The organism is Enterobacter sp. Taxon_8 (assembly GCF_058354585.1).
The window spans coordinates 567,741-680,090 of sequence record NZ_CM177989.1; the positions used below are offsets into that span (position 1 = coordinate 567,741).

General features: G+C 57.3%; 108 protein-coding genes, 1 tRNA gene, 1 other RNA gene and 1 riboswitch (2 of these 111 running past the window's edge). Of the genes, 47 read left to right on the forward strand and 63 right to left on the reverse strand.

The window, feature by feature from the left end; translation table 11 throughout:
* A protein-coding gene (locus AC4IBF_RS02740; RefSeq protein WP_115876340.1) for a type 1 glutamine amidotransferase domain-containing protein crosses the window boundary here: on the reverse strand, positions 1–393 show its 5' portion. It extends 126 nt beyond the left edge of the window; only the first 393 of its 519 coding nucleotides appear in the window; the start codon lies at positions 391–393; its stop codon lies off the left edge, out of view.
* Positions 394–521: 128 nt separating this feature from the next.
* Between AC4IBF_RS02740 and AC4IBF_RS02745 the strand changes: the two genes are divergently transcribed.
* Together AC4IBF_RS02745 and AC4IBF_RS02750 are read left to right on the forward strand one after the other, a co-directional pair.
* On the forward strand, positions 522–1,166 hold the full coding sequence (locus AC4IBF_RS02745) for an NAD(P)H-binding protein (protein ID WP_143345581.1): 645 nt from the start codon (positions 522–524) through the stop codon (positions 1,164–1,166).
* 39 nt (positions 1,167–1,205) lie between these two features.
* On the forward strand, positions 1,206–2,243 hold the full coding sequence (locus AC4IBF_RS02750) for a permease (RefSeq protein ID WP_133295193.1): 1,038 nt from the start codon (positions 1,206–1,208) through the stop codon (positions 2,241–2,243).
* A 50-nt stretch (positions 2,244–2,293) separates the two neighbouring features.
* Here the strand turns inward: AC4IBF_RS02750 and dolP are convergent, their stop codons facing one another.
* Genes dolP through AC4IBF_RS02770 form a run of 4 tightly spaced genes read right to left on the reverse strand, consistent with a single transcriptional unit; the run spans position 2,294 to position 6,021 of the window.
* Positions 2,294–2,869, reverse strand: coding sequence for a division/outer membrane stress-associated lipid-binding lipoprotein (dolP, locus tag AC4IBF_RS02755; protein WP_111964950.1), 576 nt, complete (start codon positions 2,867–2,869; stop codon positions 2,294–2,296).
* Between the two features lie 9 nt (positions 2,870–2,878).
* Positions 2,879–3,469, reverse strand: coding sequence for a DnaA initiator-associating protein DiaA (gene diaA, locus AC4IBF_RS02760; protein WP_003861754.1), 591 nt, complete (start codon positions 3,467–3,469; stop codon positions 2,879–2,881).
* A 21-nt stretch (positions 3,470–3,490) separates the two neighbouring features.
* Positions 3,491–3,886 (reverse strand): YraN family protein, encoded by a 396-nt coding sequence (locus AC4IBF_RS02765; protein WP_111964949.1) that lies wholly within the window; start codon positions 3,884–3,886, stop codon positions 3,491–3,493.
* On the reverse strand, positions 3,844–6,021 hold the full coding sequence (locus AC4IBF_RS02770; RefSeq protein ID WP_491463140.1) for a penicillin-binding protein activator: 2,178 nt from the start codon (positions 6,019–6,021) through the stop codon (positions 3,844–3,846). The genes AC4IBF_RS02765 and AC4IBF_RS02770 overlap by 43 nt, the downstream gene beginning before the upstream one ends.
* Positions 6,022–6,083: 62 nt before the next feature.
* On the opposite strand from AC4IBF_RS02770, the gene rsmI reads away from it, so the two are divergent.
* On the forward strand, positions 6,084–6,947 hold the full coding sequence (rsmI, locus tag AC4IBF_RS02775; RefSeq protein WP_133295191.1) for a 16S rRNA (cytidine(1402)-2'-O)-methyltransferase: 864 nt from the start codon (positions 6,084–6,086) through the stop codon (positions 6,945–6,947).
* A gap of 67 nt (positions 6,948–7,014) precedes the next feature.
* On the opposite strand, the gene AC4IBF_RS02780 is transcribed toward rsmI, so the two are convergent.
* From AC4IBF_RS02780 to kbaZ, 9 genes are all read right to left on the reverse strand, one after another.
* Entirely contained in the window at positions 7,015–8,904 is a 1,890-nt protein-coding gene (locus tag AC4IBF_RS02780; protein ID WP_143345578.1) for an alpha-galactosidase, read from the reverse strand.
* 20 nt (positions 8,905–8,924) lie between these two features.
* Positions 8,925–9,797 carry a tagatose-bisphosphate aldolase subunit KbaY gene (gene kbaY / locus AC4IBF_RS02785; RefSeq protein ID WP_023309313.1) on the reverse strand — a complete coding sequence of 291 codons (873 nt, stop codon included), beginning with the start codon at positions 9,795–9,797 and terminating at the stop codon, positions 8,925–8,927.
* Positions 9,798–9,809: 12 nt separating this feature from the next.
* On the reverse strand, positions 9,810–10,958 hold the full coding sequence (locus AC4IBF_RS02790) for an SIS domain-containing protein (protein WP_133295189.1): 1,149 nt from the start codon (positions 10,956–10,958) through the stop codon (positions 9,810–9,812).
* Positions 10,959–11,204: 246 nt separating this feature from the next.
* Entirely contained in the window at positions 11,205–12,338 is a 1,134-nt protein-coding gene (gene nagA, locus AC4IBF_RS02795) for an N-acetylglucosamine-6-phosphate deacetylase (RefSeq protein ID WP_133295188.1), read from the reverse strand.
* Complete coding sequence (gene agaF / locus AC4IBF_RS02800; RefSeq protein ID WP_045355421.1) at positions 12,335–12,769, reverse strand: PTS galactosamine/N-acetylgalactosamine transporter subunit IIA; 435 nt, start codon at positions 12,767–12,769, stop codon at positions 12,335–12,337. The genes nagA and agaF overlap by 4 nt, the downstream gene beginning before the upstream one ends.
* Positions 12,770–12,785: 16 nt before the next feature.
* Positions 12,786–13,664, reverse strand: coding sequence for a PTS N-acetylgalactosamine transporter subunit IID (agaE, locus tag AC4IBF_RS02805; RefSeq protein ID WP_045355422.1), 879 nt, complete (start codon positions 13,662–13,664; stop codon positions 12,786–12,788).
* On the reverse strand, positions 13,654–14,433 hold the full coding sequence (agaW, locus tag AC4IBF_RS02810; RefSeq protein ID WP_136195041.1) for a PTS N-acetylgalactosamine transporter subunit IIC: 780 nt from the start codon (positions 14,431–14,433) through the stop codon (positions 13,654–13,656). Before agaW ends, agaE begins: the two co-directional genes overlap by 11 nt.
* 10 nt (positions 14,434–14,443) lie before the next feature.
* Positions 14,444–14,917, reverse strand: a complete 474-nt coding sequence (agaV, locus tag AC4IBF_RS02815; protein WP_023309307.1) for a PTS N-acetylgalactosamine transporter subunit IIB — start codon at positions 14,915–14,917, stop codon at positions 14,444–14,446.
* A gap of 20 nt (positions 14,918–14,937) precedes the next feature.
* The gene (kbaZ, locus tag AC4IBF_RS02820; RefSeq protein WP_172621925.1) at positions 14,938–16,233 is read right to left on the reverse strand and encodes a tagatose-bisphosphate aldolase subunit KbaZ; all 1,296 of its coding nucleotides are present in this window, start codon (positions 16,231–16,233) and stop codon (positions 14,938–14,940) included.
* A gap of 251 nt (positions 16,234–16,484) precedes the next feature.
* On the opposite strand from kbaZ, the gene AC4IBF_RS02825 reads away from it, so the two are divergent.
* Positions 16,485–17,288 (forward strand): DeoR family transcriptional regulator, encoded by an 804-nt coding sequence (locus tag AC4IBF_RS02825; RefSeq protein ID WP_133295187.1) that lies wholly within the window; start codon positions 16,485–16,487, stop codon positions 17,286–17,288.
* Positions 17,289–17,360: 72 nt separating this feature from the next.
* Here AC4IBF_RS02825 and garD read toward each other — a convergent pair whose 3' ends face one another.
* Positions 17,361–18,932 carry a galactarate dehydratase gene (garD, locus tag AC4IBF_RS02830; RefSeq protein ID WP_143345577.1) on the reverse strand — a complete coding sequence of 524 codons (1,572 nt, stop codon included), beginning with the start codon at positions 18,930–18,932 and terminating at the stop codon, positions 17,361–17,363.
* Positions 18,933–19,306: 374 nt separating this feature from the next.
* On the opposite strand from garD, the gene garL reads away from it, so the two are divergent.
* The 9 genes from garL (at position 19,307) to AC4IBF_RS02875 (ending at position 29,571) form a co-directional block, all read left to right on the forward strand.
* Positions 19,307–20,077, forward strand: coding sequence for a 2-dehydro-3-deoxyglucarate aldolase (gene garL, locus AC4IBF_RS02835; protein ID WP_325848653.1), 771 nt, complete (start codon positions 19,307–19,309; stop codon positions 20,075–20,077).
* 21 nt (positions 20,078–20,098) lie between these two features.
* Entirely contained in the window at positions 20,099–20,989 is an 891-nt protein-coding gene (garR, locus tag AC4IBF_RS02840; protein WP_133295184.1) for a 2-hydroxy-3-oxopropionate reductase, read from the forward strand.
* Positions 20,990–21,048: 59 nt separating this feature from the next.
* Positions 21,049–21,425, forward strand: an RNA gene (gene rnpB / locus AC4IBF_RS02845) — RNase P RNA component class A.
* A 687-nt stretch (positions 21,426–22,112) separates the two neighbouring features.
* On the forward strand, positions 22,113–23,033 hold the full coding sequence (tdcA, locus tag AC4IBF_RS02850; RefSeq protein WP_325848652.1) for a transcriptional regulator TdcA: 921 nt from the start codon (positions 22,113–22,115) through the stop codon (positions 23,031–23,033).
* Between the two features lie 101 nt (positions 23,034–23,134).
* A complete protein-coding gene (gene tdcB / locus AC4IBF_RS02855) occupies positions 23,135–24,124 on the forward strand; it encodes a bifunctional threonine ammonia-lyase/L-serine ammonia-lyase TdcB (RefSeq protein ID WP_133295183.1) in 990 nt (329 codons plus the stop codon).
* Between the two features lie 9 nt (positions 24,125–24,133).
* Entirely contained in the window at positions 24,134–25,465 is a 1,332-nt protein-coding gene (gene tdcC / locus AC4IBF_RS02860; RefSeq protein WP_252093493.1) for a threonine/serine transporter TdcC, read from the forward strand.
* 30 nt (positions 25,466–25,495) lie between these two features.
* A complete protein-coding gene (gene tdcD / locus AC4IBF_RS02865; RefSeq protein WP_252093510.1) occupies positions 25,496–26,704 on the forward strand; it encodes a propionate kinase in 1,209 nt (402 codons plus the stop codon).
* Positions 26,705–26,719: 15 nt separating this feature from the next.
* Positions 26,720–29,014 (forward strand): formate C-acetyltransferase, encoded by a 2,295-nt coding sequence (gene pflB / locus AC4IBF_RS02870; protein WP_491463141.1) that lies wholly within the window; start codon positions 26,720–26,722, stop codon positions 29,012–29,014.
* Between the two features lie 146 nt (positions 29,015–29,160).
* Entirely contained in the window at positions 29,161–29,571 is a 411-nt protein-coding gene (locus tag AC4IBF_RS02875) for a Spy/CpxP family protein refolding chaperone (RefSeq protein WP_133295180.1), read from the forward strand.
* 89 nt (positions 29,572–29,660) lie between these two features.
* Here the strand turns inward: AC4IBF_RS02875 and AC4IBF_RS02880 are convergent, their stop codons facing one another.
* Positions 29,661–30,362, reverse strand: a complete 702-nt coding sequence (locus AC4IBF_RS02880; protein ID WP_252093491.1) for a pirin family protein — start codon at positions 30,360–30,362, stop codon at positions 29,661–29,663.
* Positions 30,363–30,466: 104 nt separating this feature from the next.
* On the opposite strand from AC4IBF_RS02880, the gene yhaJ reads away from it, so the two are divergent.
* Entirely contained in the window at positions 30,467–31,369 is a 903-nt protein-coding gene (gene yhaJ, locus AC4IBF_RS02885; protein WP_008503135.1) for a DNA-binding transcriptional regulator YhaJ, read from the forward strand.
* A gap of 41 nt (positions 31,370–31,410) precedes the next feature.
* Here the strand turns inward: yhaJ and AC4IBF_RS02890 are convergent, their stop codons facing one another.
* The 11 genes from AC4IBF_RS02890 to AC4IBF_RS02940 all read right to left on the reverse strand — a co-directional run bounded on the left by AC4IBF_RS02890 (position 31,411) and on the right by AC4IBF_RS02940 (position 38,666).
* Positions 31,411–31,776 carry a DUF805 domain-containing protein gene (locus AC4IBF_RS02890; RefSeq protein WP_023294635.1) on the reverse strand — a complete coding sequence of 122 codons (366 nt, stop codon included), beginning with the start codon at positions 31,774–31,776 and terminating at the stop codon, positions 31,411–31,413.
* A gap of 106 nt (positions 31,777–31,882) precedes the next feature.
* A complete protein-coding gene (locus AC4IBF_RS02895) occupies positions 31,883–32,869 on the reverse strand; it encodes a glutathione S-transferase family protein (protein ID WP_136195046.1) in 987 nt (328 codons plus the stop codon).
* Positions 32,870–32,940: 71 nt separating this feature from the next.
* On the reverse strand, positions 32,941–33,333 hold the full coding sequence (locus AC4IBF_RS02900; protein ID WP_023309292.1) for a DoxX family protein: 393 nt from the start codon (positions 33,331–33,333) through the stop codon (positions 32,941–32,943).
* Positions 33,334–33,540: 207 nt separating this feature from the next.
* Complete coding sequence (locus tag AC4IBF_RS02905) at positions 33,541–33,837, reverse strand: YqjK-like family protein (RefSeq protein WP_111964937.1); 297 nt, start codon at positions 33,835–33,837, stop codon at positions 33,541–33,543.
* Complete coding sequence (locus AC4IBF_RS02910) at positions 33,834–34,232, reverse strand: phage holin family protein (protein WP_014885329.1); 399 nt, start codon at positions 34,230–34,232, stop codon at positions 33,834–33,836. Before AC4IBF_RS02910 ends, AC4IBF_RS02905 begins: the two co-directional genes overlap by 4 nt.
* A gap of 1 nt (position 34,233) precedes the next feature.
* Complete coding sequence (locus AC4IBF_RS02915; protein ID WP_008503141.1) at positions 34,234–34,539, reverse strand: ElaB/YgaM/YqjD family protein; 306 nt, start codon at positions 34,537–34,539, stop codon at positions 34,234–34,236.
* Between the two features lie 31 nt (positions 34,540–34,570).
* Complete coding sequence (locus AC4IBF_RS02920) at positions 34,571–34,939, reverse strand: DUF1090 domain-containing protein (RefSeq protein ID WP_023309291.1); 369 nt, start codon at positions 34,937–34,939, stop codon at positions 34,571–34,573.
* Positions 34,940–35,082: 143 nt separating this feature from the next.
* Positions 35,083–35,466 carry an EnvZ/OmpR regulon moderator MzrA gene (mzrA, locus tag AC4IBF_RS02925; RefSeq protein ID WP_023344960.1) on the reverse strand — a complete coding sequence of 128 codons (384 nt, stop codon included), beginning with the start codon at positions 35,464–35,466 and terminating at the stop codon, positions 35,083–35,085.
* A 2-nt stretch (positions 35,467–35,468) separates the two neighbouring features.
* A complete protein-coding gene (gene yqjA / locus AC4IBF_RS02930) occupies positions 35,469–36,131 on the reverse strand; it encodes a DedA family general envelope maintenance protein YqjA (protein WP_008503144.1) in 663 nt (220 codons plus the stop codon).
* 344 nt (positions 36,132–36,475) lie between these two features.
* Positions 36,476–37,252, reverse strand: a complete 777-nt coding sequence (gene exuR / locus AC4IBF_RS02935) for a transcriptional regulator ExuR (RefSeq protein ID WP_023615584.1) — start codon at positions 37,250–37,252, stop codon at positions 36,476–36,478.
* 115 nt (positions 37,253–37,367) lie between these two features.
* Complete coding sequence (locus AC4IBF_RS02940) at positions 37,368–38,666, reverse strand: MFS transporter (RefSeq protein ID WP_024906406.1); 1,299 nt, start codon at positions 38,664–38,666, stop codon at positions 37,368–37,370.
* Positions 38,667–39,141: 475 nt separating this feature from the next.
* Between AC4IBF_RS02940 and uxaC the strand changes: the two genes are divergently transcribed.
* Positions 39,142–40,554: a glucuronate isomerase gene (gene uxaC, locus AC4IBF_RS02945; RefSeq protein WP_491463142.1), complete on the forward strand. Its 1,413-nt coding sequence runs from the start codon at positions 39,142–39,144 to the stop codon at positions 40,552–40,554.
* Positions 40,555–40,571: 17 nt separating this feature from the next.
* Positions 40,572–42,059, forward strand: a complete 1,488-nt coding sequence (locus AC4IBF_RS02950; protein WP_252093489.1) for a UxaA family hydrolase — start codon at positions 40,572–40,574, stop codon at positions 42,057–42,059.
* 93 nt (positions 42,060–42,152) lie between these two features.
* Here AC4IBF_RS02950 and sstT read toward each other — a convergent pair whose 3' ends face one another.
* The 4 genes from sstT to AC4IBF_RS02970 form a co-directional block, all read right to left on the reverse strand.
* Positions 42,153–43,394 (reverse strand): serine/threonine transporter SstT, encoded by a 1,242-nt coding sequence (gene sstT / locus AC4IBF_RS02955; protein WP_115876320.1) that lies wholly within the window; start codon positions 43,392–43,394, stop codon positions 42,153–42,155.
* A gap of 218 nt (positions 43,395–43,612) precedes the next feature.
* A complete protein-coding gene (locus tag AC4IBF_RS02960) occupies positions 43,613–44,581 on the reverse strand; it encodes a TerC family protein (RefSeq protein WP_023309283.1) in 969 nt (322 codons plus the stop codon).
* A gap of 251 nt (positions 44,582–44,832) precedes the next feature.
* Positions 44,833–45,831 (reverse strand): Gfo/Idh/MocA family protein, encoded by a 999-nt coding sequence (locus AC4IBF_RS02965; RefSeq protein WP_047072913.1) that lies wholly within the window; start codon positions 45,829–45,831, stop codon positions 44,833–44,835.
* A gap of 70 nt (positions 45,832–45,901) precedes the next feature.
* Positions 45,902–46,405: a YgjP-like metallopeptidase domain-containing protein gene (locus AC4IBF_RS02970; RefSeq protein ID WP_133295175.1), complete on the reverse strand. Its 504-nt coding sequence runs from the start codon at positions 46,403–46,405 to the stop codon at positions 45,902–45,904.
* An 83-nt stretch (positions 46,406–46,488) separates the two neighbouring features.
* Between AC4IBF_RS02970 and rlmG the strand changes: the two genes are divergently transcribed.
* Positions 46,489–47,625, forward strand: a complete 1,137-nt coding sequence (rlmG, locus tag AC4IBF_RS02975) for a 23S rRNA (guanine(1835)-N(2))-methyltransferase RlmG (RefSeq protein WP_491463143.1) — start codon at positions 46,489–46,491, stop codon at positions 47,623–47,625.
* A gap of 82 nt (positions 47,626–47,707) precedes the next feature.
* Here the strand turns inward: rlmG and AC4IBF_RS02980 are convergent, their stop codons facing one another.
* From AC4IBF_RS02980 to lsrR, 3 genes are all read right to left on the reverse strand, one after another.
* Entirely contained in the window at positions 47,708–49,729 is a 2,022-nt protein-coding gene (locus AC4IBF_RS02980) for an oxidoreductase (protein WP_491463144.1), read from the reverse strand.
* A gap of 185 nt (positions 49,730–49,914) precedes the next feature.
* Positions 49,915–51,495: an autoinducer-2 kinase gene (gene lsrK, locus AC4IBF_RS02985; RefSeq protein WP_252093487.1), complete on the reverse strand. Its 1,581-nt coding sequence runs from the start codon at positions 51,493–51,495 to the stop codon at positions 49,915–49,917.
* Positions 51,496–51,528: 33 nt separating this feature from the next.
* Positions 51,529–52,500, reverse strand: coding sequence for a transcriptional regulator LsrR (lsrR, locus tag AC4IBF_RS02990; RefSeq protein WP_003862617.1), 972 nt, complete (start codon positions 52,498–52,500; stop codon positions 51,529–51,531).
* A 215-nt stretch (positions 52,501–52,715) separates the two neighbouring features.
* Between lsrR and lsrA the strand changes: the two genes are divergently transcribed.
* Genes lsrA through lsrG form a run of 6 tightly spaced genes read left to right on the forward strand, consistent with a single transcriptional unit; the run spans position 52,716 to position 58,401 of the window.
* Positions 52,716–54,203 (forward strand): autoinducer 2 ABC transporter ATP-binding protein LsrA, encoded by a 1,488-nt coding sequence (gene lsrA, locus AC4IBF_RS02995; RefSeq protein ID WP_143345745.1) that lies wholly within the window; start codon positions 52,716–52,718, stop codon positions 54,201–54,203.
* A complete protein-coding gene (gene lsrC / locus AC4IBF_RS03000; protein WP_111964928.1) occupies positions 54,200–55,231 on the forward strand; it encodes an autoinducer 2 ABC transporter permease LsrC in 1,032 nt (343 codons plus the stop codon). The genes lsrA and lsrC overlap by 4 nt, the downstream gene beginning before the upstream one ends.
* Entirely contained in the window at positions 55,232–56,209 is a 978-nt protein-coding gene (lsrD, locus tag AC4IBF_RS03005) for an autoinducer 2 ABC transporter permease LsrD (RefSeq protein WP_143345570.1), read from the forward strand.
* Position 56,210: 1 nt separating this feature from the next.
* Positions 56,211–57,212 (forward strand): autoinducer 2 ABC transporter substrate-binding protein LsrB, encoded by a 1,002-nt coding sequence (gene lsrB / locus AC4IBF_RS03010; protein ID WP_115876313.1) that lies wholly within the window; start codon positions 56,211–56,213, stop codon positions 57,210–57,212.
* 11 nt (positions 57,213–57,223) lie between these two features.
* Positions 57,224–58,111, forward strand: a complete 888-nt coding sequence (lsrF, locus tag AC4IBF_RS03015; protein ID WP_491463145.1) for a 3-hydroxy-5-phosphonooxypentane-2,4-dione thiolase — start codon at positions 57,224–57,226, stop codon at positions 58,109–58,111.
* Positions 58,108–58,401, forward strand: coding sequence for a (4S)-4-hydroxy-5-phosphonooxypentane-2,3-dione isomerase (lsrG, locus tag AC4IBF_RS03020; RefSeq protein ID WP_252093486.1), 294 nt, complete (start codon positions 58,108–58,110; stop codon positions 58,399–58,401). The genes lsrF and lsrG overlap by 4 nt, the downstream gene beginning before the upstream one ends.
* A gap of 54 nt (positions 58,402–58,455) precedes the next feature.
* Here the strand turns inward: lsrG and AC4IBF_RS03025 are convergent, their stop codons facing one another.
* Positions 58,456–59,304 carry a dihydrodipicolinate synthase family protein gene (locus AC4IBF_RS03025; protein ID WP_252093485.1) on the reverse strand — a complete coding sequence of 283 codons (849 nt, stop codon included), beginning with the start codon at positions 59,302–59,304 and terminating at the stop codon, positions 58,456–58,458.
* 12 nt (positions 59,305–59,316) lie between these two features.
* On the reverse strand, positions 59,317–60,003 hold the full coding sequence (locus tag AC4IBF_RS03030) for a B3/B4 domain-containing protein (RefSeq protein ID WP_111964922.1): 687 nt from the start codon (positions 60,001–60,003) through the stop codon (positions 59,317–59,319).
* 42 nt (positions 60,004–60,045) lie between these two features.
* On the opposite strand from AC4IBF_RS03030, the gene AC4IBF_RS03035 reads away from it, so the two are divergent.
* Positions 60,046–60,648 carry a helix-turn-helix domain-containing protein gene (locus AC4IBF_RS03035; protein WP_252093484.1) on the forward strand — a complete coding sequence of 201 codons (603 nt, stop codon included), beginning with the start codon at positions 60,046–60,048 and terminating at the stop codon, positions 60,646–60,648.
* Positions 60,649–60,687: 39 nt separating this feature from the next.
* On the opposite strand, the gene ygjG is transcribed toward AC4IBF_RS03035, so the two are convergent.
* Complete coding sequence (ygjG, locus tag AC4IBF_RS03040) at positions 60,688–62,067, reverse strand: putrescine aminotransferase (RefSeq protein WP_168708009.1); 1,380 nt, start codon at positions 62,065–62,067, stop codon at positions 60,688–60,690.
* 436 nt (positions 62,068–62,503) lie between these two features.
* Between ygjG and AC4IBF_RS03045 the strand changes: the two genes are divergently transcribed.
* Both AC4IBF_RS03045 and AC4IBF_RS03050 read left to right on the forward strand, forming a co-directional pair.
* A complete protein-coding gene (locus tag AC4IBF_RS03045) occupies positions 62,504–64,024 on the forward strand; it encodes a methyl-accepting chemotaxis protein (protein ID WP_143345566.1) in 1,521 nt (506 codons plus the stop codon).
* 337 nt (positions 64,025–64,361) lie between these two features.
* Positions 64,362–65,921: a methyl-accepting chemotaxis protein gene (locus AC4IBF_RS03050; RefSeq protein WP_136195059.1), complete on the forward strand. Its 1,560-nt coding sequence runs from the start codon at positions 64,362–64,364 to the stop codon at positions 65,919–65,921.
* On the opposite strand, the gene AC4IBF_RS03055 is transcribed toward AC4IBF_RS03050, so the two are convergent.
* Complete coding sequence (locus tag AC4IBF_RS03055) at positions 65,918–66,412, reverse strand: PadR family transcriptional regulator (RefSeq protein ID WP_252093483.1); 495 nt, start codon at positions 66,410–66,412, stop codon at positions 65,918–65,920. The two genes, AC4IBF_RS03050 and AC4IBF_RS03055, sit on opposite strands and share 4 nt — an antisense overlap.
* Before the next feature lie 147 nt (positions 66,413–66,559).
* Between AC4IBF_RS03055 and AC4IBF_RS03060 the strand changes: the two genes are divergently transcribed.
* On the forward strand, positions 66,560–67,324 hold the full coding sequence (locus tag AC4IBF_RS03060; protein ID WP_133295164.1) for a siderophore-interacting protein: 765 nt from the start codon (positions 66,560–66,562) through the stop codon (positions 67,322–67,324).
* On the opposite strand, the gene AC4IBF_RS03065 is transcribed toward AC4IBF_RS03060, so the two are convergent.
* Both AC4IBF_RS03065 and AC4IBF_RS03070 read right to left on the reverse strand, forming a co-directional pair.
* Positions 67,325–68,494 (reverse strand): DNA repair protein, encoded by a 1,170-nt coding sequence (locus AC4IBF_RS03065; protein ID WP_143345563.1) that lies wholly within the window; start codon positions 68,492–68,494, stop codon positions 67,325–67,327.
* A gap of 803 nt (positions 68,495–69,297) precedes the next feature.
* Positions 69,298–70,008, reverse strand: coding sequence for a hypothetical protein (locus AC4IBF_RS03070; RefSeq protein ID WP_252093481.1), 711 nt, complete (start codon positions 70,006–70,008; stop codon positions 69,298–69,300).
* Positions 70,009–70,079: 71 nt separating this feature from the next.
* On the opposite strand from AC4IBF_RS03070, the gene AC4IBF_RS03075 reads away from it, so the two are divergent.
* Complete coding sequence (locus AC4IBF_RS03075) at positions 70,080–70,334, forward strand: hypothetical protein (RefSeq protein WP_223580538.1); 255 nt, start codon at positions 70,080–70,082, stop codon at positions 70,332–70,334.
* A 190-nt stretch (positions 70,335–70,524) separates the two neighbouring features.
* On the opposite strand, the gene AC4IBF_RS03080 is transcribed toward AC4IBF_RS03075, so the two are convergent.
* A tRNA-Ile gene (locus tag AC4IBF_RS03080) sits at positions 70,525–70,600 on the reverse strand.
* 124 nt (positions 70,601–70,724) lie between these two features.
* On the opposite strand from AC4IBF_RS03080, the gene mug reads away from it, so the two are divergent.
* On the forward strand, positions 70,725–71,231 hold the full coding sequence (gene mug / locus AC4IBF_RS03085) for a G/U mismatch-specific DNA glycosylase (protein WP_006812011.1): 507 nt from the start codon (positions 70,725–70,727) through the stop codon (positions 71,229–71,231).
* A 102-nt stretch (positions 71,232–71,333) separates the two neighbouring features.
* Here mug and rpoD read toward each other — a convergent pair whose 3' ends face one another.
* The 3 genes from rpoD to rpsU all read right to left on the reverse strand — a co-directional run bounded on the left by rpoD (position 71,334) and on the right by rpsU (position 75,423).
* Positions 71,334–73,181: an RNA polymerase sigma factor RpoD gene (rpoD, locus tag AC4IBF_RS03090; RefSeq protein WP_023309228.1), complete on the reverse strand. Its 1,848-nt coding sequence runs from the start codon at positions 73,179–73,181 to the stop codon at positions 71,334–71,336.
* 165 nt (positions 73,182–73,346) lie between these two features.
* Positions 73,347–75,092: a DNA primase gene (gene dnaG, locus AC4IBF_RS03095; protein WP_003862574.1), complete on the reverse strand. Its 1,746-nt coding sequence runs from the start codon at positions 75,090–75,092 to the stop codon at positions 73,347–73,349.
* A 115-nt stretch (positions 75,093–75,207) separates the two neighbouring features.
* Positions 75,208–75,423 carry a 30S ribosomal protein S21 gene (rpsU, locus tag AC4IBF_RS03100; RefSeq protein WP_001144069.1) on the reverse strand — a complete coding sequence of 72 codons (216 nt, stop codon included), beginning with the start codon at positions 75,421–75,423 and terminating at the stop codon, positions 75,208–75,210.
* A 236-nt stretch (positions 75,424–75,659) separates the two neighbouring features.
* Between rpsU and tsaD the strand changes: the two genes are divergently transcribed.
* On the forward strand, positions 75,660–76,673 hold the full coding sequence (gene tsaD, locus AC4IBF_RS03105) for a tRNA (adenosine(37)-N6)-threonylcarbamoyltransferase complex transferase subunit TsaD (protein WP_024906472.1): 1,014 nt from the start codon (positions 75,660–75,662) through the stop codon (positions 76,671–76,673).
* Positions 76,674–76,717: 44 nt separating this feature from the next.
* Here the strand turns inward: tsaD and ureG are convergent, their stop codons facing one another.
* From ureG to AC4IBF_RS03150, 9 genes are all read right to left on the reverse strand, one after another.
* A complete protein-coding gene (gene ureG / locus AC4IBF_RS03110; RefSeq protein ID WP_014071813.1) occupies positions 76,718–77,335 on the reverse strand; it encodes an urease accessory protein UreG in 618 nt (205 codons plus the stop codon).
* Between the two features lie 9 nt (positions 77,336–77,344).
* On the reverse strand, positions 77,345–78,019 hold the full coding sequence (locus AC4IBF_RS03115; protein WP_288462732.1) for an urease accessory protein UreF: 675 nt from the start codon (positions 78,017–78,019) through the stop codon (positions 77,345–77,347).
* Positions 78,019–78,558 (reverse strand): HupE/UreJ family protein, encoded by a 540-nt coding sequence (locus AC4IBF_RS03120; protein WP_133295160.1) that lies wholly within the window; start codon positions 78,556–78,558, stop codon positions 78,019–78,021. Before AC4IBF_RS03120 ends, AC4IBF_RS03115 begins: the two co-directional genes overlap by 1 nt.
* Before the next feature lie 9 nt (positions 78,559–78,567).
* Positions 78,568–79,026 carry an urease accessory protein UreE gene (gene ureE / locus AC4IBF_RS03125; protein ID WP_133295467.1) on the reverse strand — a complete coding sequence of 153 codons (459 nt, stop codon included), beginning with the start codon at positions 79,024–79,026 and terminating at the stop codon, positions 78,568–78,570.
* 9 nt (positions 79,027–79,035) lie between these two features.
* On the reverse strand, positions 79,036–80,739 hold the full coding sequence (ureC, locus tag AC4IBF_RS03130) for an urease subunit alpha (RefSeq protein ID WP_288462731.1): 1,704 nt from the start codon (positions 80,737–80,739) through the stop codon (positions 79,036–79,038).
* A complete protein-coding gene (locus tag AC4IBF_RS03135; RefSeq protein WP_136195067.1) occupies positions 80,732–81,046 on the reverse strand; it encodes an urease subunit beta in 315 nt (104 codons plus the stop codon). Before AC4IBF_RS03135 ends, ureC begins: the two co-directional genes overlap by 8 nt.
* A gap of 10 nt (positions 81,047–81,056) precedes the next feature.
* The gene (locus tag AC4IBF_RS03140; protein ID WP_003862556.1) at positions 81,057–81,359 is read right to left on the reverse strand and encodes an urease subunit gamma; all 303 of its coding nucleotides are present in this window, start codon (positions 81,357–81,359) and stop codon (positions 81,057–81,059) included.
* Between the two features lie 10 nt (positions 81,360–81,369).
* Positions 81,370–82,197 carry an urease accessory protein UreD gene (locus AC4IBF_RS03145; RefSeq protein WP_133295157.1) on the reverse strand — a complete coding sequence of 276 codons (828 nt, stop codon included), beginning with the start codon at positions 82,195–82,197 and terminating at the stop codon, positions 81,370–81,372.
* Positions 82,198–82,346: 149 nt separating this feature from the next.
* Positions 82,347–83,360 carry an alpha/beta hydrolase gene (locus tag AC4IBF_RS03150; protein WP_133295156.1) on the reverse strand — a complete coding sequence of 338 codons (1,014 nt, stop codon included), beginning with the start codon at positions 83,358–83,360 and terminating at the stop codon, positions 82,347–82,349.
* A gap of 147 nt (positions 83,361–83,507) precedes the next feature.
* On the opposite strand from AC4IBF_RS03150, the gene AC4IBF_RS03155 reads away from it, so the two are divergent.
* A complete protein-coding gene (locus AC4IBF_RS03155; protein WP_111963297.1) occupies positions 83,508–83,930 on the forward strand; it encodes a MarR family winged helix-turn-helix transcriptional regulator in 423 nt (140 codons plus the stop codon).
* Between the two features lie 41 nt (positions 83,931–83,971).
* On the opposite strand, the gene AC4IBF_RS03160 is transcribed toward AC4IBF_RS03155, so the two are convergent.
* Complete coding sequence (locus AC4IBF_RS03160; protein ID WP_133295155.1) at positions 83,972–85,438, reverse strand: MFS transporter; 1,467 nt, start codon at positions 85,436–85,438, stop codon at positions 83,972–83,974.
* Between the two features lie 91 nt (positions 85,439–85,529).
* A complete protein-coding gene (gene plsY, locus AC4IBF_RS03165) occupies positions 85,530–86,144 on the reverse strand; it encodes a glycerol-3-phosphate 1-O-acyltransferase PlsY (RefSeq protein WP_111963295.1) in 615 nt (204 codons plus the stop codon).
* Positions 86,145–86,251: 107 nt separating this feature from the next.
* Here plsY and folB point away from each other — a divergent pair, with 107 nt between their 5' ends.
* Entirely contained in the window at positions 86,252–86,620 is a 369-nt protein-coding gene (gene folB / locus AC4IBF_RS03170; protein WP_023333447.1) for a bifunctional dihydroneopterin aldolase/7,8-dihydroneopterin epimerase, read from the forward strand.
* A 105-nt stretch (positions 86,621–86,725) separates the two neighbouring features.
* Positions 86,726–87,547: an undecaprenyl-diphosphate phosphatase gene (gene bacA, locus AC4IBF_RS03175; RefSeq protein ID WP_115876294.1), complete on the forward strand. Its 822-nt coding sequence runs from the start codon at positions 86,726–86,728 to the stop codon at positions 87,545–87,547.
* 10 nt (positions 87,548–87,557) lie between these two features.
* On the opposite strand, the gene AC4IBF_RS03180 is transcribed toward bacA, so the two are convergent.
* A complete protein-coding gene (locus AC4IBF_RS03180; RefSeq protein ID WP_127732337.1) occupies positions 87,558–88,799 on the reverse strand; it encodes a multifunctional CCA addition/repair protein in 1,242 nt (413 codons plus the stop codon).
* 60 nt (positions 88,800–88,859) lie between these two features.
* Positions 88,860–89,480, reverse strand: coding sequence for a TIGR04211 family SH3 domain-containing protein (locus AC4IBF_RS03185; protein ID WP_024906484.1), 621 nt, complete (start codon positions 89,478–89,480; stop codon positions 88,860–88,862).
* 229 nt (positions 89,481–89,709) lie between these two features.
* On the opposite strand from AC4IBF_RS03185, the gene AC4IBF_RS03190 reads away from it, so the two are divergent.
* The 3 genes from AC4IBF_RS03190 to hldE are packed head-to-tail and all read left to right on the forward strand — an operon-like array spanning position 89,710 to position 95,359.
* Entirely contained in the window at positions 89,710–91,011 is a 1,302-nt protein-coding gene (locus tag AC4IBF_RS03190; protein WP_491463146.1) for a CYTH domain-containing protein, read from the forward strand.
* Positions 91,012–91,032: 21 nt separating this feature from the next.
* Complete coding sequence (gene glnE / locus AC4IBF_RS03195; protein ID WP_491463147.1) at positions 91,033–93,888, forward strand: bifunctional [glutamate--ammonia ligase]-adenylyl-L-tyrosine phosphorylase/[glutamate--ammonia-ligase] adenylyltransferase; 2,856 nt, start codon at positions 91,033–91,035, stop codon at positions 93,886–93,888.
* A gap of 40 nt (positions 93,889–93,928) precedes the next feature.
* A complete protein-coding gene (gene hldE / locus AC4IBF_RS03200; protein ID WP_288462717.1) occupies positions 93,929–95,359 on the forward strand; it encodes a bifunctional D-glycero-beta-D-manno-heptose-7-phosphate kinase/D-glycero-beta-D-manno-heptose 1-phosphate adenylyltransferase HldE in 1,431 nt (476 codons plus the stop codon).
* Between the two features lie 78 nt (positions 95,360–95,437).
* Here hldE and ubiK read toward each other — a convergent pair whose 3' ends face one another.
* Positions 95,438–95,734, reverse strand: coding sequence for a ubiquinone biosynthesis accessory factor UbiK (gene ubiK / locus AC4IBF_RS03205; RefSeq protein WP_014071796.1), 297 nt, complete (start codon positions 95,732–95,734; stop codon positions 95,438–95,440).
* 119 nt (positions 95,735–95,853) lie between these two features.
* A riboswitch (FMN riboswitch) is annotated at positions 95,854–96,004 on the forward strand.
* A 106-nt stretch (positions 96,005–96,110) separates the two neighbouring features.
* On the opposite strand from ubiK, the gene ribB reads away from it, so the two are divergent.
* Positions 96,111–96,764, forward strand: coding sequence for a 3,4-dihydroxy-2-butanone-4-phosphate synthase (gene ribB / locus AC4IBF_RS03210; RefSeq protein ID WP_028017147.1), 654 nt, complete (start codon positions 96,111–96,113; stop codon positions 96,762–96,764).
* A 32-nt stretch (positions 96,765–96,796) separates the two neighbouring features.
* Here the strand turns inward: ribB and zupT are convergent, their stop codons facing one another.
* Positions 96,797–97,570 (reverse strand): zinc transporter ZupT, encoded by a 774-nt coding sequence (gene zupT / locus AC4IBF_RS03215; protein WP_024906487.1) that lies wholly within the window; start codon positions 97,568–97,570, stop codon positions 96,797–96,799.
* Positions 97,571–97,766: 196 nt separating this feature from the next.
* Between zupT and ygiD the strand changes: the two genes are divergently transcribed.
* Complete coding sequence (gene ygiD / locus AC4IBF_RS03220; RefSeq protein ID WP_252093448.1) at positions 97,767–98,555, forward strand: 4,5-DOPA-extradiol-dioxygenase; 789 nt, start codon at positions 97,767–97,769, stop codon at positions 98,553–98,555.
* Between the two features lie 93 nt (positions 98,556–98,648).
* Here the strand turns inward: ygiD and AC4IBF_RS03225 are convergent, their stop codons facing one another.
* The 3 genes from AC4IBF_RS03225 to tolC all read right to left on the reverse strand — a co-directional run bounded on the left by AC4IBF_RS03225 (position 98,649) and on the right by tolC (position 102,149).
* On the reverse strand, positions 98,649–99,809 hold the full coding sequence (locus tag AC4IBF_RS03225) for a glutathionylspermidine synthase family protein (protein ID WP_248175022.1): 1,161 nt from the start codon (positions 99,807–99,809) through the stop codon (positions 98,649–98,651).
* A 2-nt stretch (positions 99,810–99,811) separates the two neighbouring features.
* Positions 99,812–100,480, reverse strand: coding sequence for a DUF1190 family protein (locus AC4IBF_RS03230; protein WP_048028997.1), 669 nt, complete (start codon positions 100,478–100,480; stop codon positions 99,812–99,814).
* Between the two features lie 190 nt (positions 100,481–100,670).
* Positions 100,671–102,149, reverse strand: coding sequence for an outer membrane channel protein TolC (gene tolC / locus AC4IBF_RS03235; RefSeq protein WP_252093447.1), 1,479 nt, complete (start codon positions 102,147–102,149; stop codon positions 100,671–100,673).
* A gap of 204 nt (positions 102,150–102,353) precedes the next feature.
* Here tolC and nudF point away from each other — a divergent pair, with 204 nt between their 5' ends.
* From nudF to parE, 5 genes are read left to right on the forward strand one after another with little or no spacing between them, the layout of a single operon-like run.
* The gene (gene nudF, locus AC4IBF_RS03240) at positions 102,354–102,986 is read left to right on the forward strand and encodes an ADP-ribose diphosphatase (RefSeq protein ID WP_008502974.1); all 633 of its coding nucleotides are present in this window, start codon (positions 102,354–102,356) and stop codon (positions 102,984–102,986) included.
* Positions 102,983–103,405, forward strand: coding sequence for a DUF1249 family protein (locus AC4IBF_RS03245; protein ID WP_014833293.1), 423 nt, complete (start codon positions 102,983–102,985; stop codon positions 103,403–103,405). The genes nudF and AC4IBF_RS03245 overlap by 4 nt, the downstream gene beginning before the upstream one ends.
* Before the next feature lie 27 nt (positions 103,406–103,432).
* Positions 103,433–104,260, forward strand: a complete 828-nt coding sequence (gene cpdA, locus AC4IBF_RS03250) for a 3',5'-cyclic-AMP phosphodiesterase (RefSeq protein ID WP_111963286.1) — start codon at positions 103,433–103,435, stop codon at positions 104,258–104,260.
* Positions 104,260–104,841 carry an esterase YqiA gene (gene yqiA / locus AC4IBF_RS03255; RefSeq protein ID WP_047173609.1) on the forward strand — a complete coding sequence of 194 codons (582 nt, stop codon included), beginning with the start codon at positions 104,260–104,262 and terminating at the stop codon, positions 104,839–104,841. The genes cpdA and yqiA overlap by 1 nt, the downstream gene beginning before the upstream one ends.
* A 28-nt stretch (positions 104,842–104,869) precedes the next feature.
* A complete protein-coding gene (parE, locus tag AC4IBF_RS03260) occupies positions 104,870–106,762 on the forward strand; it encodes a DNA topoisomerase IV subunit B (protein WP_111963285.1) in 1,893 nt (630 codons plus the stop codon).
* An 83-nt stretch (positions 106,763–106,845) separates the two neighbouring features.
* Here the strand turns inward: parE and AC4IBF_RS03265 are convergent, their stop codons facing one another.
* On the reverse strand, positions 106,846–108,987 hold the full coding sequence (locus tag AC4IBF_RS03265; protein WP_136195073.1) for a TonB-dependent siderophore receptor: 2,142 nt from the start codon (positions 108,985–108,987) through the stop codon (positions 106,846–106,848).
* A gap of 384 nt (positions 108,988–109,371) precedes the next feature.
* Here AC4IBF_RS03265 and AC4IBF_RS03270 point away from each other — a divergent pair, with 384 nt between their 5' ends.
* The 4 genes in view from AC4IBF_RS03270 to AC4IBF_RS03285 are tightly spaced (at most 9 nt apart) and all read left to right on the forward strand, a layout consistent with a single transcriptional unit that may run on beyond the window.
* Entirely contained in the window at positions 109,372–110,184 is an 813-nt protein-coding gene (locus AC4IBF_RS03270; RefSeq protein WP_136195074.1) for an ABC transporter ATP-binding protein, read from the forward strand.
* Positions 110,181–111,164 (forward strand): FecCD family ABC transporter permease, encoded by a 984-nt coding sequence (locus AC4IBF_RS03275; RefSeq protein WP_136195075.1) that lies wholly within the window; start codon positions 110,181–110,183, stop codon positions 111,162–111,164. The genes AC4IBF_RS03270 and AC4IBF_RS03275 overlap by 4 nt, the downstream gene beginning before the upstream one ends.
* Positions 111,161–112,201 carry a FecCD family ABC transporter permease gene (locus AC4IBF_RS03280; RefSeq protein ID WP_136195076.1) on the forward strand — a complete coding sequence of 347 codons (1,041 nt, stop codon included), beginning with the start codon at positions 111,161–111,163 and terminating at the stop codon, positions 112,199–112,201. Before AC4IBF_RS03275 ends, AC4IBF_RS03280 begins: the two co-directional genes overlap by 4 nt.
* A gap of 9 nt (positions 112,202–112,210) precedes the next feature.
* A protein-coding gene (locus AC4IBF_RS03285) for an iron-siderophore ABC transporter substrate-binding protein (protein WP_136195214.1) crosses the window boundary here: on the forward strand, positions 112,211–112,350 show its 5' portion. It continues 811 nt past the right edge of the window; the window shows 140 of its 951 coding nt (coding positions 1–140); its start codon is at positions 112,211–112,213; the stop codon falls past the right edge of the window.

Here is a 112,350-nt window from a genome sequence, read left to right on the forward strand (position 1 = left end):
GAGATCGATAACGATCGGTTTCACCGCCGTGAGCTTACGCCCGCGGACCACTTCTGCGCTGATGAGCAACTGCGGGCCGTGGCAGATGGCAAAGACCGGTTTGCCGGTAGAAACAAAGTCCCGGGTAAAGGTCACGAAACGCTCGTCCCCGCGCAGGGAATCCGGTGAATGGCCGCCGGGTAACAGCAGGGCGTCGAAATCTGAGGGGCTAACGTTATCGATGGTCTCGTCGATGGTCACGCTGGCCTCGCCCTTATGGCCTGTCACCGTTTTGCCCGCCTCTTTTTCAATGGTGATGACCTCATGTCCCGCCTTGCGGAACGCCTCTGCAGGAGAGGTGAATTCTGAATCTTCAAACTCGTCGGTAATCAAGACTGCGATTTTCTTGCCCATGCTTCCTCCGTTGTTTTGGCTTCAGACTGATTTTTCTCCGCTTGTGGTAAATACTTACCTGTAACAGACTTCTAAGTGTGGTCGACGACGCTGAGTTCGCAAACGGACAATTCTGTAAAGGGGATAAGATGAGTCAGGTATTGATTACGGGTGCTACCGGGCTAGTGGGCGATCACCTGCTGCGGCTGCTGATTCAGGATCGCCGCGTGAACTACATCGCCGCCCCGACGCGTCGACCGATGGCGGACATATCCGGCGTCTTTAACCCGCACGATCCTCAGCTGACGGATGCGCTGGCGCAGGTGCAGGACCCGATTGATATCGCCTTTTGCTGTCTGGGCACCACGCGGCGGGAGGCGGGGAGCAAAGAGGCATTTATCCACGCCGACTACACGCTGGTGGTGGACACCGCGCTCACGGCGAAAAAGCTGGGGGCCAGACATTTTCTGGTGGTCAGCGCGCTGGGCGCCAGTGCCGGATCGCCTTTCTTCTACAACAAGGTGAAGGGCAAGATGGAGGATGCGCTGATTGCGCAGAAATGGGAGCAACTGACGATTGTGCGCCCCTCAATGCTGATCGGCCACCGGGACGAGCGCCGCTTTAACGAGTCGATCATGGCCCCGCTGTTTCGCATCCTTCCCGGCAACTGGAAAGCCATCGAGGCGCGGGACGTCGCGCGTGTCCTGTTAAAAGAGGGACTGGCCCCGTCGAAAGCGGGCGTAAACATTATCCCTTCGGCAAAACTGCGTGAAATCGCGCAGGGCGAGGCGTAAACTCCCCCGGCTAATTACTCATACTCTCCGGGGAATGCTATGACTGGTCAGTCTTCATCTCAGGCGGCAACACCTGTTCAATGGTGGAAGCCCGCACTCTTCTTTCTCGTGGTCATTGTTGGCCTCTGGTACGTGAAATGGCAGCCGTACTACGGTAAAGCCTTCACCGCCGCCGAAACGCACAGCATCGGTAAATCTATTCTCGCTCAGGCTGATGCCAGCCCGCTTCAGGCGGCGTGGGACTATGCCATGGTCTACTTTCTTGCCGTCTGGAAGGCCGCGGTCTTAGGCGTGATCCTGGGCTCACTGATTCAGGTGCTGATCCCGCGCAACTGGCTGGTGAAAACCCTTGGACAGCCGCGCTTTCAGGGTACGCTGCTGGGAACGATCTTCTCCCTGCCGGGGATGATGTGCTCCTGTTGCGCCGCGCCTGTGGCTGCTGGAATGCGTCGCCAGCGCGTGTCGATGGGCGGCGCGCTGGCGTTCTGGATGGGCAACCCGCTGCTCAACCCGGCAACGCTGGTGTTTATGGGCTTTGTACTGGGCTGGCATTTTGCGTTCATTCGTCTGGTGGCCGGACTGCTGACCGTGCTGGTGGTGGCGACGCTGGTGCAGAATCTGGTGAAGGATAAGGCGCCAGAGTCCGCGTCTGTTGAGCTGGACGTTAGCGAGCCGCAGGGCGGTTTCTTCGCACGCTGGGGCAAGGCGCTATGGCAGCTTTTCTGGAACACCATCCCGGTCTATATCCTGGCGGTACTGGTTCTCGGGGCGGCGCGCGTCTGGCTCTTCCCGCATGCGGATGGCGCTATCGATAACACGCTGTTGTGGGTCATTGCGATGGCCGTTGCAGGCTGCCTGTTTGTGATCCCTACAGCCGCAGAAATTCCCATTGTTCAGACCATGATGCTGGCCGGTATGGGCACCGCGCCGGCGCTGGCATTGCTCATCACGCTGCCTGCCATCAGCCTGCCGTCGCTGATTATGCTGCGTAAGTCATTCCCGGCGAAAGCGCTGTGGCTGACCGCAGGGCTGGTGGCGTTGAGCGGGGTGATAGTGGGGAGTATTGCGTTGATGTGAAAAAAAGCCCGGTGGCGCGAGCGCTCACCGGGCTTACAGTCGGATGTAGCTTACTTGATGTAAGTAAACGCAGTAGTGACGTGCTTCACGCCGCTCACCCGGCTGGCGATATCGGCCGCCGCTTTCCCTTCACGTTCGGTCACCAGACCTAGCAGGAACACTTCACCGTTTTCTGTCGTCACCTTCACGTTGGAGGATTTCACCTGGTCCGAGCCCAGCAGCTGGGAGCGTACTTTGGTGGTGATCCAGGTATCGGAAGAGGCATCACCCAGGCCAATTGGCTTGCCCTGACGCACTTCGTTAAACACCTCAGTGGTCCCTTCTACGCCCATCGCAATCTGTTTCGCACGAGAGGCGAGCTCCAGATTCGGTGCCTGACCTGCCAGCAGCACTTTGCCCTGATAAGCCGTCACGTTGATACGCGCTTCTTTCTTGATTTGTTCGTCTTTCGACAGCGCACTGTTGACGCGCAGCTCCAGCGTACCGTCATCCACCTGCGTTCCCACGGTGCGCGGATCGGTTGCCGCTTTGGTGCCTACCGCGGCGGTACCCACAACGGCTGCAGCGATACATCCCTGAAGCAGTAATGCAGACATAAGGACTGCGAGGGTCGATAAAGCCTTCATAAGAACTCCTTAATCATCCTGGTGAGGGAAAAGCGTGTTATCGATCAAGTCACATAAGCAGTTCACCGTGAGCATATGCATCTCCTGAATACGTGCGCTCCGGTGAGAAGGAATGCGGATTTCCACATCCTGCGGCCCAAGCAGACCCGCCAGCTCACCCCCGTCATAGCCGGTTAAGGCCACGATGGTCATGTCGCGGGTGACGGCGGCTTCAACGGCTTTGACAATATCCCGGCTATTGCCGCGCGTGGAGATGGCCAGCAGCACATCTCCGGCATGACCCAGAGCTCGCACCTGCTTTGCGTAAATTTCGTCATGCAGACGATCGTTAGCAATCGCCGTTAAGACCACATTATCGGTATTAAGTGCAATGGCAGGTAAACTTGGGCGTTCTGTTTCAAAGCGATTGATCATGCTGGCAGCAAAATGCTGTGCGTTGGCGGCTGACGTGCCGTTGCCACAACAGAGGATTTTGTTGCCGTTTAGCAGGGATTGCACCAGCGTCATTGCGGCACGCGAGATAGCATCCGGAAGGGCTTCCGCCGCGGCAATCTGAGTCTGGATGCTTTCTGTGAAGCACACTTTAATTCTTTCGAGCACGTTATCCCTTTTAAATCTTAATTATGCGTCTTCGCCAAAAGCGTTTTTAAGCCATTCGATCTCATTTCCGGTGAAGGCTATCACATCGAACCGGCAATCCACAGTATCAAAACTCCCATTATGGCGGGCAAGCCACAAGTGGGCAGTCTGTAATAATTTATGTTGTTTGGCGAGCGTCACGCTGGCGGCAGCACCGCCAAAACGAGAGGACTGTCGAAAGCGGACTTCTACAAACACGGTGACCTGACCGTCTTTCATGATCAGGTCGATTTCGCCGCCGCGCCCGCGGACGTTGGCGGCGATAAAACGAAGTCCTTTGCCTTCAAGCCAGCGACGCGCCTTTAATTCCCACGCATCGCCGGTCTCTTTTCGGCTTAACTGGCCGGGACGATCTGCCCCTGCTGGTATTTGAGCCATGATAACTTCCTGTTGATCACGCAGTCCTGGGTGGCGGTCAGATCGCCGGTATTGCCGTTAAGCTCAAAGCCCGGCACCTGGCGCATCTGGGTAAAGTGGTTCGCCAGCGCCCATGCATCGACACCCATCGCATACAGACGCGCCAGAGAATAATCGTTACGTACGGCACTCAGCGCCTGCTGCATCAGCGCCGGATTGCTGCCAGCCAGCATCGGGATTTCGCTGTACTGCAGACCGTCCATTTCCAGACGGAAATCCGGGCCGGCGGTACCCTGCGCGCTGCGTGAGCTGGCGTAGAGCGTTGCGCCGCTCTGGCTGCCGTTACGCATCGCGATCATCGGTTTGATAAAGGCGATCTCCTGCGGCGTGGCAACGATATAGGCCGCATCCACTTTACCGCCACCGCTAATCTGCGCGTCGGTAGGCGGGGCCGGGATCGTCAGGCCGCCAATCGTCACGCCCTGTTGCTGCGGCAGGCTCGCGGTGACAGGACTGCCGTTAAGCGCGATACCCGCTCCACCGTTTACGCCCGCACGCAGTTCAGAGACGGAGCCGAATTTCTGCTGCAGCACGACGCCGCCGCCCAGCTTCTGCCACTCATCGGCAAAGGCATTGGCCACGCGATCGCCCAGCGCGCTGCGTGGGATGAGCAGCAGCGGAGCCTGCTTACCCTGCTCGTGAATATGACGCGCCGCATCGCGGGCTTCATCTTCAGGGGAAAGCGCGAAGTAGCAGATATTGGCCCGGTTCTGAACCTGCTCAGGCTGGTTGAGCGCCAGCACGTTCAGCGTGGTATTGCTCTTCATCAGCTCTTCCACGTTGTTTTTCAGCAGCGGACCGACAACGATGCTCGCCCCGTCCTGTTGAACCTGAGCCAGAACCTGGTCAAGCGGCTGCGAGCTGGTGTCGTAAATTTTCACCTCAGCGCCCGGGTTGGCGCTGGTGGTTGCTACGGCCTGCGGCTGATCGGCAGGCTGGGCCGCGGGTTGTGCAGTTTGCTGCTGAGGCTGTTCTGCCGTTGCGTCAGATGCTGGTGCCGCTTGGGTCTCGGCCGGAGCCTGGGTCGCAGGTGCTGCCGTAGCTGGTGTTGTTGTAGCCGGTGCAGCTGTAGCCTGAGGCGTCGTCGGGGCCGTCACCGGGTTTTGCATCGTGCCCTGCGCCGGAGCTTGCGCTGTGGTCAGGTCGCTGGTCTCGGCGGCGGATGGGCTGACAACATCACTCACGTTAGCCGCCTGGGCTGCCTGAGCGGGAACTGCGCTGCCGGTTACCGACGTAGTACCGTTTTTCGCTGCTTCAAAGCCCTGCTGAATGGTACGGCCAAACACCGCCGCCTGGCCGTTGAGCGGCAGAAGCAGGGCGATTTTGCTGGTGGACGCTGGCTTAAAGTTCTGTACGTTCACCAGCTGGGTTGGCAGCATTTTCGCACCCGGGTTTTGCGGGTAGCGTGTCTGCCAGTCCGTAATACCGGCTTTCAGCATCTTTGGATCGCTGCGGTTGTTAAACCACATCTGCTGCAGATCCAGCCAGCCCTGAAGAACGTTTTCATCGGCGTTGATGACCAGAGCCTGCGCCTGTTCCTGCGTCATCGAAGCCAGCGCTTGCCAGGTGGCATCAATATTTTTCTGCTTTTCGGCACCGCCGAGCAGCGGCTCTTGCGCGATGAGGGCGCGGAGCAGCGTCAGGGAAGGGCGCCCCTGCTCAGCGGTAATGCCCGCCTGCCAGAAGCGAGCCTGCTGGTTTTTATCCAGCGCGCTCACGTCAATGTCCCCGAGGATCTTCTTCGCGGCGGCGTAATCTTTCAGCGCGACCTTCAGCTCGGCAGAGAGCAGGCTCTGCTCGCGACGCTGGGCGTCGTTAAGATCTTTCGGCAACTGGTTAAACAGTTCGGCAGCCCGCTGGGTTTTACCCTCTTTCAGCAGTGCACGAATGGCGAGTAATTGCCAGTTGGTCTTGGTATCATTTGAACTCTGCGACATTTGCTGCAGATAAAAGCCAGAATCAGCCTGAGCAGAACCCTGAAGATGGGCGGTGCTCTGGTCAGGTGCCTGGGTGCCACAGCCTGCAAAGATCAGGGCTGCCAGCAGAAGCGGCACGCTGCGCGTGGCTTTTTTTCGAAGAAACGTTAACGGTACCATACTGTATCCAGTGATTTTTTTTACGCAATGCTCAATATTAAATCGGCAATACGGACGAAACAATGAAACAACACGAAACGGCAGATAATTCTCAAGGCCAGCTTTATATTGTACCTACTCCTATCGGGAATTTGTCTGATATTACCCAACGTGCGCTCACCGTACTGCAAGCTGTTGATTTAATTGCTGCTGAAGATACCCGCCACACCGGCCTGCTGCTGCAACATTTCGCGATTAACGCCCGTTTGTTTGCTTTGCACGATCACAATGAGCAACAAAAAGCCGAAACGCTGGTGGCGAAGCTGAAAGAGGGGCAGAACATTGCTCTGGTCTCCGACGCCGGTACGCCGCTGATCAACGATCCCGGCTATCACCTGGTGCGTACCTGTCGCGAAGCCGGTATTCGCGTTGTGCCGCTGCCCGGCCCGTGCGCCGCAATTGCTGCATTAAGCGCTGCAGGTCTGCCGTCTGACCGTTTCTGCTATGAAGGCTTCCTGCCTGCCAAATCCAAAGGCCGCCGCGACGTCTTAAAAGACCTGGAAGCGGAACCGCGCACCCTGATTTTCTACGAATCCACGCACCGCCTGCTGGAGAGCCTGGAAGATATGGTGACCGTCTGGGGGGAAGGCCGCTACGTGGTGCTGGCGCGCGAGCTGACCAAAACCTGGGAAACCATTCACGGCGCCCCAGTGGGTGAACTGCTGGCGTGGGTGAAGGAAGACGAAAACCGCCGCAAGGGCGAAATGGTGCTGATTGTCGAAGGGCATAAGGCGCAGGAAGACGCGCTACCAGCCGACGCGCTGCGCACGCTGGCGCTGCTGCAGGCGGAACTGCCGCTGAAGAAGGCCGCTGCGCTGGCGGCGGAAATTCACGGCGTGAAGAAAAATGCGCTGTATAAGCATGCGCTGGAGCAGCAGGGGGAGTAAGCCCCTGCCGCCTGTTTTGCCGGGTGGCGGCTGCGCCTAACCCGGCCTGCAGATCGTTATGCGTCTTTTAGCTAACTGGTACCGCCTCAAACACCAGCGTTTCCAGCGGCTGCAGCGTAATCACCACCGCGTTTTTATACTCCTCCGGTACGGTTGAATTACTGCCGTACACCGCTTTCAGACGAAACTGCGCCGCGTTTCCTGTCGGGATTTCAAAATCTTTTGTTAAATCCAGGTAGTAGCTTTGCGGCTTATCCGACGGGTTACGCAAGCCGAGAATCGCTTTGTCCTTGCTCCAGGATGCCCAGCCGTAAACCTGCAGCGCGGTCGGATCACCACCAATCCAGTGCGTATCTACCAGCACGTTGGCGTTATCCCGGGACCACTTCGCGGCCCGCGCCAGGGTGTCCCACTTCGCCTTATTCAGCATTGAAGGGGTGATATACAGCTCCTGCAGCTGGGTTCCGGTGGCGAAGTAGCTCCAGACCTGGTCGGCAAAGTCGCTGTCCGTTTGCACCTTCTCCAGCCCGTAATAGGCGTTTTCCGCGCTAACGATCCCGTGGTACATCAGCGAGTTCAACGGGAACAGCGGCCCTTTGCGAACAATGGAGCGGTACGTTTCCGCATCGCGGTAGGTCATCCACTGCTGCACCGGCGTGCCGGGACCGTACAGGTTGATGTCATCGCCCTGGCGCCAGATGGAATCAGCGTAGAACAGCCAGGACGGGCTGGCGTTGGTACCTGTCGTCAGGTTAATAAACAGATTCGGGTTGGCGCTGCGCATGTTGTGCAGCAGAGCGATAGAGGCGTCAAAATCCGAGGCGAACGGGCTGCCCTTAATATGCGAATTGGCATTACCCATCCCGTCCAGCTTGAACGAGGTAATGTGCTCGTTTTTAATTAGCTTAACGATCTGCTCATTGAAGTTTTTAAAATAGTTTGGGCCTGACAGCGCCAGCTTCCCGTCTACCGTTTCGAAACCGTACTCTTTTGCATGCGAGACGCGAGTGTCGCGCGGTTTGTTATATCCACCCCACGGCGAGAGCCACAGTCCAACGGAGCTGTGCATGCTGTCGGCTTTTTCCCGAACTTTGCTAAAACCGTTGCTGAATGCCGGGCCAAACAGCCAGCGTCCGGTCAGGTCATCCCAGCCATCGTCAAGCAGGAACGCATCCAGCGCCACGCCGCGCCCGGTGATAAATTCCTTATTCCATTCATCCATCCGCCCCAGCACGTCCTGCTCGGAGTACGGGGTAAAGAAGCCGATATCCATCCAGCTGTTGTAGTGTAAATAAGGCTTATACGGACGCGGGCGGACGGCATCAATAAACTGGTTTACGCTGCGGCGCAGCTGGCTGGTCTCCGGGAAGGTGCCGAACCAGGTGGTAAAGCTGACCGGCGACTCTGGCTGAATCGGCGTTTTCAGCTCTACGTTGAGATTGGTTGTCGCTTCATAGGCGTAGGTGTTAACGATGGGCTTGTCCGGCAGAATGAAGAACGAGTCTGCGACGATCGGCGAGCTGTTAATCGCCCCGTCTACGTAAGGTGCCTGAGCCTGCTTTTTGGTCGGGAAGAAGGTAATTTTTGCCACGTCTCGCGGCTGACCAACGGCGGCAACGGTGTAGTCGATGCTGGCGTATTTCCCCTTCACCAGGTTCAGCTTCACCGTTACGTTAAAGTCCGGATGGGTGAAATCGATGACCAAGCCGCTGTCCTGCTTTTCGACATGCTTGATTTTAAAATCAGCGGTGTGGATTTTCGTCTCGTCCGGCAGCGTCAGAAAGAACAGCTCCTGCGGCGTGAGCGGATGGTTAGCCCTGGTGTCCTTAACCACTACCGTTGAGTTTGCATCATCAAATGACAGAGCAATATTGTCGTTACCGAGCGCGTAGTTCGCGGCCACCGCGCTATGGGAAACGCACATGGCCAGCACTGAGAGTGCGAGGATTTTTTTCATCAGCGTAAGCTCCTTTTTAATCAGGCTTCTGCCGGAAGCAGCAATCGGTTTGCCGATCCGCAAACGGCGATCTTGCTTCTGACCACCTCTTTCATGGCGTCCATGCCGACCCGCATATAGAAGCGCGGATCGTTGCCCTGCGGGTTTTCGGCAAACCAGGCCTTAACCGCGTCAGAGAAAGCAATTTTCAGCTCGGTCGCCACGTTGACTTTGCACACGCCCAGCTCGATGGTGCGGCGAACAAACTCATCCGGCACATCGCTCGCGCCGTGCAGCACCAGCGGCACGGTGACCACTTCGCGGATTTCTGCCAGCCGCTGGAAGTCGATTTTCGGGCGCTTGGTATACAGGCCGTGGGCGGTGCCGATGGCGACGGCGAGGCTGTCTACGCCGGTCAGTTCGACGAAGCGTTTCGCCTCCTGCGGATCGGTGAGGAATGCGCTTTCCGCGTCCACGCTCATGTCATCTTCCATGCCGCCCAGACGGCCCAGCTCGGCCTCGACGCTGCAGTCGTTGAGGTGGCAGAAATCGACCACCGACTTCACCAGCTTCACGTTTTGTTCAAACGGGTAGTGGCTGCCGTCGATCATCGCGCTGCGCACGCCCGCGTTGACCTTGCGGCGAATATCGTCCAGTGATTCGTGGTGATCGAGGTGCAGCGCCAGCGGCATGTCGTAGGTGTGGGAGTAGGCGCTGCACAGGGCGTAGATCTCTTCCAGCGCAATATGCTTAAAGGTGCCCGGCGTGCCCGCTAGGATCACCGGCGATCGCATTTCGCTGCACGCTTCGAGGATCGCCTGGATCGTCTCCGCGTTGTGGATGTTGAACGCCGGAACGGCGTAGCCTTTTGCCTGCGCGTCCTGCAGAAGATATTTCGTCGAGATAATACTCATAATCAGATCCTCTTAAGCCTGCCACGGATGAATAACGACGCCCTGCACCACGCGGTTGACCGTCCCGCTGGCCGATGGCGTATCGGGCGTAATGCCTGCGCTAAGCGACTGGGTGAGCGCAAAGACCTGGGCATACATCAGGAAGCAGAACGCCTGTTCCATATCGATAAACGGACGTGAAGGCGGCAGCAGAATGTGCGGACCCGCTTCAATGACCGGATCGTTTTCAGCGGCGATGGCGACGACGCGCAGGGCCTGGCGATCGCGGCGCAGCTCGGCCAGCAGATCCAGATCGTACTGACGCGTATATGGATGGCTGGAGATGAACACCACCACCAGCGTTTCATTGTCTACCAGCGACTTCGGCCCGTGACGGAAGCCCGTAGGGGAGTCGTAAAATGCCGCCAGCTTGCCCGCCGTCAGCTCCAGCACCTTCAGCGCCGATTCGCGCGCCGCGCCCTGCAGGCCGCCGCTTCCCAGATACACTATCCGTTTCCACGGTTCGCTGCCAAAGACGCCGTGGCTGAAATCCCCGAGCGAGGCGAGGATCGCCTGACAGCGATCGGCGACGTCGCCGAAGGTGTGGGTATTGATCGTTTCCGGGGCGAACACGGCCAGACAGCTCGCCATCATGGTGGTGATGCTGCTGGTCATCGCGAACCCGCGATCGTGCGTTTCGGCAGGCATCAGCAGGGCAAAGGCGTTATCGCTGTCGACGGCGTTCTGGTACAGGCTCCCCGCCTCGTTGCAGGTAATGGACAGGTGATAGCACTCCGGCACGAACTGGTTTGCCAGCTCAACGGCCGCGACGCTTTCCGGACTGTTGCCGGAGCGGGCAAACGAAACCAGCAGCAGCGGGTGCCCAGGGCTGAAGTAGTCCATCGGGTTCGTGACCAGATCGGTTGTCGGGACGGCGGTGAAGTTTTTCCCGGTGTGGCTTGAAAGCCATGGCGCAATGATATCGCCGATAAAGGCGGACGTGCCCGCGCCGGTCAGGACGATCCGCAGATCGCGCTTGCGCAGCAGCGGCGTCAGGAAACTGTCGATCGAAGCACGCAGGTTATCGATGTTGTTGAGCGAGCGGATCCAGCTGGCAGGCTGCTGGCGGATCTCTTCCTCGGTCCAGGTGCCGGTTGTGGTGGCGGTAGTGGTTTGTTGCATAACTCAGTCCTTAGTCGTGTGAATTCCACATCAGACGCTGGCAATCGTGTCGCTATCTTTCGTTTCGTTTCACTTGTTCACTTAAGCAGTTAAATAAAATCTATAGAAAAGAAATCGAAACTTCAATGAAAGAAAAGAAATAAAACGAAAAGTGTGATCGTGAAAGGAAAGGGAAAATTTAAGGAAAGGAAAAGAAAGGCCTTACGGTTTCAGGCCGTAAAGCCAAAAGGAGACACAATGAAAGGGCTAAAGGGGGAGAGCCTGGCCCTGAATCCAGATCCGCTGGAGGTGTAAACCTCCGTCCAACGCAATAATATTGGCGCGTTTGCCCGGGGCTAAGGATCCAAGCTGATCGTCAACGCCCAGCAGCCGGGCAGGGTGCAGCGAGGCCATATGGATAGCGTCTTCGGCGGTGACGCCCGCGTACTCCACCATATTCCTGACCGCGGCATCCAGCGACAGCGTGCTGCCCGCCAGCCCGCCGGAGCCGGTTCGAACCACGCCGTTTTGCATCGTGACCTCTTCACCGCACAGGGTATACCGACCGTCCGGCATACCTGCCGCCTGCATGGCATCGGTAATCAGCACCACGCGATCCTGAGCGCAGCAGCAGCATAAACGCATCGCTCCCGGATGGACGTGGTGGCCGTCGGCAATCAGCTCCAGCCACGCCCGTTTGTCCGTCAGCCCTGCGCCGACCATGCCGGGCTCTCTGTGGTGCAAACCCGTCATACCGTTGTAGCAGTGCACCAGCCCGTCGGCACCCGCATCAAACGCGGCGAGAGTTTGCCGGTACGTAGCAGCGCTGTGGCCCAGCATGACGCGGATACCGCGCTGTTTAAGATGATGAATCGCCTGCAGCGCGCCGGGTTTTTCCGGCGCGAGCGCCACCACGCGTAGCGTGCTCTGTGAAACGTCAATCAATCTGTCCAGCTCGGCGATATCCAGTTCCCGGAATAGCTCGGGCGGATGCGCCCCTTTGTTCTGGGGCGTAAAGTACGGTCCTTCCAGATAACTGCCCAGGATCTGCGCGCCGGGTCCGCCGGACTGACTGCGCCGGGCGATACGCATCAGTGCGCTGTGGATGGCTTCCATCGGCGCGGTCACGGTGGTGGGCAGAAATGCGCCCACGCCTTCACGCGCTTTATGCATCGCCAGAGTGTCCAGCACGTCAGGCGCATCATCCATGACGTCCACGCCCGCGCCGCCGTGGACGTGCGTATCGATATACGCCGGGCAAAGCAGCTCCGCATCGCGCGCCGTAACGCCCGCCGGGATGGGTTCAATCGCCGCAACCGCGCCGCTTTCTATACGTAGCTGGTGGTCGTCCAGCCAGCCCTGTTCGGTCAGGATCCGTCGCGCGCGCAGCAGCTGGCTCATATCCCTTCCTCAGCCGGAGCTTCCTCACGGCAGCGCCCCAGCTCGTCGACCAGGCTCGTCAGGCCGCGGTGCCCGCACTCCAGCGCCTGCAGACGAAACGCCTCGCTGCTTAATCCGTCGCGCTCCAGCACCATCTCCAGCAGCAGCTGCAGGTTGGTGCCGGTGATGACTTCACTGCCCGGCCGTTGCATGGCGAGCGTCGATGCCACGCGAAAAGGCGTGCCGCCGAGCAGGTCGGTGAGAAACACAATATCGTGCTCTGCATCGAGTTCACTCACTGCCTGCTCAAGCTGAGCGGTCAGCCGCGCGGTGGTGGAGGTTTCCGGAAAATCGATGGCAATAAACTGCGGCTGTTCGCCCAAGATCTGCTTCATCGCCTGCTCAAGTCCGCTGGCAAAACCGCCGTGACCCGTCAAAATAATGCCTAACATCGCAACCTCTTTGCTTTTACAGGAAGTGACAGAATTTACCGACAACGCCCAGCAGCACGGTGATACCGATCAGCCGCAGCGGGCTCCAGCCGCGGCGTACCAGCCAGAACATGGTCAGGGTGTAGACCAGCGGCAGGAACGCGGGCATCAGCTTGTCGATGACGTCGGCCTGCAGTTTAACGACCGCATCACCCGCCTTGATTTCGAGCGTGGTATTGAGGCGGACGTAGGTTGCCACCAGCGCGCCGATCACCGTCATCCCGACGATAGACGCCGCGTGGCCGACCTTTTTAGTGTTGGCTTTAATCAGCGGAATGGCCGCGACGCCCATCCGGTAAGCGTAGTGCGCCAGGCCAAAGCGCAGGCCGAGGTGTACCACGTTAAACAGCACGATAAAGACCACCGCGCCCAGAATCGACCCTTGCAGCGCCAGGCTGGCACCAATACCGCCGCAGATGGGCAGCAGGGTCAGCCAGAACATGGCGTCGCCAATACCGCCAAGCGGCGCGCCGACGGCAATTTTGGTGCTCTGGATGCTGTTCACATCCTGCTTGGATCGCTCCATCGCCAGAATGATGCCGATAACAAAGGTCACCAGGAACGGGTGGGTGTTAAAGAAGCCCATATGGCCTTTCATCGCCCGCGCCAGGTCCCGCTTGTTGGTGTGGATCTTTTTCAACGCGGGCAGCAGCCCGTACAGCCAGCCGGAGGCCTGCATACGTTCGTAGTTAAACGAGGCCTGCAGCAGCATAGAACGCCAGGCCACGCGGTTGATATCCTTTTTCGTCAGCTCGGCACCGATGTTCTGGTCTTCGTAGACGTTTTCATTCACGCCGGTCAGCAGCGTCTCTTCGCTTTCAGACACGCCCGGCAGGGTGGTGTGGTTAGATGCCATCTTCGAATTCCTCTTTCTGAGCGGCGGGAGCCGTCGGTTCAGGTGATTTACGCATCAGGTCGATCAGCGCCATGGCCAGCGCGGCCGCCGCAATCGCCAGCACCGGAAGCTTGAGCCAGGCGGCGGCGACAAAACCAATAATGAAGTAAGGGATGTACACGTTTTTCATCATGATCTTCAGCAGCACGGCGAAGCCGATGGCTGGCATGATGCCGCCCGCGACGCCGAGGCCGTCAATCAGACGCGCTGGCAGAACGTCAATGGCGGTTTTCGCATGTTCCGCACCGAAGTAGATTGGCAGGAACGCGCACAGAAAATAGAAGATGCCGAGCGCCAGCAGCGCAAGATAGTTAACCCGTTCAATGCCGTTGGTGTCTGCATTGGCCGCCATGCGATCGCAGCGCGACATGACGCCGGACATCACCGAGAAGAGGAACGTAATCCCCATCTGTACCGCAACGGCAAACGGCACGGCGACGCCAACCGCGACTTCTGGCTTCACGCCGGTGCTGATGGCAAACGCGGTCCCCACGATGGTGCCGATAATGACGTTAGGCGGCTGGGCACCGGCGAGCGGGGCCAGCCCCATCCAGACCAGCTCTAACGTACCGCCGGTCAAAATGCCGGTGTGCAGATCGCCCAGAATCAGGCCGACCAGCGGCCCGAGCACCACCGGGCGGTGCATGTGCGTTAACCCGTTAAACATATCCAGACCGGCGATAAAGGCGAGTATGCCCAACCCAATCGCCTGCAACAGACTGATTTCCATTGTGAATCCCTCAGAGCAGTTTAAAGAGATCCAAAGCAGTTTCTGTTGGAACGCCCTGAACGAAGCATTCCACACCGGCCGCTTTCAGGCCGTTGAACGCGTCAATATCGTTCGCGTCGACAGAGACCGTTTTGGCAATTTGTTGTTTGCCACTGGCGTAGTGCATGTTTCCGACGTTGATACGGGTGATGGGCACGCCGCCCTCGACCAGCTTCAGAAAATCGGCGGGTGATTTGCAGACCAGCAGGATTTTCTGGCGGTCAGCGGCGCGGTGAATGTTGTCGATCACCTTTTGCAGCGACCAGAAGCGCACGGCGATCCCTTCTGCGAGCACCATTTCCATCAGGTTCTGTTGAACCGGATCCTCAGCGACCTCATCGTTAGCGACCAGCACCAGGTTTGCCCCCGCAAACCCCACCCACTGCACGCCCACCTGACCGTGGATCAGGCGTTCGTCGATGCGGCATAAAACAATGTTTGGCATAGCGTTTTCCTCTTTTTTAATTATGCGTTTTGAGTCGTTACGCCTTCGCAGGCGGCGTGGTACTGCTGGAGTATGTCTTGAATGTGGTCGATGATGAGTTCCCGTGGCGTTGACTTGAGAGCGCCCTCGCGAACTTTGCTGTACTGCAGCGGCAGGTACTGGCTGATCAGCGGCAGAGGAACAGGCTCGTCTGCCAGGTTACGCACCAGCCGTGCAAAGGCGTCGTCAATTTGGCTGTCCGGCCAGTAGTAGCGCACGCGGTCTGAGTAGCTGTAGCCGCGCGCCAGGCGACGCGCGTTGCCGTCACCGTGGTAATGGCTTTGCCAGTATTCCGGACGGTCGAGCATGACGTTTTCCAGCACGTGACGCAGGCCGGAGCTGGCTTTTGCCGGCAGCAGCTCCTCTTCAATGGCGGCCAGCGAAAACAGCGCCTCGCGCAGGGCGAAGGTCAGGGCGGGGCCAACTTTCAGAATGGCAAAGTGATCGTTAACCAGCTGGCGCAGCGCCTGCGGCGTCTGGTAGTCGGTGGAGTGCGCTTCAAACACCAGCGTGTCGTAAGCTTCAACCATTTTGCTCAGGGCAACGGCTTTCTGCGGCTGATAGTCGCAGACGTGCGCGTGGTCGAACTCCACGCCAGGCTGGACCACCAGGCCAATAATGCGCGGCCAGATGTCGCTTAAGCCTTCCTTTTCGAACGCGTGGCGGTGCGCTTCAAGCGTGGCGCGGGCCGCGTCCGGCGTGGTGACGGCAAGTTCGGTGAGCGTCTCGTGCGCGCCACCGGGAACCGGCACTTCCGTGCCGATAACGTAGACCAGATCGGATTCACCAAACTGCTCGCGACAGGTCGCTTCGGCAATATTCGCCAGGCGTGCGGCGCGTCCGGCGACGATCGCGTCGGTCAGGGGAACCGGGTCGTCCTCGCAGGACATGCTGCAGTCCAGGTGGATCTTTTTGAATCCGGCGGAAACATAGCTTTTGATCAGATCGTCGGCATTTGCCATCGCCTGTTCCGCAGGGAGATTTTGCCAGCGGTTAGGGCCCAGATGATCGCCGCCGAGTATCAGCTGTGATGTCGGAAAACCGAGCGACTCGGCCAGCCGGCAGACAAACGCGTGAAAATCCGCAGGCGTCATGCCGGTATAGCCGCCAAATTGATCCACCTGGTTGGAGGTCGCCTCGATCAGCAGCGGCGTCTGATGCGAATGCGCGTAACGAATTGCAGCTTCAAGTACCAGCGGATGTGCGGAGCAGACGGCATAGATCCCGTTCGAATTCCCTCGTTTATGTTGTTCCACCATTTCTGTCAGATGTTTCACTTTCCTCTCCATTTCGGATGGCAATGATACTTGTCTTTCGTTTTGTTTCATTTAATCCTGCATCATGGTGATATAAAAATAAAACGAAAGATAATAGTTTTCCGATCTGTTTCACAAAAGAAACATAATGAAAGGTTTCAGCGCAGTGTTGGCTTGCGTCTGTACGTAAGGCGGGACTTGCATTCCCGAAAAAGAAAGGCCTTAATAGGCAAAACGAAATGAAACGAAAGGCTATTTATTAAGGAGCTCGTATGAGCAGCACCGATTCATCCGCGGAAAAGCGCATCACCGGCACCAGTGAAAGGCGAGAGCAGATCATTCAGCGGTTGCGGGCGCAGGGAAGCGTGCAGGTTAACGATCTGTCTCATCTGTACGGCGTATCGACGGTGACGATCCGCAACGACCTGGCGTTTCTGGAGAAGCAGGGTATTGCCGTTCGCGCTTACGGCGGGGCTTTGATTTGCGAAGGCAATGTACCGGGCGCTGAGCCTTCCGTGGAGGATAAAAGCTCGCTGAATACGGCGGTGAAGCGCAGTATCGCGCAGGCCGCTGCCGCGCTGGTCAAACCCGGGCACCGTATTATTCTGGACTCCGGCACCACGACGTATGAAATCGCCCGCATGCTGCGCCAGCACACGGACGTGATTGCGATGACCAACGGGATGAACGTGGCGAATGCGTTGCTGGAAGCGGAAGGGGTGGAATTGCTGATGACCGGCGGGCACCTGCGCCGTCAGTCGCAATCCTTCTACGGTGACCAGGCAGAACAGTCGCTACAGAATTACCATTTTGACCTGCTGTTCCTCGGCGTTGACGCCATCGATCTCGACCGCGGCGTAAGTACGCATAACGAAGACGAAGCCCGCCTTAACCGCAAAATGTGCGAGGTGGCGGAGCGTATTATCGTTGTCACGGACTCCAGCAAATTTAACCGCTCAAGTCTGCATAAAATCATTGATACGCAAAGGATTGATATGATTATTGTCGATGAAGGCATTCCGGCGGAGAGTCTGGAAGGGCTCCGAAAAAGCGGGATTGAGGTGGTGCTGGTTTAAGGGGCCTTCCCCTCTTCCTAACCCTCTCCCCATAGGGGAGAGGGGACCGTTCGGTGCGGTTGGGAATATGAATCACGTCACCGGTGCCGGGTTGAACACCGCCAGCTGATTATGTAATCCCCATTGATCCGAGAAGGTTTTCTTCCGCCCGCTGGCGACATCCAGAATGAAGTGGAACAGTTTCCAGCCCACGTCCTCAATGCTCTCTTCCCCGGTGGCGATAGTGCCCGCGTTGATATCCATTAAGTCATACCAGCGGTTTGCCAGCTCGGTGCGTGTCGCCATCTTGATCACCGGTACCGCCATCAGGCCGTACGGCGTGCCGCGCCCGGTGGTAAAGACCTGCACCGTAATGCCGGACGCGACCTGCTGCGTGCCGCAAACGAAATCGCTGGCCGGCGTTGCCGCGTAAATCAGGCCGCGTTTCGTCGGGCGCTGGCCCGGAGAGAGCACTTCCACAATCGCGCTCTGCCCGGATTTGGCAATCGAACCAAGGGCTTTTTCCACCACGTTTGCCAGGCCGCCTTTCTTGTTGCCTGGAGACGGGTTGGCGCTGCGGTCGGTTTTGCCCATATCGAGATAGTTATCGTACCAGGCCATCTCCTCAAGCAGTCGCTTGCCGACCTCTTTATTAACGGCGCGCGGCGTCAGCAGATGGATGGCGTCACGCACTTCGGTCACCTCGGAGAACATCACCGTGGCGCCGCAGCGAACAAGCAGATCGGATGCAAAGCCCACCGCCGGATTGGCCGTCACGCCGGAGAAGGCATCGCTGCCGCCGCACTGGGTGCCCACAACCAGCTCCGACGCCGGGCACGTTTCGCGCTGGCGGCGGTTGAGCTTGTCCAGATGGCGTTCTGCTACCTGCAAAATATCGTCGACCATTGAGCGGAAACCCACGTGGCGTTCGTCCTGCAGGCGCACGATGCTGGCCTCGTCTGCCGGGATGGCTTTGACATCCTCGGTCCCCTGCAGCAGGCGTTCTGGCTGCAATTTTTCACAGCCGAGGCCAATGACCATCACCTCGCCGCCAAAGTTGGGGTTCAGGGCGATATTGTGGATGGTACGGATAGGCACTACGGCAGCGGGGGCGTTAATCGCCACGCCGCAGCCGTAGAGGTGGTTCAGGCCAACCACGCCGTCGACGTTCGGGTATTTCGGCAGCAGATCGCGTTCGATGATTTTCACCACGTAATCCACTACGCCCGCCACGCAGTGCACGCTGGTGGTAATGCCGAGCAGATTTTTAGTGCCGACGCTGCCGTCCGCGTTGCGGTAGCCTTCAAAGGTATAGCCTTCCAGCGGAGGAAGCGGTTCCGGCACGCGGGTTGCCAGGGGCAGCGTATTCAGCGGCGGCGCTTCCGGAAGCGCCACCAGCGACTCCTCAACCCAGCTACCCTGAGGTATAGATCGAACGGCATAGCCGATGACTTCACCGTAACGTACGATTTCGCTGTTAGCAGGAATATCCGCCAGGGCGACTTTATGTCCCTGCGGAACATGCTCAATCAGTTCCAGCCCGTCCGGAAAGCGGGTTCCCGCTTTTAAGCCATTGTCGTTGACGATAATCGCCACGTTATCGGCGTCGTGCACTTTTATATAAAACGCCGTCGGCGGTGCCTGTCGAATTTCAATGTCGGCCATTGTTCAGTATTCTCCAGCAAAAAGTCTGATAATAAATTCAGCCATTTTTCTAATGGTAGAAATAAATACGCGGCTTTCAGAAATAAAGCATGTCAGTAGAATGAATAGCAAAATGTGATCCCGATCGCTTCAGAACCCGTAATCCTTGATTCTGTGCATTAGCGCCCAGTGCTTTGTGCATATGCAAAAATTTTTATCAAAATATACCGTAATACCTGAGCATTAAAACAATGTGCGGTCGCGGATTGCGCCTTATACTGAATGACGTTTTTATCACGCCAGAATACGGCAGAATAATAAATATCATGCTGGCGCGGTGTCTGAATAAATAAAATGATGCTGAAAAAGGCTGCGGAATTAAAAAGGTAAATACGATGAGTAACGATATCTTCCCGAATAAATTTAAAGCGGCCCTCGCGGCACACCAGATTCAGATTGGCTGCTGGTCCGCGCTGGCAAATCCTATCAGCACCGAAGTGCTGGGCCTGGCTGGTTTCGACTGGCTGGTGCTGGACGGCGAACATGCGCCGAACGATATCAGCACCTTTATTCCGCAGCTGATGGCGCTTAAAGGCAGCCACAGCGCCCCTGTAGTGCGTGTCCCCACCAACGAGCCGGTGATTATCAAGCGCCTGCTGGATATCGGCTTCTATAACTTCCTGATCCCGTTTGTGGAGACGGAAGAACAAGCGGCACTGGCCGTAGCCTCTACGCGCTATCCGCCAGAAGGGATCCGCGGCGTTTCCATTTCGCATCGCGCCAATATGTTTGGCACCGTGCCGGACTACTTCGCGCAGTCCAACAGCAACATCACCATTCTGGTTCAGATTGAGAGCCAGCAGGGCGTTGATAACGTCGATGCGATTGCAGGCACCAATGGCGTGGACGGTATCTTCGTTGGCCCAAGCGATCTGGCTGCCGCCTTTGGCCATCTGGGTAATGCCAGCCACCCTGACGTGCAGCGCGCGATCCAGCACATTTTTGCCTGCGCTAAAGCACACGGCAAACCGTGCGGCATTCTGGCACCGGTTGAGGCTGACGCCCGTCGCTATCTGGAGTGGGGAGCCACGTTTGTTGCCGTCGGCAGCGACCTCGGCGTATTCCGCTCGGCCACGCAGAAATTAGCGGACGCTTTTAAAAAATAACCATCATTGAGGAAACAGATTATGACGCTGAAAGTGGGTTTTATTGGCCTGGGGATCATGGGTAAACCAATGAGTAAGAACCTCATCAAAGCAGGTTACTCGCTGGTGGTCTCCGATCATAATCCACAGGCCGTGGCTGAGGTGATAGCGGCTGGCGCAGAAACAGCCACCACCGCGAAAGCCATTGCCGAGCAGTGCGATGTCATCATCACCATGCTGCCTAACTCCCCGCATGTCAAAGAGGTTGCGCTGGGTGAAAACGGCATTATCTACGGCGCGAAGCCTGGCCTGGTGCTGATCGATATGAGCTCTATCGCACCGCTTGCAAGCCGTGAAATCAGCGAGGCGCTAAAGGCAAAGGGTGTCGATATGCTGGATGCGCCGGTCAGCGGCGGTGAGCCGAAAGCGATCGACGGCACGTTGTCGGTGATGGTCGGCGGTGATAAAGCCGTTTTCGATAGATACTACGACCTGATGAAAGCGATGGCGGGCTCCGTGGTACACACCGGAGAGATTGGGGCGGGTAACGTGACCAAGCTGGCAAACCAGGTGATTGTGGCACTCAACATTGCCGCCATGTCTGAAGCGCTGACGCTGGCAACCAAAGCGGGCGTCAATCCGGACCTTGTCTATCAGGCCATTCGCGGCGGTCTGGCGGGCAGCACCGTACTGGATGCCAAAGCGCCGATGGTGATGGATCGTAATTTCAAGCCGGGATTCCGCATCGACCTGCACATTAAAGATCTGGCGAACGCGCTGGATACGTCACACGGCGTGGGCGCACAGCTGCCGCTGACCGCAGCAGTTATGGAGATGATGCAGGCGCTGCGTGCCGATGGTCTGGGCACGGCAGATCACAGCGCGATTGCATGCTATTACGAAAAACTGGCGAAGGTGGAAGTGGCGCGTTAATCACGGCTTTCCCATACCTGAGGGTGACAGCGGCGCGCAAACCCTCTATACTGCGCGCCGAAGCTGACCAGACAGTCGCCGCTTCGTCGTCGTCCCTTTCGGGGGAGACGGGCGGAGGGGAGGAAAGTCCGGGCTCCATAGGGCAGGGTGCCAGGTAACGCCTGGGGGGGAAACCCACGACCAGTGCAACAGAGAGCAAACCGCCGATGGCCCGCGCAAGCGGGATCAGGTAAGGGTGAAAGGGTGCGGTAAGAGCGCACCGCGCGGCTGGTAACAGTCCGTGGCACGGTAAACTCCACCCGGAGCAAGGCCAAATAGGGGTTCACATGGTACGGCCCGTACTGAACCCGGGTAGGCTGCTTGAGCCAGTGAGCGATTGCTGGCCTAGATGAATGACTGTCCACGACAGAACCCGGCTTATCGGTCAGTTTCACTTCTTAAAAAACCCCGCTTCGGCGGGGTTTTTGCTTTCTGAATGTTGCTGGTCGGGTAAGCGCTGCGCCGCCCGGCAACCGAACAAACGACATCAATTCTCATATTTGCGACATTAAGCACATTTCACTGTTTTTGCTCCTTCAGTATCGCTCCTGCATCTGTTGACGATCGTCATCACAAAATTTCACGCTAAAAAACAGAAGATTTACAGTATTGGTAATTTGTTAATATTGTTATCTTAATGATCGCAAAATTTTTCTTGTTTGATATGCATATATTGAAATTAAATACATTTCTCCCGTGAATATGTGACGTATTCCACTCTTTTCCGCAAGCCTGAAAATTCGCGTTAGAAAAACTTGATAAATTGAAAGAATGTTTCAAACAAATAGCGGTTATTTATTGTCCTTTAATTGCCTGAAATATCGTCTTTATTGATTTTTTCCGGACGGTAAAATTTATCCGGGTTATCGCCATAAAATTAATTTATTACCGCTATTTTTATTGATCAATGTCAGCGTAGTGGCATATTTATATCGTTATATGTTAATGAAATATAAAGATTTTATTTTGTTTTTGGTGTGTGGGATAAAGAGCCGGGAAAGCAAATTGTGAGTAACAGCACATACCCCTTTAAACATTATTGAGTAGAATTCACCCCGTCATAGGGAAATAAGCGCAGAATATTATGAACACTATTATTCTACCGAAAACACAGCACCTCGTGGTATTTCAGGAAGTCATTAAAAGTGGCTCCATAGGTTCTGCAGCAAGGCAGCTGGGCCTGACGCAACCTGCAGTCAGCAAAATCATCAGCGATATTGAGTCCTACTTCGGCGTGGAAGTGATGGTGCGTAAAAACACCGGCGTAAAACTCACTGCCGCGGGCCAGGTTCTGCTCTCGTACTCAGAGTCGATCACCCGCGAAATGAAAAACATGGTGAGTGAAATTAACAGCCTGAGCTTCAGCACCGTTATGGACGTCTCCTTTGGTTACCCGTCGCTAATCGGCTTTACCTTCCTGTCTGAGATGATCAAAAAATTCAAGGAAGTGTTCCCGAAAGCACGCGTCTCGATGTATGAAGCCCAGCTCTCATCTTTCCTTCCGGCCATTCGCGACGGTCGTCTGGATTTCGCTATTGGCACCCTGAGCGATGAAATGTTGCTTCAGGATTTGCACGTCGAACCGCTGTTTGAGTCTGAATTTGTGCTGGTCGCCAGTAAAACGCGAACGTGCACCGGCCCGACGACACTGGCATCGCTCACGCATGAGCAGTGGGTGATGCCGCAAACCGATATGGGCTACTACAAAGAACTTCTGACTACCCTGCAAGACAACCACATCAGCATCGAAAGCATCGTCCAGACCGATTCGGTCGTCACCATTTATAACCTTGTCCTGAATGCCGATTATCTGACGGTGATTCCCCGCGACATGATTGCGCCATTCGGTTCCGACCAGTTTATTGTGCTGCCTGTGGAAGATGAATTACCCGTGGCGCGTTATGCCGCCGTGTGGTCAAAAAATTACAGGATTAAAAAATCGGCGTCAGTATTAGTTGAGCTGGCAAAACAATATTCGTCGATGAATATCGAAAGACGACGATGAATAATTAGTATCTATTTTAAAACACCCAGTGCGTTAACGTGTTAACGCGCTGACCCCCTGACTTTGCCTGAAAAAGAATGAATTATTATAACGAGGATATTATGCATATTACCTACGATCTCCCTGTAACTATTGAAGATATTCAGGACGCCAGAAAACGACTGGCAGGAAAAATATATAAAACCGGTATGCCGCGCTCGAATTATCTCAGCGAACGCTGTAAGGGCGAAATATTCCTGAAGTTCGAGAACATGCAGCGTACCGGCTCGTTTAAGATCCGCGGCGCGTTTAACAAATTAAGCTCACTGACCGACGCTGAAAAACGTAAAGGCGTTGTCGCCTGCTCCGCGGGGAACCACGCGCAGGGGGTGTCTCTCTCCTGCGCCATGCTTGGCATCGACGGCAAAGTGGTGATGCCGATGGGGGCGCCGAAGTCTAAAGTGGCCGCGACGCGCGACTACTCGGCGGAAGTCGTGCTGCACGGCGAGAACTTCAACGACACCATCGCCAAAGTCAGCGAAATCGTCGAGATGGAAGGGCGTATTTTTATTCCCCCTTACGACGATGCAAAAGTCATCGCCGGGCAGGGCACCATCGGTCTGGAAATTCTTGAAGATTTATATGACGTGGATAACGTCATTGTGCCTATCGGCGGCGGTGGACTCATTGCCGGGATTGCAACGGCAATTAAATCCATCAATCCCACCATTAATATCATCGGCGTACAGTCTGAAAACGTGCACGGAATGGCGGCCTCCTGGCATGCCGGAGAAATAACCAACCATCGCGTTACCGGCACGTTAGCCGACGGCTGCGATGTCTCTCGCCCGGGGAAATTAACCTTTGAGATCGTTCGTGAACTGGTCGATGACATTGTGCTGGTGAGCGAAGACAACATTCGCGACAGCATGATCGCGCTTATTCAGCGAAATAAAGTGGTGACGGAAGGTGCCGGCGCGCTGGCCTGTGCCGCGTTATTAAGCGGCAAGCTTGATCACTATATTCAGGGTCGTAAAACCGTCTGCATTATTTCCGGCGGCAATATCGATCTCTCCCGTGTTTCCCAAATTACCGGCTTCGTTGACGCATAAAGGTGACCTATGAGCAACACAGAAAGCATTATCGTTGGCCAGACAAAAACGTCCTCCTGGCGTAAGTCTGATACCACCTGGACGCTTGGCCTGTTTGGTACCGCCATTGGCGCAGGCGTGCTGTTCTTCCCCATCCGCGCGGGCTTTGGCGGATTAATCCCTATCCTGCTGATGCTGGTTCTCGCGTTCCCGATAGCGTTTTACTGTCACCGCGCGCTGGCGCGCCTCTGCCTGTCCGGCAGCAATGTCTCCGGCAACATCACCGAAACGGTAGAAGAGCATTTCGGTAAAACCGGTGGGGTGGTGATCACGTTCCTCTACTTCTTCGCCATTTGCCCGCTACTGTGGATTTACGGTGTCACCATTACCAACACCTTTATGACCTTCTGGGAAAACCAGCTCCAGCTGCCTGCGTTGAACCGCGGCGTGGTGGCGCTGTTCCTGCTGCTGATGATGGCCTTTGTTATCTGGTTTGGTAAAGACCTGATGGTGAAGGTAATGAGCTTCCTGGTGTTCCCGTTTATTGCCAGCCTGGTGCTGATTTCCCTGTCGCTGATCCCTTACTGGAACTCGGCGGTGATTGACCAGGTCAACCTGAGTGATATCGCCTTCACCGGCCATGACGGCATTCTGGTCACCGTGTGGCTGGGTATCTCCATCATGGTCTTCTCCTTCAACTTCTCGCCTATCGTCTCCTCGTTTGTGGTCTCCAAGCGCGAAGAGTACGAGCCGGAGTTCGGGAAAGCGTTCACCGAGCAGAAATGTTCCAAAATCATCGGTCGCGCCAGCCTGCTGATGGTGGCCGTGGTGATGTTCTTCGCCTTTAGCTGCCTGTTTACGCTCTCTCCGCAGAACATGGCGGACGCTAAGGCGCAGAACATTCCGGTGCTCTCTTACCTGGCGAACCACTTTGCGTCAATGTCTGGCACCAAATCGACGTTTGCGACGGTACTGGAATACGGTGCCTCCATCATCGCGCTGGTTGCTATCTTCAAATCCTTCTTCGGGCACTATCTGGGCACGCTGGAAGGTCTGAATGGTCTGATACTCAAGTTCGGCTACAAGGGCGACAAGAAGAAAGTCTCTGTTGGCAAACTGAACACCATCAGCATGGTGTTCATCATGGGCTCCACCTGGGTTGTGGCCTACGCCAACCCGAACATTCTCGACCTTATTGAAGCCATGGGGGCGCCAATCATCGCCTCTCTGCTGTGCCTGCTGCCGATGTATGCCATCCGCAAAGCACCGGCGCTGGCAAAATACAAAGGGCGTACCGAGAACGCCTTCGTTACCGCGGTCGGCCTGCTGACCATTCTGAATATCGTTTACAAACTGTTCTAAACCATTGCTCAGGAAGAGCGGAGTCACATGATGATTGAGTTTCCGGCTGTACTGGTTATTAACTGCGGATCGTCCTCTGTTAAGTTTTCGGTGCTCGATGCCAGCAGCTGCGATGCCCTGATGACGGGCATCGCAGACGGGATCAACACCGAGAAGGCCTTTATTTCCGTGAACGGGGGTGCGCCGGCCAGACTGGCTCACCAGGACTACGAAGGGGCGCTGGCTGCCATCGCCCTGGAGCTGGAGAAGCGTAACCTGATGAGCAGCGTGGCCTTAATTGGCCATCGCATTGCTCACGGGGGCAATCTTTTCAGCGAGTCGACCCTGATCACGGAAGAGGTGATTGAGCAGATCCGCCAGGTCTCACCGCTGGCGCCGCTGCATAACTACGCCAACCTGAGCGGCGTGGAAGCTGCACAACATCTGTTCCCGGGCGTGCAGCAGGTAGCGGTATTTGATACCAGCTTCCACCAGACGCTGCCGCCTCAGGCGTATCTGTACGGATTGCCGTATCGTTATTTTGAAGCGCTGGGCGTGCGCCGCTACGGCTTCCACGGCACCTCTCACCGCTACGTGGCCGCGCAGGCGCATACGCTTCTCGAGCTGTCCCCCGATGACAGCGGCCTTGTGATTGCCCATCTCGGCAACGGGGCGTCCATCTGCGCGGTGCGCAACGGCGAAAGCGTCGACACCTCGATGGGGATGACGCCGCTGGAAGGGCTGGTAATGGGGACGCGCTGCGGCGATGTGGACTTCGGCGCGATGGCGTGGATTGCCCAGCAGACCGGCCAGTCGTTCGAGGATCTGGAGCGCGTGGTCAATAAAGAGTCGGGATTGCTTGGGATCTCCGGCATCTCCTCCGATTTACGCGCGCTGGAGAAAGCCTGGCACGAAGGCAATGAGCGGGCGCAGCTGGCTATCCATACCTTTGTTCACCGCATTGCGCGACATATCGCCGGGCACGCGGCGTCGCTGCACCGCCTGGATGGTGTGGTCTTTACCGGCGGCATTGGCGAAAACTCAACGCTGATTCGCGCGCTGGTGGTGGAACATCTGAAAGTCTTCGGCATCAACCTCGACGACGCTAAAAATGCCCTGCCGGGCAGCGCGGGTGAGCGCGTGATCTCCACCGAATCGTCCCGCGTGGCCTGCGCGGTTATCCCTACCAACGAAGAAAAAATGATCGCGCTGGACGCCCTCCGTCTTGGGAAGGTTACCCCGGCCGCGGCTTACGCCTGATAAAGCGAGAATCACATGAATGTAACAATCGATACGGGCGTCGCACCCTACAGCGACGCATGGGCCGGGTTTCGCGGTGAAGAATGGAAAAACGCCGTCAACGTCCGCGATTTTATTCAGCATAACTACACCCCTTATGAAGGCGATGAAGCTTTCCTCGCGCAGGCGACGCCTGCAACGACGGCGCTGTGGCAGAAGGTAATGGTCGGCATTCGCCAGGAGAATGCCACCCACGCCCCGGTAGATTTCGACACCAACATTGCCACCACCATTACGGCCCACGGGCCTGGCTACATCGACCAGGATCTGGAGACGATCGTCGGCCTGCAAACCGATAAGCCTCTCAAGCGTGCGCTGCACCCGTACGGTGGGATCAACATGATCCGCAGCTCGTTCGAAGCCTATGGCCGGGAGATGGATCCGCAGTTCGAATACCTGTTTACCGACCTGCGCAAAACCCACAACCAGGGAGTGTTTGACGTCTACTCCCCGGAAATGATGCGCTGCCGTAAATCCGGCGTGCTGACCGGGCTGCCGGACGGCTACGGGCGCGGACGCATCATCGGCGATTATCGCCGCGTGGCGCTGTACGGGATCGCTTATCTGGTGCGCGAGCGCGAACTTCAGTTTGCCGATCTGCAGGGCAGGCTGGAGCGCGGTGAAGATCTGGAGGCGACGATCCGCCTGCGTGAAGAGCTGGCGGAGCACAGGCGCGCGCTGCTGCAGATCCAGCAGATGGCGGCCAACTATGGCTTTGATATCTCGCGCCCGGCTATGGGCGCTCAGGAAGCGGTGCAGTGGGTCTATTTTGCCTACCTGGCGGCGGTGAAATCCCAGAACGGCGGAGCCATGTCGCTGGGGCGCACGGCCTCGTTCCTCGATATCTACATCGAACGCGACATGCAGGCGGGACGCCTGAATGAGGTGCAGGCGCAGGAGCTGATCGACCACTTCATCATGAAGATCCGCATGGTGCGCTTCCTGCGCACGCCGGAGTTCGACACGCTCTTCTCCGGCGATCCGATCTGGGCGACGGAAGTGATCGGCGGCATGGGGCTGGACGGGCGCACGCTGGTGACCAAAAATAGCTTCCGCTATCTGCATACCCTTCACACCATGGGGCCTGCGCCGGAGCCGAACCTGACGATCCTCTGGTCTGAACAACTGCCGATTGCGTTCAAGAAATACGCCGCGCAGGTGTCGATCGTCACCTCTTCGCTGCAGTATGAGAACGACGATCTGATGCGTGCGGACTTCAACAGCGACGACTACGCCATTGCTTGCTGCGTCAGCCCGATGGTGATCGGCAAGCAGATGCAGTTCTTTGGCGCGCGCGCCAACCTTGCCAAAACGCTGCTGTACGCGATCAACGGTGGGGTGGACGAAAAGCTGAAGATCCAGGTCGGGCCAAAAACCGAGCCGCTGCTGGACGACGTGCTGGATTACGACACCGTGATGGCGAGTCTCGATCACTTTATGGACTGGCTGGCGGTGCAGTACATCAGCGCCCTGAATCTCATTCACTACATGCATGATAAGTACAGCTACGAAGCCTCGCTGATGGCGCTGCACGACCGGGATGTCTATCGCACCATGGCCTGCGGCATTGCCGGGCTGTCGGTGGCAGCGGATTCCCTGTCGGCGATTAAATACGCTACGGTGAAGCCGGTGCGCGACCATACCGGCCTGGCGGTCGATTTCGTGATTGAAGGGGACTATCCGCAGTACGGCAACAACGACGACCGTGTGGACAGCATTGCCTGCGACCTGGTGGAGCGCTTTATGAAGAAAATTCAGGCGCTGCCAACCTACCGCAACGCGGTGCCGACCCAGTCGATCCTGACCATCACTTCTAACGTGGTTTACGGCCAGAAGACCGGGAACACGCCGGACGGACGACGCGGCGGCACGCCGTTTGCCCCAGGCGCAAACCCGATGCACGGGCGCGACAGGAAAGGGGCGGTGGCCTCGTTAACGTCGGTCGCCAAGCTGCCGTTCACCTATGCCAAAGACGGGATCTCCTACACCTTCTCTATCTTGCCGCAGGCGCTGGGCAAGGACGAGCTGGTGCGCAAAACCAACCTGGTGGGGCTGCTGGACGGGTACTTCCATCACGAAGCGTCTATCGAGGGCGGGCAGCACCTGAACGTTAACGTGATGAACCGGGAGATGCTCCTCGATGCCATTGCGCATCCGGAGAATTACCCGAACCTGACGATACGCGTTTCAGGCTATGCGGTGCGGTTTAATGCGCTGACGCGGGAACAGCAGCAGGACGTGATTTCTCGAACGTTTACCCAGTCAATCTAAATGTGAGTGCTCATGCCCCCTCAACCCAGGGGGCATGTTTTTGCCCGCGAAACATACAAAATTGTTTATATAATTACTCACACATATTCATCCGCTCTTGAAAAACAATGCCCGCTTTTCCTATCACAGCATGTAAGGACAGTAAGATGATGAAAATGACCCGTATTGCGCTGATCGCCGCCTCGCTGGCAGTGTGCAGTTTTACGGCACAGGCCGCGAACGTTGAGGCTGCTCCGTCTCCATCGCAGGATCCGCTGGTACAGCACCTGAAGCTCAGCAATGAGCAGGTTAAGAAGATTGAAGATCTGCATAAGCAGCTGGAACAAAATGTCAGCAAGATCCCGATGACGGGCGTAAAGGACGGCGCGCTGGTCGACATGTTCCAGGCGGGTAAATGGGACGAAAGCACGGTCAAAAGCCAGCTTGCCGCCTTTAGCAAAATTGAAGAGCAGACCCGTTATTACCGCGTGAAATATTACTTCGACGTCAGCCAGGTATTAACGCCGGAACAGCGTAAACAGATTAGAACTGATATGGCCAACGCGCTGGCAGAGTGATTTCGTCGTTGCGTACGGCGCCGGATAATTCTGCCGAGGCTCGAGCGGTTCCCTCTCCCGTTGGGAGAGGGTTAACGTGAGGGCATTCTCTAAACCGGCAAATCAATCAGCAGCGCGCGCAGCGGAGTATCTGCCACCAGCGTGATATTCGCTTCATCACGAATAAACGCCCCGTCGCCGCAGGTGAGGGCTTCTTTTTCTTCCGTGTGCGTCACCGCATGCACCGTACCGTGAATAGACTGTAGATAGGCGCGCGGACCGTGAAGCTGGAAGCTCGCCTGTTCACCTTTCTTCAGTTCGATATGATGCAGCCACACCTGCTGGCGCAGCTGCAGGCTACCTGTACTGCCGTCCGGCGATGCAATCAGCTGCTGCTTATCGCCCGTTAAATCTAACTTCTGTACCAGCGGATTTTCCCGCTCAGGGCAGGCGTCGAGCCACAGCTGCATGCGGGTCAGCGTTTTATCTTTGCTGAGGTTATGCTCGCTGTAGCTGATGCCCGGCTGCGTGGAAATTAACAACGCTTCGCCAGCCTTTGCCTGGATATGATTGCCCTCGCTATCGCGGTATTCTGCCTCGCCTTCCAGGATCAGGTTCAGGATATCGACTTTCGGGTACGTACGCGGCTGGAAGGAGGCGCCCGGGGCGAGCACTTCCTGGTTCAGCACGCGCAGTGAAGCGTAACCGAGGAGTTTAGGGTCAAAGTAGTGTCCAAAGGAAAAGGTGTAGCGGGCCTGCAGCCAACCGAAATCGGCTTGTCCGCACTGTTTAGCTGTTCTTGTCGTAATCATAAACTTGACCTCTCTTTACACTAAAACAATGGTAAAGGTATGGACGCTTCATTGTTAGCCAGATATTCTGCCCGGTATGTTCAAATTTCCTGAATGAGAACGAGATGGCTAAAGAGAGAGCATTGACGCTTGAGGCGCTTCGCGTCATGGACGCGATTGACCGGCGCGGCAGTTTTGCGGCGGCGGCCGATGAACTGGGGCGCGTTCCGTCTGCGCTGAGCTACACCATGCAGAAGCTGGAAGAAGAGCTGGACGTGGTGCTTTTTGACCGCTCCGGTCATCGAACAAAATTCACCAACGTGGGCCGAATGCTGCTGGAGCGCGGCCGCGTACTGCTGGAAGCAGCGGACAAGCTGACGACAGACGCCGAAGCGCTGGCGCGCGGCTGGGAAACCCATCTCACGCTCGTGACCGAAGCGCTGGTGCCGACCGAAGCGCTGTTCCCGCTGGTGGACCGCCTGGCGGCGAAGGCCAATACGCAGCTGTCCATCATCACCGAGGTGCTGGCAGGGGCGTGGGAACGTCTGGAGACGGGCAGGGCAGATATCGTTATTGCGCCGGACATGCACTTCCGCTCATCTTCAGAAATCAACTCGCGCAAGCTCTACAGTGTGATGAACGTTTATGTTGCCGCCCCCAACCATCCGATTCATCAGGAGCCCGAGCCGCTCTCTGAAGTCACACGAGTGAAGTATCGCGGCGTAGCGGTAGCGGATACCGCGCGCGAGCGTCCGGTGCTGACGGTGCAGCTGCTGGATAAACAGCCTCGTCTGACGGTGACCTCGCTGGAGGACAAACGGCAGGCGCTGCTGGCCGGTCTGGGCGTGGCGACGATGCCGTACCCGTTTGTGGAAAAAGATATTGCGGAAGGACGACTGCGGGTTGTGAGCCCGGAGTACACCAGCGAAGTGGATATCATTATGGCGTGGCGTCGCGACAGCATGGGCGAAGCCAAATCGTGGTGCCTGCGAGAAATTCCAAAGCTCTTTGCGCACCACAACAAATAAGCGTACAGGCCCGGTAAACGTAAGCGCCACCGGGCAGTAATTTACGCGCCGATCTTAGGATCGGGACCAAAGCGGTTTTCGCCCGGCGTCCCGCTTTGACAGTTGAAAATCAAAATCACGATCCAGCCCACGATCGGGATTAACAGCAGCAATAACCACCACGCCGAACGATCGGTATCGTGCAGCCGACGGAACAGTACCGCCCACGATGGCAGCAGGACTAACAGGCCATAAATGGTGGTCAGCACGCCTTCACCGCCAGCCCGCTCCCAGCCAAGAATTTTATCCACAATACCCAGCACCATGATGAGGATGAAGTTCACCAGAACGAACATCCAGTACTCTTTGCGGCGGGCGCGGCCACCAAATCCAATGTAGTTGCGCAGTACTTTCAGATACCAGTCCATTTTCCTTGCCTCAATAATCGGTCAATCACTTGTTTTCTAAGCAATCAAAGTAAGGATAGATGGAGATTGTGAATTAAAAAAGGGCATCTATTGATGCCCTTAATATTTATCCAAATCGGACGTCGCGCCCGTGCGGTTCATCCAGGTTCTGCCACGGGCCGATGGAGATAATACCCGTCGGGTTGATGGTCTTGTGGCTGCGGAAATAGTGGGTGCGAATATGATCGAAGTCGACCGTCTCGGCGATACCCGGCATCTGGTAGATGTCGCGCAGGAAACCATACAGGTTCAGGTAGTCGCTGATGCGGTGTTTATCGCACTTAAAGTGGGTGACATAGACCGGATCAAAGCGAACCAGCGTGGTCCACAGGCGAATGTCCGCTTCCGTCAGGCGATCGCCCGTCAGGTAGCGATGCTGGCCCAGGATCTGTTCCAGGCGTTCCAGTGATTCAAACACCTTCCCGACCGCTTCGTCATACGCTTCCTGGCTGGTGGCGAAACCGGCCTTGTAGACACCGTTGTTGACGTTGTCGTAAATCCAGCCGTTCAGCTCGTCAATCTTATCGCGCAGTTCAACCGGGTAATAATCTCCGGCACGAGCGCCGTGCGCATCAAATGCGGTATTGAACATGCGGATGATTTCCGCAGACTCATTGCTGACAATCGTCTGGTTTTTCTTGTCCCACAGCACAGGCACGGTCACGCGCCCGGTGTAGTGCGGATCGGCGTGCAGATAGAGCTGGTACAGGAAATCGTGGTGATACAGTTCGTCGCCGGTTGCCGCAGGGAAATCACTGTCGAACGTCCAGCCGTTTTCCAGCATCAACGGGTTGACGACTGAAACCGGAATTAAGGATTCGAGACCTTTGAGCTTGCGCACAATTAGCGTGCGGTGCGCCCACGGGCAGGCAAGGGAAACATAAAGATGATAACGGTCTTTCTCAGCCGCGAAGCCGCCTTCGCCGCTCGGGCCGGGGGCACCGTCGGCGGTCAGCCAGTTACGGAAGGCCGAAACTGAGCGCTTGAAGCGACCTCCGGTGGATTTGGTGTCATACCAGACATCCTGCCATACGCCGTCTACGAGTTGTCCCATTTTTTCTCCTCCGTCAGATAGCAAAAGCGAGGAGATGTCTCCTCGCTTTGAGTTCATTCAGTATAGCGTGCTTACCATTTCTTATTCAGAACGCGGTCGATGCTGTATGCGCCCGGGCCAGTGACGGCCAGCAGCAGGAAGCCACCCGCGATGGTCAGGTTTTTCATGAACATCAGAGAGTTCACGCCTTCCGCAAAGTTGCTGTGGAAGATGAAAGCCGTCAGCACGGTGAAGCCTGCGGTAAACAGCGCGGTAGTGCGGGTCAGGAAGCCGAACAGGACTGCCAGGCCGCCGCCGAACTCAAGAAGAATGGTCAGTGGCAACAGGAATCCCGGAACGCCCATGGCTTCCATATACTGCTGGGTACCCGCATAACCGGTGATTTTTCCCCAACCTGCCACGATGAACAGAATTGGCATCAGAATACGCGCTACCAGTACACCAACATCTTCTAATTTTTTCATTTTACTCTCCAGGAAACCACATCAGCGGCTGAACGTCATTTGTCTGCAATTCCGGGTAGATACCGCGTCGTTGCTGTCGATGGAGAGGATAATAAACGGGGCGGGTGGCAATTGTTAGCAAGGAAAACTGTCAATCTTCTTCAAAGATATTGAGTAAGGGAGGGGGAGGATTTTGCCGGGTGGCGGCTACGCCACCCGGCGATAAGGCTAGCGTAATTGCTGCTGCCGCAACGTTGCTTTCACCAGACGCCAGGCGCTCCAGGCACCAAACCCACGGCGCGCCCAGCGGATGAGCATATTTGGATGACGAACCGTCCAGATAGCCATCACGCTGCTGCCGACCAGCGCCCATGAACGCAGGCTCAGGAAGGTGTTCCAGCCTCGGTCAAACCGTCGCGTCGCGTCAATCCAGTCGCGACGGCTGGCCGACAGATCCAGCCGTTGCTGCTGGATCTGGCTTAGCAGGTACGCTTTTCGCTTTTGACGTTCGGCTTTACCACTCACGGCTTGTCATCCTCCAGCAGGGCGCGGTCGTTAGCCAGCTCCTGACGCGTATGGCGCAGGAACGTGGACTTACGCGCTTTACGCAGCGTCCAGATACCGCCAATCAACGCTGCTACCAGCAGAACGACGGTGGTGGCAATCATGGCGTTAAGACGATACTGCGGGTCAATGGCCCAGATGATTAACACCATCAGACTCATCAGACCAAACGCGGCGAAGAGCATGGTCAGTCCGAGCATCAGCAGCATCTGGAAGAGGTTGGCTTTCTCCTCTTCCAGCTCAACCACTGCCAGCCGGACGCGCGTTTCGGCAATCCCGACCAGCGTTGTTAAAATACGCTGGCCGATGCCGAGGACGTTGTTAGCAGGCCCTTGTGCGTGACGAGGATCTTCCATATCAACGACGCGTCAGAAGGACACCCAGTACCACACCCACTGCGGCACCAATTCCTACACCCGTCCATGGATTATCACGCACGTATTCGTCCGCGCGGGCAGCCGCTTCGCGGGTCTGTTTCGCCAGTGCATCACCGGTTTCACCCAGGCGGTAGCGGCTCTCTTTCAGGGCCTGCTCCGCCTTGCTGCGCAGCTTGCTGACCTCTTCTTTTGACTTGTCAGCAGAGGAGTTCAGCACCTCTTCAAGGGTATCGGCCAGGGATTTCAGTTCAGCGCGCAGATGTTCAGACGTCGTATCTTTTGACATGATTCTTTCTCCTGTTGAGATTTCCGTTAACTCAATAATCGCGAGCTTCCAGCGCTTTCAGGTCGTCCTGCGCTTCTTTCAACTTCTTCTCGCGCTTAGCAATTTTTTCCGCATCCCCTTTCTCTTTCGCTTCCTGCAGGTCGCGACGGCGCTCGGCTATCTCGTCCTTCTGTTCAGCGATTTTCTTCTTGTGGTCGGCACGAAGCTTGCTGTCTGAACAGTTCGCTTTCACTTCGCTCAGCGCTTTTTTAAGACCGTCAACACGGTGCTGATTGTTATGCTTTTCGGCATAACCGATCTCACGCTGAATATCCTGTTCTTTCTCCTGACAAAGAGAGTTTGCGAAGGATGCTGTGCTTAAAGAAAAAAGGGCCAGAGCCAGAGTCATGCGGAATTTCATTATCGAAACCTTCCATTGTGTTGCGGCGTAAGCCGCTATCCAAAGTTATGCGGAGTACAGTCGAGGGGTGCTCCGCGTACTTAAGCATAGTAAGTAAACGGGGGATTCACCAAAGTGAGTGAAAAGATTCGGAATCCTGGAAGTTATCCAAACCGATGCGACGTATCGCGAATCAACGAGAGCCAGGCTGCAGGCTGGCTCTCATCTTCCTGCTGGGCAATGATATACCCGTGCGGCAGCGTACGGTCGAGAACCACTTTCGCGGCGGCACTTTGCGCACGGGAATCAAACTTGATCAGTAAAACGTCGTCCTGCGGAGTGATGCTTTTAAAGCGGATCCCGTTCGCATCCAGATGGTGCCAGACAGAAAAACCGTCAGGCACGCTGGCACCCTGGTTCACCGGGCGAATGGCAAGCGTGGATTCCTGGTGCGAAAGCGCGCTCCATGCCAGCAGCATGGCGCTGAGCACCACCAGTGTCATCACGGCGCAGGCAAAACGGCGCAGGGCAAGCGGTGAGATAGCCATCGTTAGCCTCTGGCTCCGTATTTCTTTTTCCACAGCACGACCAGAGAGCCGATCAGGCCGAAGACCAGCAGAACCACAGGCAGCAGCATCAGGCAGGACATCAGCTGGTCTTCATATTTCATAAACACCGGCGTTTTACCCAACGCATAGCCGAGCGTTGTCAGAATAAGCACCCATAACAGACCGCTCATCCAGTTAAAGAACTGGAAGCGGGCGCTGCTCAGCCCCGACAGACCGGCAATGGTCGGCAACAGCGTACGTACAAACGCGATAAAGCGGCCAATCAGCAGCGCGGAAAGCCCGTGCTTATGGAAAAGGTGGTGCGCCCGCTGATGATAATGTGCAGGCAGGTGCGAGAGCCAGTTCTGGACGATCCGGGTATTGCCCAGCCATCTACCCTGGATGTAGCTCACCCAGCAGCCGAGGCTGGCCGCGACGGTCAGTAATAAAATAGTTTGCGGAAACGCCATCGCCCCTTTGGCACACAGCACGCCGACGAGCACCAGCAAACTGTCACCAGGCAGGAAGGCAGCAGGCAGCAAACCGTTCTCAAGGAACAGGATCATAAACAAGACGAAATAGAGCATGCCAATCATGGAAGGGTTGGCCAGCGTTTCAAAATCCTGCGCCCAAAGGGCATGCAGTAGTTGGGTCAAAAGTTCCATTCAGTGTTCCTGGAAATCGGTTAACGTCACGCCTGTTATCCGGGGCAAACAGCACGGCGACATTGCTATGATTTCATTATGGTCGCTCGCGGACACATTGCGGTGTGGCCAACACGTTTCCCTGTTAATTGGCTGGTTAGCAAGCACTAACTTACAAAATAACGAAGTGAATCCAATTGTAACAAAGCCCAACGTTCTGCGTCACAGAATTTGCAGGCGTGAGTTGATTTTGGCGTAAGCCCAGGAAGTGAGCGAGGGGATTTACAAAGGCTGACACTATATATGTTTTGCTTACCCACTGGAGCCAGAAGGCGCAGCGAGGCGCCTGCCAGCGGGAAGGTCATCTATTTTGCGGCACTGGGGGCCGTATCGAGATGAACAACGGGATTATCGGCGAAAAGATAGCGGTCAGCGTTAAATTCGAAGTCGTCGCTGGTTTCATTGAACAGCATCTGCTTGGTGTTTTCCAGATGTTGCCACATCGCCAGCTTAGCGGCATGGGGATCTTTACGAATCAGCGCCTTAAGGATTTGATCGTGATCGTCACACCAGTTGTCGACGGTACGGGAATCGATATGGTCGTGCAGTTTCTTCCAGTACGGGTTATGAACGCGCTGAGTCCACATTTTCTCAACAATTGCCGCCAGCGCCGTATTTTGGGTTGCCAGGGCGACCTGGACGTGAAACTGCAGATCCCACTCTGAATCGCGGAAACATTTTTCCTTACGGGCATTCTCCTGGATTTCCATCAGCTTCATGATGTCCTGCTTGGTCACCTGCGTCGCCGCAAACTCAGCAATATTGCTTTCGATCAGTTGGCGAGCCTGGAGCAGCTCAAACGGACCGTAGCTGGCGAATTCCAGACTTTCGTCCGCGACGGGAGAGTGTTTCGGCAGATTAGAAATCACGTGAATGCCGGAGCCTTTGCGTACCTCAACGTAGCCTTCCACTTCCAGCATGATGATGGCTTCGCGCACCACGGTGCGACTGACGCTTTTTTCATCCGCAATGAAGCGCTCGGCGGGAAGTTTATCACCGACAAGATAGACTCCTTGCTCGATGCGATCTTTCAGCTCGGCAGCAAGTTGTTGATATAAACGACGTGGTTCGGTGATTTCCATATGCGCTCCAGGCAGGGTACGGCAGATGATTTGTTATACCACTTTTGCGTGCCACTCTCCAGATTTTGCCATTAAAAAAGCCGCCCGGAGGCGGCTTCGGTGAAACGCATTTTCGCTAACTCTGTGTCGCCGGTTTCCCGAGGGACTCTTTCGCCAGCTCTTCTGCCGATTTGCTTTTCAGCACCGTCCAGATCACCACCGCGCCCAGCAGGTCGAAAATAGCCAGCACGGCGAACAGCGGGCTGAAGCCGATGGTATCCGCCAGTGCGCCGACCACCAGCGCAAACATCGTACTCGCGGTCCAGGCGGCCATCCCTGTCAGGCCGTTGGCGGTGGCCACTTCGTTACGGCCAAAGACGTCAGAGGAGAGCGTAATCAGCGCGCCGGACAGGGACTGGTGAGCAAATCCGCCGATGCACAGCAGGGCGATGGCCACATACGGGCTGGTGAACAGGCCGATCATGCCCGGGCCAATCATCAGCAGTGCGCCCATGGTCACTACCATTTTACGGGAAACAATCAGGTTCACCCCAAACCAGCGCTGGAACAGCGGTGGCAGGTATCCGCCCACGATACAGCCCAGGTCAGCGAACAGCATCGGCATCCAGGCGAACATCGCGATCTCTTTCAGGTTAAAGCCGTAGACTTTAAACATGAACAGGGGGATCCACGCGTTGAAGGTCCCCCATGCCGGCTCGGCCAGGAAACGCGGCAGGGCGATACCCCAGAACTGACGGGTACCCAGGATCTGCCAGACGGTCATTTTTTTGCCGTTGTTGGTCTGATGCTGCGCTTCCTGACCACCAATGATGTACTCGCGTTCTTCTTCAGACAATTTTTTCTGATCGCGCGGATGTTTATAGAAAATCAGCCACGCCATGGCCCACGCAAAGCTCAGCACGCCAGAGATGATGAACGCCATCTGCCAGCTGTGCATCACGATAGCCCACACCACCAGCGGTGGTGCAATCATCGCCCCGATGGACGAGCCGACGTTGAAGTAACCGACCGCAATGGAACGCTCTTTTGCCGGGAACCACTCGGAGCTGGCTTTCAGCCCTGCGGGGATCATGGCGGCTTCAGCTGCACCTACCGCGCCGCGCGCCAGCGCCAGGCCGCCCCAGCTTCCCGCCAGCGCGGTGGCTCCGCAGAACACCGCCCAGGCGATGGCGAAGAAGGCATAACCGATTTTGGTACCGAGAATGTCCAGCACATAGCCAGCAACAGGCTGCATGATGGTATAAGCCGCGGAATAGGCGGCAATGATGTAGGAGTATTGCTGCGTGGAGATATGCAGCTCTTCCATCAACGTTGGCGCTGCTGCTGCCACGGTGTTACGCGTCAGGTAGCCCAGCACGGTGCCTAACGTCACCAGTGCGATCATATACCAACGTAACCCTTTAATTTTACGCATCTAAAACCTCATCGTTATGTTATTTCCGCGCCAGAACGCGGCAACCTCTCGACCGTTTCCGGGAGCAGTTGTGTAACGGGAGGGGCGCAGCCGGGAGCATGTCCCGGAACGGCCCGAACCTTGCCATAAGTAAGCGTGCATAAGTCGGTATCCGTACCGTTAAATCTGGTGTATCTGACACCAGGAATGCATTCCGTCGGCTTATAGTTTGCGACGGCGAAAAGATAACTTGTCATACAACTTTAAAAGGTGAGTGACATCACAAATGTATGATTCTTTGTGGGGACATTAATTGCTGAGCGCAAAGCCAGTAATGATGCGGCTTGTAGAAGGGTTTACTCCATTGAGGGTAATTTATTTGTTGACGTTTATTGATCTCACTCACGAAAAAAACGTCGGCTGGTGGAAATTGGTGTGATAACTTTGCAGCATATGAACATACGCTTTCTGCGCTCCCGTAATGAGGAAGACGATAATGACGCCGTTTATGACCGACGATTTTCTGTTAGATACCGAATTTGCTCGCCGCCTGTACCACGACTACGCAAAAGACCAGCCGATTTTCGACTACCACTGCCATTTACCGCCGCAGCAGGTTGCCGAAAATTATCGCTTCAAAAACCTGTATGACATCTGGCTGAAGGGTGACCACTACAAATGGCGCGCCATGCGCACCAACGGCGTGGCTGAGCGCCTGTGTACCGGCGATGCGACCGACCGCGAGAAGTTTGACGCCTGGGCGGCGACTGTTCCGCACACCATCGGCAACCCGCTTTACCACTGGACGCACCTTGAGCTTCGCCGTCCGTTTGGCATCACCGGCAAACTTCTCTCCCCAACGACCGCCGATGAAATCTGGGAGCGCTGCAACGCCCTGCTGGCGCAGGATAACTTCTCCGCGCGCGGCATCATGAAGCAGATGAACGTGAAGATGGTGGGCACCACCGACGATCCGATTGACTCTCTGGAGCATCATGCGGTTATCGCCAAAGACACCTCTTTTGATATCAAAGTGCTGCCAAGCTGGCGCCCGGACAAAGCCTTCAACATTGAGCAGGCTACCTTCGCCGACTACATGGCGAAGCTGGCGGAAGTGTCCGATACCGACATCCGTCGTTTCAGCGACCTGCAAACCGCGCTGACCAAACGTCTGGATCACTTCGCGGCGCACGGCTGTAAAGTCTCTGACCACGCGCTGGACGTGGTGCTGTTTGCAGAATCAAACGAGGCCGAGCTGGACAGCATTCTGGCACGTCGTCTCTCCGGTGAATCGCTTAGCGAGCACGAAGTGGCGCAGTTCAAAACGGCGGTACTGGTGTTCCTCGGTGCGGAATACGCGCGTCGCGGCTGGGTACAGCAGTACCATATCGGTGCGCTGCGCAATAACAACCAGCGCCAGTTTAAGCTGCTTGGTGCGGATGTAGGCTTCGACTCCATCAACGACCGTCCGCTGGCAGAAGAGCTGTCCAAACTTCTGAGCAAACAGAACGAACAAAATCTGCTGCCTAAAACCATCCTGTACTGCCTGAACCCGCGCGATAACGAAGTGCTGGGTACCATGGTCGGCAACTTCCAGGGCGAAGGGATGCCGGGCAAGATGCAGTTCGGCTCCGGCTGGTGGTTCAACGATCAGAAAGACGGTATGGAACGTCAGATGACGCAGCTGGCGCAGCTTGGCCTGCTAAGCCGCTTTGTCGGCATGCTGACCGACAGCCGCAGCTTCCTGTCCTATACCCGTCATGAATATTTCCGCCGCATTCTGTGCCAGATGATTGGCCGCTGGGTGCACGCAGGCGAAGCGCCAGCGGATATCCAGCTGCTGGGCGAAATGGTGAAAAACATCTGCTTTAACAATGCGCGTGACTACTTCGCCATTGAACTGAACTAGGGCCGTTTGAGGTTGATATGCAATACATCAAAATCCATTCGCTGGATAACGTGGCCGTCGCGCTGACGGATCTCGATGAAGGCGACGTGGTGACCGTTGATAACCAGAGCGTCACCCTGCGTCAGGCGATTGCTCGCGGACACAAGTTTGCCGTGAAGCCTCTCGCCAAAGGGGACAACATCATTAAGTACGGTCTTCCGATTGGGCATGCGTTAGCGGATATCGAGCCGGGTGAACATATTCATTCTCACAATACGCGCACCAATCTGAGCGATCTGGACGAGTACAGCTATCAACCTGATTTACCCGCGGAAGAGCGTCAGGCGGCAGATCGTGAAGTACAGATCTACCGTCGCGCTAACGGTGAGGTGGGGATCCGCAACGAGCTGTGGATCCTCCCGACCGTCGGCTGCGTCAACGGCATCGCGCGTCAGATCCAGACGCGTTTTCTGAAAGAGACCAACAGTGCCGAAGGCACTGACGGGGTACATCTGTTCAGCCACACCTACGGTTGCTCCCAGCTGGGTGACGACCACATCAATACCCGCACCATGCTGCAAAACATGGTGCGCCACCCGAACGCGGGGGCGGTGCTGGTGATCGGCCTGGGCTGCGAGAACAATCAGGTGGACGCCTTCCGCGAGACGCTCGGTGAGTTCGATCCTGAGCGCGTGCATTTTATGGTGTGTCAGCATCAGGACGACGAAGTGGAAGCGGGCGTTGAGCAGCTTCATCAGCTGTATAACGTGATGCGCCACGACAAGCGCGAGCCGGGTAAGCTGAGCGAGCTGAAGTTTGGTCTGGAGTGCGGCGGGTCTGACGGCCTGTCCGGCATCACTGCCAACCCGATGCTGGGTCGCTTCTCGGATTACGTTATTGCCAACGGCGGCACCACTGTGCTGACCGAAGTGCCGGAGATGTTCGGTGCGGAACGTATTCTGATGAGCCACTGCCGCGACGAAGAGACGTTTGAGAAGACCGTCACCATGGTGAACGACTTCAAACAGTATTTCATCGCCCACAATCAGCCCATTTACGAGAACCCGTCACCGGGTAACAAAGCGGGCGGGATCACCACGCTGGAAGAGAAATCCCTCGGCTGCACCCAGAAAGCGGGCGCGAGCCAGGTGGTTGACGTGCTGCGCTACGGCGAGCGCCTGAAAACACACGGTCTGAACCTGCTGAGCGCACCGGGTAACGATGCGGTCGCCACCAGCGCGCTGGCGGGCGCCGGCTGCCATATGGTGCTGTTCAGCACCGGTCGCGGTACGCCGTACGGCGGTTTTGTGCCGACGGTGAAAATTGCCACCAACAGCGAGCTGGCGGCGAAGAAAAAACACTGGATCGACTTTGACGCGGGCCAGCTGATCCACGGCAAGGCGATGCCGCAGCTGCTCGATGAATTTGTTGATGTCATCGTGGAAATTGCCAGCGGCAAGCAAACCTGTAACGAGAAGAATGACTTCCGCGAGCTGGCGATCTTTAAGAGTGGTGTGACGCTTTAAATAGGGAGCGGGCTGGTGCCCTCACCCTGACTCTCTCCCACAGGAGAGGGTACAAACACTAAAAACGGCAACCTCAGGGTTGCCGTTTTGCTGTTAACCTCGCAGGGCGTTCTTCGCTAAACGCGCGTCTTCCGCCTGACAGGCCGCTGCGGTAAACAGCACGTCGGTAGAGGAGTTAAGCGCGGTTTCGCAGGAGTCCTGCAGCACGCCGATGATAAAGCCGACGGCTACCACCTGCATGGCGATTTCGTTCGGGATACCGAACATATTACACGCCAGCGGGATCAGCAGCAGGGAACCGCCCGCCACGCCCGATGCGCCACAGGCACACAGCGACGCCACGACGCTCAACAGCAGCGCGGTTGGCAGATCCACCGGAATGCCCAGCGTATGCACCGCCGCCAGGGTCAGCACAGTAATGGTGATTGCCGCACCCGCCATATTCACGGTTGCACCCAGCGGGATCGAAACGGAATAGGTGTCGCGGTCCAGGTTCAGCTTCTCCGCCAGCGCCATGTTAACCGGAATGTTCGCCGCCGAGCTGCGGGTGAAGAAGGCGGTTACGCCGCTTTCGCGCAGGCAGGTCAGCACGAGCGGATACGGGTTGCGGCGGATCTGCCAGAACACCAGCAGCGGGTTGATCACCAGCGCCACCAGCAGCATACAGCCGACCAGCACAACCAGCAGCTGCGCGTAACCCCACAGTGCGTCAAAACCGGTAGTTGCCAGCGTGGAGGAGACCAGCCCGAAAATACCGACTGGCGCAAAGCGAATCACCAGCTTCACCATAAAGGTCACGGCGTTGGACAAATCGTTGACCAGGTTTTTCGTGGTCTCGTTGCCGTGGCGCAGCGCGAAGCCCAGACCAATCGCCCAGACCAGGATGCCAATGTAGTTTCCGCTCATCAGCGCGGTGATGGGGTTAGAGACCATGCTCATCAGCAGGCCCCGCAGGACTTCGACAATGCCGGACGGCGGCGTGATATCACCGGCCGCGCTGGTCAGGTGCAGCGTGGACGGGAACAGGAAGCTAAACACCACGGCCGTTAAGGCAGCCGAGAAGGTTCCCAGCAGATAAAGGAACAGAATGGGGCGAATGTTGGTTTTTTGTCCGTGCTGGTGGTTGGCAATTGACGCCATGACCAGCATCAGAACCAGTACCGGCGCGACGGCTTTCAGTGCACCTACGAACAGCGTCCCGAGCAGCCCCGTGGCTTCCGCGGCAGGTTTTGACACCATCGCCAGCAGAATACCCAGCACCAGCCCGACCAGAATTTGTTTAACGAGGCTGCCCTGCGCCAGGCGCGCGAACAGACCGCTTGATTGTATGCTCATACATATTTCCTGAGTGAAATTGCGTTCCATCCCGGATGTGCTCTTAGTCACATTTATGTCCGGATGTAAGTAAATGTTTGCCTGGTCGAGTATAGGGAATGTGCCAAAGGAGGGAAGCGTAAAATGCTGGATTTTACGTGTTGCATCATATTTTTTAACTACTGCGTTACAAAAGTGTGTTCACCCTCTCCCTGTGGGAGAGGGCCGGGGTGAGGGGATTACTCCACCTGCTGCTTCTTATCGTGCTGGCGGTTAACCCAGGTATTGATAATTAGCGTCACGATCAGAATGCCAAATACCACGCCGAGCGAAATAGCGATCGGGATATGGTAGAAATCGACGATTAGCATTTTGATACCGATAAACACCAGAATCACCGACAGGCCGTACTTCAGCATGGAGAAACGCTCCGCCGCGCCTGCCAGCAGGAAATACATGGCACGCAGGCCGAGAATGGCGAAAAGGTTAGAGGTCAGGACGATGAACGGGTCGGTGGTTACCGCGAAGATCGCCGGAATGCTGTCCACGGCGAAAATCACGTCGCTCAGCTCAACCAGAATCAGCACCAGCAGCAGCGGGGTGGCAAACAGCAGGCCGTTCTTGCGCACGAAGAAGTGCTCGCTCTCGATCTTGTCGGTCATGCGCAGATGGCCGCGGATCCACTTCACCAGCGGGCGATCGCCAATCGCAGAGCCGTCCTCTTTCGCCAGCGCCATTTTGACCCCGGTGAACAGCAGGAACGCGCCGAAGACGTACAGCAGCCACTCGAACTGGGTAATCAGCCAGCTGCCAGCGAAGATCATGATGGTACGCAGGATAATTGCGCCCAGCACGCCGTACACCAGCACGCGACGCTGCAGAGCCGCAGGTACGGCGAAGTAGCTGAACAGCATCAGCCAGACGAAGACGTTATCAACCGCCAGGGCTTTTTCAATCAGATAGCCGGTGAGGAAGGCAAGCGCCTGAGGGTCGGCAACCGCGCGGCCTTCGGTCGAGGCCAGGTACCACCAGAAGGCGGCGCAGAAGAGCAGAGAGAGGGTGACCCACACCAGCGACCAGGCGGCGGCCTGTTTCATGGTCATGCCGTGCGCGCCGCGACGTCCCTGCAAAAAGAGGTCGATCGCCAGCATGATGAGCACGACAACCGCGAATCCGCCCCACAACATGGGAGTGCCGACAGAATGCATACTATTTTCCTTACACATAAAAAACAAAAACGGCCATGGTCAGAAGACGATAGCCGTTAGCTTTTTATGCATAGACCTCGCCTTCCGGCAAGGTCTCACTTACAACCACGAAGGTTGCCCGGCGACCGGATGCGGTATTGCACGCATCGTAATGACGATCCACCGACGAAGAAGTTACTCCCCTTTGCAGGTAACAAAATATGTCAGACCATTGGTTTCGTCAATGGTCTGCGCCGTTTCATTACACAGCTTTACGCGATAACTTCCGCACTCACGCCGTCTGCAGGGAATACCACGCCGGTCTGGCGGCGGATCTCCGTTTGCAGCTTCGCCGTGGTGCGGCTCACCGCAAGGCCTGGGTGATTCACTTCGTTGTCTTCCACCAGACGGGCGAAGACCTCTGCCTCATAGAGCATAGTGTTAATATGCTGAGGCTGCGTCAGCTCCTGGGCTTTGCCGCCGCGCGGCACGAAGCTCACCTTCTGGCACTCGGAGATTTTCTCGATGACCAGCGAGCCCGCTTCGCCCTGAATTTCGCTCGGCAGGACAGAGTCGCTCACCTTGGAGTGCTGCAGCGTGACGCTGAAATCCCCGTAGTCCAGCACCGCGACACCGTGCGCATCCACGCCGCTCTCCAGCAGGCTGGCGGTAGCCGTGACGCCGTGCGGTTCGCCCCACAGGGCCACTGCAGAGGCCAGGCAGTAAAATCCGATATCCATTATCGAGCCGTTCGAGAACGCCGGGTTAAAGGTGTTCGGGTTCTCGCCGTCCAGATAGCGCTGGTAGCGCGACGAGTACTGGCAGTAGTTAATAAAGGCTTTGCGTACCTTGCCGATTTTCGGCAGGGACTGCTGCAGCAGCAGGAAATTCGGCAGGCTGGCGGTTTTGAACGCTTCGAAAAGAACCACCTGGTTTTCGCGGGCAAGCGCAATGGCCGCCTCCACTTCCTCAATATTTGATGCCAGCGGCTTCTCGCAAATCACATGCTTTTTATGGCTGAGGAACAGCTTCGTTTGCGGAAAGTGCAGGGAGTTCGGGCTGGCGATATAGACCGCGTCAATGGCATCGCTTTGCGCCATCTCATCAAGCGAGGTGAAGAGATGCTCAACGAGGTAATCGTTGGCAAAACTCTGCGCCTGCTCAAGGCTGCGGGAATAGACTGCGGTAAGTTTCAGTTTGCCGGTTTCGTGGGCGGCGTCGACGAACTGGCGCGTGATCCAGTTCGTTCCAATGACTGCGAAACGTATCATAGACGTTTACGTACTCCGTAGCGGGGAACCTTTAGCCACTGTAGCACGTCATCATGACAATTCGCGTGCGCTATTCCGCATTACCATTTAACGATAAATGCGTAAGCCACAGACGGGTATCAAACTCCAGCTGGTGGTACTGCGGCTCCATATGGCAGCACAGAGAATAGAACGCTTTGTCGTGCTCTTTCTCTTTCAGGTGTGCCAGCTCGTGCACCACGATCATCCGCAGAAAGGCTTCCGGCGCGTTACGGAAAATCGTCGCGACGCGGATCTCCGCCTTGGCCTTCAGCTTGCCCCCCTGCACGCGGGAGACGGCGGTGTGCAGGCCGAGCGCGTTTTTCAGCACGTGGATCTTGTTGTCGTACATCACCTTGTTGATCGGCGGCGCGCTCTTCAGATACCGGCTTTTCAGATCCTGCGTATACTGCCAGAGGGCCTTATCGGTCGCGAAATCGTGGGTGCCGGGATAGCGTTTTTCCAGCACTGCGCCGAGCTTCTGCTCGGCAATCAGGCTGCGAACCTGAGTCAGTAAATGCTCCGGATAGCCCTGGAGATAAGTAAGTTGGTTCATCAAAAGCCCAAATTAATGCGAAAACGGGTATACTCACGCACCCTTTTCAGGGATACGCCAAATTTTACCATTCAGGAGGGCCGATGAGCCACTTAGACAACGGTTTCCGTTCACTCAACCTTAAACGTTTCCCGGAAACGGACGACGTTAACCCGCTTCAGGCGTGGGAAGCGGCGGATGAATATCTGCTGCAACAGTTGGATGAGACTGAAATCCGCGGCCCGGTTTTGATCCTGAATGACGCCTTCGGCGCGCTGGGCTGTGCCCTGGCGGAGCACACGCCGTACAGCATCGGCGATTCCTACTTAAGCGAGCTGGCGACGCGTGAAAACCTGCGCCATAACGACATCGAAGAGTCCAGCGTGAAGTTCCTCGACAGCACCGCGGACTACCCGCAGGCGCCGGGCGTGGTGCTGCTCAAAGTGCCAAAAACCATGGCGCTGCTGGAGCAGCAGCTGCGCGCGCTGCGTAAGGTCGTGACGCCAGAAACCCGTATCATCGCGGGTGCCAAAGCGCGCGATATTCACACCTCGACGCTGGAGCTGTTCGAGAAGGTCCTCGGCCCAACCACCACCACGCTGGCGTGGAAAAAAGCGCGCCTGATTAACTGCACCTTCAGCGCGCCGGAGCTGGCCGACGCGCCAGAGACCCTGAGCTGGACGCTGGAAGGGACCGACTGGACCATCCACAACCACGCGAACGTCTTCTCCCGCACCGGTCTGGATATCGGCGCGCGCTTCTTTATGGAACATCTGCCGGAAAATCTGGAAGGAGAGATTGTCGACCTGGGCTGCGGCAACGGCGTGATTGGCCTGACGCTGCTGGCGAAGAACCCGGAGGCCAGCGTGGTGTTCAGCGACGAATCGCCGATGGCGGTGGCCTCCAGCCGTCTGAACGTTGAAACCAATATGCCGGACGCGCTGGACCGCTGCGAGTTTATGATCAACAACGCGCTGTCGGGCGTAGAGCCTTTCCGCTTCAACGCCGTGTTCTGCAACCCGCCGTTCCACCAGAAGCACGCCCTGACGGATAACGTCGCGTGGGAGATGTTCCACCACGCGCGCCGCTGCCTGAAGATTAACGGCGAGCTGTACATCGTGGCCAACCGCCACCTGGATTACTTCCACAAGCTGAAGAAGATTTTCGGCAACTGCGTCACCATTGCGACGAACAATAAGTTCGTGGTGCTGAAGGCGGTGAAGCTGGGACGTCGTCGTTAAGATTGTTTTGCCTGGCGGCGCTTCGCTTGCACAGGCCTACGGTTTTGTAGGCCCGGTAAGCGCAGCGCCACCGGGCAATGCCCTAGATCGCCAGAGCTAATTTCGTCCCCTGCGCAATCGCGCGCCGCGCGTCCAGCTCCATCGCCACGTCGCACCCGCCAATCAGATGCACTGTTTTACCGGCCTCGCGCAGCGGATCGGCCAGATCCCGCTTCGGTTCCTGTCCGGCACATAAAATCACATGATCCACGCGCAAGAGCTGCGGCTCGCCGCCGATCGTGACGTGCAGCCCCTCGTCGTCGATCTTGTGGTAGCTGACAGCCGGGATCATCTTCACCTCACGCGAGAGTAGGGTAGCGCGGTGGATCCAGCCGGTCGTTTTGCCCAGCCCTTCGCCCGGCTTGCTGGCCTTACGCTGCAGCATCACGATCTGGCGCGGGCTTTTCGGCAGCTGCGGCCCTTCCGGGCGCAGGCCACCGGACTGGCTGAGGCTGGTATCAATGCCCCATTCGACGCAAAACTCGGCAATGTTCTGGCTGGTCGCCTCGCCCGGCTGGCTCAAATACATGGCGGTATCAAAGCCGATCCCGCCGCAGCCGATAATCGCCACCTTCTCGCCAACCGGTACTTTGTCACGCAGCACGTCGAGATAGCTCAGCACTTTTGGATGATCGATACCCTCGATCGCAGGCGTGCGCGGTACGATCCCGCTCGCCAGAATCACCTCATCGAAATCAGTCAGATCCGCCGCGCTGACAAACTGGTTAAGCCGCAGCTCGACGCCCGTCAGCTCGATCATCCGGCGGTAGTAGCGCAGCGTTTCGTAGAACTCCTCTTTGCCGGGGATCTGTTTGGCGATATTAAACTGCCCGCCAATCTCCCCCAGCGCATCAAACAGCGTCACGCTGTGCCCGCGCGAGGCGGCATTGACCGCAAACGCCAGGCCCGCAGGCCCTGCGCCGACAACCGCCAGGCGTTTTTTCGCTGTCGCCGGGATCACCGGCATTTTGGTTTCGTGGCAGGCGCGCGGGTTGACGAGGCAGGAGGTCACTTTCCCGACGAAGATCTGATCCAGGCATGCCTGATTACAGCCGATGCAGGTGTTGATCTCATCCGCGCGGCCGCTTTGCGCTTTGGACAGCAGCTCGGCATCGGCCAGGAACGGGCGCGCCATCGACACCATGTCGGCATCGCCGCGCGAAATCACATCGTCCGCCACCTGCGGATCGTTAATGCGGTTGGTGGTGACCAGCGGAACAGACACTTTCCCTTTCAGCCTGCGCGTTACCCAGCTGAACGCCGCGCGCGGCACCGGCGTGGCGATGGTCGGAATGCGCGCCTCGTGCCAGCCAATCCCTGTGTTGATAATCGTCGCACCTGCGGCTTCAATCGCCTGCGCCAGCTGCACGGTTTCGTCAAACGTGCCGCCGCCCTCCACCAGGTCGAGCATCGACAGGCGGAAGATGATAATAAAATCCGCGCCCGCACGTTCGCGCACGGCGCGCACGACTTCTACAGCAAAGCGCATCCGGCGGGCATAGTCGCCGCCCCATTCGTCGTCGCGCTGGTTGGTGCGGGCCGCGAGGAACTCGTTAATCAGATAGCCTTCTGAGCCCATTACCTCCACGCCGTCGTAGCCCGCCTCACGCGCCAGCGCCGCGCAGCGGGCAAAGTCGTCGATCAGCGCCAGGATCTCGTCGTGGGTGAGGGCGTGAGGTTTAAAGCGGTTGATCGGCGCCTGAATGGCCGACGGTGCGACCAGGTTAGGCTGGTAGCTGTAGCGTCCGGTGTGCAGGATTTGCAGGGCGATTTTACCGCCCTCGCTGTGCACCGCGTCGGTCACAATGCGGTGGTGCGGCAGCTGCGACGCATCGTTCAGCACCGCGCCGCCCTCCATGCCGACGCCGGAAGGGGTAGGGGCTACACCGCCGGTGACAATCAGCGCCACCCCGTGGCGGGCGCGTTCGGCATAGAAGGCCGCCAGACGCTCGGCCCCGTCCGGATGCTCCTCCAGCCCAGTGTGCATCGAGCCCATCAACACGCGGTTTTTAAGGGTGGTAAACCCCAGATCGAGGGGGGCGAATAACGACGGGTAGCGGCTCATAGTCTCTTCCAGTGTAAAATTATTGTTATGTGGTCGGATGAGTTACTAATTTAGCCAGCGGCAGCGGAAAGGTAAAAGCGGGATCGAATGATTGTGATAGATCTCAAAGAACTTCCCCGGTGGCGCTGCGCTTACCGGGGCTACAAAACCCCAGAACAGATAAGCGTAGCGCCATCCGGCGTTATTTACGGCGCCGCTGCCCGCACCAGCCCCGGCGCCTGCCACATCGAGGTCGTCAGCCCGCTGTCCACCAGCCCGAGCTGGTCGGCGTACACCGCCTGCCATTTCTGCATCATGCCGTCGTACAGCTCCCGGTGTCGCGGGTTCGGCGTGAACTCGCGGCTCCACTTCACAAGCCGTTCGCCCGTCGAGGCCATATCGGCAAACAGCCCCGCGCCAGCACCTGCCGCAATCGCGCAGCCGAGCGCCGTCGCCTCTTTCACTTCCGGCACGCGCACCGGCAGCCCGGTGACGTCGCTTAAAATCTGGCTCCACAGGGCGCCTTTGGAACCGCCGCCCGCAAACACCAGGCTTTCAAACGTTACGCCGGAGAAGCGCGAAATCTGCGCCAGGTTGCAGGCCGAGACGATCGCCGCATTCTCCTCCAGGGCACGGAACAGCGTCGCTTTGTTGCATTTTTCCGGGTCGATGGAGAGGTTAATAAACGACGGCGCGGCGTGGTACCACTGCTTAAAATGCATCGCGTCGGAGAAGATCGGCATCACCCCGTGGGAACCCGCCGGCACGCGGCTCGCCATCTCTTCCAGCAGGGAGTAGGTGTCCATCCCCATCCGCTCGGCAATCAGCTTTTCCTCCGCGCAGAAGGCGTCGCGGAACCAGCGCATGGTCAGCCCGGTAAAGAAGCTGATCGACTCCGCCTGCGCCATGCCGGGAATGACGTGCGGGTTCACGCGGATGTTCATCTCAGGATCGGTGCGCACCTGCGGCAGGTTGACCACCTGCTGCCAGAAGGTACCGCCCAGCACCGCCGTTTGTCCGGCGCGAACCACGCCCAGCCCCAGACAGCCCAGCTGTACGTCGCCGCCGCCCATCACTACCGGCGTGCCTTCGCGCAGGCCGCTCTGCTGCGCGGCTTCATGGGTGATGGCACCCAGTACGGTACCGGTCTCTTTCACCGGGGAGAGGATATCGGCGCGCAGCCCGGCCATGTCGAGAAGCGCCGGACGCCAGTCGCGGGAAAACAGATCCAGCATGCCGGTGGTGCCCGCGTTAGACGGGTCGACCGCCAGCTCGCCGGAGAGCTTCGCCGCCAGCCAGTCGCTGATCATGGTGATGGTCGCGGCGTTGCGGTAAATATCCGGACGATGGTGCGCCAGCCACAGCAGGCGCGGCATGGCGCTCAGCGCCAGCGTCTGGCCGGATACCTCATACACTTCGGATTCAAAACGGTCATCGTGGATCTCTTTGAGTTCGGCCACTTCGCGGCTGGCGCGGGCGTCGACGTTGGCGCAGGCCCAGATGGCCTCGCCGTTGCGGTCATACAGCACGATCCCTTCGCGCATTGAACAGCAGGCGACGGACTGAATATCTGCCGCGGTCAGATTCGCGCGCGACAGCGCCTGATGAATGCACCGGCAGGCCAGCTGCCAGTTGGTCTCGAGGTCGAACTCCATCGACCCCGGCACGTTCTCAACGCTCAGGTGCTTCCACTCGGCCTGACCGACGGCAATCTGGTTGCCCTGTAAATCGAAAATAACGGCGCGAACGCTGCCTGTCCCTGCATCTAACGCTAAAAGGTAACTCATGAGCTTGCCTCGCTGTTAGCGCAGGGCGGGCTCTCATTTGGCCAGAGCCAGCACCGCGCGGGCTGTCGTCTCTTCCGTCACCAGGCCATTGATACGGCGACCCTTCAGTGCGGCATAAATCGCATCGGCTTTCTCTTCCCCGCCGGCCACGCCAACGATGGTGGGCAGCTGCGCCAGCTCATCAAGCGAGACGCCGAGTAATTCTTTATGGATCTCCAGCTCCTCAACGCATTCGCCTTCGGCATTGAGGAAATAGCCGAGAATGTCGCCGACCGCGCCTTTGCGGGCGTACATCAGCTGTTCACCTTCGCTGATATAGCCGGAGCGCAGTATCGTAGCGTCGCGGCGCTGGTTGACCGAACCAATGCCAACCACCGCGACATCGGCGGCGGTGGCGGCGAGGATCACGTCCCGCACGCTGGTTTCACGTTTTAAGATCCCGGCCACTTCGGCGGAAGACACGCGAAGCGGGGCGGGGATCATGCTGACGCTGCAGGCGGCGTCCAGCTGTCCAATACCGGTCATATATGGCCCGACGCCGCCGGAGAGCGTCACGAGGCGGATCTGCTGCGAGCTGATAAAGCCGCTCAGGTGCTGCAGGCTGCTCATGGTGGTTTCACCGAACCCCACCGCCAGCAGCTGGCCGGGTTCCAGCACGCCCATCAGCGACTGCGCCGCGCCAATGCCTAACCGCACGTTCATCGGCGGCGTATTCAGGGCGGGCATCACGCGCACCAGCTTCAGGCCAAAGCGCTGCTGTAGCTCGGTTTCCAGCGCCAGGCATCCCTCGTAGCGGGAGTTAATCTGCACGCGGATCACCCCGGACTGACGGCCTTTTTCCAGCAGGCGAGAAATCTTCAAACGCGGCAGCCCGAGCCGCTCGCCGATATCGTTCTGGGTCAGCCCGTCGTGGTAGTAGCACCAGGCTACGCGCGCCACCAGCTCCTCTTCCGCCAGCGCCAGCCCGGCAAACCTTCCTTCTTCCGCAGTGCGTTTATCGCTCATAGTTGAACTCTTATAAAAATTTAGATCATATGTTCGTGATGACGCGGAGGGAAAGTGTGAGCCACGCGACAAAACGGATCATTTCGATCGTTTCTGGTTTATTTGAATCTCAATCGATAAAACTGTGATCCCTGCACGGTTGTAAATATAGTTCACCGTCTACGCTTTTGAACATTATTAAATCTAAAAATCATTTGTTCAATAGCGGAGCGATGATGACACCACTTCTCGACGCGCGGAATATCAGCAAGCAGTTCTCAGGCGTGCCGGTTCTGAAAGGCATTGATTTCACGCTGCTTGCGGGCCAGGTGCACGCGCTGATGGGCGGAAACGGCGCGGGAAAATCGACGCTGATGAAGATCATCGCCGGGGTCGAGACGCCGGACAGCGGTGAACTTTCCGTCGAGGGGCAGTCATATGCGCGGCTGACGCCCGTGCAGGCGCACAGGCTCGGCATTTACCTGGTGCCGCAGGAGCCGCTGCTGTTCCCCAACCTTACGGTGCGGGAAAACATCCTGTTCCGCCTGCCGCGCGAACGCGATCGGGAAAAGCGGCTGGAGGAGAAGCTTGAGCAACTGCATTGCCAGCTCAACCTCGACGCCGCCGCCAGCACCCTGGAGGTGGCGGATCAGCAGATGGTGGAGATCCTGCGCGGATTAATGCGCAACGCCAGGATCCTGATCCTCGACGAGCCCACGGCCTCCCTCACGCCGGGCGAAACCGAACGGCTGTTTCGTCAGATCCGCGCCCTGCAGGCACTCGGCGTCGGGATCGTGTTTATCTCCCATAAGCTGCCGGAAATTCGCATGCTGTCGAGCCACGTCTCGGTGATGCGCGACGGCGCGGTGGTGCTGAGCGGCGAAACCGCGCAGTTTGACGATAGCGCCCTGATCGCCGCCATGACGCCGGTGAGCCGCGAGAAATCCCTGAGCGATACGCAAAAGCTGTGGCTGGCGCTGCCGGGCAACCGCCGCACCCAGCCGCAGGATTTTCCGGTGCTGCGGGTAGAGGACCTGACCGGAGAAGGGTTTATCGAGCTGAGCCTTGAGATCTACGCCGGGGAGATCGTCGGGCTGGCCGGGCTGGTCGGATCCGGGCGCACCGAATTTGCCGAAACCCTTTATGGCCTGCGGCCGGTGCGCGGGGGCCGCATCTGGCTGGAAAATCAGGAGATCGCCGGCGATCCGGTAAGTTCACGCCTGGAAAAAGGGCTAGTCTACCTGCCGGAAGACAGGCAGGTGTCCGGCCTGTTCCTCGACGCGCCGATCCGCTGGAACACCGTGGCGCTGAACGAGCCGTCGCTCTGGCAGCAGCGGAAAAGAGAGTCCGCGGTGGTGGAGCGCTATCACCGAGCGCTGGGGATCAAGCTCAACCATGCGGATCAAACCGTGCGCACGCTCTCCGGCGGCAACCAGCAGAAGGTGCTGCTTGCACGCTGTCTGGAAGCCAACCCGTTATTGCTGATCGTCGACGAGCCGACGCGCGGCGTGGACGTCTCGGCGCGCGCCGATATCTACCAGCTTATCAAAAGCGTGGCGGCGCAGAACGTGGCGGTGCTGATGATCTCAAGCGATCTCGATGAGTTTCCGGGCCTCGCGGACCGCGTGCTGGTGATGCACCAGGGCGTGCTCAGCGGCGAACTGCCGCGCCACGCCGTCAGCCTCGATCGCATGATGGCGCTGGCGTTCGGAGGGCAATCATGAAGACCTTACTGAAAAACCGCGAGCTGAGCGCGTTTCTCGCCATTCTGGCGCTGTTCGCCGTGCTGGTGGCGCTGAATCCCTCTTACTTCAGCCTGCAGACGCTGGGGATGATCTTCGCCAGCTCGCAGATCCTGATCCTGCTGGCCATCGGCGCGGCGCTGGTAATGCTGACCCGCAATATCGACGTGTCCGTCGGTTCAACGGTCGGGTTGTCCGCCATCGCCGTCGGCGTGGCGCTGAACGGCGGCTACAGCCTGCCCGTTTCCATTCTCTTCGCACTGTCGATCGGGGCGCTGGCCGGGGCGTTCAACGGTTTTCTGGTGGTGGGGCTGCGCATTCCGGCGATTGTCGCGACCCTCGGCACTCTGGGGCTGTACCGCGGGGCGATGCTGCTCTGGACGGGCGGAAAGTGGATTGAAGGGCTGCCGCCGGGGTTGAAATCCCTCTCTGAGCCTGCCGCCGTCGGCGTGTCGCCCCTTGGCATGGTGGTGTTGACCATCGCGGCCACAGGCGCGTGGACGCTGTCGCGCACCGCGTTCGGGCGTGATTTCTACGCGGTGGGGGATAACCTCGCCGCCGCGCGCCAGCTGGGCGTAGCGGTGAACCGCACCCGCATGATCGCCTTTACCCTGAACGGCATGCTGGCGGCCTGCGCCGGGATCGTCTTTGCCGCGCAGATTGGCTTTGTGCCTAACCAGACCGGCAGCGGGCTGGAGATGAAGGCCATCGCCGCCTGCGTGCTCGGCGGTATTTCGCTGCTGGGCGGCACGGGGACGCTGATTGGCGCGCTGCTCGGTGCGTTCTTCCTGACGCAAATCGACACCGTGCTGGTGCTGTTCAGGCTCCCGGCGTGGTGGAACGACTTTATCGCCGGGCTGGTGCTGCTGGGAGTGCTGGTGCTCGACGGGCGTCTGCGCCAGGCGCTGGCGCGGCATCAGCGGGCGCTGAAGTACGGTCGCTTCCAGCCGGGTAACAGAGGGGGAAAGCACGTCACCCCCTTTCCCAAACGTAAAAAAGAGGTGGCGTAAATGAGGCTTAACTGGGAAAGCGCGCTGCTGATTTTACTGGTGCTGGAGATCCTGCTCTTCGGCGCCATCAACCCGCGCATGCTCGATATCAACATGCTGCTGTTCAGCACCAGCGACTTCATCTGCATCGGCATTGTGGCGCTGCCGCTTACGCTGGTGATCGTCAGCGGTGGGATCGACATCTCCCTCGGCTCGACCATCGGCCTGTGCGCGATTGCGTTGGGGGTGATGATGCAGGCGGGCTGGCCGATGGCGGTCGCCGTTCCGCTGACGCTGCTGCTCGGCCTGCTGTGCGGGCTGATGAATGCGGCGCTGATCCACTACACCGGCATCAGCCCTTTGGTTATCACCCTCGGCACGCTCTACCTCTACGGCGGCGGGGCGCTGCTGCTCTCCGGCATGGCGGGGGCCACGGGCTACGAGGGAATCAGCGGTTTCCCGGACGGCTTCACGGCGTTCGCTAACCTCACGGTGTTGGGCCTGCCGATCCCATTGGTCTTGTTCGCGGTAATCACCGTCTTCTTCTGGCTCATTACCCACCGGGGGCGCTTTGGCCGTCATCTGTTCCTGATTGGCCAAAATCCGCGTGCGGCACGCTATGCGGCGCTGTCGGTGAACGGCATGCCCTACGCGCTGTACGGCCTGGTGGGCGTTGCCTCCGCGATTGCCGCGCTGGTCATGGTCTCCTATTTCGGCTCCGCACGTTCGGATCTTGGGCGCGATTTACTGATGCCCGCGCTCACCGCCGCCGTGCTCGGCGGAGCCAATATCTACGGAGGTTCAGGTTCGGTTGTCGGTACGGCGCTGGCGGCGCTGCTGGTGGGGTATCTCCAGCAGGGTTTACAGATGGTCGGTATCCCCAATCAGGTGTCGAGCGCGCTGTCAGGGGCGCTGCTGGTTGTGGTGGTGATGGGACGTTCGCTGAGTCTGCACCGCGAATGGGTGCGATCTCTCTTTAGAAAACTATCCGGAGCGTAAGATGAAAACAAAACTGCTCGTCCTGGCAATGGCCCTCAGCTTCGCTTCGGCGCAGGCGGCGGACCGCATTGCCTTTATCCCGAAGCTGGTGGGCGTTGGCTTCTTCACCAGCGGCGGCAACGGCGCGAAAGAGGCGGGGAAAGATCTTGGCGTGGACGTGACCTACGACGGCCCGACCGAGCCGAGCGTTTCCGGCCAGGTGCAGCTCATCAATAACTTCGTCAACCAGGGCTATAACGCCATTATCGTCTCCGCCGTGTCGCCGGACGGGCTGTGTCCGGCGCTTAAGCGCGCGATGCAGCGCGGCGTCAAGGTCCTGACCTGGGATTCCGACACCAGGCCGGAGTGCCGCAGCATCTACATCAACCAGGGGACGCCGGAACAGCTGGGCGGCCTGCTGGTGGAGATGGCGGGCAAGCAGGTCACCAAACCGAATGCCAAAGTGGCGTTCTTCTACTCAAGCCCCACCGTCACCGACCAGAACCAGTGGGTGAAAGAGGCGAAGGCCAAAATCGAGAAAGATCACCCCCAGTGGCAGATCGTAACGACCCAGTTTGGCTATAACGACGCCACCAAATCATTGCAAACCGCCGAAGGGATCTTAAAAGCCTACCCGGATCTGGATGCGATTATCGCCCCGGACGCCAACGCGCTGCCGGCCGCGGCGCAGGCGGCGGAAAACCTGAAGCGGGAAGGGGTGGCGATTGTCGGCTTCAGCACGCCGAACGTGATGCGCCCGTACGTTGAGCGCGGCACGGTGAAGGCCTTCGGCCTGTGGGACGTGGTGCAACAGGGCAAAATTGCGGTCAATGTCGCCGATCGTTTGCTTAAAAAAGGCGATCTTAACGTCGGCGACAGCGTGGACGTAAAAAACATCGGGGCGCTGAAGGTCGAGCCGAACAGCGTGCAGGGCTACCAGTATGAGGCGAAGGGCAACGGCATCGTGCTGCTGCCGGAGCGGGTGGTGTTCACCAAAGAGAACATCAGCAAATACGATTTCTGACGGGGGAGCAAATGGCTGATTTAGACGACATCAAAGACGGTAAGGATTTTGGCATCGGCACGCCGCAGCAGAATGTGCCGTTCACGCTGAAGGGCTGCGGCTCGCTGGACTGGGGTATGCAGTCGCGGCTGGCGCGCATCTTTAACCCAAACAGCAACCGCACGGTGATGCTGGCTTTTGACCACGGCTATTTTCAGGGGCCAACCACTGGCCTTGAGCGTATCGATCTCTCCATCGCGCCGCTGTTTGGTGAAACCGACGTGCTGATGTGCACCCGCGGCATCCTCAGGAGCCAGGTACCCGCCGCGACGAACAAACCGGTGGTTCTGCGCGCCTCCGGCGGTAACTCGATTCTGGGCGAACTCTCCAACGAGTGCGTGGCGGTGGCGATGGAAGATGCCCTGCGCCTGAACGTCTGCGCGGTGGCGGCGCAGGTCTATATCGGAAGCCCGTGTGAGCACCAGTCGATCAACAACATCATCAAGCTTGTCGATGCAGGGGCGCGCTACGGCATGCCGACGCTGGCGGTGACGGGCGTCGGCAAAGAGATGGCGCGCGACGCGCGCTATTTCTCGCTGGCCAGCCGCATCGCCGCCGAAATGGGGGCGCAGTTCGTCAAAACCTACTACGTGGATGAGGGTTTTGAAAAAGTGACCGCCAGCTGCCCGGTGCCGATCGTTATCGCAGGGGGCAAAAAGCTGCCGGAGCACGAGGCGCTGGAGATGTGCTGGCGCGCGATAGACCAGGGCGCGTCCGGCGTGGACATGGGGCGCAACATCTTCCAGTCCAGCGCGCCGCTCGCCATGCTCAAGGCGGTGAAAAAAGTGGTTCACGAGAGCTGGAATGCCCGCGATGCGTTCCAGTTCTGGCAGGAAGAGAAACAGGGAGAAGCAAAATGAACGTAACGCTGGTAGAGATCAACATTAAGCCCGAGCGGGTAGACGAGTTTCTGGAAGTGTTTCGCGCCAACCACGAGGGCGCAATCCAGGAGCCGGGGAACCTGCGTTTTGACGTATTGCAGGACCCGAGGGTAAAAACCCGGTTCTTTATCTACGAAGCCTATAAAGACGAAGAGGCGGTACTGGCGCATAAGCAAACCCCGCACTATCTGGCGTGCGCGGAGAAGCTTGAGGAGCTGATGTCGGAGCCGCGTAAAAAGCGCAGCTTTGTTGGGTTGTTGCCGGAGTAACAGGCGTTATAAAAGTTTTGAGGGCCGGGTAAGCGCAGCGCCACCCGGCATTTTTCAAACCAGCTCCAGATGGGCAAGTAATCTCGCGAGCGCTTCACGCGGCTCACCCTGAACCGCCTGCAACGGGAACGGCAACGCGGGTGCAGCAACTTTTCCCATCATCTCTGCCGCCGCCGCGATAACCCGTAAGCTGCCATAGCGTCGGAACAATTCCCACAGTGGCTCTAACCGCTCGGAATGGGCAGTCTCTTTCGAACGGGCAATCGCCAGCGCTGTTTGCGGGAACAATCCGCCAAGCACCGAGTACCAGACGTCAAACCCGGCCTGCAGGGCAGAGGCCGCTCGCCAGTCGCCGGCGATGCCCAGCGTGACTGTCTCAGGAAGACGGGCGCGTACCTGCGACAGGTCTTCCGGCACGCGACCAAGCTTAATGGATCCCACATTCGGCAGGGCCGCGACGGCAAATAATAATTCATCGCTAAACGCAAACCCGGTGGTGGCCGGATTATCGTAAATGCACAACGGTATGGAGAGCTGGCGGGTCACCGTTTCATAGAGATTAAACACTTCGTCTTCCGTTAATCGCTGGTAGGACACGGGGGCCATCAGCACGCCGGAGACACCTGCCGCCTGCGCGTCGTCAGCCAGACGCAGTATATCGTCCAGCCGGAGTGCGCCAATGCTGACGATGACCGGAATATCATCAGCATGCGCCACCGCGCAGCGTGCGATCCGACCGCGCTCTTCTACGGTCAGATAGGCATAGCTTCCCGTTGAGCCGAGAATGCCCAGAGAATCCACGCCAGCGTCGACCACGGGGCGCAGAAGATTGATGAAGGATTGCTCGTCAAACGTCCCCTCTTTCAGGGGCGTTAACGGAAAAGCGCTTAACCCGTAAAACATCGTGTTGTCCTCTTACAGCGTGAGCATCTGAACCTGAGCCGTGGCCCCCGGCATCAGCCGCTGCAGGTTGTTGACCAGCTCATCTCCCGCCTCATCCAGCGCCGCAAGCGGCATCGACGGCAGGCTTTCAAGAATAAACCACATGGATTGCGCCTGGCTATCGAGGCGCGTCCGTATCCCCTGGCGCCAGTTCCAGCGGCGGCAGGTGACGCCAGTATCGTCGCGCCAGATAACCTCGCCCGGTTCCGGATGTTCCACCACCGGTTGTCCCTCTTTGAAGGTATCAAATGGCTCGCTGCCGTCGGCAAGCGTCAGACGCGGCGTGCCCGAATAAGCCGCGAGATTTTCTCCGCCGACCGGAATGGCGTAGCGAATACTCACCGCGTTATAGATATCCACCACCGGATCCAGCGGCGGCAGCGAGCCATCTTTCAGGACCCGCTTACGCAGGGCGGATGCCGAGCAGGGCGTGCGTTTCGGTTTCGCGCCGAAGGCTTTAAACACTTCATCCCAGCCTGAAAGGTGTGCATCAGCCCAGGGCACATCATCATTAATCATCTGCTGGCAGGCCTGCGCCAGCGCGGCAGCCGCCACCTCCGGGTGGGTAATTGGCGCAGCTTCAACCAGAATGCTCAGCGCCCGAAAGCCTGGGGCAATCCCGGCAAGACGTGAGTCTATTGACGGCGTAACGAGAGACATAAATAATCCTGTATTGACTGTTTTATACCATGGTAGTGACCAATGACTGATAAAGTCAATATAATGACTGCGCACGGGGCCGATGTTGCCCAGGTAAGCCTGGCCGTCGCGAACCGCATAAGCAACTGGCGCAAAGAGAAAAAGCTATCTCTGGACGAGCTGTCCCGCCGCGCAAGCGTCAGCAAAGGCATGCTGGTAGAGATCGAAAAGGGCGCAGCCAACCCCAGTATCGCCATCTTGTGCAAACTGGCTGCCGCGCTCGGTATCTCAGTGGCGGATATCGTTAACGTCTCCAGCGAGCCGCTGGTGCATGTTATCGAAGAAGAGACTATTCCGGTGCTGTGGCAGGGCGAACAGGGTGGACGCGCCAGACTGCTGGCGGGAACGGCAGGCCCGGATATGATTGAGTTATGGCAATGGGAGATGCAGCCGGGGGAGCGTTTTACCTCTCCGGGGCACCCGGCGGGAACCTTTGAGCTGTTGCACGTGAACGAAGGCGTTTTAACGCTGACGGTGGATGAGACGGTAACCCAGGTTAACGCTGGCGCATCGGCTGTGGCGAAAACGGAAGCGGCGCACGGCTACGCCAATGAGGGCGATACCGTGCTTCGCTTCATCATGACGGTGGCGGAATTTCACCGCTAAAAAACCGGGCCTACAAACGCCGGTAGGCCCGGTGATTTTTTACGCCTCTTCCACGCTCACCCGCAGCGCTGCCAGCGCTTTACGCGCCGCTTTCAGCACCTGCTCGCACTGCTCAATCGTCAGCGTCAGCGGCGGTTCAATGCGGATGGTTTTCGAGTTGTTGAGCGTTCCGGCCACCAGCACCCGCTGGCGGAACATCTCGCTCGCAAAGCTGTAGCCGATTTCGTTGTCGACAAACTCAATTGCCATCAGCATCCCTTTACCACGCGCATCCTGCACCAGATCCGGATACTCCCGGCCTAGCTGACGGAAGCCGTCCAGCAGCATGTCGCCTTTCTGCTCCGCCTGCGCGGGCAGGTTTTGTTCCAGCAGCACGTTGATGGTCGCCAGCGCCGCCGCACAGGCCAGCGGGTTACCGCCAAAGGTGGTGGTATGCAGGAACGGGTTGTCGAACAGCACCGAGAATACCTCTTCAGTAGCAACCGTCGCGCCAATCGGCATCACGCCGCCGCCAAGCGCCTTCGCCAGGCACAGTATGTCCGGCTGCACGTTCTCGTGCTCGCAGGCAAACATCTTGCCGGTGCGCCCCATCCCGGTCTGAACTTCGTCGAGGATCAACAGCGCGCCAAACTCATCGCACAGCTGACGCACGGCAGGCAGATAGCCCTGCGGAGGGAGGATCACGCCGCCTTCACCCTGAATCGGCTCCAGGATCACCGCCGCCACGTCATCGCCGGTTTTACGGCATTCACTCAGCACGGTGCGCATGGCGTTAATGTCGCCGAACGGCACGTGGCGGAAGCCCGGCAGCAGCGGCATAAACGGTTTGCGGAAGGTGGATTTGGCGGTAGCGGACAGTGCGCCCAGGGATTTACCGTGGAACGCGCCGCTGGTGGCGATAAAGGTGAATTTCCCGCGCGGCGACTGGTACGCTTTGGCGAGCTTTATCGCCGCTTCGACCGATTCCGTGCCGCTGTTGCTAAAGAAGCTGTATTTCAGTTTGCCGGGCGTTAAGGCCGCCAGCGTTTTCGCGAGCATGGCGCGAAGCGGGTCGAGCAGTTCCTGGCTATGGAGAGGTTGTTTCGCAAGTTGATTCTGTACGGCGGAAACCACAACTGGATTACGGTGCCCCACGTTGAAGATACCAAAACCACCAAGGCAATCGATAAACTCCTGTCCCTGGGTGTCGACAAGCGTGTTAAGACTCCCCGCTTGCCACTCTACGGCTCCGTAATCCCCGCCGGCGGTAACAGATTTGCGATACTCCAGAAACCCTGGATTGACGTGCTCTTTAAAGTAATCGATGACCTCTCGGTTAAGTTGTTTCATCTCCTCATGATCGAGCGTTCGCTTCTCAATGAGATTCAATGCGTGCGCGGTACAGGCAAGAGCCGAGGCGCTGGAAGGTAACCTGTTCAAAATGTGCTCCCGGGGATCGCGTATCACATGATACTGGTTTAAGTATTGCAGGGATTACGCCACTTCAGATGCCTTAATGAAAATCGGGATAAACGCCAGGTTAAAATAATGTTGCACAATATTTAATCATGCCGAAGCAACCGAAACGGGATTTAGCGGTACAGGACAGATAAGGATAAATGGGGGCGAAAAAGCGCAACTGCACTAAAGAAGTGCATTCGCTGCAACTTAAGTGGGCGTTAACTGGTCATGCTTTATAGGTAATTTCTTTGTGAAAGTATTTGAAATCAATGAATTATAAATTCGTACAAAAAGTATGGTTTAAGTGAAATCTGCGATCTTCATCAAGTTTAACAACTAAAGATAAATTGTTTACCGCCGAAAAAACATTGACCCACAAAATTAACATTCAAATAACCTGCAAGGGATGCCCACGATGTCCTCTCCAACCTATGTCACCCAGAATGAATATCCTCTGGACGATGACACCACCTTAATGTCTACCACAGACGTCCACAGCTACATCACTCACGCCAACGACACTTTTGTGCAGGTGAGCGGCTACCGGCTTGATGAGCTGACGGGCCAGCCGCACAACCTGGTACGCCACCCCGACATGCCAAAAGCCGCGTTTGCCGATATGTGGTACACGCTGCAGCAGGGCGAACCGTGGAGTGGGATTGTCAAAAACCGGCGCAAAAACGGCGATCACTACTGGGTGCGTGCTAACGCAGTGCCGATGGTGCGCCACGGGCAGGTCACGGGCTATATGTCCATTCGCACCAAAGCCACGGCGGAAGAGATTGCCACCGTGGAACCGCTCTACCGGGCGCTCAACGACGGGAGCTGTAAGAAACGTGTGTACAAGGGGCTGGTGGTTGGAAAAGGCTGGCTGGGCAAACTGCCTGCTATGCCGCTGCGCTGGCGCGTGCGCAGCGTGATGGCGGTGCTCTTTGCCCTACTCGCCTCCACCCTGGCGGTGACCTCCGCCGGGTGGATGCCGCTCGTTGCTGCTGCGGTGGTGATGCTGCTGGGGACGCTGCTCTTTGAGCAACAGATTGTCCGCCCGGTAGAGAATGTGGCGCGACAGGCGCTGAAGGTCGCAACCGGTGAGCGCAACAGCGTGCAGCATCTGAACCGCAGCGACGAGCTGGGGCTGACGCTGCGCGCGGTAGGGCAGCTTGGCCTGATGTGCCGCTGGTTGATTAATGACGTGTCGAGCCAGGTGGTTAGCGTCCGCGACGGCAGCGACAGGCTGGCGCAGGGAAATGAAGATCTGAACGATCGGACCCGTCAGACCGTGGCGAACGTGCAGCAGACCGTCGCGACAATGAATCAGATGGCCGCATCCGTTCAGAGTAACTCCGAAACCGCCGCCGAGGTGGACAAACTCTCCGTGGCCGCGAGCAGCGCGGCGACAAAAGGAGGCAATGCGATGCAGACCGTCGTTAAAACGATGGATGATATTGCCGACAGCACGCAGCGAATTGGCTCAATTACCTCCCTGATTAACGACATCGCTTTCCAGACCAATATTCTGGCGCTGAACGCGGCGGTTGAAGCGGCTAGGGCAGGCGAGCAGGGAAAAGGTTTTGCCGTGGTCGCGGGCGAAGTCCGCCATCTCGCCAGCCGCAGCGCCAGTGCCGCGAATGATATTCGTAAACTCATTGATGCCAGCGCCAGCAAGGTGCAGTCCGGCTCTGAGCAGGTGCATGCCGCAGGCCGTACGATGGATGATATTGTGGTACAGGTGAAAAACGTGACGCAGCTTATCGCCCAGATCAGCCACGCGACCTCCGAGCAGGCAACCGGACTCTCTGAGCTGACCCGTGCGGTGGCTGAACTCGACAGCATTACGCAGAAAAACGCCGACCTGGTCGAGGAGAGCGCACACATTTCTGCGATGGTGAAGCATCGCGCCGGACGTCTCAAGGATGCGGTGACTGTGCTTCATTGAGCCAGTAATGTTCCAAAAAAAGCCGTTTATTTCGTAAGGAATAAACGGCTTTTTATTTTCTGCTTGTGACTATTAATGTATTTTATTGTTAATCTAATATTAAATAACTAAAGAAAGTGCCTCAGTTATTTATCCCTGCCTAAGTCAATTATCCAGAAGGCTATTTTGAAAAATGCCTCTCTGGTGGTCTGGTAACGATCAATGGGGCAATATTAATAGCCTCTACCTATCCATTGTGTGGGTTATGAAATAAAAAAACGATCAAACTCATAAAGTTAGCGAAATCGTTACCGATAACAGCGATCGTCTGAGAAATAATCACATCGATGGAGAAAATATGTTCTTACATGACGTAAAGATCGGCACGAAATTATTTCTGGCGTTTGGGTTCTTTATTGTCCTGATGGCGATAAGCGCGAGCCTGTCTCTGCTGAGTCTGAACCGGGCTAATAACGGGATGCAATCCATTATTACCAGTGATTATCCGACCACGGTAAAAGCGAACCAGTTAATTGATAACTTCCAGGAATTTATTAGCACTCAACAGCTGATGCTGCTGGACGAGCAGGGCACCTACACTGGGCAATCTCAGCAGCGCCTGAAAGAGATCAGCGAGCATATCACGGTGATCCTGGGAGAGCTGAACACCGCGTTGCAGGATCAAAAGTCTCAGCAGGTGCTGGCGGAGATCCGCAGCGTGCGTCAGCAGTATCTGGACTCGCGCTACCGCATTTTGCAGGCGGTGCAGAACAACAATCGTGCGGGCGCCATTCAGGAGATGATGACCACCACCCTCGCCGTGCAGCAGGCTTATAAAGCGAAGGTGAAGGAGCTGATTACCATTCAAAACAGCGAGATGCAGAGCGCTGGCGCGCAGGTGGAAGGGGATTTCCGGTCTAACCGCCTGCTGTTGATCCTGCTCACGCTCTTTAGCGTCGGGGCAGGCAGCCTGATTGGCTGGTTTATCGTGCGCGCTATCACTCGTCCGCTCGGCGAGGCGGTGCATTTTGCAAAAGCCATTTCTGAGGGCGATCTCACGGGCAGCATCACGCCACACGGTAAAGACGAAACGGGTCTGCTGCTGCACGCGCTGATGGAGATGAAAACGCGACTACTGGACATTGTGCAGCAGGTGCAAACCGGCTCGGAGAATATCTCCAGCGCAGCCGCGCAGATTGTCGCCGGGAATCAGGATCTGGCCGCGCGCACGGAAGAGCAGGCCAGCTCCGTTGAACAGACCGCCGCCTCGATGGAGCAGATCACCGCGACGGTGAAAAATACCGCCTCGCATACCGGGGAAGCGACCAACCTCTCGGCTGATGCCGCCACGGTGGTCAAAAACAACGGTGAGATGATGAAGCAGGTGACCAGCAAAATGCGCCTGATTAACGAGACGTCCAACCGGATGTCCGACATTATCGACCTGATCGACGCCATTGCGTTCCAGACCAACATTCTGGCGCTGAACGCGGCGGTGGAAGCGGCGCGCGCCGGCGAGCACGGTCGCGGTTTTGCGGTGGTGGCCGGTGAAGTGCGTCAGCTTGCCCAGAAGAGCGCGTCGTCTGCCAGCGAAATCCGCGAGCTGATTGAGAGCTCTACCAGCCAGACCCAGGACGGGATGAACCTGGTTGAAAAAGCGAGTGCGTTGATCAACGGGATGGTCGGCAACGTAGAAGAGATGGACGTGATTCTGAGGGAAATCCGCCAGGCTAGCCACGAGCAGACGGAAGGTATCTCGCAGATTAACAGCGCGATTGGCCTGATTGATGCCACCACCCAGCAGAACTCCGCGCTGGTGGAGGAGTCCGTCGCGGCGGCAGCATCGCTTAATGAACAGGCGATGCACCTGAAAGAGCTGGTACGCGTCTTCCGCGTGAGCGAGCACGCACCGGCTTAATCCAGCTGGGAGATCTCCAGCGCCGCGCGGTCGATTACGCCGATAATCTGCTTGAGCTGCGCGTCGCTGAGCTCTCCCTGATTCACCTTCAGGTCTAACACCGCTTTGAAGTTATCCAGCGCCCGCTTCATCTGCGGGTTTTTGCGTAGCTGAAAACCGACAGAACGCGCTTTGATACGCACCTGGATCTGTTCCACCTGTTCCCGGTTTTCGTCCAGCCAGCGTTGTCCTTCAGCGGTAATCGCAATCTTCTTGCGACCGTTCTCTTCTTCCGTAATGGTGATAAACGTCTGATCCTGAAGATAATCCAGGGTTGGATAGATGACCCCTGGGCTCGGGGTGTAATTCCCTTGGGTCAGGTTCTCGATCTCTTTGATCAGCTCGTAGCCGTGGCTCGCGCTACGGGTCAGGATATCCAGAATCACCAGCCGCAGATCGCCGTGGCCGAAAAAGCGCGGCCGCCGCCCGCCGCCCTCATGTTCGTGTCGCATAGTATGCCCTTCATTTTGATATATCTAAACTATATCTAAGATATATTCAGATGCAATCTAAAAGATCTTGCATTTTTACTTATTAGTAATCATTATCATTTGAAAATTGATTTAGATATATCGTATTCACCAGAGAAGGGGCTAAAAATGGCAACTACCCGTTACCCACAGCGCGTTCGTAATGACCTGCGTTTTCGCGAGCTGACGGTGCTCCGCGTTGAGCGCGCCAGCGCGGGTTTCCAGCGCATTGTTTTAGGCGGCGAGGCGCTGGAGGGCTTTAGCTCCCGCGGTTTCGACGACCATACCAAAGTCTTTTTCCCGGTACCCGGGGCGACGTTCGTGCCGCCGGTGGTTACCGAAGAAGGCATCGACTGGGGCGACGGCGTGCGTCCGCAGGCGCGCGACTATACGCCGCTCTACGATGAGGCAGATCATGAGCTGGTTCTCGATTTCTTCATTCATGACGGCGGCATTGCCAGCAGCTGGGCGATTGAGGCGAAAGCGGGAGACAAGCTGACCATCGGCGGCCCGCGCGGCTCGCTGGTGGTGCCGGAGGATTACGCCTGGCAGCTGTACGTGTGCGATGAGTCCGGCATGCCCGCGCTGCGTCGACGCTTAGAGAGCATTGCGCAACTGCCGGTTCGCCCGGACGTTCACGCGGTCGTGACGGTTGGGGATGAATCCTATAAGGACTATCTGGCGCACCTGAGCGAGTTCAACATCACCTGGGTGGTGGGCCACAGCGAGCAGGCAGTCGCAGATCATCTGGCTGCGCTGACCGTTCCGGGGGACGATTACTTTATCTGGCTGACCGGGGAAGGGAAGGTGGTGAAAACGCTGAGCCGTCAGTTTGAAACCGACGCGATTGACCCTCAGCTGGTGCGTGCCAGCGCATACTGGCACGCCAAATAGTCACGCGGCGGAATCCAGCTGCGCTTCGCTCACCTGATGTTCGAGCGAGGCGCGGACCTCGTGCAGCGCTTTCTCCTGCTGAGCGAAGTACGCTTCCATATTGCTCAGCGACGAGACCAAAAGCCAGGACTCCTCTTTCTCCAGCTCCGCCAGCTCATTCACTAAAATGTCGATCTGCTCGCGGACCTGCGCCATTTTTTTGCGGATACGTTCCAGATCGTTCAGCCTGTCGCTTGCCATCAATGGCTCGAAGCCCTGCTGCAGGCGGGCCACCAGCGAACGAATGGCTTTCACATCGCCACGCTGCTTCGCCTGGTTGAGCTGGACCATCATCGCGTTGGCTTCCTCTTTCAGGTCGTCCGCCACCAGGTCAGGGTGGCAGAGCTTGCTCGCCTGCCGCCAGAGACGCTTCAGCTCGCTCCGATCCTCTTCCGAAAGATCCTTGCCCTTGCGCAGCCGCACTTCGGCATCGTGATGCTGCTCGCGATATTTCTCGTACTCTTCATTAGCGTCGTCGCGCGCCTGACGCGCAGGTTCCTCTTCGCGCGTTAAGCCGCTCTCCAGCTCCAGCGCTTCGGCCAGCAGGTTGGCGATGAGATTGCTTTGCTGCTCCAGATGTTTACGCGCCTCGGCTGCCTGCACGGAGTCGGCCGGGAGATCGCGCCAGCGCTGGGTGAGCGTCGTCAGCACCTCCACCGCCTGCGCCATATAGCACTGGCAGCGACGGTAATCTTCCTCGCGACGACGCGCTTCCGCCTGCTGACGACGCAGGTTAAGCTCGGCCAGGGTTTTACGCAGGGCGAGGATCTGCTGCATCAACGGCCCGAGGCGAGAGAAATAGAGATCGTTGAATTCATCAAGCTGCTGCACGCGGGCGTTGCGGCGGTCAATCAGATCGCGCAGACGCTCTTCCAGCGCCTTCAGCTCGAGCTTGCTGGCCGCCACCTGCGGATCGCGCCACTGGGTCACGGCGCGCTGGCCCTGCAGCCAGGCGGTAATGGCCGCCATGGCCGCGGTGTAGTTTTTTCCCTCAAGCGCCACGACGATTGCCTGTAGCTCATCGTCAAACGCTTCATTTTTCAGGCGTGTCAGCTGGCTCTGGATGATGTCGTCATCTTCCAGCTCAATGGCATTTTTAATGATTTCTAGCCGTTTGATCGGTGTGCTCATGATGCCTTTCGCTTTGGCGCTTAAGTATTTGAGTTAAGGTTAGTTGTTGTAAAAGCTACAGGAAATAATACACACGGATGATGATCGGCGCGATGGGGGATTTCTTTAGAATTTACAGAGTGTGAAGATGGGTGCTTAACAGGAGAATAAGAGAGTTGCTTTTTAAGGTTGAATGTAAACAATTGAAATATAAGGTAATAATCTCTAAAGCAAGGCGGATCCCTACGCAAAATACGCAAGTAAAGGCATTACGGTTCGGTAAAATATCTGCAGATTAGGCAATAGGCCAAAGAGATGGGTACCAGATGGATACAAGTTCCCGTCTTGGGGGGCGGGCAATGTGGGGGTAAGAGAAGGAATACTCAGGCAGCAGGCAGGACAATCCTGGCCGTGAATACGGCTTGCGTAAAATTATCTGATTTCACGTTAGATCCAGGCTTAGCTACACACCGGTTGAGCATCTGTATATCGATTGAAGGCACATATCGTTTCTAACGAATTTATGCTGGACATGCGTGCGTGTTTAAAATGGTGAGATTGTCGCGGCTTTAAGATAGGGCCAACCCCTGGAGATTACAGGGTTGGCTTTTTTTTTTGCGCGCGTGAGGGTTGTTGATTTCCCTGCTCCCATCAGAACCAACGATTATGTTTTACATAAAAATAGGTAACAATGATGATCCATGCAAAGGTAAGAATGCCAAAATAGTCAGGCAGGAAACGTGCGAATATATAAGCACCAGCAACGATGAGTGCTATAGGGATGTAATAAATATAGGACTGCAGAAACCATAATATTGCTCGTTTCATCTTTTTAATAACTCATATAAAGCATCCCCAATTATTTCCTCATTGTTTCCACCTGATTCAACTTGATAAATTATTTTTGTCATTTGTGGTTCAATAAGAAAGTATAGCATCTCAAGATTCTGTTGGTACAAGGCCTGATAATATGCTGAATCCTGGAATTTGAGCTTATTAGCCGCTAATGCAGCTACCTGCGCTTTCGAATAGATTATGGCGCCGTTAACATACATAGATGATAATGAATTGACCATTCTGATATGCGACTCATGAAAATCACCACTACTGATTATCAGTTTTGCAATAGTTAAGGACAGCGCTAGTTTGCTGGATTTTTCGGCGTACTCATAAGCCTTATCGCCTAATTCCTTTTTAAGAAAGACAGCGAGATTGCTACTCTTTTGCTCTCCAAGTCTTTTAAGAGTTTTCCGAAAGTAAATCTCAACCATATCAAGAGCAACATCGTTTCGATTATAGATTTCAGCAAGTGCTAATGTTAGACGGCGGTCCTCATTTATTAGCTCGCGACAGGCATTGCGATAGTAATCGTCTGGTATCAAGCACGAGCCATAGTTGATTAAACGCTGTGTACCAAGCTTCAGATTTTCGATAGTGCTCATATTGGTGGCTTGTATTTCTCGCAATGCTTTGGTTAGCGCCAGAGCTAAATTCCTTTCTGATTGCAGCTTCATTTTTGCGTAGCCGTCTGCCATTGTAATTTCCCTTGTTGTAACATGACCCTGTCAATAATTGATCATCATTGTCATAGGGGGCAAGGAAGATAATGAAAAAAAGCGGTAGGGTGGCAATTTATGTTCTGGTAGTAATTATTTTCTTTCTAACTATTCCAGAGATCGTCGTTCGTGTACTTACTCCGGAGCAGTTTGCACGATTGAGTGATTTCACAAGCTTTGGTGGCTTGTTCAGTCATCTCCTTTCTTTACTAATTTTCCTGGGCTTAGCTTCAATTCTCTTGGGCGTACTCGCCATTTTGGCAACGAAAAAAATTTACCGGCATTTCACTCGCTACAAAAGCTAAACATAAAACTGACCCACAAGGTGGTCGTCGAGGCGAAGTTAAACCTGTTGTGCTCTGCATCATACAGTGGGGTCTGGACTGGGAACGGGCTCAGTTAAGAAGGAGGGGGACGATAAAGGACAGCTGTCAGTAACATAGAAAAAAGCCACTCGCGAGAGTGGCTTAATCATATGATTCTACAGCTTAAATTTGGTGGCCCCTGCTGGACTTGAACCAGCGACCAAGCGATTATGAGTCGCCTGCTCTAACCACTGAGCTAAGGGGCCGTGGCGGTGAATTATAAAGTAACTCCCCGCAGCAATCCAGCCATTCGCACCTGCCTGCTGTTTTTATAAACAACGCATAATCAATCCTTTATACTTCCATAACGATGTATCAGCGGGAGTAAAGATGATCAACGATATTCTGGCCCCTGGCCTGCGGGTGGTGTTCTGCGGAATTAACCCGGGCAAGTCCTCGGCGCACACCGGTTTTCACTTCGCCCATCCGGGGAATCGCTTCTGGAAGGTGATTTACCAGGCCGGGTTTACCGACAGGCTACTCAAGCCCGAAGAGGAGCAGCACCTGCTGGACACGCGCTGCGGAATTACCATGCTGGTCGAACGTCCGACTGTACAGGCAAGTGAGGTCAACCTCCATGAGCTGCGAAGCGGCGGGCGTGAGCTGGTGAAGAAAATAGAAGACTATCAGCCGGCCGCGCTGGCGATCCTCGGTAAGCAGGCCTACGAGCAGGCTTTCAGCCAGCGTGGCGCTAAGTGGGGTAAGCAGAACATTACTATCGGTGTGACGCAGGTCTGGGTGCTGCCGAATCCGAGCGGGCTCAACAGGGCGACGCTGGATAAGCTGGTGGAGGCCTACAGGGAGCTTGATGAGGCGCTGATGGTGCGGGGGCTTTAATCCCCTGCTGCCTGATGCTCTCACCCCTGACTTTCTTCCACAGGGAGAGGGAATAAACAAAAAAAAGCTCCCGATTGGGAGCTTTTTCACTGTCAGGACAGATTAGTCGTCCAGGAAGCTACGCAGCACTTCAGAGCGGCTTGGATGACGCAGCTTACGCAACGCCTTCGCTTCGATCTGACGGATACGTTCGCGGGTAACGTCGAACTGTTTACCCACTTCTTCCAGCGTGTGGTCGGTGTTCATATCGATACCGAAACGCATACGCAGGACCTTCGCTTCACGAGCGGTCAGGCCAGCCAGAACGTCGTGTGTCGCAGCACGCAGGCTCTCGGTGGTGGCAGAGTCCAGCGGCAGCTCGAGGGTGGTATCCTCGATGAAATCACCCAGATGTGAATCTTCATCATCACCGATTGGTGTTTCCATGGAGATTGGCTCTTTGGCGATCTTCAGCACTTTACGGATCTTGTCTTCCGGCATCAGCATGCGCTCGGCCAGCTCTTCCGGCGTCGGCTCGCGGCCCATCTCCTGCAGCATCTGACGGGAAATACGGTTGAGCTTGTTGATGGTCTCAATCATATGCACCGGAATACGAATGGTGCGCGCCTGATCCGCGATAGAGCGGGTGATCGCCTGACGGATCCACCAGGTTGCATAGGTGGAGAACTTGTAACCACGACGGTATTCAAACTTATCTACCGCTTTCATCAGACCGATGTTGCCTTCCTGAATCAGATCCAGGAACTGCAGGCCACGGTTGGTGTATTTCTTGGCGATAGAGATAACCAGACGCAAGTTCGCTTCAACCATCTCTTTCTTCGCACGGCGAGCTTTCGCTTCACCGATGGACATACGACGGTTGATGTCTTTTACCTGCTCGATGGTCAGGCCGGTCTCTTCTTCAATCTGATGCAGTTTCTGCAGGCCGCGATGCACATCGTCCTTCACGTCGTGCAGTTTTTCAGACCACGGCTTGTTCATCGCGATAGCCGCGTTGAACCAGGTTTCGCTGGTTTCGTTACCGGTGAAGAGGGTGATGAAGTTCTTCTTCGGCATTTTGCACTGCTCAACGCACAGCTTCATGATGATGCGTTCCTGGGTGCGTACGCGATCCATCATCACGCGCATGCTGTTTACCAGGTAGTCGAACTGTTTTGGCACCAGGCGGAACTGTTTGAATACTTCAGACAGCTTCAGGATCTCTTCCTGAGCGGCGGCGTGGCTGCGGCCTTTCGCTTTGATGGTGTCACGCGTCACTTCGTACTGGGTACGCAGCTCGGCAAACTTCTCGCGTGCCAGCTCCGGGTCGATGCTGTTGTCATCGTCCGCGGTGTCGTCGTCGCTCTCTTCCTCATCTTCGTCTTCGTCATCATCCATCTCTTCCTGAGACAGTTCAGAACCGACGTGAGTGGCGGTAGGCGCCATATCTTCTTCAGCGTTCGGGTCGACAAAACCGGTGATCAGGTCAGACAGGCGCGCTTCTTCCGCTTCAACGCGATCGTACTGCTCCAGCAGATAGGTGATCGCTTCCGGGTACTCGGCGACAGAGCACTGAACCTGGTTGATCCCGTCTTCGATGCGTTTTGCGATGTCAATTTCGCCTTCGCGGGTCAACAGTTCAACGGTACCCATTTCGCGCATGTACATGCGGACCGGGTCAGTGGTACGCCCGATTTCAGATTCCACGCTGGACAGTACCTGTGCAGCAGCTTCTTCCGCATCTTCGTCAGTGTTGTTGGAGGTTTCAGCCAGCAACAGATCATCGGCATCCGGTGCTTCTTCCATCACCTGAATGCCCATGTCATTGATCATTTGGATGATGTCTTCGATTTGATCTGAATCGACGATATCTTCCGGCAGATGGTCATTGACCTCGGCATAGGTCAGATAGCCTTGCTCCTTACCACGTTGGACAAGAAGTTTCAGCTGTGACTGCGGGTTTTGCTCCATAAGACGGTATCCACACTTAATTCGTTTGATTGGTGTCGGCGATGAGGCTGCCAACCTTTAAAGCGAGGGCGTACTTATATTTTTGCCGCTGCCTCTCAGTGCGGCTGCCGGGGGCTTCCCGATCGATATTCGGCACTTAAGCCGTTAAATACTTTTGTCTTTGACTTATTTCTTCGCCAGTTCCTGATTAATCATCCAGAGCTCCCGGCGTTCTTCGCTGCTCAAACCGTGTGTGCGCTCGCGAGCTATCAACTCTTCCTGGCGCAGCTCAAGCATCGAATCAAACATATGGTTGAGTGAGTCGGTGAACGTTTTTTCTGCAATGTCCTTATCTGCTATATCGTCCCACATCGACAATTTTTCAAGGGTAGCGGCCTCTTTTGTGCCGCGATAATGCTCTAAAAGTTGTCCGGTGGTCAGACCTGGCTGTGACAAACACGTGTTGACCAGTTCTGAAAATAAGCCAAGTCCGGGCAATTTTTCGTGGTTCAAACCCGCCAGCGACGGCACCTGCGGCGCAAGCTCGGGGTTTTGGACCAGTAACCCTATCAGTATACGCATGGTTGTGCGTTTTAGCTGAGGCGCGGGTCGAACCGTGCCGTTTTCAGCCTGTTTAGGCATTAAACGTTCAAGCTGGCTGTCATCCAGAATGCCGAGCTTGTTGCCTAACTCCTGACGCAGGTAGATGCGCAGCGTTTCGCCGGGCACCTGACTGATTAACGGCAGCGCCAGCGTGCTGAGCTGCGCGCGCCCGTCAGGGGTACTCAAATCGACCTGCGGCATCAGGCTGTTAAACAAAAACGTGGAGAGCGGCTGAGCCTGCTCCATCCGCGCTTCAAACGCCGCTTTGCCCTCTTTACGCACCAGCGTATCCGGATCTTCACCGTCGGGCAGGAACATAAAGCGTAGCTGACGCCCGTCGGTCATATAGGGTAGCGCGGTTTCCAGCGCACGCCAGGCGGCGTCGCGTCCTGCACGGTCACCGTCGTAACAGCAGATGACGTTATTGGTCACCCTGAACAGCAGTTGAATATGATCGGCGGTGGTGGACGTACCTAACGACGCAACCGCGTAGTTAATGTCGTACTGCGCCAGCGCAACGACGTCCATATAGCCTTCGACGACCAGAAGACGCGGAGGTTCCGCGTTATCCTGCTGCGCCTCATAAAGACCGTAAAGCTGGCGGCCCTTATGGAAAATATCGGTTTCCGGGGAGTTAAGGTATTTCGGCAGGGCATCACCCAGCACGCGACCACCAAAACCAATTACCCGGCCTCGCTTGTCGCGGATCGGAAACATCACCCGTTCGCGGAAGCGGTCGTAGCTTCGTCCCTGGTCGTTGGTGACCAGCATACCTGCATCGATGAGAGATTTACGATCTTCGCTATTGCCGCCAAAACGCTTTAACACGTTGTCCCAGCCGGGCGGGGCGTAACCAATAGCGAAACGCGCAATGACATCGTCGCTCAGTCCGCGCTTGTTCAGATACTGACGCGCAGGCTCAGCCGCAGAGTGCTTAAGAGACTGTTGGTAAAACGAATTCAGGCCATCCATCAGTTGATACAGCGTTTGCCGTTGATGGCGCTCGATCTGACTTGGCCCACTGCCTGCTTCATACGGCACTTCAAGGTTATGCATTGCCGCCAGCTCTTCGACGGTTTCAACGAACTCGAGCTTGTCGTAGTTCATTAAAAAATCAACGGCATTACCGTGAGCACCACAGCCGAAGCAATGGTAAAACTGCTTTTCACCGTTTACGGTGAAGGAGGGGGTTTTTTCGTTATGGAACGGACAGCACGCATGGTAATTCTTGCCCTGTTTTTTCAGCTTTACCCGCGCGTCGATGAGATCGACGATGTCGGTTCTGGCAAGCAGGTCATTGATGAAAACGCGTGGGATTCTTCCGGCCATATGCCCCAAAAATTTAAGCGACTTATAAACGAAAACAAGCCGCGCATTCCTTCCGGAAGCACGGCCTTACGACTATTACTCTGTCTGTCAATTGAGGGCTGAGGCCCTCAACCAATTAGTACAGACGAGTACGGCGTGCGTTTTCGCGAGCCAGTTTCTTCGCGTGACGTTTCACAGCGGAAGCTTTAGCGCGCTTACGTTCGGTCGTTGGTTTTTCATAAAACTCACGACGACGAACTTCAGCCAGAACACCTGCTTTCTCGCATGAACGTTTGAAGCGACGCAGTGCTACGTCGAACGGCTCGTTTTCACGTACTTTAATTACCGGCATGTAACTCTCACCTTTAATAAATTCGGTTTGCCGCTGGCATCAACGCCAGCTTATTTCAAAATGGTGCGGAATTTTACTGCAAATGCTGCTGCTTTGTAAAGCACCGATGCGATTTTGAAAGGGACTTTAATAAGGGTGGGGAGTATACACGAGCCTTCTTCCTGGGGCGAACAAAGTTTTACATCAACCCGCCCAGGCTCTACACTGCGCGGTATTGAAACGAGGTAAAACAAGTCATGCGTGTACTGGGTATTGAAACATCCTGCGATGAAACCGGCATCGCCATTTACGACGACGAAAAAGGACTTCTGGCCAACCAGCTGTATAGTCAGGTGAAATTGCACGCTGACTACGGCGGCGTCGTACCTGAACTGGCCTCTCGTGACCACGTGCGTAAAACGGTTCCCCTGATTCAGGCGGCGCTGAAAGAGGCCGGGTTGAGCTCAACCGATATTGATGCCGTGGCCTATACCGCAGGCCCGGGCCTGGTCGGTGCGCTTCTGGTTGGCGCAACCGTTGGTCGTTCGCTGGCCTTCGCGTGGGACGTGCCGGCCATCCCGGTTCACCATATGGAAGGGCATCTTCTGGCGCCGATGCTGGAAGAGAATCCGCCTGAATTCCCGTTTGTTGCGCTGCTGGTTTCCGGCGGCCATACGCAGCTGATTAGCGTAACGGGCATTGGCAAGTACGAGCTGCTGGGCGAGTCGATCGACGACGCCGCCGGTGAAGCGTTCGATAAAACCGCCAAGCTGCTGGGTCTGGATTACCCGGGCGGCCCGATGCTGTCAAAAATGGCGTCGCAGGGAACGGAAGGGCGCTTTGTCTTCCCGCGCCCAATGACCGACCGTCCGGGGCTGGACTTCAGCTTCTCCGGGCTGAAAACCTTCGCGGCGAATACGATCCGTAATAACGATGACAGCGAGCAAACCCGCGCCGATATCGCCCGCGCGTTCGAAGATGCGGTAGTGGACACGCTGATGATCAAGTGCAAGCGCGCGCTGGATCAGACCGGCTTTAAGCGTCTGGTGATGGCGGGCGGCGTGAGCGCTAACCGCACGCTTCGCGCGAAGCTCGCCGAGATGATGCAAAAGCGTCGCGGGGAAGTGTTCTATGCCCGTCCGGAATTCTGTACCGATAACGGGGCGATGATCGCCTACGCCGGGATGGTGCGCCTTAATGCGGGGGCAACGTCCGACCTGAGCGTGTCCGTGCGTCCGCGCTGGCCGCTGGCGGAACTGCCGGAGGCGTAATCCCTCACCCTAACCCTCTCCCACAGGGAGAGGGGATCGTTTGACTACACCCGCAACATCCCTTTCTCTTCCAGAAATGCAATAATCGTCGCAAGACCGTCACCCGCCTTCAGGTTGGTAAAGGTCCATGGACGCTCGCCGCGCATGCGGTTGGTGTCGCGCTCCATCACCTCCAGCGAGGCACCCACGTACGGCGCGAGATCGGTTTTGTTGATGACCAGAAAATCGGATTTGGTGATCCCCGGCCCGCCCTTGCGCGGGATTTTTTCCCCTTCGGCCACGTCGATCACGTAAATGGTCAGATCCGCCAGCTCAGGGCTGAACGTCGCGCTGAGGTTGTCTCCGCCGCTTTCAACGAAGATCAGGTCCAGATTGCCGAACTTCTCGCTCAACGCTTCCACCGCCGCCAGGTTCATCGAAGCATCTTCCCGGATAGCGGTATGCGGGCAGCCGCCCGTCTCCACGCCCACGATGCGCTCTGGCTCCAGCGCGCCCGCTTCGGTCAGGATGCGCTGATCCTCTTTGGTGTAGATATCGTTGGTGACCACCGCAAGATGATAGGTATCGCGCATCGCCTTGCAGAGCGCTTCCAGCAGCGCGGTTTTGCCCGACCCTACCGGGCCGCCCACGCCCACGCGCAGGGGATGTTTGTAATCAGCCATGTTGACTCCTCAGGAACGGAATAGTCGTGAATATTGGGTTTCGTGGCGCGCCGAGGCGATGGCGGACAGCGGCGTTGCTGCCCCCAGAGCGTCGTCGCTATGTAAAAATGCCTGTTCAAACCCGGCGGCGTAGTGGTCGCTCAGTTCGATAATCAGCTGCTGCGCGGCCTGTTGCCCAAACGGCACCAGCTTGACGCCCGCCATGACCGCGCTCTCCATCCAGCTGTAGCCCAGACTCAGCGCCAGTTCGCGCGCGCTAATGCCCCAGCGAACGCCGAGCCACGCCATGCCGCAGAGCTGGCTTTGCATAAACAGCGGCAGCCATTCGGGCAGACAGTCAGGTTCCCAGCTCTTAATCAGCCGCGTAAAGGCCGCCCCGCGGTTGCGCTCTTCTTCTCGTAGCTCGCGCGTTTCCCGACAGGCGAGCAGGTATGCCGTCCAGCGTTTTGCATTTGTAAGCGAGCGTTGCTCACAGGCCTGATAAAGACGGATAAACAGCGGCAGGTCGACGCAGAAAAAGCTCTGCTCCATCTGCTGGATTTGCCAGCGTTTAAAGGCGTTGGCGTCCGTGACCCAGCCCGCCTCAACGGCCCACTCCAGCCCCTGTGACCAGGTAAACGACCCGACCGGCAGGCTGCTGCTGGAGAGCTGCATCAGGCGCAGCCTCTGGCGGGCGTGCTCCATCAGCTCATCAGCGCCAGCAGGGCGGAGACGATCAGCCCGCCGCCGAAGGTTTTACGCAGGCCGTCGTGACGGCGCAGCAGCAGCCCTGCGGCAAAGCTGGCGCACAGCACCGTGGCGCTGGCGAGCATAAAGCCGCTGGTGAAGAGCCAGAAGCTGTGGCCGGACATCTCCACGCCGTGCGCCCAGCCGTGGAACATCGCCAGGACAGGCACTGCCAGCAGCAAGCGATTTTCAGTTTTAAACATCATCACGCCGCAGACCGCCAGCGAGGCGATAATCAGCATCTCCATGCCGCTAAAGCCGCCGAGCAGGCTGCCCGCAATAGCGCCAACGAGCATCATGCCGAGGGTGGCAAACGGCAGCAGGAGCTTGCGGCCGCTCAGCGCCGAGAGCACGCCTGCACCCGCCAGCATCAGCAGGTGATCGAGTCCGGTCAGCGGATGGAGAAAACCGGCCTGGAAGCTGTCGGCGCCGTGGCCGGGATGCGCGAGCGCGGGAACGGAAAAAGCCAGCAGTAACAGAGGGAGTAACTTGCGCATGATTAATCCTTAATGTGAATGAGCGTGAGAATGGCTGTGGGCATCGCTGGTGTAAGCGCCCGCTTCCGGTTCAAACGGCAGGCTGGCGTAGGTCACGTCCAGCCCGAACTGGCGCAGCATGTCGTCGAGAACGTGATCGTGGTGATAGCGCAGCTCGCCGGGCATGACCTGCAGCGGCACGTGGCGGTTGCCCAGGTGGTAGCAGGCGCGGGCGAGCAGGAACGGATCGGCACAGCGCACCACGGAGACCGACTCCGGCGCGGCGATCACCTCGACAACCTCGCTGCCGTCGTCGGTAGTCAGCAGGTCGCCCCCGCGCAGCAGCAGGCCGCGCGGCAGCATTAGCCCGGCCTCGCGCCCGTCGTTCAGCGATACGCGGGCGCGGCTTTTCACCCGTACGTCAATCGGCAGCGTGACGCTGGCGGTGGCGGGGTGGGCATGGTCCAGGCGTTGGGTTAAATAGATCATCATCACTCCTCAAAACAGGAAATAGCGTTGCGCCATCGGCAGAACGTCAGCCGGTTCGCTGGTTATCAGTTCACCGTCGACGCGCACCTCGTAGGTTTGTGAGTCGACGGTGATATTCGGCTGCAGGCCGTTGTGGATCATGTCCGCCTTTTTCACCGTCCGGCAGCCTTTCACCACCGCGGTAGCGCTCTGCAGGTTGAGCTGCTGCGGGATGCCGTTGGCACTGGCGGCCTGCGAGATAAACGTCAGCCGGGTGGCGTGGCGCGCGGCACCCAGCGATCCAAACATCGGGCGGTAATGCACCGGCTGCGGCGTGGGGATCGAGGCGTTGATATCGCCCATCGGCGCGCAGGCAATCATCCCGCCCTTGACGATGGTGGCGGGCTTGACGCCGAAGAACGCCGGGGACCAGACCACCAGATCCGCCAGCTTGCCCGCCTCAATCGAACCGACTTCGTGGGCAATGCCGTGGGTGAGCGCCGGGTTAATGGTGTATTTGGCGACGTAGCGCTTCACGCGGAAGTTGTCGTTATCGCCGGTCTCTTCCGGCAGCGCGCCGCGCTGGACCTTCATGCGGTGCGCCACCTGCCAGGTGCGGATAATCACTTCTCCGACGCGGCCCATGGCCTGCGAATCTGACGAGGTGAGCGAGAATGCGCCGATGTCGTGCAGCACGTCTTCAGCGGCGATGGTTTCACGACGAATGCGGGATTCCGCAAACGCCACGTCCTCGGCGATATCCGGGTCAAGGTGGTGGCAGACCATCAGCATGTCGAGATGCTCGTCGATGGTATTGACCGTGTAGGGCAGCGTCGGGTTGGTGGAGGAGGGCAGAATATTCGGGTGCGCGCAGGCGGTGATGATATCCGGCGCGTGGCCGCCGCCTGCGCCTTCGGTATGGAAAGTGTGGATGGTGCGCCCTGCGATGGCCGCCAGCGTGTCTTCGACAAACCCGGACTCGTTCAGCGTGTCGCTGTGCAGCGCCACCTGAATATCCATCTCTTCCGCCACCTCCAGCGAGCAGTTGATCGCCGCAGGCGTCGCGCCCCAGTCTTCGTGGATCTTCAGCCCGATAGCACCGGCGGCAATCTGCTCGCGCAGGGCGTCCGGGTTGGAGCCGTTACCTTTGCCGAGCAGGCCGATATTCACCGGCAGCGTATCCGCAGCCTGCAGCATGCGGGCGATATACCACGGCCCCGGCGTGCAGGTGGTGGCGTTGGTGCCCGCTGCGGGGCCGGTGCCGCCGCCGATCATGGTGGTGACGCCGGAGACCAGCGCCTCTTCAGCCTGCTGCGGGCAGATCCAGTGGATGTGGGTGTCGATCCCGCCCGCGGTGACGATCTTCCCCTCGGCGGCAATCACTTCCGTTGCCGCGCCAATCGGGATCGTCACGCCGGGCTGAATGTCCGGATTACCGGCTTTGCCGACGGCGAAGATCCGCCCGTTCTTTACGCCGATATCGGCTTTTACGATCCCCCAGTGATCGACGATCAGCGCGTTGGTGAGAACCAGATCCACGCAGTCGTCTGCGGTCATCTGCCCCTGACCCATGCCGTCGCGGATCACCTTTCCGCCGCCGAATTTGACCTCTTCGCCGTAGACCGTGAGATCGTCTTCCACTTCGATCCACAGCTCGCTGTCGGCCAGCCGCACTTTATCGCCGGTGGTGGGGCCGAACATATCGGCATATGCCCGGCGTGAAATCTCAGCCATGTTTCACCTCGCCCATCACCTCGCCGCGAAAGCCGAAAATGCGCTGCGCGCCCGTGACCTGAACCAGCGTCACCTCACGCTTCTGGCCGGGCTCGAAGCGCACGGCGGTGCCCGCCGGGATATTTAGCCGGTAGCCTTTGGTGGCTTCCCGCTCGAACTTCAGGGCCGGGTTGACCTCGTAAAAGTGATAGTGCGATCCGACCTGGATCGGCCTGTCGCCGTGATTTTCGACTACCACACTTTGGGTTTCACGCCCGACGTTGATCGCAATCGTTCCGGGCTGGATCTGGTATTCACCTGGGATCATCGCGCGCTCCTTAGACGATCGGGTTATGGACGGTGACGAGCTTCGATCCGTCCGGGAAGGTGGCTTCGACCTGAATATCCGGGATCATCTCCGGCACGCCTTCCATTACCTGATCGCGCGTCAGGACGTGGCGGCCCGCCTCCATCAGCGAGGCGACGGTTTCGCCATCGCGCGCGCCCTCCATGATGAAGGCGCTGATCAGCGCGACCGATTCCGGGTAATTAAGCTTTACCCCGCGCGCAAGGCGGCGTTCGGCAACCAGCGCGGCGGTGAACAGCAACAGCTTGTCTTTTTCTCTGGGGGTCAGTTCCATAACGTTTCTCTTATGTCTGCCAGATACGCGGCGAACAGGCGGTTTTGGTGGTGAGAAGCGGGCGAAGCGACTGCCAGACGTCGCGCATCACCCGCTGACAAATCAGGTTATCGTGGGAGAGAAAACGCACCGACATGAGATCGTCCGCGAGCGTGGCGCCCGCAAAGTGTTCCAGCGGCGCGAGCCGTTCGCGTACCGTGTCGAGATGTTCTTCTTTGGCCGGATAGAACAGCAGCGTGCCGAGCCATGGATATCCGGCGACGGGCGTGAGATCGCCGTCGGCAAGGTGCTGACGCTCAATCAGGCGCGGTTCATCCTCAACCCAGACTTCAAGGCGGCTCTCCAGCGTGCCGTGGCTGAAGGTCTCATTGATCACCGGGCGCCCCAGGCAGTACAGCTCCCACGCCAGCAGCGTGCTGGAGGTCTTCAGGTGGAAGACGGAGCGCAGCGCGGCGTTCGCACCCGGGAAGATAATAGTGTCCTGCGGTAGCCACTCCAGCGTGGATTCATCATCGAGATAAAAGTGCTGATTCAGGCGAGCCTGCGGGCCGCTGCTGCGATAGAACTTGCTGGCGCCGGGCATCGTGATTAGCACATGGCTTTTGGCGTCCAGCCGAACGGAAATGTCCAGCGTATCGCCGCCCACAATTCCGCCGGGCGGGTGCAGCAGATAAAGGTGGCAGGTTTCCCCTTCGGGATAAAATGGACGCTGAACGGTAAGCGGCCCGACGTGATGAGCGGAGTGCAGGAGGGTTTTCTCAGGGGTGTGACAAAACTGCAGGGCAAGCGACGCCTGCCAGCCTTTGTACGAATTATCAGTGACCTGAGCTGCTAACATACTACATCCATCTGCTCATCATCGGGGTCGTTTCAGTATGCCCTGGCAGAAATGAAGGCTGTCATATGAGTCGCTTATGGATGGCGGTTAAGACGAAACAAAAAAGCACGCCCCGGGGGACGTGCTGTCTGACAAACATCGCGATGCCGTTATTTCAGGTGCTCATGCAGCGCTGCGCCTGCCTGCTCCAGGGCAACTTTAACCGTTGGCTCCTGGCTCAGCGGGTTAAGCAGGCCGTAATCGTGGATCATGCCGTTATAGCGCGTGACGGTCACCGGGACGCCAGCCGCATCCAGCTTACGCCCGAATGCTTCACCTTCATCCCGCAGAACGTCCAGCTCTGCTGTCTGAATCAGCGTCTCGGGGAAACCTTTCAACTGCGCGGCGCTGGCGCGAAGCGGAGAGGCAAGGATATTGTTGCGGTCGGCAGCGCTGGTGGTGTAGTTATCCCAGAACCATTTCATCATGTTTTTCGACAGGAAATAGCCGTTCTCGAACCGGTTATACGAGGCAGTATCAAAATTCGCATCGGTCACAGGCCAGAGCATCACGTTGTAGCGAATTTTTGGCCCATTGAACTGTTTTGCCTGCAGCGCCACGGAAGCCACCATATTGCCGCCCACGCTGTTACCGACCAGACCCAGACGGCTACCGTCCACGCCAATTTCCTGACCGTGTTCGGCTACCCATTTTGTCGCTTCATAGGCCTGATTGATGGCCACCGGGAAATGGGCCTCAGGTGACGGCGTGTAATCAACGTAAACCGCTGCGGCGCCTGATGCGCGAACCAGATCGCGGATTAAGCGTTCATGGGTTGGGTAATCGCCCAGCACCCAACCGCCGCCGTGGAAGAACATAAATGCCGGGAGCGTGCCGGTCGCGTTTTCAGGTTTCACTATTTTCAGTTTGATCGCCTGACCATTTACCTGGATCGTTTTTTCTGAAACTTGAGCGGGCGGCAGTTTTGCGCCTTGCTGCGCGCCGATCAGTACCTGCCGGGCCTCCTGCGGGGTCATCTGTTCCATTGGCTTACCCTTGCTGGAATTCAGAATATTAAGAAACGCCTGTACGCCTGCGGTCGGAGCTGGGGTATTGGTGGTTTGAGCGGATGCAGCAGCTGACGCGAAGACGGAAGAAACCAGGATGGTGGTTAGTGTTTTCATGGTGGTACCTCTTTAAGCGCATTTGATCGGATGAGATAACTAAATAGCGTGCTACTTAGTTGCTGGTATAATACTTGCGCGCAAGATACTTTTAGTCAAACATTATTTATAATTTTTTTAGGCAACAGATTCGGAGTTGATAGAAAAATGAAAGAAAACAAAACGCTAGATGATTTACTTTGCTTCTCGCTGTACTCGGTCACCAATGCGTTTGTTCGCCAGTATCGTCCCCTACTACAAGAGATGGATTTGACCTACCCGCAATTCGTTGTTTTGATGGCGCTTTATGAGAAAGACAACATTCCACTTCGCGATCTCAGCGATAAGACGTTTTTTGATTCGGGCACATTGACGCCGCTTGTACAAAAGCTTGAGGCAAAAGGATTCCTCAACCGTATCGCGGTTGTAGGGGATGAAAGGATGAAAAATGTCGTGCTGACCGATAAGGCGAAAGAACTGAAAAAACGGGTGATGGCATTGCCGGACCAGATTCGCTGCAGCATGCGGATGAACGATGATGAGCTTGATATGCTAAAAAAACTCTCCCGAACGCTGCTGGACGATTTGTAAGAACCCTTCGGTGGGGGGGAACCCACCGAAGCGATGTGTCGTTACCGATAGTCCTCCGCATCCACATCATACCCGGAGGGCTCCCAGCGGATCGCCAGCAGCGATGCCAGGCCGATAAACGGCGCCAGCGCAATCACCCAGAACACGGCGGTGTCGAGCGACGCCACCAGCAGCGGGAACAGGAACAGCGACAGCGTGGAACTACTGCGCATCAGCGTCTGGTTGAGACCCACGCCTACGCCGCGCAGCGAGGTGGGGTAGCTCAGCGAGGCAAACGTCATGGTATGCGCGCCCGGGCCAAAGCCCTGACCGAAAAGGAATAGCGCCAGCATCGCCACGGCAAGCACGCCTTCAGAGGCACCTTCCGGTCGGCCAATCAGCGCCAGGCCCAGCAGCGCGACAAGCTGGCAGGCATAACCCGCAAGCGACATTCGCCATGCGCCGAAGCGCGGCACGTAGCGTACCGCCAGCAGTCCGCCGACGAAGGCAAACAGCAGGTTAAGCACCAGAGAAATGAGAATGGTGGTGAGCATCGACTGGACAAAGAAGCTGGAGATGATCACCGGCAGACCAAACGCCACGGCGTTGTAGGCGAACGAGGAGACGACGGACAGCAGCGTGGCGAGCGTCGTGCGGCGTAAGTAGACGCCGCGAAACAGATTCAGATAGTTTGACCATTTCGCTTTATTCACGACGGGTGCAGGCTGGCCGAGCGCATCCTGCGGGACGTGGGCGTTAATATTGTACGACTGCCGCAAAATCGACGCCGCCTCCTTCAGATTGCCCTGATTCGCCGCCCATACCGGCGATTCGCTCATATAGCGGCTGCGGATGGCGATAATCACCAGCGCTGGCACTGCACCAAAGCCGAGAATTAAACGCCACAGCCAGTCGCTGTGGCTTTCCGGCAGCACGGCGTAGAAGAACAGCACCAGCAGGTAGGAGACACTGATGGCGGCATACCAGGTGGGGCACCACATCGCGACGCTGGAGGCTTTGTTTCCCGGACCTTTCAGCCTGGCGAACTCGCTTAAAAACGCCATCGCCACGGGAAGGTCGATCCCGACCCCAAGCCCCATCACAAAGCGGGCACCCGCCAGCACATATTCGTTCGGGGCCAGCGCACAGGCGATGGCGGCCACCACGAAGAACACCATATCAGCCATAAAAACGCGGTAGCGCCCGATTTTATCCGTGAGGTAACCGCCGAGCAGCGCTCCGACAATCGCGCCAAAGGTAATTGCCGAGGCCACCATACCGGTCCCGGCGGGCGTCAGGTTAAATTCGCGGGTGATATCTTTTATGCCGAAGGCCAGCGCGCCCAGATCGTAAGCATCGAGGAAAATCCCGCCCAGCGCGATACCGACCACGATGCGGGCATTGGCCCGGCCCTGTGAGCCGTCATTAACGAGGCGTGATACATCCGAAGCGCTGCGCACCCACTTGATGTCGCCATCGGGGTGTTTTTCTGCCGTTGAAAGGGGAGTTGTTTCTGTGATTTCAGCCATTTTCTTCTAATGTGGTTGTGTTGTGTCATTAACAGTTACCACAGGCAGAAGGTGACCAAAATCACATTTGGCTATAAGGCATAACTAACCCTTACGGCGCGTCTTTTTTCTTCCTCTTGAGCTTCGTCCAGATTTTGGTCTCCTGACGACGCCACAGGCGCTGAATATTATCGTGATGACGCAGCAGGATAAGGCAGGAGAGCATCGACACCGGGAAGGTGAACTGAGGTTTAAACCACCAGACGTAGAACGGGGCGATCAGCGCGCTGACGATGGCGCCCAGCGAGGAATAGCCGCTCAGCAGAATGGTCAGTAGCCAGGTCCCGGCCATCACGCCGGTTAGGTCCCAGCCGATAGGCGCAATGGCACCAAAGGCGGTCGCCACACCTTTGCCACCTTTAAAACCGAAGAATACGGGCCAGATGTGGCCGACACAGGCCGCAATAGCAATAAGCCCCAGCCAGAACGGCGTGACGCCCAGCGCATACGCGCCCCAGACGGGCAGCATCCCTTTCAGAACATCAAAAATCAAAACCGCTACGGCTGCTCCCTTGCCACCAATTCGTAGTACGTTGGTCGCCCCCGGATTCCCGGAACCATTTTCACGCGGGTCGGGTAACCCGGCAATGCGGCAGACCAGAATGGCGCTGGAGATTGAGCCGCAAAGATAGGCGAGGAGGATCATTCCAGGCGCGATTGCACTCATAACGCTGTTCCGTTTTGAAAATGTATCTGTATTCTCAGCATCTGTGGATAATACGCATAATTCGCCGGAAGTGGTATCCGGTTTAGCCAAAAAGCAGGCAGGTCGTGATGGATATTGTATTTATAGAGCAACTTTCGGTAATCACCACAATTGGTGTTTACGACTGGGAACAGACCATCGAGCAGAAGCTGGTGTTCGATATCGAAATGGGATGGGATAACCGCAAATCGGCAAAAAGCGATGACGTGAACGACTGTCTCAGCTATGCCGACATCAGTGAAACGGTCATTGCCCACGTTGAAGGGCAACGTTTTGCGCTGGTCGAACGGGTGGCGGAAGAAGTCGCAGAATTGCTGCTGAAAAAATTCAACTCACCGTGGGTACGCATCAAGCTGAGCAAGCCGGGCGCGGTGGCGCGAGCCGCCAACGTTGGCGTCATCATTGAGCGTGGCACAAATCTGAAAGGCAAGAATTAACGTCATAATTGCTAAACCAATTTAGGTTATACCGGTCTTAAAGCTGTATCTTTCACGGTAGCCGTTGGGGCGACCGTTTTTTTATATCTTTTTAGGGGTTTATAGATGAGCGATATGCACTCGCTGCTGGTGGCGGCAATATTGGGTGTGGTCGAAGGATTGACGGAGTTTTTACCGGTTTCCAGTACCGGCCATATGATTATCGTTGGCCATCTGCTGGGCTTTGAAGGCGATACCGCCAAAACGTTTGAAGTGGTTATCCAGCTGGGTTCGATTCTGGCGGTGGTGGTGATGTTCTGGCGCCGTCTGTTTGGCCTGATCGGTATCCATTTTGGCCGTCCGCCGCAGCACGAAGGGATGAGTAAAGGTCGCCTGTCGCTGATCCATATTTTGCTCGGAATGATCCCGGCGGTGGTGCTGGGTCTGGTTTTCCACGACGCCATCAAATCGCTGTTTAACCCGATTAACGTGATGTACGCGCTGGTGGTGGGCGGCTTCCTGCTGATCGCCGCGGAAGTGCTGAAGCCGAAAACGCCGCGCGCGGAAGGGCTGGACGATATGACGTATCGTCAGGCGTTTATCATTGGCTGCTTCCAGTGTCTGGCGCTGTGGCCGGGCTTCTCGCGTTCAGGCGCTACCATCTCCGGCGGGATGCTGATGGGCGTAAGCCGTTACGCCGCGTCAGAGTTCTCATTCCTGCTGGCGGTGCCAATGATGATGGGCGCCACTGTACTCGACGTCTATAAGAGCTATCACTTCCTGACGACTGGCGATATTCCAATGTTCGCCGTTGGCTTCATCACCGCGTTTATCGTGGCGCTGATTGCCATCAAAACCTTCCTGCAGTTGATTAAGCGTATCTCGTTCATTCCGTTCGCGATCTATCGCTTTATCGTTGCCGCTGCGGTGTACGTAGTCTTCTTCTAACCGATAGCCCTCAGTCTTTTGGCTGAGGGCAGTGTTTTTCCTTCCAGTCAGACACCGCCTGAATTCGCCGTTTCGTGAGTTCTTCGCGAATTTCTGGACCTTTGAATCCCGCCTCGACAACGTCCTTCGTCGGCACCGCTTTTGCTACCTCCCAGGCTTTACGCAGTAAACGCCCCTGCGGATAATCGCACGCCTCAAACCCGGTACGCCCGCGCACGTCAGCTTCGCTGGTCAGCGCGATTTGCTCCACGCGCTGCGGTTTACGCCAGGCGTCGATGTTATCGAAAAGCTTAACGATGGTGGCCGGTTTGAGGATGGGGAAGGTGTGGATCAAATCGTGGAATTCCGCCACCAGTTTCGCCAGATCGCGGATTTCGTTCGGCACGCGCAGACGCTGGCACAGCCCCTCGACTAGCTTCACCCCTGCCGGGCCGTGCCCGTGGTGGCGAGGCCAGAATTCTTTTGGCGTTAGGCCTTTGCCGAGATCGTGGCACAGGGTGGAAAAGCGCACGTCCACGTCAGGGCTGAGCATGGCCGCCATGCTCAGGGTCATCAGCGTGTGCACGCCGGTATCAATTTCCGGGTGCCATTTCGCCGGAGCAGGCACGCCAAACAGCGCGTCTATTTCCGGGAAGAGCACCTTCAGCGCGCCGCAGTCGCGAAGGACCTGGAAAAAGACCTGCGGGTTGCGCGTTGTGAGAGCATTTTCCGTTTCTTTCCAGACGCGCTCTGGCGTCAGGTGTTCAAGCTCGCCCGCCTCGGTCATGGCGGTCATCAGCGCCATGGTTTCATCGGCAATACGGAAGCTGAGATGGGCGTAGCGTGCGGCAAAGCGCGCCACGCGCAGGACGCGGAGCGGATCTTCAGAAAACGCCGGGGAGACGTGACGTAAAAGACGGTTGCGCAGATCGTCCTGGCCGCCATAAGCGTCAACGATCTGGCCGTTCTCGTCCTGCGCCAGCGCGTTGATGGTGAGATCGCGGCGCAGAAGATCTTCCTCCAGCGTCACGTCCGGCGCGGCATAGCAGGTGAAGCCCGTATAGCCCGAACCTGATTTCCGCTCGGTACGCGCCAGGGCATACTCTTCACGACTTTTCGGGTGGAGGAAGACGGGAAAATCGCGGCCTACCTGCTGGTAGCCCGCGTCGAGCATCTCTTCCGGGGTGGCGCCAACCACCACCCAGTCTTTATCTTTGACCGGCAGACCTAACAACGCATCACGTACCGCACCACCGACCAGATAACTTTTCACGCCCAACTCTCCCGTTTTCTCTTTTCCAGAATGATACGTAAGTCTGGCAGAGAAGACGAATTAGTTCATCCAGCGGTCTTTACGCTTACGGCTCGGGATCAGGTGCGGCAGAACCAGGCCCAGCACCAGACCGACGCCCAGTACGCCGCCGCCATACATAAACCACTGCATGATGATGGTGCGCTGTTTATCGTCGAGCTGCAGATTGGCGGCATTCACTTTCTTCTGCGCGACAATCAGCTCGTTTTTCAGTTTCTGGTTCTCTTCTTTCAGACCGTTAATCACACCGTCGCTTTGCGCTACTTTCTGCTGCATTTCAGCGGTGCGCTGGTTCCAGGTGCCGTCGATGTTGTTCAGCTTGTCGGTCAGGGTCTTCACCTGGTTTTCCAGATCGGGAACGCGCGTGCGCAGGCTTGGCACGGTGCTCAGCTCTTTCAGCGGGATCCAGGACGTACGGCCGGTACTGTCGCGAACCTGACCGTAATTGGTGTCCGCGTTGGTCTGTAACAGGGTGACTTCCTCGCCGGCATTTACCGTACCCACGAGGCGATAATTATCTCCGGGGCCACTGCGTACCCAGGTGTTCAGTTCGTCAGAAACGTAACGCTTTTCTTCAGCGTGCACTGCGGTTGCGGCGCTAAAAGCGAGTAAAGTAAGTCCAATCAGGCGTAATTTAAGCATCATTAGTCGTTATTTTCATAAATAGTGGAACGATAGTAGTGGCAACAGTGTCTCTACGCAAAGCATTCGTCAGCAATCAGAATCATCTGTGTCACGACTCTACACATTTACGCCCGACAAATTGCTCATTGCATGGCAATTTGGCGCAAAATACTATGTACTGACAAACAAATGGCGAGGAAGTTCGCCCTCATTGACGCGTCTGTGACGCCCGCAAAAGTACAAGGCTATGGCTCAGGAAATCGAATTAAAATTTATCGTCGAAAAAGACAGCGTTGACGCACTCCGCCAGCATCTGCATACGCTTTCCGGCGAACACCATGCACCGGTACAACTGCTTAATATCTATTACGAAACGCCAGACAACTGGCTGCGCCGCCACGATATGGGGCTGCGCATCCGTGGCGCGAGCGGGCGCTACGAGATGACGATGAAAATTGCCGGCCGCGTGGTCGGCGGTTTACATCAGCGCCCGGAATACAATATCGACATCAGTAAGCCAGAACTTGAGCTGGAGCGTTTCCCGGCGGAAGTCTGGCCGGAAGGCGAGCTGCCTTCCGCGCTGGCGGAGCAGGTACAGCCGCTGTTCAGCACCGATTTCTGGCGCGAGAAATGGCTGGTGACGGAAGGCAAAAGCCGCATCGAAATCGCCCTCGATCTGGGTGAGGTGAAGGCAGGGGAATTCCAGGAACCGATTTGCGAACTGGAGCTTGAGCTGCTGGAAGGGGACGCAAATGACGTGCTGAAGCTGGCGCGCAGGCTGGTGAGTCAGTCCGGACTGCGTCAGGGAAGCCTGAGTAAAGCCGCGCGGGGTTACCATCTGGCGGCCGGAAATGCGCCGCGCGTGCTGAAAGAGACGACCATTTTGCGCGTTGCGCCGAAAGCCAGCGTTGAGCAGGGGCTGGAAGCCGCGCTGGAGCTGGCGCTTTCGCAGTGGCAGTACCACGAAGAGCTGTGGGTGCGAAATGTGAAAAACGCGAAATCCCACGTGCTGGCGGCCATTGCCCTGGTGCGCCACACCCTGACGCTATTCGGCGGCATCGTTCCTCGCAAAGCCAGCGCTCACTTACGTGATCTGCTGACGCAAACCGAAACGCTGATGCTCTCCGACGTCTCAGCGCAAACGGCGATTTACAGCCCGCAAGCCGCTTCGGCAAAACTGGCGCTGACCGAGTTTCTGGTGACGCGCGGCTGGCGCGCCTTCCTGGATGCGAAAGCCGAGGCCAAAATCGCGGAAAACTTTAAGCGTTTCGCGGACATTCATCTTTCCCGTCATGCCGCTGAACTGAAGAGCACCTTTGCGTATCCGCTCGGCGATAAGTATGGCGATCAGCTTCCCCGTCTTTCGCGCAACATCGACAGCATGCTGCTCCTTTCCGGTGCCTACGACGGGCCACAGGCGCAGGCGTGGCTGGAAAACTGGCAGGGGCTGAAGCATGCCATCGAAACCCGTCAGCATATTGAAATTGAGCATTTCCGTAATGAGGCCATTTCGCAGGAGCCGTACTGGCTGCACAGCGGAAAACGTTAACTCTGGCAAGGAACCCCTAGAATGCCGCTTTCTTCACCGTTACAGCAGCAGTGGCAGACCGTTTGCGAACGTCTGCCTGAGTCATTACCGGCGTCATCGTTAAGCGAGCAGGCGAAGAGCGTGCTCGCCTTCAGTGATTTTGTGCAGGAAAGCATCGCCGTCTACCCGGACTGGCTGGCGGAGCTTGAAAACGCACCGCCGCAGGCGGACGAGTGGCGGCACTATGCCGGCTGGCTGCAGGCCGCACTCAAAGACGTAGCGGATGAAGCGACGCTGATGCGCGTCCTGCGCCAGTTCCGCCGTCGGGTGATGGTGCGCATTGCCTGGGCGCAGGCGCTGGAGCTGGTGAGTGAAGAGAGTACGCTGCAGCAGTTAAGCGAGCTGGCGCAGACGTTGATTGTCGCCGCGCGCGACTGGCTCTACGCCGCCTGCTGTAAAGAGTGGGGCACGCCGTGCAGCGAGGAAGGGGTTCCTCAGCCGCTGCTGATTCTGGGGATGGGCAAGCTGGGCGGTTGCGAGCTGAACTTTTCCTCCGATATCGACCTGATTTTCGCCTGGCCTGAGAACGGCTCCACGCGCGGCGGCCGTCGCGAGCTGGACAACGCCCAGTTCTTTACCCGTCTCGGTCAGCGTCTGATTAAGGCGCTGGATCAGCCGACGCAGGATGGTTTTGTCTACCGCGTGGACATGCGCCTGCGTCCGTTCGGCGACAGCGGGCCGCTGGTGCTGAGCTTTGCCGCGCTGGAGGATTACTACCAGGAGCAGGGGCGCGACTGGGAGCGTTATGCGATGGTCAAAGCGCGGATCATGGGCGACAGCGATGACGCCTACGCCAACGAGCTGCGTGCCATGCTGCGCCCGTTCGTGTTCCGTCGCTATATCGACTTCAGCGTCATCCAGTCCCTGCGCAATATGAAAGGGATGATTGCCCGTGAGGTTCGCCGTCGTGGGCTGAAGGACAACATCAAGCTCGGCGCGGGCGGCATTCGCGAAATCGAATTTATCGTTCAGGTCTTCCAGCTTATTCGCGGCGGGCGTGAGCCGTCGTTACAGTCCCGCTCGCTATTGCCGGCGCTGAGCGCCATTGAGCAGCTTCACCTGCTGCCGGACGGCGACGCGCAAACCCTGCGCGAGGCCTATCTTTTCCTGCGTCGTCTGGAAAACCTGCTGCAAAGCATCAACGACGAACAGACCCAGACCCTGCCGGGGGATGACCTTAACCGGGCGCGTCTGGCCTGGGGCATGCGCGTGGATGACTGGTCAACGCTAACCGAACGGCTCGATGCCCATATGGCAGGCGTGCGCCGCATCTTTAACGAACTGATTGGTGATGACGAAAGCGAATCGCAGGACGATGCGCTTTCCGAGCACTGGCGCGAGCTGTGGCAGGACGCGCTCCAGGAAGATGACACCACGCCGGTGCTGACGCATTTAACCGACGACGCGCGCCATCGCGTGGTGGCGCTGATTGCCGATTTCCGTCTTGAGCTGAACAAGCGTGCCATTGGCCCGCGCGGCCGTCAGGTGCTGGATCACCTGATGCCGCACCTGCTGAGCGAGGTCTGCTCGCGAGCGGATGCGCCGGTGCCGCTGTCGCGCATGATGCCGCTGCTGAGCGGGATCATCACGCGCACCACGTATCTTGAACTCCTGAGCGAGTTCCCCGGCGCGCTGAAGCACCTGATTACGCTCTGCGCCGCGTCGCCGATGGTGGCCAACAAGCTGGCGCGCTACCCGCTGCTGCTGGATGAACTGCTCGATCCGAACACCCTGTATCAACCCACGGCGACGGATGCCTACCGTGACGAGCTGCGTCAGTATCTGCTGCGCGTGCCGGAAGAAGACGAAGAGCAACAGCTGGAGGCGCTGCGCCAGTTTAAGCAGGCGCAGATGCTGCGCGTGGCGGCGGCGGATATCGCCGGAACGCTGCCGGTGATGAAAGTGAGCGATCACTTAACCTGGCTCGCGGAGGCGATCATCGACGCGGTAGTGCAGCAGGCGTGGGTGCAGATGGTGGCCCGCTACGGCCAGCCGAAGCACCTTGCTGACCGTGAGGGGCGAGGGTTTGCCGTGGTGGGTTACGGCAAGCTCGGCGGCTGGGAGCTGGGATACAGCTCCGATCTGGATTTAATCTTCCTGCACGACTGCCCGGTTGACGTGATGACCGACGGCGAGCGCGAGATTGACGGGCGTCAGTTCTACCTGCGCCTGGCGCAGCGCATCATGCACCTGTTCAGCACCCGCACCTCGTCGGGCATTTTGTATGAAGTCGATGCGCGCCTGCGTCCGTCCGGCGCGGCGGGCATGCTGGTCACTTCAACGGAATCCTTCGCCGATTACCAGAAGAATGAAGCCTGGACGTGGGAGCATCAGGCGCTGGTGCGCGCTCGCGTGGTATATGGCGATCCGCAGCTCAAAACGCAGTTCGATGCCATCCGTAAGGAGGTTATGACCACCGTGCGCGAGGGCAGTACGCTGCAGACCGAAGTGCGCGAGATGCGCGAGAAAATGCGCGCGCATCTGGGTAATAAACATCGCGATCGCTTTGATATCAAAGCCGACGAGGGCGGGATCACCGATATTGAATTCATTACCCAGTATCTGGTGCTGCTGCACGCGCACGACAAGCCTAAGCTGACCCGCTGGTCGGATAACGTGCGCATTCTGGAACTGCTGGCGCAAAACGACATCATGGACGAGCAGGAGGCGCAGGCCTTAACCCGCGCCTACACGACGCTTCGCGACGAGCTTCATCACCTGGCGCTGCAGGAGCAGCCGGGGCACGTGGCGCTGGACTGTTTTGTCGCAGAACGCGCTCAGGTAACGGCCAGCTGGCAGAAGTGGCTGGTGGAACCGTGCGTAACAAATCAAGTGTGATATTATCGCGCGCAAATTGTGAATCTTTCTGGAGTCAGGAATGAAAGTAACACTGCCAGAGTTTGAACGTGCTGGAGTTATGGTTGTTGGGGATGTGATGCTGGATCGCTACTGGTATGGACCGACCAGCCGCATCTCTCCGGAAGCACCGGTACCGGTGGTTAAGGTCGACACCATTGAAGAGCGTCCCGGCGGCGCGGCAAACGTGGCGATGAACATTGCCTCTCTGGGCGCGCAGTCGCGTCTGGTGGGCTTGACCGGCATCGACGATGCGGCACGCGCGCTGAGCAAGTCGCTGGCGGACGTGAACGTGAAGTGCGACTTCGTTTCTGTTCCGACCCACCCAACGATTACGAAACTGCGCGTGCTGTCGCGCAACCAGCAGCTGATCCGCCTCGACTTTGAAGAAGGGTTCGAAGGCGTTGATCCCGAGCCGCTGCACGAGCGTATCAACCAGGCGCTGGGCAATATCGGCGCGCTGGTGCTGTCCGATTACGCCAAAGGCGCGCTGGCGAGCGTGCAGACGATGATTCAGCTGGCGCGTAAAGCCAACGTACCGGTGCTGATCGACCCGAAAGGGACCGATTTTGAGCGCTATCGCGGCGCAACCCTGCTGACGCCAAACCTCTCCGAATTTGAAGCGGTGGCGGGCAAATGCAAAACCGAGGAAGAGCTGGTTGAGCGCGGCATGAAGATCATTGCTGACTTCGAATTATCTGCGCTTCTGGTGACCCGCTCCGAGCAGGGGATGACGCTGCTGCAGCCGGGCAAAGCGCCGCTGCATATGCCAACACAGGCGCAGGAAGTGTACGACGTGACCGGTGCCGGTGACACGGTGATCGGCGTTCTGGCGGCGACGCTGGCAGCGGGTAATTCTCTGGAAGAAGCGTGCTACTTCGCTAACGCCGCGGCGGGCGTGGTCGTGGGTAAACTCGGGACCTCAACCGTTTCGCCAATCGAGCTGGAAAACGCGGTGCGTGGTCGCGCGGATACCGGTTTTGGCGTCATGACCGAAGACGAGCTGAAGATGGCCGTCGCCGCCGCGCGCAAGCGTGGGGAAAAGGTGGTGATGACCAACGGCGTGTTCGACATTCTGCACGCTGGCCACGTTTCTTATCTGGCGAATGCGCGCAAGCTGGGCGATCGCCTGATTGTGGCGGTCAACAGCGATGCCTCGACGAAACGCCTGAAGGGTGAAACGCGTCCGGTGAACCCGCTCGAGCAGCGTATGATTGTGCTCGGCGCGCTGGAAGCGGTGGACTGGGTGGTGTCGTTTGAAGAAGATACCCCGCAGCGCCTGATTGCCGGTATTCTGCCGGACCTGCTGGTAAAAGGCGGGGATTACAAGCCGGAGCAAATCGCGGGCAGCGAAGAGGTTTGGGCCAACGGCGGCGAGGTGATGGTGCTCAACTTTGAGGACGGGTGTTCCACCACCAACATCATCAAGAAGATCCAGAAAGACAGTCAGTAAAAAAAACGGGCCAGTTGGCCCGTTTTTTTTCACCCTCTCCCTGTGGGAGAGGGCTGGGGTGAGGGCATCAGGCCGCACTTACTCCTGATCATCCACCGGCGGAATGGCCGGTGCCGGCTTCACTTCTTCCGGCGCATTGCGGTTTTCCAGCTCGGTCAGACGCTGTTCCAGCAGCGCCAGCTTCTCGCGGGTGCGCAGCAGAACCTGGGTCTGCACGTCAAACTCTTCGCGACTGACTAAATCAAGGCGAACCAACTGCGCCTGCAGCGTCTGGCGGATTTTCTTTTCTACGTCATCACCAAATTCACGAATGCCTTTTGGCATAGATTCATGAACCTGACGCGCGATCTGCTCAATTTTTTTCGGGTCAATCATTGTCGTTTCCCTTGATGGAAAGGTGTTAGTGTCCATTGTAGCGCGTCATGCCCGGGGTAAACAAAATTGTTTGATGCTTATGCATTGCCCAGGATAATCAATAGCGTTATAGTTATCTCGCTTATTCTCAGGGCGGGGCGAAATTCCCCACCGGCGGTAAATCAGCGTGACGCTGAAAGCCCGCGAGCGCTTTGGGTGAAAACTCAAAGGTCAGCAGATCCGGTGTAATTCCGGGGCCGACGGTTAGAGTCCGGATGGGAGAGAGTAACGATCAAGTCGGGCATGGGCCCGCTCACGTTATCTTTTTGCCGCTTATACGGCGCTCCTAAGACTGCCCTGATTCTGGTAACCATAATGTTAATGAGGTTTTTTTACCATGAATCAGACGCTACTTTCCTCTTTTGGCACTTCAACTCAACGTGTTGAACATGCACTGGATGCACTGCGCGAAGGCCGCGGTGTGATGGTGCTTGACGATGAAAACCGTGAAAACGAAGGCGACATGATTTTCGCCGCCGAAAACATGACCGTTGAACAGATGGCGCTGACCATCCGTCACGGCAGCGGCATCGTATGCCTGTGTATTACCGAAGATCGTCGTAAGCAGCTCGAGCTGCCGATGATGGTCGAAAACAACACCAGCGCCTTTGGTACCGGTTTTACCGTGACCATTGAAGCGGCGCATGGCGTGACCACCGGTGTGTCTGCGGCTGACCGTCTGACTACCGTACGTGCCGCCATTGCTGATGATGCGAAGCCATCCGATCTGCACCGTCCAGGCCACGTCTTCCCGCTGCGCGCGCAGGCGGGCGGCGTGTTGACCCGCGGCGGTCACACCGAAGCGACGATCGACCTGGTGACGCTGGCGGGCTTCAAACCTGCCGGTGTGCTGTGTGAGCTGACTAACGATGACGGCACCATGGCGCGCGCGCCGGAGTGCATCACCTTTGCCCGTCTGCACAACATGCCGGTGGTCACGATTGAAGATCTGGTCGAGTATCGCCAGGCGCACGAGCGCAAAGCCAGCTGATAATAAAAACGCCGGGATGTCCCGGCGTTTTTTTACCCGATTCCTGCGGTCTGCAGCAGAACCAGACTTAATCCCATCACCGACATTCCGCACAGCACGCCATAGCTGGGGTTGTTGTTAGGATCGATCTCCTTCGCCAGCGGCATCAGTTCATCCACCGAAAGCGCAACCATGATCCCGGCTACCGCTGCCATAATCGCTGCCATCACTACCGGAGAGACCAGGCTACCGAGGATGAGCCAGGCCAGCACGCCGCCAAGGATTTCGGCCATCCCGGAAATACCCGCCCAGAACACAGCGGTGCGTTTCGATCCCGTTGCGGCATACACGGGTCCAGCGACGGCCAGTCCTTCAGGAATATTGTGTAAGGCGACCGCCAGCGCGATGCCAAAGCCCATCTCAAGATTGCTGCTGGCCGTCACGTAGGTGGCGACCCCTTCCGGGAAGTTATGCAGGCTGATGCCAAGCGTTAACAGCACGGCGGTACGCTTGATATTGCGCGGCATGGGCGTCACGTTTTTCTGCATTAAATCCTGCGGATGGGCGTGCGGCAGCATTCGATCGAGGGCAAAGTACCCCAGCAGGCCAAAGACAAACATGCCGTAGCCCAGCAGCGGAGACATGCCTTCCGTGCCCAGCGCGGCAGGGAGCATTTCCATCAGGGAGATGAGCAACATGATCCCGGCAGCAAAGCCCAGTGAGAAGGCCAGTACGCGGTTAGAGGGCTTTTGGCCGAGCACGCCGAGGATCGCGCCGATGAAGGTCGCGGCGCCCGCCAGTATGGTCAGGATCAGAGGGACTGACATGCATTGCTCCTTATGATAATGATTCTCATTAATATAAATGATTCATTTCTGGCAAAGCGAGGGGGAAAACCCGGCTTTACACATTCCTTACATTCAAATTTCCTGATGATGATCTTCACGCTTATCTGCGTTCATCTTTGCCGGATTGCGCGTAATGTAGCACCATTAAATTGACACCTTCCGTAAGGATATCACCATGACTTCTTCACGTATGCCAGCCCTGTTTTTAGGCCACGGTAGCCCTATGAACGTTCTGGAAGACAACGTCTATACCCGCGCCTGGCGTCATCTGGGCGAGACGCTACCGCGTCCGAAAGCGATCGTGGTGGTATCTGCGCACTGGTTTACCCGTGGGACGGGCGTGACCGCCATGGAAGCGCCAAAAACCATTCATGATTTTGGCGGCTTCCCGCAGGCGCTATACGACACGCATTATCCGGCCCCCGGCTCGCCTGAGCTTGCACAAAGGCTGGTGGATTTGCTGGCGTCTGTCCCTGTGACGCTGGATAAAGAAGCCTGGGGCTTTGACCACGGCTCCTGGGGCGTGCTTATTAAAATGTATCCTGATGCGGATATCCCGATGGTGCAGTTGAGCATCGACAGCACCCAAAAGGCCGCCTGGCATCTGGAGATGGGCCGCAAGATGGCGACCCTGCGTGATGAAGGCATCATGCTGGTGGCGAGCGGCAACGTGGTGCATAACCTGCGTACCGCACGCTGGCACGGTGAGAACACGCCGTACCCGTGGGCGACCGCCTTTAACGACTACGTTAAAGCGAACCTGACCTGGCAGGGGCCGGCTGAGGCGCATCCGCTGGTGAACTATCTGGATCATGAGGGCGGTTCGCTTTCTAACCCGACGCCGGAGCACTTCCTGCCGCTGCTGTACGTACTTGGCGCGTGGGATGGTCAGGAGCCGGTTACGATCCCGGTCGACGGTATTGAGATGGGCAGTTTGAGTATGCTGTCGGTGCAGGTGGGATAATAAAAGCAAAACGGCAACTTCAGGTTGCCGTTTTTAGTCTTTCCACCCTCTCCCTGTGGGAGAGGGCTGGGGTGAGGGCATCAGGCCGCAGTCTTACTCCACGAAAATGTGCGGATAGAACCGCGACAGATCCTGCGTGATCAGCGCGCGATCTTCGCGAATGCCAATTCCGGCAGGCTGATCGTTGATGAGCCAACTGCCAATCAGCGTATAGCTGTCGCCAAATTTTGGAAGTTGATAGAACTCCTGGACGATCATCCCTTCTTCGCCGTACGGCCCTTCAACCGCTTCCAGCGTCTTGCCGTTTTCGATAATCGACACGTTCGCGCCTTCGCGGGAGAAGATCGGCTTAACGACGTACTTCTCCATTTGCGGGTAATTATCTTCTGCAAAGTACGCCGGCAGCAGGTTCGGATGGTTCGGGAACATCTCCCACAGCATCGGCAGCAGGGCTTTGTTGGAGATAATGCTCTTCCAGGCCGGCTCAAGCCAGCGCACGCCAGCATCTTCCAGCTTGGTGGAGAACATCTCGCGCAGCATGTATTCCCACGGGTAGAGCTTGAACAGGTTGCTGATCACCTGGTCCTGCATGTCCGTGAACTGACCTTTTTCACCCAGGCCGATATCCTCGATATAGAGGAACTCGGTCGCGACCTCCGCTTCAGCGGCGCAATCCTGCAGATACTGAACCGTGCCACGGTCTTCTTCCGTGTCGCGGCAGCAGGCGAGATGCAGCAGGTTGAAGCCAAACTGCTCGCGCAGCTCGGCGAAGCGCTCGATCAGCTTTTCCTGCAGGCTGTTGAACTGGTCGCTGCCTTCCGGCAGGTTTCCGGCATTGGCCTGGTCTTCCAGCCAGATCCACTGAAAGAACGCCGCTTCGTACAGGGACGTTGGGGTATCGGCGTTGTTTTCCAGCAGCTTAGGCTCCCCTTTGCCGTCCCATGCCAGATCCAGGCGAGAGTAAAGCGAAGGTTGATTCGTTTTCCACGACTGGCGCACAAAGCCCCAGGTGTGCTTCGGAATGCGGAACTTTGCCATCAGCTCGTCGCTGTCGATGACTTTTTCCACCACCTTCAGGCACATCTGGTGCAGCTCGGCCGTTACCTCTTCCAGCTTCTCAACCTGGGCCAGCGTGAGCTTGTAATAGGCGTCTTCACACCAGTACGGCTCGCCGTACATGGTGTGGAAGTTAAAACCGTACTCGGTGGCTTTTTCGCGCCAGTCCGGGCGCTCGGTGATACTGACTCGTTCCATGATCAGCCGCCCATTGAGCGAGTAGAGGAGGTGCCTGTCGCGCTGCGCTGCATGCTGGTCTGCTTCGCCACAGACTCACCGAACCCGCCACGGGTGATGGTGCTGGTGGTCGCAGGCTTCGGCGCCATCGCCGTTTTCGGTACGGTCACGGTGCGGCCAGGGGTCGCTGCGCCGTAGCCTTTGCCGCTGGCATCGGTATATTGACCGTAAGCCGGGCTGGCCGGGTTTTTCGAGCTAAACAGCGGCTGCTGCTGGTAGCCTGCACCACCGCCCATCAGGCGGCCCATCATGTAGCCTGCCATCAGCGGCATCCAGAAGCTGCCGCTGGACTGCGCCTGCGCCTGATTTTCAGGTGCGGTGCCTGCCTGAGCCGGTGCCTGCTGGCACTGACCTTCACCAAACTCCGCCACGCAGTCTTCGCGTGAGGCATATTTCGGCGCGGTACGTTCCGCTTCTTTCAGCGCGCTGGTGTAAGCCGTTTTACATTCGGCGGCTTTGCCGGTTGCGGCAGAGCAGTCGTCCGCGTTTTGATACAGCGAAACCGTTTCGTCATTTTTCTCACAGCCTGCCAGCATAAAGACAGCCGTGACCGCCAGCGCAACAGGGGTGAGGTGACGCGCGTTCCAGCTCTTGCGGAACGACGCGTGATTGATCGTTTTTGTCCGTTTCATCTTTGTCTTCCAGGACCCAGTGGTAATAACGCTCAGGATAGAGGATGAGTGGTTGAAAATGAAGCGAAGAGGGGCGGAATCAGGGGGATCTTTACGTTGACTTACGTTCGGATGTGATTCAGATGCGCCCTCTCCCTGTGGAAGAGGGCTGGAGTGAAGGCATCAGGCCGCAGTAGGCCTGATGACACTCTTAGTTACGGAACGGATTATTGCTCTTGCTGGCAGGCGCTGTGGTTCGCGAGGCAGCAGGCTGTGCAGTAGGGGTAGTGCCGTTAGCGTTGAAGTTATCAACCGCGGCAACCTGCTCCGGGTTCTCCGGTGCAACGCTGTCCGGAGAGGTGGAGACCGGTTTGCCCAACGCGCTGTTCAGCATCTGCAGGTCTTGCTCGTTCAGCGTACCCAGAGCCTGTTTGATGTTCAGCTGGTTAATCAGGTACTGGTAACGCGCGCTGGAGAGCTGCTGTTTCGCGTTGTACAGCGTGGTGGTCGCATCGAGCACGTCCACAATAGTACGTGTACCGACCGAGTAACCTGCTTCCATCGCGTCCAGGGAGCTCTGTGCAGACACAACGGCCTGTTTATAGGCGTTGATGCTGCTGATTGAGGCGTTCACGTTGTTGAAGGAGGAACGCACGGTCTGCACCACGTTGCGGTGGGCGCTTTCCAGCTGCTCGCTCGCGCCAACAAAGTTGTACTGCGCCTGTTTCACCTGGGAGTTGACCTGACCGCCCTGATACAGCGGCAGGGAGAAGCTCAGGCCCACCTTGTTCTGGCCCATATTGCTGTCGTCATACTGGGACGTATTGGTTTTAGAGCCGCTGTAGGTTGTATCAGAGACACCGGTAGACGCGCTCAGGCTCAGGGTTGGCAGATGGCCGTCCTGCGCCTGACGAATTTGCTCGCGGGCCAGGTCCTGGCTCAAACGCGCCTGCAGCAGCGTCAGGTTGCGGTTTTCCGCCTCTTTCAGCAGGGCGTTAACGGCCTGCGGCTTATCCGTTTTGAAGCTGTCGACGTTCAGGGAGGCCAGCTCAGGATAGTAATTGCCGGTGACCTGACGCAGGGATTCCAGCGCGTTGTCGAGGTTGTTACGCGCGGTCACTTCGTTAGCCAGCACGGTGTCGTACTGTGAACGGGCGTTCTGCACGTCGGTGATCGCGACCAGGCCCACGTTGAAGCGCTGGGTGGTTTGATCTAACTGACGGTAAATGGCCTGTTTCTGCGCTTCGGTGTAGGAGAGTGCGTCAATCGCGCTCAGCACGTTGAAGTACGCCGTGGCAGTATTCAGGATCAGCGTCTGCTGGTCGGTCTGATAGGTCACATCCTGGATGCCTGCGCTCTTTTCCTGCAGGGTCAGGGCACGCCATTTGGACATATCAAACAGCGTCTGTGTTAATTGCAGTGAGGCGCTGGTAGCATTGGAGTTTACGCCGTTAGCGTCGCGGAAACCGTTGCTGTAGGTATAATCTGCACCTAAACCTAACTGTGGCAGCAAGGGGCTACGAGCTTCGTTAATCTTTTCAAACGCAGCATCACGATCGGCCGCTGATTTACGTAAATCAGGGTTGCCCAGACGTGCCTGCTGGTAGACCTGTAACAGGTTTTCCGCCTGGCTCATTGCACTGAAGCCCGTCAGGCTCAGGCCGATAAGGATGGGGAGCAATTTCTTCATTTGCATTCCTTGTTGTGAAGCAGTATTAGCGCTGATCTAATTAAAAAATAATTGCCGATTCTAACAGAATCATCCACACCAAAAGGTTGGCGTTACGTGCCATCTGGCGGTAATTTGCACCAATCTACCATATAGCCTTACAAACGGCAGCCAAACAGCCTTGAAATTCACAATTTCATCACCATTGCTACCAGGACTCGACTCATGCAAAAACCAGAAAAGTTGCCCGTGACATTCGCCAAAAACGATGTAGAAATTATTGCACGAGAAACGCTTTATAGCGGTTTTTTTTCAATGGATCTTTACCGTTTCAGGCATCGCCTGTTCAACGGTGAAATGAGCGGCGAAATCAGACGCGAAATTTTTGAGCGCGGGCATGCGGCAGTCTTGCTACCCTTTGACCCAGTGCGTGACGAAGTTGTGCTGGTGGAGCAGATCCGCATCGCCGCTTATGACGTCAGTGAGAGCCCGTGGCTGCTGGAAATGGTGGCCGGGATGATCGAAGAAGGTGAGACGGTTGAAGACGTCGCCCGACGCGAGGCGCTGGAAGAGGCCGGGCTGGTGGTGGGCCGCACAAAACCGGTGCTGAGCTATCTGGCAAGCCCGGGAGGTACCAGCGAGCGCTTGTCCATTATGGTGGGTGAAGTGGACGCCACGACGGCGGAAGGGATCCACGGTCTGGCAGATGAAAACGAAGATATTCGGGTTCATGTGGTGAGCCGGGAACAGGCTTATCAGTGGGTAGAAGAGGGGAAAATCGACAACGCAGCGTCTGTCATCGCCCTGCAATGGCTGCAGCTGCATTATCAGACATTACGAAACGAGTGGAAAAAATGAAGCGCTATACGCCTGACTTCCCAGAAATGATGCGCCTGTGCGAAACCAATTTCGCACAATTGCGCCGCCTGCTGCCGAAAAACGACGCACCCGGCGAAACGGTAAGCTATCAGGTGAGCAACGCGCAGTATCGTTTAACGATAACAGAATCAACGCGCTACACTACGCTGGTGGAAATTGAGCAAACGGCACCCAGCATTAGCTACTGGAGCCTGCCGTCAATGACGGTACGCCTCTATCACGACGCGATGGTCGCTGAAGTGTGTTCAAGCCAGCAGATCTTTCGCTTCAAGGCGCGGTATGATTACCCGAATAAAAAGTTGCATCAACGCGACGAAAAGCATCAAATTAACCAGTTTTTAGCCGACTGGCTAAGATATTGTTTAGCACATGGAGCAATGGCGATTCCGGTTTGTTAGCGTCATAAACCTACCTAAGGACACCATTTGGAAAGCCTGTTGAACCTGACTGTTGCTGGTGGGGCGCCAGTCAGGATATTACAAATCACCGATACCCACCTTTTTGCCGAAAAGCATGAAACGCTGCTGGGGGTGAATACCTGGGAGAGTTATCAGGCGGTACTTAGCGCGATTCACGCCGAAAACCGTGCATGCGATCTGATTGTCGCAACGGGCGATCTGGCGCAGGACCAATCTTCCGCGGCCTACCAGCATTTTGCTGAAGGCATCGCGAGCTTTAGCGTGCCTTGCGTCTGGCTGCCAGGAAATCATGACTTCCAGCCCGCTATGTACAGTTCTCTCCAGGATGCGGGTATTTCTCCGGCGAAATGTGTTTTTGCGGGTGACCAGTGGCAGATCCTGCTGCTGGACAGCCAGGTGTTTGGCGTCCCGCACGGTGAGTTAAGCGAGTTTCAGCTCGACTGGCTGGAGACCAAACTGGCTGCTGAACCTGAACGTCACACGCTGCTGTTGCTTCATCATCACCCTCTGCCGGCGGGCTGTAGCTGGCTCGATCAGCACAGTCTGCGCAACTCCGCAGCGTTGGATCGCGTGCTGGCGAAGTTCCCGCGAGTGAAAAACCTGCTGTGTGGACATATTCACCAGGAACAGGATCTCGACTGGAACGGGCGCCGCATGCTGGCGACGCCGTCGACCTGCGTTCAGTTTAAGCCGCACTGCGCCAACTTTACGCTGGATACCATTGCGCCAGGCTGGCGCTGGCTGGAACTGCATGCCGACGGCACGCTGACCACGGAAGTCTGCCGTTTGACCGGTGCAAAATTCCGCCCGGATACCGCTTCAGAAGGCTATTGATGTCTACGCTCCTTTATCTGCACGGATTCAACAGCTCGCCGCGCTCCGCAAAAGCGACACTGTTTCGCCAGTGGCTGAGCGAGCATCACCCCGACGTTGAGATGATTATCCCTCAGCTGCCGCCTTACCCGGCAGAGGCCGCGGAGATGCTGGAATCGATTGTGCTTGCGCACGGCGGCGAAACCTTCGGTGTGGTCGGTTCCTCGCTGGGCGGGTATTACGCCACCTGGCTCTCACAATGCTTCATGCTACCTGCCGTTGTGGTTAATCCGGCGGTTCGGCCATTTGAGTTGCTGAGGGACTTTCTTGGCGAAAACGAGAACCCCTACACCGGGCAGCAATATGTGCTAGAGTCACGCCATATTTACGATCTCAAAGTTATGCAGGTCGACCCGCTTGAGGCGCCGGATCTCATCTGGCTGTTGCAGCAGACGGGTGATGAAGTGCTGGATTACCGCCAGGCAGTGGCGTATTACGCCTCCTGCCGCCAGACTATAGAAGAGGGCGGAAACCATGCTTTCACGGGCTTTGAGAATCATTTCACCCAGATTGTCGATTTTCTTGGACTGCACAGCCACTGACAATCAATGCGAATTGCTAGTTTAAATCATGACGCAAACCTATAACGCTGATGCCATTGAGGTCCTCACCGGGCTTGAGCCGGTTCGCCGCCGCCCGGGGATGTACACCGATACAACGCGCCCAAACCATCTGGGCCAGGAAGTTATTGATAACAGTGTGGACGAAGCGCTGGCGGGCCATGCCAAACGCGTTGACGTTATCCTGCATGCCGATCAGTCGCTGGAAGTCATCGACGACGGGCGCGGCATGCCGGTGGATATCCATCCGGAAGAGGGCGTGCCTGCCGTTGAGCTGATCCTCTGTCGTCTGCACGCGGGCGGTAAGTTCTCCAACAAGAACTACCAGTTCTCCGGCGGCCTGCATGGCGTGGGGATTTCCGTCGTGAACGCCCTGTCCAAGCGCGTGGAAGTAAACGTCCGTCGCGACGGCCAGATTTATAACATCGCGTTTGAAAACGGCGAGAAGGTGCAGGATCTGCAGGTTGTCGGCACGTGCGGCAAACGCAACACCGGCACCAGCGTCCACTTCTGGCCTGACGAAAGCTTCTTCGACAGCCCGCGCTTTTCCGTATCCCGCCTGACGCACCTGCTGAAAGCCAAAGCGGTGCTGTGTCCGGGTGTGGAAATTACCTTTAAGGATAACGTCAACAATACCGAGCAGACCTGGTGCTACGCCGATGGCCTGAACGACTACCTGTGCGAAGCGGTAAACGGCCTGCCGACGCTGCCGGAAAAACCGTTCGTCGGTAACTTTAGCGGCGATACCGAAGCGGTCGACTGGGCGCTGCTGTGGCTGCCGGAAGGCGGCGAACTGCTGACCGAAAGCTACGTCAACCTGATCCCAACCATGCTCGGCGGTACCCACGTCAACGGGCTGCGTCAGGGACTGCTGGACGCGATGCGCGAATTTTGCGAATACCGCAATATCCTGCCGCGCGGCGTGAAGCTGTCGGCGGAAGATATCTGGGACCGCTGCGCCTACGTGCTCTCCGTGAAGATGCAGGATCCGCAGTTTGCCGGTCAGACCAAAGAGCGTCTGTCGTCACGCCAGTGCGCGGCGTTCGTTTCCGGCGTGGTGAAAGATGCGTTTACCCTGTGGCTGAACCAGAACGTTCAGGCAGCAGAGATGCTGGCTGAAATGGCGATTTCCAGCGCCCAGCGTCGTCTGCGTGCCGCGAAGAAAGTGGTGCGTAAAAAGCTGACCAGCGGCCCTGCGCTGCCGGGCAAGCTGGCGGACTGTACCGCGCAGGATCTCAACCGTACCGAGCTATTCCTCGTGGAAGGGGACTCGGCGGGTGGATCGGCCAAGCAGGCTCGCGACCGTGAATACCAGGCGATCATGCCGCTCAAGGGGAAAATCCTGAACACCTGGGAGGTCTCTTCAGACGAAGTGCTGGCCTCGCAGGAAGTCCACGATATCTCGGTGGCGATCGGTATCGATCCGGACAGCGACGATCTGAGCCAGCTGCGCTACGGCAAGATCTGTATCCTCGCGGATGCGGACTCCGATGGTCTGCACATCGCCACGCTGCTATGCGCGCTGTTTGTGAAGCACTTCCGCACGCTGGTTAAAAATGGTCACGTCCACGTGGCGCTGCCGCCGCTTTATCGTATCGACCTCGGCAAAGAGGTTTACTACGCGCTGACGGAAGAAGAAAAAGCGGGCGTGCTGGAACAGCTGAAGCGCAAGAAGGGCAAACCTAACGTTCAGCGCTTTAAAGGGCTGGGCGAGATGAACCCGATGCAGCTGCGCGAAACGACGCTGGATCCGAACACGCGCCGTCTGGTGCAGCTTACGATCAGCGACGAAGACGAACAGCAGACCAACGCCATGATGGATATGCTCCTTGCCAAGAAACGTTCGGAAGACCGTCGTAACTGGCTGCAGGAGAAAGGCGATATGGCGGATATTGAGGCCTGATGCCCTCACCCTAACCCTCTGCCACAGCGAGAGGGAATGGATCGTAAGCCCGGTAAGCGTTAGCGCCACCGGGCTTTTTTACATCAAAACTCCATCTTCACCGTAAACTGCACTTCGCGCGGGTCGCCAATCTGATTACCCAGATTGTTGGTGGCGATAGATGAGGTGTAGTAGGTTTTATCAAACAGGTTCTTCACGTTCACCTGCAGCGTCACCGGATACTGTAGCTTCATCTTGTACGCCGCAAACGCATCCGCCACGAAATAGCCCGGCAGATAATAATCCGCACCGTTGGTTGCGGAACGACGGCTTACGCCGTGCCCGCCGCCGCCCAGCGTCAGGGTATTACCGGCAAACGCATTGTGAATATCGTAGGTCAGGAACAGGGAGCCGGTATGGCGCGGCACGTTCGGCAGCGGTTTGCCCGCGTAGTCCGGATCTTCCAGCACCTTCGCGTCGGTATAGCCATAGCTGGCGATAATATTGGTGTTCTCGGTCAGTGAACCGGCCAGATCCACCTCCACGCCCTGGGAGCGCACGCGGCCCGCCGTTTTGGCGATGGTTTCCCCCCCCACGCTTTCGTTGTACAGCACGTTGCGTTTGTGGATATCAAACAGCGAGATATTGGCGGTAACGCCGTCGAACAGGTCGAACTTTGCGCCCACTTCGTAAGCATTCGACGTTTCCGGCGGCAGATCGCCGATGTAGCTCGCAATGGACGACTGCGGCATAAACGTTTGCGAGTAGTTGGCAAACAGCGAGACCGCTGGCGTGAGCTTATAAACCAGCCCCAGCTTCGGCGTCCACTGTTCGTCGCGGCTGTCGGTGTTGACGTTGAACGGGCGGCCTTTCCCCGCGTACTGGGTGTAATACTGGTAGCGCATGCCTGCGACGGCGATCCACTTATCGGTCAGGTACAGCGCGTCCTGTGCATAGGCAGAGTAGCTTTCCTGCTTCAGCGTCTGGTCGCTGTCGGACGCCGACACGGTGGTGCATTTGCCGAGTTTGCCATACGTCGGATGATAGATATTGAAATCCTTGACGTTCTTACAGCGGATCATGTCCGTGCGCAGCAGATCGTAATTCTCATACGACACGCCGGTCAGGATCTCATTGTAAAAACCCGCGATGTCCACGTTCCCCTGCAGATCCGCGCGCGTCGTGTGCATTCGCTGGGTCGAGCCCTGGGTCGCATCCACGCGGCGGGTCAGGTTGCCGGTTTTTGAATCGTAGGCCATTACGCGCGCCTGGTTATCGCTGTATTTATCCTGGCTGTAGCTGTAGTCAAACTTCGCGGTCCACTGGCTGTTGAGGCGATATTCCGCATTGAGCTGAGCGAGATCGGACTGGCCGTCGGTCACGTTAAACGGCTCATCAAAGCGGGTTTTGCGATCGACGTCGACGGCCTTTTTGGTGTTGAGATCGAAGATCGTTCCGCGATCGAACGGCGTTTTATAGTCGCGATGCGAATAGAGCACGGTCACGGTGGCGTCGTCGCCGAACCAGGTGAGGGACGGGGCGATAAAGGTGCTGCGTTCGTTGCCAAAATTACGCCAGTAATCCTCGTCCTGATATTCGCTCGTCAGGCGATACGCCAGGCGCGTGCCGTCAATTGGGCCGGTAACATCGACCTGTCCGGTGCCGCCGCCAAAGCTGGAAGAGGTGGCAGAAATTGAACCGCCGAAGGTCTTCTCAGGGCGTTTGGTGACGACGTTAATCAGGCCGCCCGGATCGAGAATGCCGTACAGCGTGGAGGCCGGGCCTTTCAACACCTCCACGCGCTCGGTTGCGGCATTAAAGCTGCGCGGCAGGACGGTGCGCAGGCCGTTAGTCATGATTGACCCGTCGCGGTTCGAGCCAAATCCGCGGCGCACGAAGGCATCCTGCGTACCGCCCAGGGTGTTGGTCTGCACCACGTTGCTGACGTTGTACAGAGCTTCATCCAGCGTGGTGGCATTTTGATCCTCCAGCACTTTGTCGCTGACGGTATTGACCACCTGCGGGATGTCCAGCATCGGCATGTTGGTTAACGTCGCGGTGGAGGTGTTCAGCGGCTGATAGCCGTTGGTGGCCTCCGCCGTCGTATTTGGATCGGCGGTGACGGTAAGCGTTTCGCCATCTTTAGCCGCGGTGTTATCTGCTGCCTGAACCAGCGGCGCCATAAACAGCAGGGAAAAGAGCGCGCGCCCTTTTACCCCAGAGAGTGAAGGTGTGAACGTAGCCATTACATCTGTTATCCCGAAATATCCCGCGAATGACGTTTCGCGGCAAACTGTGTGAGTCATTGCCCTTTACGGTCTGTCCGTTAGCCGGAAGTGGCATCGGACATGTAATTGAGAATCATTCAATCATGCGTGAATGTAGTAGTAAATGGAAAAAAGAAAAAATCGACTACAGCGTTTAACCGTGCGTACAAGCGCAGCGGGATAATAATTAAGTCATTGAAATAGATGTTTTTACAAGCCGTCCAGTTTTCACTTTTACTCAGGCTTACCCCTGGTTTTTCCAGGGTGTTTCTTCTCTTGACTACTACATGGCTCGGCGTCAAACTCTCAAAAGAGAATGAGTTTTATTTTTATTTGTTGGTTTTTCATTACGTTGGCGTTCACGTGGCTCACAACACACACAAACCGGGTCTGGTTCTGGAGAACCTCTCTGCGGGCTATCAGAAAAAAATCATCGTTGATGATATCTCCCTTGCGATCCCACAGCAGAAAATGACCGTGCTGGTAGGGGCGAACGGCTGTGGGAAATCCACGCTGCTGAGCACCATTGCGCGTTTGCTCCAGCCGCTTGGCGGCGCGGCAGTTCTCGACGGCAAGGCGATCCACGAGCAGCCCACCAAAGCGGTCGCCCGTCAGCTTGGCATTCTCCCGCAGTCGCCGCTGCTGCCGGAAGGGTTAACCGTTTTTGAACTGGTCTCGCGCGGGCGTTTTCCCTGGCAGAACTTTATGCGTCAGTGGAGCGACGAGGACGAGCGGGCGGTGGAAGAGGCCCTGCGCCTGACCGGCACGGCAGAGTTTGCCCATATGCCGGTGGAAAGCTTATCCGGCGGCCAGCGTCAGCGCTGCTGGATCGCCATGGCGCTGGCGCAGCAAACGCCGTATATCCTGCTTGACGAGCCGACGACGTATCTCGATCTCCGCTACCAGGTGGAGATCCTGGAACTGCTGCACGCCCTGACCCGCCAGCACGGGCGTACCGTGGTGGTAGTGCTGCACGATCTCAACTTCGCCGTGAACTACGGTGATTCGCTGGTCTTTTTGCGCCAGGGAAAAGTGGAGGGCGTATTGCACGAGGGCGACGTCTGCACGCCGGAACTGATCAAAGCGGTGTTTGATGTGGACGTGCATATGTCCATCAACCCCTTGACCGGCAAACCGTTCTTTATGCCGTTTCGCCAGAGCCTTGAACAGCCATGATACGCGCTTCTCTGGCCTTCCTGATTTTTATATTGCTGCTGGCGCTGGGTGCGATTACGCATCTTGGCATCGGTGCACGCTTTATCGCCCCGCAGACGGTAGTGGAGGCGTTCATCCACTTCGACCCGCGCAATTTCGACCATAACGTCATTATCAAATTACGACTGCTGCGCCTCTGCGCCGCGATGGTGACGGGTGCCGCGCTCGGCGTGGCGGGCGTGCTGCTGCAGTCTGTGATCCGCAACCCGCTCGGCGAACCGCACATTCTGGGGCTCAACGCCGGGGCTGCGCTGGCAGTGGTGAGCGTCAGCGCGCTTGGCCTGTCGCTGCCGTTTGGTCGCCCGCTGATTGCCGCCGTCGGTGCCGCCGCGCTGTTTCTGCTGGTGCTGATGTTCTCCTCGTCCGGTCGTACCGGGCTCACGCCGATGAAGGTCACCCTGTGCGGCGTGGCGATGTCGGCGTTTGCCTCGTCGATTACCGCCGCGGTGTTAATCCTGGATGAACAGACGCTGCTCTCTCTGCGCACCTGGCTGGCAGGTGATATCGCCGGAGTCAACGCGCAGATGCTCCAGAGTGCCCTGTGGGCTGCAGCCGCTGGTTTTGTTCTTGCTATCGGGCTGTCGCCCTCGCTCAACATGCTGGCGCTGGGCGACAGAATGGCGCAGGGGCTTGGCGTGTCCCTGCTGAAAACCCGCCTGCTCGCCCTGCTGGCCATCGCGCTACTCTGCGGCGCGGCCGTCTCTATCGCCGGACCGATTGGCTTTATCGGCCTGGTCGTGCCGCAGCTCATCCGCCGTCTGGTGTCGGTCGATTTGCGCGTGATGGTGCCGCTGTCGGCCCTGTGCGGCGCGCTGGTGCTGCTGCTGGCGGATATCGCCGCCCGCACGCTGTTTACCCCCTGGGAGCTGGCAACCGGCATCATGACGGCCCTGGTCGGCGCGCCCGTATTCATCTTTATGGCGTCGAGGATGTTCAAATGAACCGGGCCGGATTCCGCGCGATCCGAATTGGCCGTATATCGGCGCTGGTTCGCCCGAAAGCGCTGGCGTACCTGTCGCTTTTCGTGCTGGCGGCGCTAAGCCTGCTGGGCTTTGGCCTGACGCACGGTTCTCTGCCCATTCCAACCTCCGCCATCGGGCGCGCGCTGTTTTCGCCTGAAAGTCTGACGGCGGAGACGCGTTACGTCGTGATGGATATCCGCCTGCCGCGCCTGATGATGGCGGTGCTGTGCGGCGCGATGCTCGGCATGGCGGGGGCGGCGATGCAGTCCATCACCCGCAACGGTCTGGCTGACCCGGGGCTTATCGGCGTGAAGGAGGGCTGTAGCGCGGCGGTACTGCTGCTGATTTTTCAGTTCCCGGCGCTGAGCCTGGCCTGGCGTCCGCTGGTCGGCATGGCCGGTGGGCTGCTTACCGCGCTGCTGGTGATCGTCCTGGCGCGCGATATCTCGCGCCCGCGGTTCATCCTGATCGGCATCGGCGTGTCGTGGGCGTTTGCCGCGGCGATGGGCGTCTTTATGACCACCGCCGACGTGCGTGACGTACAGACGGCGATGCTGTGGCTGGCGGGAAGCCTGCATGCGGCAAACTGGACGCTGGTAGGCCTGGCTGCGCTCTGGGCCGCCCCCGCGTTTGCGCTGCTGCTGTTTACCGCCCGGGCCGCGGACGTGGCGTTGCTCGGCAATCAGGCCGCTACGGGCCTTGGCGTGCGCACAACCCGGCTGGCGCTGCTGCGGGTTCTCGCTCCGGTGGTGCTGACGGCGGCCTGCGTCTCCTGCGTGGGCAGCATTGGCTTCGTGGGGCTGATTGCCCCGCACATGGCGCGCCTGCTGCTGCGCGGCGGGCAAACCGCGCTCCTGACGGGAAGCGCCGTGCTGGGGGCGCTGCTGGTGCTGCTGGCGGATAACGTCGGCCGTCTGGCATTCCTCCCGCTGCAGCTGCCGGCGGGAATTGTGATTTCATTGATTGGCGGACCGTTTTTCCTGCTGCTGCTCTGGCAGCGTCGGGACAGATTTTAGGGGACTATGATGCGCGTACTGTTTTCGATGCTGTTGCTGGTGGGGTTCGCGGTGAGCGCGGCGGAGCCGACGCAGGTCTTTACCGACGATTTGGGACGCAAGGTGGTTGTGCCGGTTCATCCGAAGCGGATTGTTTCCTTACACGATCT

Coding starts and splice junctions, on each gene's coding strand:
- AC4IBF_RS02745 (WP_143345581.1), top strand. CDS start 522: ATGAGTCAGGTATTGATTACGGGTGCTACCGGGCTAGTGGGCGATCAC.
- AC4IBF_RS02750 (WP_133295193.1), top strand. CDS start 1,206: ATGACTGGTCAGTCTTCATCTCAGGCGGCAACACCTGTTCAATGGTGG.
- dolP (WP_111964950.1), bottom strand. CDS start 2,869: ATGAAGGCTTTATCGACCCTCGCAGTCCTTATGTCTGCATTACTGCTT.
- AC4IBF_RS02765 (WP_111964949.1), bottom strand. CDS start 3,886: ATGGCTCAAATACCAGCAGGGGCAGATCGTCCCGGCCAGTTAAGCCGA.
- AC4IBF_RS02770 (WP_491463140.1), bottom strand. CDS start 6,021: ATGGTACCGTTAACGTTTCTTCGAAAAAAAGCCACGCGCAGCGTGCCG.
- rsmI (WP_133295191.1), top strand. CDS start 6,084: ATGAAACAACACGAAACGGCAGATAATTCTCAAGGCCAGCTTTATATT.
- AC4IBF_RS02780 (WP_143345578.1), bottom strand. CDS start 8,904: ATGAAAAAAATCCTCGCACTCTCAGTGCTGGCCATGTGCGTTTCCCAT.
- kbaY (WP_023309313.1), bottom strand. CDS start 9,797: ATGAGTATTATCTCGACGAAATATCTTCTGCAGGACGCGCAGGCAAAA.
- AC4IBF_RS02790 (WP_133295189.1), bottom strand. CDS start 10,958: ATGCAACAAACCACTACCGCCACCACAACCGGCACCTGGACCGAGGAA.
- nagA (WP_133295188.1), bottom strand. CDS start 12,338: ATGAGCCAGCTGCTGCGCGCGCGACGGATCCTGACCGAACAGGGCTGG.
- agaF (WP_045355421.1), bottom strand. CDS start 12,769: ATGTTAGGCATTATTTTGACGGGTCACGGCGGTTTTGCCAGCGGACTT.
- agaE (WP_045355422.1), bottom strand. CDS start 13,664: ATGGCATCTAACCACACCACCCTGCCGGGCGTGTCTGAAAGCGAAGAG.
- agaW (WP_136195041.1), bottom strand. CDS start 14,433: ATGGAAATCAGTCTGTTGCAGGCGATTGGGTTGGGCATACTCGCCTTT.
- agaV (WP_023309307.1), bottom strand. CDS start 14,917: ATGCCAAACATTGTTTTATGCCGCATCGACGAACGCCTGATCCACGGT.
- AC4IBF_RS02825 (WP_133295187.1), top strand. CDS start 16,485: ATGAGCAGCACCGATTCATCCGCGGAAAAGCGCATCACCGGCACCAGT.
- garD (WP_143345577.1), bottom strand. CDS start 18,932: ATGGCCGACATTGAAATTCGACAGGCACCGCCGACGGCGTTTTATATA.
- garL (WP_325848653.1), top strand. CDS start 19,307: ATGAGTAACGATATCTTCCCGAATAAATTTAAAGCGGCCCTCGCGGCA.
- garR (WP_133295184.1), top strand. CDS start 20,099: ATGACGCTGAAAGTGGGTTTTATTGGCCTGGGGATCATGGGTAAACCA.
- tdcA (WP_325848652.1), top strand. CDS start 22,113: ATGAACACTATTATTCTACCGAAAACACAGCACCTCGTGGTATTTCAG.
- tdcB (WP_133295183.1), top strand. CDS start 23,135: ATGCATATTACCTACGATCTCCCTGTAACTATTGAAGATATTCAGGAC.
- tdcC (WP_252093493.1), top strand. CDS start 24,134: ATGAGCAACACAGAAAGCATTATCGTTGGCCAGACAAAAACGTCCTCC.
- tdcD (WP_252093510.1), top strand. CDS start 25,496: ATGATTGAGTTTCCGGCTGTACTGGTTATTAACTGCGGATCGTCCTCT.
- pflB (WP_491463141.1), top strand. CDS start 26,720: ATGAATGTAACAATCGATACGGGCGTCGCACCCTACAGCGACGCATGG.
- AC4IBF_RS02875 (WP_133295180.1), top strand. CDS start 29,161: ATGATGAAAATGACCCGTATTGCGCTGATCGCCGCCTCGCTGGCAGTG.
- AC4IBF_RS02880 (WP_252093491.1), bottom strand. CDS start 30,362: ATGATTACGACAAGAACAGCTAAACAGTGCGGACAAGCCGATTTCGGT.
- yhaJ (WP_008503135.1), top strand. CDS start 30,467: ATGGCTAAAGAGAGAGCATTGACGCTTGAGGCGCTTCGCGTCATGGAC.
- AC4IBF_RS02890 (WP_023294635.1), bottom strand. CDS start 31,776: ATGGACTGGTATCTGAAAGTACTGCGCAACTACATTGGATTTGGTGGC.
- AC4IBF_RS02895 (WP_136195046.1), bottom strand. CDS start 32,869: ATGGGACAACTCGTAGACGGCGTATGGCAGGATGTCTGGTATGACACC.
- AC4IBF_RS02900 (WP_023309292.1), bottom strand. CDS start 33,333: ATGAAAAAATTAGAAGATGTTGGTGTACTGGTAGCGCGTATTCTGATG.
- AC4IBF_RS02910 (WP_014885329.1), bottom strand. CDS start 34,232: ATGGAAGATCCTCGTCACGCACAAGGGCCTGCTAACAACGTCCTCGGC.
- AC4IBF_RS02915 (WP_008503141.1), bottom strand. CDS start 34,539: ATGTCAAAAGATACGACGTCTGAACATCTGCGCGCTGAACTGAAATCC.
- AC4IBF_RS02920 (WP_023309291.1), bottom strand. CDS start 34,939: ATGAAATTCCGCATGACTCTGGCTCTGGCCCTTTTTTCTTTAAGCACA.
- mzrA (WP_023344960.1), bottom strand. CDS start 35,466: ATGGCTATCTCACCGCTTGCCCTGCGCCGTTTTGCCTGCGCCGTGATG.
- yqjA (WP_008503144.1), bottom strand. CDS start 36,131: ATGGAACTTTTGACCCAACTACTGCATGCCCTTTGGGCGCAGGATTTT.
- exuR (WP_023615584.1), bottom strand. CDS start 37,252: ATGGAAATCACCGAACCACGTCGTTTATATCAACAACTTGCTGCCGAG.
- AC4IBF_RS02940 (WP_024906406.1), bottom strand. CDS start 38,666: ATGCGTAAAATTAAAGGGTTACGTTGGTATATGATCGCACTGGTGACG.
- uxaC (WP_491463142.1), top strand. CDS start 39,142: ATGACGCCGTTTATGACCGACGATTTTCTGTTAGATACCGAATTTGCT.
- AC4IBF_RS02950 (WP_252093489.1), top strand. CDS start 40,572: ATGCAATACATCAAAATCCATTCGCTGGATAACGTGGCCGTCGCGCTG.
- sstT (WP_115876320.1), bottom strand. CDS start 43,394: ATGAGCATACAATCAAGCGGTCTGTTCGCGCGCCTGGCGCAGGGCAGC.
- AC4IBF_RS02960 (WP_023309283.1), bottom strand. CDS start 44,581: ATGCATTCTGTCGGCACTCCCATGTTGTGGGGCGGATTCGCGGTTGTC.
- AC4IBF_RS02965 (WP_047072913.1), bottom strand. CDS start 45,831: ATGATACGTTTCGCAGTCATTGGAACGAACTGGATCACGCGCCAGTTC.
- AC4IBF_RS02970 (WP_133295175.1), bottom strand. CDS start 46,405: ATGAACCAACTTACTTATCTCCAGGGCTATCCGGAGCATTTACTGACT.
- rlmG (WP_491463143.1), top strand. CDS start 46,489: ATGAGCCACTTAGACAACGGTTTCCGTTCACTCAACCTTAAACGTTTC.
- AC4IBF_RS02980 (WP_491463144.1), bottom strand. CDS start 49,729: ATGAGCCGCTACCCGTCGTTATTCGCCCCCCTCGATCTGGGGTTTACC.
- lsrK (WP_252093487.1), bottom strand. CDS start 51,495: ATGAGTTACCTTTTAGCGTTAGATGCAGGGACAGGCAGCGTTCGCGCC.
- lsrR (WP_003862617.1), bottom strand. CDS start 52,500: ATGAGCGATAAACGCACTGCGGAAGAAGGAAGGTTTGCCGGGCTGGCG.
- lsrA (WP_143345745.1), top strand. CDS start 52,716: ATGACACCACTTCTCGACGCGCGGAATATCAGCAAGCAGTTCTCAGGC.
- lsrC (WP_111964928.1), top strand. CDS start 54,200: ATGAAGACCTTACTGAAAAACCGCGAGCTGAGCGCGTTTCTCGCCATT.
- lsrD (WP_143345570.1), top strand. CDS start 55,232: ATGAGGCTTAACTGGGAAAGCGCGCTGCTGATTTTACTGGTGCTGGAG.
- lsrB (WP_115876313.1), top strand. CDS start 56,211: ATGAAAACAAAACTGCTCGTCCTGGCAATGGCCCTCAGCTTCGCTTCG.
- lsrF (WP_491463145.1), top strand. CDS start 57,224: ATGGCTGATTTAGACGACATCAAAGACGGTAAGGATTTTGGCATCGGC.
- lsrG (WP_252093486.1), top strand. CDS start 58,108: ATGAACGTAACGCTGGTAGAGATCAACATTAAGCCCGAGCGGGTAGAC.
- AC4IBF_RS03025 (WP_252093485.1), bottom strand. CDS start 59,304: ATGTTTTACGGGTTAAGCGCTTTTCCGTTAACGCCCCTGAAAGAGGGG.
- AC4IBF_RS03030 (WP_111964922.1), bottom strand. CDS start 60,003: ATGTCTCTCGTTACGCCGTCAATAGACTCACGTCTTGCCGGGATTGCC.
- AC4IBF_RS03035 (WP_252093484.1), top strand. CDS start 60,046: ATGACTGATAAAGTCAATATAATGACTGCGCACGGGGCCGATGTTGCC.
- AC4IBF_RS03045 (WP_143345566.1), top strand. CDS start 62,504: ATGTCCTCTCCAACCTATGTCACCCAGAATGAATATCCTCTGGACGAT.
- AC4IBF_RS03050 (WP_136195059.1), top strand. CDS start 64,362: ATGTTCTTACATGACGTAAAGATCGGCACGAAATTATTTCTGGCGTTT.
- AC4IBF_RS03055 (WP_252093483.1), bottom strand. CDS start 66,412: ATGCGACACGAACATGAGGGCGGCGGGCGGCGGCCGCGCTTTTTCGGC.
- AC4IBF_RS03060 (WP_133295164.1), top strand. CDS start 66,560: ATGGCAACTACCCGTTACCCACAGCGCGTTCGTAATGACCTGCGTTTT.
- AC4IBF_RS03065 (WP_143345563.1), bottom strand. CDS start 68,494: ATGAGCACACCGATCAAACGGCTAGAAATCATTAAAAATGCCATTGAG.
- AC4IBF_RS03070 (WP_252093481.1), bottom strand. CDS start 70,008: ATGGCAGACGGCTACGCAAAAATGAAGCTGCAATCAGAAAGGAATTTA.
- AC4IBF_RS03075 (WP_223580538.1), top strand. CDS start 70,080: ATGAAAAAAAGCGGTAGGGTGGCAATTTATGTTCTGGTAGTAATTATT.
- mug (WP_006812011.1), top strand. CDS start 70,725: ATGATCAACGATATTCTGGCCCCTGGCCTGCGGGTGGTGTTCTGCGGA.
- rpoD (WP_023309228.1), bottom strand. CDS start 73,181: ATGGAGCAAAACCCGCAGTCACAGCTGAAACTTCTTGTCCAACGTGGT.
- dnaG (WP_003862574.1), bottom strand. CDS start 75,092: ATGGCCGGAAGAATCCCACGCGTTTTCATCAATGACCTGCTTGCCAGA.
- rpsU (WP_001144069.1), bottom strand. CDS start 75,423: ATGCCGGTAATTAAAGTACGTGAAAACGAGCCGTTCGACGTAGCACTG.
- tsaD (WP_024906472.1), top strand. CDS start 75,660: ATGCGTGTACTGGGTATTGAAACATCCTGCGATGAAACCGGCATCGCC.
- ureG (WP_014071813.1), bottom strand. CDS start 77,335: ATGGCTGATTACAAACATCCCCTGCGCGTGGGCGTGGGCGGCCCGGTA.
- AC4IBF_RS03115 (WP_288462732.1), bottom strand. CDS start 78,019: ATGGAGCACGCCCGCCAGAGGCTGCGCCTGATGCAGCTCTCCAGCAGC.
- AC4IBF_RS03120 (WP_133295160.1), bottom strand. CDS start 78,558: ATGCGCAAGTTACTCCCTCTGTTACTGCTGGCTTTTTCCGTTCCCGCG.
- ureE (WP_133295467.1), bottom strand. CDS start 79,026: ATGATCTATTTAACCCAACGCCTGGACCATGCCCACCCCGCCACCGCC.
- ureC (WP_288462731.1), bottom strand. CDS start 80,739: ATGGCTGAGATTTCACGCCGGGCATATGCCGATATGTTCGGCCCCACC.
- AC4IBF_RS03135 (WP_136195067.1), bottom strand. CDS start 81,046: ATGATCCCAGGTGAATACCAGATCCAGCCCGGAACGATTGCGATCAAC.
- AC4IBF_RS03140 (WP_003862556.1), bottom strand. CDS start 81,359: ATGGAACTGACCCCCAGAGAAAAAGACAAGCTGTTGCTGTTCACCGCC.
- AC4IBF_RS03145 (WP_133295157.1), bottom strand. CDS start 82,197: ATGTTAGCAGCTCAGGTCACTGATAATTCGTACAAAGGCTGGCAGGCG.
- AC4IBF_RS03150 (WP_133295156.1), bottom strand. CDS start 83,360: ATGAAAACACTAACCACCATCCTGGTTTCTTCCGTCTTCGCGTCAGCT.
- AC4IBF_RS03155 (WP_111963297.1), top strand. CDS start 83,508: ATGAAAGAAAACAAAACGCTAGATGATTTACTTTGCTTCTCGCTGTAC.
- AC4IBF_RS03160 (WP_133295155.1), bottom strand. CDS start 85,438: ATGGCTGAAATCACAGAAACAACTCCCCTTTCAACGGCAGAAAAACAC.
- plsY (WP_111963295.1), bottom strand. CDS start 86,144: ATGAGTGCAATCGCGCCTGGAATGATCCTCCTCGCCTATCTTTGCGGC.
- folB (WP_023333447.1), top strand. CDS start 86,252: ATGGATATTGTATTTATAGAGCAACTTTCGGTAATCACCACAATTGGT.
- bacA (WP_115876294.1), top strand. CDS start 86,726: ATGAGCGATATGCACTCGCTGCTGGTGGCGGCAATATTGGGTGTGGTC.
- AC4IBF_RS03185 (WP_024906484.1), bottom strand. CDS start 89,480: ATGCTTAAATTACGCCTGATTGGACTTACTTTACTCGCTTTTAGCGCC.
- AC4IBF_RS03190 (WP_491463146.1), top strand. CDS start 89,710: ATGGCTCAGGAAATCGAATTAAAATTTATCGTCGAAAAAGACAGCGTT.
- glnE (WP_491463147.1), top strand. CDS start 91,033: ATGCCGCTTTCTTCACCGTTACAGCAGCAGTGGCAGACCGTTTGCGAA.
- hldE (WP_288462717.1), top strand. CDS start 93,929: ATGAAAGTAACACTGCCAGAGTTTGAACGTGCTGGAGTTATGGTTGTT.
- ubiK (WP_014071796.1), bottom strand. CDS start 95,734: ATGATTGACCCGAAAAAAATTGAGCAGATCGCGCGTCAGGTTCATGAA.
- ribB (WP_028017147.1), top strand. CDS start 96,111: ATGAATCAGACGCTACTTTCCTCTTTTGGCACTTCAACTCAACGTGTT.
- zupT (WP_024906487.1), bottom strand. CDS start 97,570: ATGTCAGTCCCTCTGATCCTGACCATACTGGCGGGCGCCGCGACCTTC.
- ygiD (WP_252093448.1), top strand. CDS start 97,767: ATGACTTCTTCACGTATGCCAGCCCTGTTTTTAGGCCACGGTAGCCCT.
- AC4IBF_RS03225 (WP_248175022.1), bottom strand. CDS start 99,809: ATGGAACGAGTCAGTATCACCGAGCGCCCGGACTGGCGCGAAAAAGCC.
- AC4IBF_RS03230 (WP_048028997.1), bottom strand. CDS start 100,480: ATGAAACGGACAAAAACGATCAATCACGCGTCGTTCCGCAAGAGCTGG.
- tolC (WP_252093447.1), bottom strand. CDS start 102,149: ATGAAGAAATTGCTCCCCATCCTTATCGGCCTGAGCCTGACGGGCTTC.
- nudF (WP_008502974.1), top strand. CDS start 102,354: ATGCAAAAACCAGAAAAGTTGCCCGTGACATTCGCCAAAAACGATGTA.
- AC4IBF_RS03245 (WP_014833293.1), top strand. CDS start 102,983: ATGAAGCGCTATACGCCTGACTTCCCAGAAATGATGCGCCTGTGCGAA.
- yqiA (WP_047173609.1), top strand. CDS start 104,260: ATGTCTACGCTCCTTTATCTGCACGGATTCAACAGCTCGCCGCGCTCC.
- parE (WP_111963285.1), top strand. CDS start 104,870: ATGACGCAAACCTATAACGCTGATGCCATTGAGGTCCTCACCGGGCTT.
- AC4IBF_RS03265 (WP_136195073.1), bottom strand. CDS start 108,987: ATGGCTACGTTCACACCTTCACTCTCTGGGGTAAAAGGGCGCGCGCTC.
- AC4IBF_RS03275 (WP_136195075.1), top strand. CDS start 110,181: ATGATACGCGCTTCTCTGGCCTTCCTGATTTTTATATTGCTGCTGGCG.
- AC4IBF_RS03280 (WP_136195076.1), top strand. CDS start 111,161: ATGAACCGGGCCGGATTCCGCGCGATCCGAATTGGCCGTATATCGGCG.